The 105,904-nt window shown below is 69.3% G+C and carries 100 protein-coding genes and 4 pseudogenes; 43 read left to right on the forward strand and 61 right to left on the reverse strand.

The window, feature by feature from the left end:
- Positions 1 to 97 precede the first annotated feature (97 nt).
- Entirely contained in the window at positions 98 to 340 is a 243-nt protein-coding gene (locus ACFFQA_RS27825; protein WP_377858517.1) for a hypothetical protein, read from the reverse strand.
- A gap of 271 nt (positions 341 to 611) precedes the next feature.
- Positions 612 to 1,070: a winged helix-turn-helix transcriptional regulator gene (locus ACFFQA_RS27830; protein WP_377858520.1), complete on the reverse strand. Its 459-nt coding sequence runs from the start codon at positions 1,068 to 1,070 to the stop codon at positions 612 to 614.
- An 84-nt stretch (positions 1,071 to 1,154) separates the two neighbouring features.
- Between ACFFQA_RS27830 and ACFFQA_RS27835 the strand changes: the two genes are divergently transcribed.
- Both ACFFQA_RS27835 and ACFFQA_RS27840 read left to right on the forward strand, forming a co-directional pair.
- Complete coding sequence (locus ACFFQA_RS27835; protein ID WP_377858523.1) at positions 1,155 to 2,345, forward strand: MFS transporter; 1,191 nt, start codon at positions 1,155 to 1,157, stop codon at positions 2,343 to 2,345.
- 92 nt (positions 2,346 to 2,437) lie between these two features.
- Positions 2,438 to 3,223 (forward strand): trypsin-like peptidase domain-containing protein, encoded by a 786-nt coding sequence (locus ACFFQA_RS27840; protein ID WP_377858524.1) that lies wholly within the window; start codon positions 2,438 to 2,440, stop codon positions 3,221 to 3,223.
- A 346-nt stretch (positions 3,224 to 3,569) separates the two neighbouring features.
- Here the strand turns inward: ACFFQA_RS27840 and ACFFQA_RS27845 are convergent, their stop codons facing one another.
- Together ACFFQA_RS27845 and ACFFQA_RS27850 are read right to left on the reverse strand one after the other, a co-directional pair.
- Positions 3,570 to 4,205: a response regulator gene (locus ACFFQA_RS27845; RefSeq protein WP_377858527.1), complete on the reverse strand. Its 636-nt coding sequence runs from the start codon at positions 4,203 to 4,205 to the stop codon at positions 3,570 to 3,572.
- A complete protein-coding gene (locus ACFFQA_RS27850; protein WP_377858530.1) occupies positions 4,202 to 5,422 on the reverse strand; it encodes a sensor histidine kinase in 1,221 nt (406 codons plus the stop codon). Before ACFFQA_RS27850 ends, ACFFQA_RS27845 begins: the two co-directional genes overlap by 4 nt.
- Before the next feature lie 171 nt (positions 5,423 to 5,593).
- On the opposite strand from ACFFQA_RS27850, the gene ACFFQA_RS27855 reads away from it, so the two are divergent.
- Both ACFFQA_RS27855 and ACFFQA_RS27860 read left to right on the forward strand, forming a co-directional pair.
- Positions 5,594 to 6,682, forward strand: coding sequence for an ABC transporter permease (locus ACFFQA_RS27855; RefSeq protein WP_377858533.1), 1,089 nt, complete (start codon positions 5,594 to 5,596; stop codon positions 6,680 to 6,682).
- Positions 6,679 to 7,362 (forward strand): ABC transporter ATP-binding protein, encoded by a 684-nt coding sequence (locus ACFFQA_RS27860; RefSeq protein ID WP_377858536.1) that lies wholly within the window; start codon positions 6,679 to 6,681, stop codon positions 7,360 to 7,362. Before ACFFQA_RS27855 ends, ACFFQA_RS27860 begins: the two co-directional genes overlap by 4 nt.
- A gap of 80 nt (positions 7,363 to 7,442) precedes the next feature.
- Here the strand turns inward: ACFFQA_RS27860 and ACFFQA_RS27865 are convergent, their stop codons facing one another.
- Positions 7,443 to 8,555: an ABC transporter substrate-binding protein gene (locus ACFFQA_RS27865; RefSeq protein WP_377858539.1), complete on the reverse strand. Its 1,113-nt coding sequence runs from the start codon at positions 8,553 to 8,555 to the stop codon at positions 7,443 to 7,445.
- 301 nt (positions 8,556 to 8,856) lie between these two features.
- Entirely contained in the window at positions 8,857 to 9,297 is a 441-nt protein-coding gene (locus ACFFQA_RS27870) for a hypothetical protein (protein WP_377858542.1), read from the reverse strand.
- A 498-nt stretch (positions 9,298 to 9,795) separates the two neighbouring features.
- Between ACFFQA_RS27870 and ACFFQA_RS27875 the strand changes: the two genes are divergently transcribed.
- A complete protein-coding gene (locus ACFFQA_RS27875; protein WP_377858544.1) occupies positions 9,796 to 10,095 on the forward strand; it encodes a DUF6355 family natural product biosynthesis protein in 300 nt (99 codons plus the stop codon).
- Between the two features lie 125 nt (positions 10,096 to 10,220).
- Complete coding sequence (locus ACFFQA_RS27880; protein ID WP_377858547.1) at positions 10,221 to 10,505, forward strand: DUF6355 family natural product biosynthesis protein; 285 nt, start codon at positions 10,221 to 10,223, stop codon at positions 10,503 to 10,505.
- Between the two features lie 219 nt (positions 10,506 to 10,724).
- Here the strand turns inward: ACFFQA_RS27880 and ACFFQA_RS27885 are convergent, their stop codons facing one another.
- Together ACFFQA_RS27885 and ACFFQA_RS27890 are read right to left on the reverse strand one after the other, a co-directional pair.
- Entirely contained in the window at positions 10,725 to 10,949 is a 225-nt protein-coding gene (locus ACFFQA_RS27885) for a hypothetical protein (protein ID WP_377858549.1), read from the reverse strand.
- 126 nt (positions 10,950 to 11,075) lie between these two features.
- Complete coding sequence (locus ACFFQA_RS27890; protein ID WP_377858552.1) at positions 11,076 to 12,665, reverse strand: carboxylesterase/lipase family protein; 1,590 nt, start codon at positions 12,663 to 12,665, stop codon at positions 11,076 to 11,078.
- A 174-nt stretch (positions 12,666 to 12,839) separates the two neighbouring features.
- Between ACFFQA_RS27890 and ACFFQA_RS27895 the strand changes: the two genes are divergently transcribed.
- The 6 genes from ACFFQA_RS27895 (at position 12,840) to ACFFQA_RS27920 (ending at position 22,422) form a co-directional block, all read left to right on the forward strand.
- Positions 12,840 to 14,048 carry a sensor histidine kinase gene (locus ACFFQA_RS27895; RefSeq protein WP_377858555.1) on the forward strand — a complete coding sequence of 403 codons (1,209 nt, stop codon included), beginning with the start codon at positions 12,840 to 12,842 and terminating at the stop codon, positions 14,046 to 14,048.
- 9 nt (positions 14,049 to 14,057) lie between these two features.
- Positions 14,058 to 14,690 (forward strand): response regulator transcription factor, encoded by a 633-nt coding sequence (locus ACFFQA_RS27900; protein WP_377858558.1) that lies wholly within the window; start codon positions 14,058 to 14,060, stop codon positions 14,688 to 14,690.
- Positions 14,691 to 16,006: 1,316 nt separating this feature from the next.
- Positions 16,007 to 16,483 (forward strand): SRPBCC family protein, encoded by a 477-nt coding sequence (locus tag ACFFQA_RS27905; protein WP_377858561.1) that lies wholly within the window; start codon positions 16,007 to 16,009, stop codon positions 16,481 to 16,483.
- A 361-nt stretch (positions 16,484 to 16,844) separates the two neighbouring features.
- On the forward strand, positions 16,845 to 17,513 hold the full coding sequence (gene imuA' / locus ACFFQA_RS27910) for a DnaE2-dependent mutagenesis accessory factor ImuA' (RefSeq protein ID WP_377858564.1): 669 nt from the start codon (positions 16,845 to 16,847) through the stop codon (positions 17,511 to 17,513).
- The gene (locus ACFFQA_RS27915) at positions 17,504 to 19,075 is read left to right on the forward strand and encodes a DNA polymerase Y family protein (protein WP_377858567.1); all 1,572 of its coding nucleotides are present in this window, start codon (positions 17,504 to 17,506) and stop codon (positions 19,073 to 19,075) included. The genes imuA' and ACFFQA_RS27915 overlap by 10 nt, the downstream gene beginning before the upstream one ends.
- Positions 19,075 to 22,422, forward strand: a complete 3,348-nt coding sequence (locus ACFFQA_RS27920) for an error-prone DNA polymerase (protein WP_377858570.1) — start codon at positions 19,075 to 19,077, stop codon at positions 22,420 to 22,422. The genes ACFFQA_RS27915 and ACFFQA_RS27920 overlap by 1 nt, the downstream gene beginning before the upstream one ends.
- Positions 22,423 to 22,662: 240 nt before the next feature.
- Here the strand turns inward: ACFFQA_RS27920 and ACFFQA_RS27925 are convergent, their stop codons facing one another.
- The 16 genes from ACFFQA_RS27925 to ACFFQA_RS28000 form a co-directional block, all read right to left on the reverse strand.
- Positions 22,663 to 23,406, reverse strand: a complete 744-nt coding sequence (locus tag ACFFQA_RS27925; RefSeq protein ID WP_377858573.1) for an alpha/beta fold hydrolase — start codon at positions 23,404 to 23,406, stop codon at positions 22,663 to 22,665.
- Positions 23,407 to 24,109: 703 nt separating this feature from the next.
- Positions 24,110 to 24,469 carry a hypothetical protein gene (locus ACFFQA_RS27930; protein WP_377858576.1) on the reverse strand — a complete coding sequence of 120 codons (360 nt, stop codon included), beginning with the start codon at positions 24,467 to 24,469 and terminating at the stop codon, positions 24,110 to 24,112.
- A complete protein-coding gene (locus ACFFQA_RS27935; RefSeq protein ID WP_377858579.1) occupies positions 24,469 to 24,981 on the reverse strand; it encodes a DUF3147 family protein in 513 nt (170 codons plus the stop codon). Before ACFFQA_RS27935 ends, ACFFQA_RS27930 begins: the two co-directional genes overlap by 1 nt.
- Before the next feature lie 175 nt (positions 24,982 to 25,156).
- On the reverse strand, positions 25,157 to 25,501 hold the full coding sequence (locus ACFFQA_RS27940) for a DUF3147 family protein (protein ID WP_377858582.1): 345 nt from the start codon (positions 25,499 to 25,501) through the stop codon (positions 25,157 to 25,159).
- Positions 25,502 to 25,884: 383 nt separating this feature from the next.
- Complete coding sequence (locus ACFFQA_RS27945; protein ID WP_377858585.1) at positions 25,885 to 30,363, reverse strand: cation-translocating P-type ATPase; 4,479 nt, start codon at positions 30,361 to 30,363, stop codon at positions 25,885 to 25,887.
- A 194-nt stretch (positions 30,364 to 30,557) separates the two neighbouring features.
- The gene (locus ACFFQA_RS27950) at positions 30,558 to 30,977 is read right to left on the reverse strand and encodes a hypothetical protein (protein ID WP_377858587.1); all 420 of its coding nucleotides are present in this window, start codon (positions 30,975 to 30,977) and stop codon (positions 30,558 to 30,560) included.
- A gap of 51 nt (positions 30,978 to 31,028) precedes the next feature.
- The gene (locus ACFFQA_RS27955) at positions 31,029 to 31,721 is read right to left on the reverse strand and encodes a V-type ATP synthase subunit D (RefSeq protein ID WP_377858590.1); all 693 of its coding nucleotides are present in this window, start codon (positions 31,719 to 31,721) and stop codon (positions 31,029 to 31,031) included.
- Positions 31,718 to 33,079, reverse strand: coding sequence for a V-type ATP synthase subunit B (locus tag ACFFQA_RS27960; protein ID WP_377858593.1), 1,362 nt, complete (start codon positions 33,077 to 33,079; stop codon positions 31,718 to 31,720). The genes ACFFQA_RS27955 and ACFFQA_RS27960 overlap by 4 nt, the downstream gene beginning before the upstream one ends.
- The gene (locus ACFFQA_RS27965) at positions 33,076 to 34,782 is read right to left on the reverse strand and encodes a V-type ATP synthase subunit A (RefSeq protein WP_377858780.1); all 1,707 of its coding nucleotides are present in this window, start codon (positions 34,780 to 34,782) and stop codon (positions 33,076 to 33,078) included. The genes ACFFQA_RS27960 and ACFFQA_RS27965 overlap by 4 nt, the downstream gene beginning before the upstream one ends.
- Entirely contained in the window at positions 34,779 to 35,294 is a 516-nt protein-coding gene (locus tag ACFFQA_RS27970; protein ID WP_377858596.1) for a hypothetical protein, read from the reverse strand. Before ACFFQA_RS27970 ends, ACFFQA_RS27965 begins: the two co-directional genes overlap by 4 nt.
- Positions 35,291 to 35,512, reverse strand: a complete 222-nt coding sequence (locus ACFFQA_RS27975; protein ID WP_377858599.1) for a hypothetical protein — start codon at positions 35,510 to 35,512, stop codon at positions 35,291 to 35,293. Before ACFFQA_RS27975 ends, ACFFQA_RS27970 begins: the two co-directional genes overlap by 4 nt.
- A 5-nt stretch (positions 35,513 to 35,517) precedes the next feature.
- Positions 35,518 to 35,937, reverse strand: coding sequence for an ATP synthase subunit C (locus ACFFQA_RS27980; RefSeq protein ID WP_377858602.1), 420 nt, complete (start codon positions 35,935 to 35,937; stop codon positions 35,518 to 35,520).
- Positions 35,934 to 37,268, reverse strand: coding sequence for a V-type ATPase 116kDa subunit family protein (locus tag ACFFQA_RS27985; RefSeq protein ID WP_377858605.1), 1,335 nt, complete (start codon positions 37,266 to 37,268; stop codon positions 35,934 to 35,936). The genes ACFFQA_RS27980 and ACFFQA_RS27985 overlap by 4 nt, the downstream gene beginning before the upstream one ends.
- Positions 37,255 to 38,178, reverse strand: a complete 924-nt coding sequence (locus ACFFQA_RS27990; RefSeq protein WP_377858607.1) for a hypothetical protein — start codon at positions 38,176 to 38,178, stop codon at positions 37,255 to 37,257. Before ACFFQA_RS27990 ends, ACFFQA_RS27985 begins: the two co-directional genes overlap by 14 nt.
- Positions 38,175 to 38,609: a hypothetical protein gene (locus tag ACFFQA_RS27995; RefSeq protein ID WP_377858609.1), complete on the reverse strand. Its 435-nt coding sequence runs from the start codon at positions 38,607 to 38,609 to the stop codon at positions 38,175 to 38,177. The genes ACFFQA_RS27990 and ACFFQA_RS27995 overlap by 4 nt, the downstream gene beginning before the upstream one ends.
- A 130-nt stretch (positions 38,610 to 38,739) precedes the next feature.
- Positions 38,740 to 38,994, reverse strand: a complete 255-nt coding sequence (locus ACFFQA_RS28000) for a methyltransferase (protein ID WP_377858612.1) — start codon at positions 38,992 to 38,994, stop codon at positions 38,740 to 38,742.
- Between the two features lie 273 nt (positions 38,995 to 39,267).
- On the opposite strand from ACFFQA_RS28000, the gene cmtR reads away from it, so the two are divergent.
- Positions 39,268 to 39,633, forward strand: a complete 366-nt coding sequence (cmtR, locus tag ACFFQA_RS28005; protein ID WP_377858615.1) for a Cd(II)/Pb(II)-sensing metalloregulatory transcriptional regulator CmtR — start codon at positions 39,268 to 39,270, stop codon at positions 39,631 to 39,633.
- Between the two features lie 7 nt (positions 39,634 to 39,640).
- On the forward strand, positions 39,641 to 40,321 hold the full coding sequence (locus ACFFQA_RS28010) for a cation efflux transmembrane domain-containing protein (protein ID WP_377858618.1): 681 nt from the start codon (positions 39,641 to 39,643) through the stop codon (positions 40,319 to 40,321).
- Between the two features lie 195 nt (positions 40,322 to 40,516).
- On the opposite strand, the gene ACFFQA_RS28015 is transcribed toward ACFFQA_RS28010, so the two are convergent.
- Both ACFFQA_RS28015 and ACFFQA_RS28020 read right to left on the reverse strand, forming a co-directional pair.
- Positions 40,517 to 41,170: an SRPBCC family protein gene (locus ACFFQA_RS28015; protein WP_377858621.1), complete on the reverse strand. Its 654-nt coding sequence runs from the start codon at positions 41,168 to 41,170 to the stop codon at positions 40,517 to 40,519.
- Entirely contained in the window at positions 41,167 to 41,565 is a 399-nt protein-coding gene (locus ACFFQA_RS28020; protein ID WP_377858624.1) for an ArsR/SmtB family transcription factor, read from the reverse strand. The genes ACFFQA_RS28015 and ACFFQA_RS28020 overlap by 4 nt, the downstream gene beginning before the upstream one ends.
- Before the next feature lie 100 nt (positions 41,566 to 41,665).
- On the opposite strand from ACFFQA_RS28020, the gene ACFFQA_RS28025 reads away from it, so the two are divergent.
- Positions 41,666 to 42,337 (forward strand): DNA alkylation repair protein, encoded by a 672-nt coding sequence (locus ACFFQA_RS28025; protein ID WP_377858627.1) that lies wholly within the window; start codon positions 41,666 to 41,668, stop codon positions 42,335 to 42,337.
- Positions 42,338 to 42,895: 558 nt separating this feature from the next.
- Here ACFFQA_RS28025 and ACFFQA_RS28030 read toward each other — a convergent pair.
- Positions 42,896 to 43,540 (reverse strand): hypothetical protein, encoded by a 645-nt coding sequence (locus ACFFQA_RS28030; protein WP_377858629.1) that lies wholly within the window; start codon positions 43,538 to 43,540, stop codon positions 42,896 to 42,898.
- An 850-nt stretch (positions 43,541 to 44,390) separates the two neighbouring features.
- Between ACFFQA_RS28030 and rox the strand changes: the two genes are divergently transcribed.
- Positions 44,391 to 45,935 (forward strand): rifampin monooxygenase, encoded by a 1,545-nt coding sequence (gene rox, locus ACFFQA_RS28035; RefSeq protein ID WP_377858632.1) that lies wholly within the window; start codon positions 44,391 to 44,393, stop codon positions 45,933 to 45,935.
- Between the two features lie 28 nt (positions 45,936 to 45,963).
- Here rox and ACFFQA_RS28040 read toward each other — a convergent pair whose 3' ends face one another.
- A complete protein-coding gene (locus ACFFQA_RS28040; RefSeq protein WP_377858783.1) occupies positions 45,964 to 46,896 on the reverse strand; it encodes a LysR family transcriptional regulator in 933 nt (310 codons plus the stop codon).
- Between the two features lie 142 nt (positions 46,897 to 47,038).
- Between ACFFQA_RS28040 and ACFFQA_RS28045 the strand changes: the two genes are divergently transcribed.
- Together ACFFQA_RS28045 and ACFFQA_RS28050 are read left to right on the forward strand one after the other, a co-directional pair.
- Complete coding sequence (locus tag ACFFQA_RS28045) at positions 47,039 to 48,298, forward strand: MFS transporter (RefSeq protein WP_377858785.1); 1,260 nt, start codon at positions 47,039 to 47,041, stop codon at positions 48,296 to 48,298.
- Positions 48,295 to 48,885, forward strand: a complete 591-nt coding sequence (locus ACFFQA_RS28050; protein WP_377858635.1) for a cysteine hydrolase family protein — start codon at positions 48,295 to 48,297, stop codon at positions 48,883 to 48,885. Before ACFFQA_RS28045 ends, ACFFQA_RS28050 begins: the two co-directional genes overlap by 4 nt.
- 342 nt (positions 48,886 to 49,227) lie before the next feature.
- Here ACFFQA_RS28050 and ACFFQA_RS28055 read toward each other — a convergent pair whose 3' ends face one another.
- A complete protein-coding gene (locus tag ACFFQA_RS28055) occupies positions 49,228 to 49,938 on the reverse strand; it encodes a hemerythrin domain-containing protein (RefSeq protein WP_377858637.1) in 711 nt (236 codons plus the stop codon).
- A gap of 333 nt (positions 49,939 to 50,271) precedes the next feature.
- Between ACFFQA_RS28055 and ACFFQA_RS28060 the strand changes: the two genes are divergently transcribed.
- A complete protein-coding gene (locus tag ACFFQA_RS28060; protein ID WP_377858639.1) occupies positions 50,272 to 50,673 on the forward strand; it encodes a hypothetical protein in 402 nt (133 codons plus the stop codon).
- Here the strand turns inward: ACFFQA_RS28060 and ACFFQA_RS28065 are convergent, their stop codons facing one another.
- Together ACFFQA_RS28065 and ACFFQA_RS28070 are read right to left on the reverse strand one after the other, a co-directional pair.
- On the reverse strand, positions 50,674 to 51,339 hold the full coding sequence (locus ACFFQA_RS28065; protein ID WP_377858641.1) for a hypothetical protein: 666 nt from the start codon (positions 51,337 to 51,339) through the stop codon (positions 50,674 to 50,676). It abuts the gene before it with no gap.
- Between the two features lie 54 nt (positions 51,340 to 51,393).
- Entirely contained in the window at positions 51,394 to 51,519 is a 126-nt protein-coding gene (locus tag ACFFQA_RS28070; protein WP_377858644.1) for a hypothetical protein, read from the reverse strand.
- Between the two features lie 154 nt (positions 51,520 to 51,673).
- Here ACFFQA_RS28070 and ACFFQA_RS28075 point away from each other — a divergent pair, with 154 nt between their 5' ends.
- Positions 51,674 to 52,270: a hypothetical protein gene (locus tag ACFFQA_RS28075; protein WP_377858645.1), complete on the forward strand. Its 597-nt coding sequence runs from the start codon at positions 51,674 to 51,676 to the stop codon at positions 52,268 to 52,270.
- A 582-nt stretch (positions 52,271 to 52,852) separates the two neighbouring features.
- Here the strand turns inward: ACFFQA_RS28075 and ACFFQA_RS28080 are convergent.
- Both ACFFQA_RS28080 and ACFFQA_RS28085 read right to left on the reverse strand, forming a co-directional pair.
- Positions 52,853 to 54,820, reverse strand: coding sequence for an endonuclease/exonuclease/phosphatase family protein (locus ACFFQA_RS28080; RefSeq protein ID WP_377858648.1), 1,968 nt, complete (start codon positions 54,818 to 54,820; stop codon positions 52,853 to 52,855).
- A 345-nt stretch (positions 54,821 to 55,165) separates the two neighbouring features.
- On the reverse strand, positions 55,166 to 55,309 hold the full coding sequence (locus ACFFQA_RS28085) for a hypothetical protein (RefSeq protein ID WP_377858650.1): 144 nt from the start codon (positions 55,307 to 55,309) through the stop codon (positions 55,166 to 55,168).
- A 179-nt stretch (positions 55,310 to 55,488) separates the two neighbouring features.
- Between ACFFQA_RS28085 and atpE the strand changes: the two genes are divergently transcribed.
- Positions 55,489 to 55,734, forward strand: coding sequence for an ATP synthase F0 subunit C (atpE, locus tag ACFFQA_RS28090; protein ID WP_377858652.1), 246 nt, complete (start codon positions 55,489 to 55,491; stop codon positions 55,732 to 55,734).
- A gap of 448 nt (positions 55,735 to 56,182) precedes the next feature.
- On the forward strand, positions 56,183 to 57,013 hold the full coding sequence (locus tag ACFFQA_RS28095; protein WP_377858655.1) for an SGNH/GDSL hydrolase family protein: 831 nt from the start codon (positions 56,183 to 56,185) through the stop codon (positions 57,011 to 57,013).
- Here the strand turns inward: ACFFQA_RS28095 and ACFFQA_RS28100 are convergent.
- Entirely contained in the window at positions 56,988 to 57,878 is an 891-nt protein-coding gene (locus tag ACFFQA_RS28100; RefSeq protein WP_377858658.1) for a LysR family transcriptional regulator, read from the reverse strand. The two genes, ACFFQA_RS28095 and ACFFQA_RS28100, sit on opposite strands and share 26 nt — an antisense overlap.
- A 119-nt stretch (positions 57,879 to 57,997) precedes the next feature.
- On the opposite strand from ACFFQA_RS28100, the gene ACFFQA_RS28105 reads away from it, so the two are divergent.
- Positions 57,998 to 58,486, forward strand: coding sequence for a cupin domain-containing protein (locus ACFFQA_RS28105; protein ID WP_377858661.1), 489 nt, complete (start codon positions 57,998 to 58,000; stop codon positions 58,484 to 58,486).
- A 187-nt stretch (positions 58,487 to 58,673) separates the two neighbouring features.
- On the opposite strand, the pseudogene ACFFQA_RS28110 reads toward ACFFQA_RS28105, so the two are convergent.
- A pseudogene (locus ACFFQA_RS28110) lies at positions 58,674 to 58,751 on the reverse strand (cytochrome P450); the annotation flags it as partial.
- Positions 58,752 to 59,256: 505 nt separating this feature from the next.
- Between ACFFQA_RS28110 and ACFFQA_RS28115 the strand changes: the two are divergent.
- Positions 59,257 to 59,928 (forward strand): hypothetical protein, encoded by a 672-nt coding sequence (locus ACFFQA_RS28115; protein ID WP_377858664.1) that lies wholly within the window; start codon positions 59,257 to 59,259, stop codon positions 59,926 to 59,928.
- 1,036 nt (positions 59,929 to 60,964) lie between these two features.
- On the opposite strand, the gene ACFFQA_RS28120 is transcribed toward ACFFQA_RS28115, so the two are convergent.
- From ACFFQA_RS28120 to ACFFQA_RS28130, 3 genes are all read right to left on the reverse strand, one after another.
- Positions 60,965 to 61,492 carry a GreA/GreB family elongation factor gene (locus tag ACFFQA_RS28120; RefSeq protein WP_377858667.1) on the reverse strand — a complete coding sequence of 176 codons (528 nt, stop codon included), beginning with the start codon at positions 61,490 to 61,492 and terminating at the stop codon, positions 60,965 to 60,967.
- A gap of 162 nt (positions 61,493 to 61,654) precedes the next feature.
- Positions 61,655 to 61,909, reverse strand: a complete 255-nt coding sequence (locus ACFFQA_RS28125) for a hypothetical protein (protein ID WP_377858670.1) — start codon at positions 61,907 to 61,909, stop codon at positions 61,655 to 61,657.
- 63 nt (positions 61,910 to 61,972) lie between these two features.
- A complete protein-coding gene (locus tag ACFFQA_RS28130; RefSeq protein WP_377858673.1) occupies positions 61,973 to 63,211 on the reverse strand; it encodes an NAD(P)/FAD-dependent oxidoreductase in 1,239 nt (412 codons plus the stop codon).
- Between the two features lie 161 nt (positions 63,212 to 63,372).
- On the opposite strand from ACFFQA_RS28130, the gene ACFFQA_RS28135 reads away from it, so the two are divergent.
- Together ACFFQA_RS28135 and ACFFQA_RS28140 are read left to right on the forward strand one after the other, a co-directional pair.
- Positions 63,373 to 64,950, forward strand: a complete 1,578-nt coding sequence (locus ACFFQA_RS28135; protein WP_377858676.1) for a PucR family transcriptional regulator — start codon at positions 63,373 to 63,375, stop codon at positions 64,948 to 64,950.
- A gap of 1,050 nt (positions 64,951 to 66,000) precedes the next feature.
- Positions 66,001 to 66,981 carry an anti-sigma factor RsbA family regulatory protein gene (locus ACFFQA_RS28140; protein ID WP_377858679.1) on the forward strand — a complete coding sequence of 327 codons (981 nt, stop codon included), beginning with the start codon at positions 66,001 to 66,003 and terminating at the stop codon, positions 66,979 to 66,981.
- Positions 66,982 to 67,211: 230 nt separating this feature from the next.
- Here the strand turns inward: ACFFQA_RS28140 and hypB are convergent, their stop codons facing one another.
- From hypB to ACFFQA_RS28195, 11 genes are all read right to left on the reverse strand, one after another.
- Complete coding sequence (gene hypB, locus ACFFQA_RS28145; RefSeq protein WP_377858682.1) at positions 67,212 to 67,952, reverse strand: hydrogenase nickel incorporation protein HypB; 741 nt, start codon at positions 67,950 to 67,952, stop codon at positions 67,212 to 67,214.
- The gene (gene hypA, locus ACFFQA_RS28150; RefSeq protein ID WP_377858685.1) at positions 67,907 to 68,287 is read right to left on the reverse strand and encodes a hydrogenase maturation nickel metallochaperone HypA; all 381 of its coding nucleotides are present in this window, start codon (positions 68,285 to 68,287) and stop codon (positions 67,907 to 67,909) included. Before hypA ends, hypB begins: the two co-directional genes overlap by 46 nt.
- A gap of 11 nt (positions 68,288 to 68,298) precedes the next feature.
- Positions 68,299 to 69,378 carry a hydrogenase expression/formation protein HypE gene (gene hypE / locus ACFFQA_RS28155; protein ID WP_377858687.1) on the reverse strand — a complete coding sequence of 360 codons (1,080 nt, stop codon included), beginning with the start codon at positions 69,376 to 69,378 and terminating at the stop codon, positions 68,299 to 68,301.
- The gene (hypD, locus tag ACFFQA_RS28160; protein ID WP_377858690.1) at positions 69,375 to 70,502 is read right to left on the reverse strand and encodes a hydrogenase formation protein HypD; all 1,128 of its coding nucleotides are present in this window, start codon (positions 70,500 to 70,502) and stop codon (positions 69,375 to 69,377) included. Before hypD ends, hypE begins: the two co-directional genes overlap by 4 nt.
- A 60-nt stretch (positions 70,503 to 70,562) precedes the next feature.
- Positions 70,563 to 70,835: a HypC/HybG/HupF family hydrogenase formation chaperone gene (locus tag ACFFQA_RS28165; protein WP_377858693.1), complete on the reverse strand. Its 273-nt coding sequence runs from the start codon at positions 70,833 to 70,835 to the stop codon at positions 70,563 to 70,565.
- Positions 70,836 to 70,848: 13 nt separating this feature from the next.
- The gene (locus ACFFQA_RS28170; RefSeq protein ID WP_377858695.1) at positions 70,849 to 71,319 is read right to left on the reverse strand and encodes a hydrogenase maturation protease; all 471 of its coding nucleotides are present in this window, start codon (positions 71,317 to 71,319) and stop codon (positions 70,849 to 70,851) included.
- Positions 71,316 to 72,551 carry a hypothetical protein gene (locus ACFFQA_RS28175; protein WP_377858698.1) on the reverse strand — a complete coding sequence of 412 codons (1,236 nt, stop codon included), beginning with the start codon at positions 72,549 to 72,551 and terminating at the stop codon, positions 71,316 to 71,318. Before ACFFQA_RS28175 ends, ACFFQA_RS28170 begins: the two co-directional genes overlap by 4 nt.
- A gap of 8 nt (positions 72,552 to 72,559) precedes the next feature.
- On the reverse strand, positions 72,560 to 73,156 hold the full coding sequence (locus tag ACFFQA_RS28180; RefSeq protein ID WP_377858787.1) for a D-sedoheptulose-7-phosphate isomerase: 597 nt from the start codon (positions 73,154 to 73,156) through the stop codon (positions 72,560 to 72,562).
- Between the two features lie 89 nt (positions 73,157 to 73,245).
- Entirely contained in the window at positions 73,246 to 73,464 is a 219-nt protein-coding gene (locus ACFFQA_RS28185; RefSeq protein WP_377858789.1) for a HypC/HybG/HupF family hydrogenase formation chaperone, read from the reverse strand.
- Positions 73,465 to 73,472: 8 nt separating this feature from the next.
- Positions 73,473 to 74,036, reverse strand: a complete 564-nt coding sequence (locus ACFFQA_RS28190; protein ID WP_377858701.1) for a D-sedoheptulose-7-phosphate isomerase — start codon at positions 74,034 to 74,036, stop codon at positions 73,473 to 73,475.
- 272 nt (positions 74,037 to 74,308) lie between these two features.
- The gene (locus tag ACFFQA_RS28195; protein ID WP_377858704.1) at positions 74,309 to 74,809 is read right to left on the reverse strand and encodes a helix-turn-helix domain-containing protein; all 501 of its coding nucleotides are present in this window, start codon (positions 74,807 to 74,809) and stop codon (positions 74,309 to 74,311) included.
- 359 nt (positions 74,810 to 75,168) lie between these two features.
- Here ACFFQA_RS28195 and ACFFQA_RS28200 point away from each other — a divergent pair, with 359 nt between their 5' ends.
- The 6 genes from ACFFQA_RS28200 to hypF all read left to right on the forward strand — a co-directional run bounded on the left by ACFFQA_RS28200 (position 75,169) and on the right by hypF (position 82,093).
- Positions 75,169 to 76,239, forward strand: coding sequence for an NADH-quinone oxidoreductase subunit B family protein (locus ACFFQA_RS28200; protein ID WP_377858707.1), 1,071 nt, complete (start codon positions 75,169 to 75,171; stop codon positions 76,237 to 76,239).
- A 21-nt stretch (positions 76,240 to 76,260) separates the two neighbouring features.
- Complete coding sequence (locus ACFFQA_RS28205) at positions 76,261 to 78,027, forward strand: nickel-dependent hydrogenase large subunit (protein ID WP_377858710.1); 1,767 nt, start codon at positions 76,261 to 76,263, stop codon at positions 78,025 to 78,027.
- Between the two features lie 28 nt (positions 78,028 to 78,055).
- Positions 78,056 to 78,607, forward strand: coding sequence for a NifU-related iron-sulfur-binding protein (locus ACFFQA_RS28210; protein ID WP_377858713.1), 552 nt, complete (start codon positions 78,056 to 78,058; stop codon positions 78,605 to 78,607).
- Between the two features lie 83 nt (positions 78,608 to 78,690).
- Entirely contained in the window at positions 78,691 to 79,242 is a 552-nt protein-coding gene (locus ACFFQA_RS28215; RefSeq protein ID WP_377858792.1) for a DUF5947 family protein, read from the forward strand.
- Entirely contained in the window at positions 79,242 to 79,883 is a 642-nt protein-coding gene (locus tag ACFFQA_RS28220) for a DUF6084 family protein (protein WP_377858716.1), read from the forward strand. The genes ACFFQA_RS28215 and ACFFQA_RS28220 overlap by 1 nt, the downstream gene beginning before the upstream one ends.
- Entirely contained in the window at positions 79,880 to 82,093 is a 2,214-nt protein-coding gene (hypF, locus tag ACFFQA_RS28225; protein WP_377858719.1) for a carbamoyltransferase HypF, read from the forward strand. The genes ACFFQA_RS28220 and hypF overlap by 4 nt, the downstream gene beginning before the upstream one ends.
- Positions 82,094 to 82,183: 90 nt before the next feature.
- Here the strand turns inward: hypF and ACFFQA_RS28230 are convergent, their stop codons facing one another.
- Positions 82,184 to 82,759: a 2'-5' RNA ligase family protein gene (locus tag ACFFQA_RS28230; protein ID WP_377858722.1), complete on the reverse strand. Its 576-nt coding sequence runs from the start codon at positions 82,757 to 82,759 to the stop codon at positions 82,184 to 82,186.
- A 451-nt stretch (positions 82,760 to 83,210) separates the two neighbouring features.
- Positions 83,211 to 83,855 carry a TetR/AcrR family transcriptional regulator gene (locus ACFFQA_RS28235; protein WP_377858725.1) on the reverse strand — a complete coding sequence of 215 codons (645 nt, stop codon included), beginning with the start codon at positions 83,853 to 83,855 and terminating at the stop codon, positions 83,211 to 83,213.
- A gap of 68 nt (positions 83,856 to 83,923) precedes the next feature.
- On the opposite strand from ACFFQA_RS28235, the gene ACFFQA_RS28240 reads away from it, so the two are divergent.
- Complete coding sequence (locus ACFFQA_RS28240) at positions 83,924 to 84,757, forward strand: class I SAM-dependent methyltransferase (RefSeq protein ID WP_377858728.1); 834 nt, start codon at positions 83,924 to 83,926, stop codon at positions 84,755 to 84,757.
- 278 nt (positions 84,758 to 85,035) lie between these two features.
- Here ACFFQA_RS28240 and ACFFQA_RS28245 read toward each other — a convergent pair.
- A pseudogene (locus ACFFQA_RS28245) lies at positions 85,036 to 85,257 on the reverse strand (hypothetical protein); the annotation flags it as partial.
- A 677-nt stretch (positions 85,258 to 85,934) separates the two neighbouring features.
- Here ACFFQA_RS28245 and ACFFQA_RS28250 point away from each other — a divergent pair.
- Positions 85,935 to 86,879 carry a PI-PLC domain-containing protein gene (locus ACFFQA_RS28250; RefSeq protein WP_377858731.1) on the forward strand — a complete coding sequence of 315 codons (945 nt, stop codon included), beginning with the start codon at positions 85,935 to 85,937 and terminating at the stop codon, positions 86,877 to 86,879.
- Positions 86,880 to 86,927: 48 nt separating this feature from the next.
- Here ACFFQA_RS28250 and ACFFQA_RS28255 read toward each other — a convergent pair whose 3' ends face one another.
- Both ACFFQA_RS28255 and ACFFQA_RS28260 read right to left on the reverse strand, forming a co-directional pair.
- Positions 86,928 to 87,236 (reverse strand): LGFP repeat-containing protein, encoded by a 309-nt coding sequence (locus ACFFQA_RS28255; protein ID WP_377858734.1) that lies wholly within the window; start codon positions 87,234 to 87,236, stop codon positions 86,928 to 86,930.
- A gap of 1,004 nt (positions 87,237 to 88,240) precedes the next feature.
- Complete coding sequence (locus ACFFQA_RS28260; RefSeq protein ID WP_377858737.1) at positions 88,241 to 90,370, reverse strand: catalase; 2,130 nt, start codon at positions 90,368 to 90,370, stop codon at positions 88,241 to 88,243.
- Between the two features lie 270 nt (positions 90,371 to 90,640).
- On the opposite strand from ACFFQA_RS28260, the pseudogene ACFFQA_RS38060 reads away from it, so the two are divergent.
- Both ACFFQA_RS38060 and ACFFQA_RS28265 read left to right on the forward strand, forming a co-directional pair.
- Positions 90,641 to 90,790 (forward strand): annotated as a pseudogene (locus ACFFQA_RS38060) (IS982 family transposase); the annotation flags it as partial.
- Between the two features lie 254 nt (positions 90,791 to 91,044).
- A complete protein-coding gene (locus ACFFQA_RS28265) occupies positions 91,045 to 92,109 on the forward strand; it encodes a tyrosine-type recombinase/integrase (RefSeq protein WP_377858741.1) in 1,065 nt (354 codons plus the stop codon).
- Between the two features lie 248 nt (positions 92,110 to 92,357).
- On the opposite strand, the gene ACFFQA_RS28270 is transcribed toward ACFFQA_RS28265, so the two are convergent.
- The 3 genes from ACFFQA_RS28270 to ACFFQA_RS28280 form a co-directional block, all read right to left on the reverse strand.
- Complete coding sequence (locus ACFFQA_RS28270) at positions 92,358 to 93,296, reverse strand: hypothetical protein (RefSeq protein ID WP_377858744.1); 939 nt, start codon at positions 93,294 to 93,296, stop codon at positions 92,358 to 92,360.
- 445 nt (positions 93,297 to 93,741) lie between these two features.
- Positions 93,742 to 93,897 carry a hypothetical protein gene (locus ACFFQA_RS28275; protein ID WP_377858747.1) on the reverse strand — a complete coding sequence of 52 codons (156 nt, stop codon included), beginning with the start codon at positions 93,895 to 93,897 and terminating at the stop codon, positions 93,742 to 93,744.
- Between the two features lie 165 nt (positions 93,898 to 94,062).
- Positions 94,063 to 95,043 carry a hypothetical protein gene (locus ACFFQA_RS28280; protein ID WP_377858750.1) on the reverse strand — a complete coding sequence of 327 codons (981 nt, stop codon included), beginning with the start codon at positions 95,041 to 95,043 and terminating at the stop codon, positions 94,063 to 94,065.
- Positions 95,044 to 95,249: 206 nt separating this feature from the next.
- On the opposite strand from ACFFQA_RS28280, the gene ACFFQA_RS28285 reads away from it, so the two are divergent.
- Positions 95,250 to 95,612 (forward strand): hypothetical protein, encoded by a 363-nt coding sequence (locus tag ACFFQA_RS28285; protein WP_377858752.1) that lies wholly within the window; start codon positions 95,250 to 95,252, stop codon positions 95,610 to 95,612.
- A 41-nt stretch (positions 95,613 to 95,653) separates the two neighbouring features.
- On the opposite strand, the gene ACFFQA_RS28290 is transcribed toward ACFFQA_RS28285, so the two are convergent.
- Complete coding sequence (locus tag ACFFQA_RS28290; protein WP_377858755.1) at positions 95,654 to 96,076, reverse strand: MarR family winged helix-turn-helix transcriptional regulator; 423 nt, start codon at positions 96,074 to 96,076, stop codon at positions 95,654 to 95,656.
- A gap of 87 nt (positions 96,077 to 96,163) precedes the next feature.
- Here ACFFQA_RS28290 and ACFFQA_RS28295 point away from each other — a divergent pair, with 87 nt between their 5' ends.
- Positions 96,164 to 97,162 (forward strand): quinone oxidoreductase family protein, encoded by a 999-nt coding sequence (locus tag ACFFQA_RS28295; RefSeq protein ID WP_377858757.1) that lies wholly within the window; start codon positions 96,164 to 96,166, stop codon positions 97,160 to 97,162.
- A gap of 162 nt (positions 97,163 to 97,324) precedes the next feature.
- Here ACFFQA_RS28295 and ACFFQA_RS28300 read toward each other — a convergent pair.
- Together ACFFQA_RS28300 and ACFFQA_RS28305 are read right to left on the reverse strand one after the other, a co-directional pair.
- Positions 97,325 to 97,495: pseudogene (locus tag ACFFQA_RS28300) on the reverse strand (lantibiotic dehydratase); the annotation flags it as partial.
- Positions 97,496 to 97,739: 244 nt separating this feature from the next.
- Positions 97,740 to 101,612 (reverse strand): sialidase family protein, encoded by a 3,873-nt coding sequence (locus ACFFQA_RS28305; protein WP_377858760.1) that lies wholly within the window; start codon positions 101,610 to 101,612, stop codon positions 97,740 to 97,742.
- Between the two features lie 876 nt (positions 101,613 to 102,488).
- On the opposite strand from ACFFQA_RS28305, the gene ACFFQA_RS28310 reads away from it, so the two are divergent.
- From ACFFQA_RS28310 to ACFFQA_RS28330, 5 genes are all read left to right on the forward strand, one after another.
- Positions 102,489 to 102,875: an ArsR/SmtB family transcription factor gene (locus ACFFQA_RS28310; protein WP_377858763.1), complete on the forward strand. Its 387-nt coding sequence runs from the start codon at positions 102,489 to 102,491 to the stop codon at positions 102,873 to 102,875.
- Positions 102,876 to 103,682: 807 nt separating this feature from the next.
- The gene (locus tag ACFFQA_RS28315; protein ID WP_377858765.1) at positions 103,683 to 103,832 is read left to right on the forward strand and encodes a hypothetical protein; all 150 of its coding nucleotides are present in this window, start codon (positions 103,683 to 103,685) and stop codon (positions 103,830 to 103,832) included.
- A 114-nt stretch (positions 103,833 to 103,946) separates the two neighbouring features.
- Positions 103,947 to 104,153 (forward strand): hypothetical protein, encoded by a 207-nt coding sequence (locus tag ACFFQA_RS28320; protein WP_377858768.1) that lies wholly within the window; start codon positions 103,947 to 103,949, stop codon positions 104,151 to 104,153.
- 15 nt (positions 104,154 to 104,168) lie between these two features.
- On the forward strand, positions 104,169 to 104,312 hold the full coding sequence (locus tag ACFFQA_RS28325; RefSeq protein ID WP_377858771.1) for a hypothetical protein: 144 nt from the start codon (positions 104,169 to 104,171) through the stop codon (positions 104,310 to 104,312).
- 275 nt (positions 104,313 to 104,587) lie between these two features.
- Positions 104,588 to 104,959 (forward strand): hypothetical protein, encoded by a 372-nt coding sequence (locus ACFFQA_RS28330; protein ID WP_377858774.1) that lies wholly within the window; start codon positions 104,588 to 104,590, stop codon positions 104,957 to 104,959.
- Positions 104,960 to 105,365: 406 nt separating this feature from the next.
- Here ACFFQA_RS28330 and ACFFQA_RS28335 read toward each other — a convergent pair whose 3' ends face one another.
- Positions 105,366 to 105,689 (reverse strand): transposase, encoded by a 324-nt coding sequence (locus ACFFQA_RS28335; protein WP_377858777.1) that lies wholly within the window; start codon positions 105,687 to 105,689, stop codon positions 105,366 to 105,368.
- Positions 105,690 to 105,904: the final 215 nt, after the last annotated feature.

Here is a 105,904-nt window from a genome sequence, read left to right on the forward strand (position 1 = left end):
CCGCAGGTGCAGGAGGCACCGCAGGTGCAGGAGGCACCGCAGGTGCAGGAGGCACCGCGGGCGCGGCCACAACTCCGACCAGGGCTGGCGTTGGCCTTCACAGAGCCAGACGGACGTGCCCTGCGCGCTGTTGCGGAGCCCGAGACCGTTGTCCACGGTCGCGGTCGAAGTGCTGCGAGATCTGCGCCTGGGAACCACCGACGTACAGCGTCGTGCTCGCCCCGAAGTACCAGTAACCGCGGTGCGGGCTGTGGACGCCGGGATGTCCTCGTTCCGGGCCGTAGAAGGCCAGCGCGGCGCCAATAGGTGTGCGCGACGACCGTGGTGCCGTTGCGCACATCGGGTGGCAGCGTCCGGTAGACGGCGCTGACCGTGTTCGCGAGTTCCGGCCAGCCGACGCTCTCCGCGTTGACCGGGTTGGTCGCACTGTTCTCGCCAGCCAGGGTCTGGACTGGCCGAATCCAGGGGAAAACGGGCAAGAATCGTGGCAGAGATCCCAGCGTCGCCACCGGATGCCGATGGAAGAAACCCAGCTCCGCCGCGCCGCGCAGGAGGCTCCCGTCCGACCAGCTACGACAGGGCGTAGCGAGGGAACGGCTTTGGCACGGGATTCACGTGCGCCTCCGCACGGAGGTCGTGTCACTTGTCAGCGACAATCCGTCCGCGGCCACGGGGACGATCTGCGGAACGACCGCGCCGTGCTCGTCGACCAGGACCGAATGCGCCTCACCCGCCTCGAAGGCGTGGCGCTCACCCCATTGACGAAGTGTGACGATCACGGGGAACAGGTCCTTGCCGGCCGCGGTGAGCGTGTAGACCCGGCGTTTGCCCGACGGGGCCTCGACCTGGGCGATCAGGCCGTGCGCGGCGAGCTTGCGGAGCCGGTCGGCGAGGATGTTGCGGGCGATCCCCGTGCGCTGCTGGAAGTCGGTGAACGAGCGGGCCCCGTCCATCGCGTCCCGGACGATCAGCAGGCTCCATCGATCCCCGATCACATCCACCGCCCGCGCGACCGGGCAGTTCGGGTCCGTCCACGCGAGGCTCTGCCCCGCCATGTCGCCGTGTGCCATCACCCCTCCAATGAGTTGCTAGATGAAACCATTCTGACCTACCCTCCGAAGAGTTTCGATTTGCAACCAATTGAGGAGGTAGCGGTGGGCCGAGGGGTGAGGCTGCTGCTGGCGGTGGTGTGCGGGGTGGCGGTCGCCGGCGTCTACGCCGGGCAGCCGGTGCTGGGGCCGATGGGGCACGACCTCGGCGTTCCCCGCGACTCGGTCGGCTGGTTCGTGGCCGTTGGGCAGCTCGGCTACCTCGCCGGGCTGGTGCTGCTGGTGCCGCTGGGCGACATGCTCGACCGCAGAGGCTTGATCGCCGCGCACCTGGGGCTGGTGGCGGTCGGCCTGGCGGTCACCGCGGCCGCACCGGTCGCCTGGGTGGCGTTCAGCGGCCTCGCCGTCGCGGGCGTGTTCGCGGTGGTGGTGCAGACCACGGTCGCCTACGCGGCCTCGATCTCCCCGCCGGAGGAGCGCGGACGCAACCTCGGCGTCGTCACCTCAGGTGTGGTGGTCGGCATCCTCGGCACCCGGGTCGTCACGGGAAGCCTGGCGGACCTGTGGGGCTGGCGCAGCAGCTACCTCGCTCTGGCGATTCTCGCTGCCGTCCTCTGCGTGCTCGGCCTCGCTGCGCTTCCGGCGGACGCCCGCACCGGCACCGAACGGTACGGGCAGGTCATCCGTTCCCTGGGCGGGCTGTTCGCCCAGCCGACGTTCCTCAGCCGCGGGCTGATCGCCTTCTTCCTCTTCGCCTCCTTCGGCACCCTCTGGAGCGGCATGGCGCTGCCCCTGGCTGGTGAGCCGTGGAACCTGAGCGAAGCGCAGATCGGGCTGTTCGGCGTCGCCGGGCTCGCCAGCGCCCTGGGCGCCGCCCGATCCGGCCGCTGGGGCGATGCCGGGCACGCCGGCCGGGTCACCGGCATCGCGCTCGCCCTCCTGCTCGGCTCCTGGCTCGCGATCGGACAGCTCGGCTGGTCGCTGCTCCTGCTGGTCATCGGCGTGATCGTGCTCGACTTCGCCGTCCAGGCCGTGCACGTCAGCAACCAGCACATCCTCACCGCCGCGCACGCCGACCGCACCAGCAGCACGATCGGCGGATACATGGTCTTCTACTCCCTCGGCTCCGCGCTCGGAGCCAGCGCGACCACCGCGCTGTTCGACGCCGCGGGCTGGACAGGCCCCACCATCCTCGGCGCGGCACTCGCGCTCTGCGCACTCGCCACTTGGGCCCTCACCGCCCGCACGACCAACCGCCGCGGACACCACGCGCACCTCGGCATGGGACAAGGATGACCGCGGCGCCGTCATAGCCGACAAGCACCCGAGCATGACTTCGAAAAGGTGGTTTCATTCGCATTTCAGCGGCCGTCCCTACGGTCGCGCACATGAATCGACTGAGAGCGACCGCCGCCACCGGTGCCGCCGTGCTGGCGCTGGTGGCGGGCGGCTCCACTGCTCACGCCGTCGCCGCACCCGAGCAGCCGCGGGGCGAGGGCGCCGCGCGGACGGTGCGGATCGGTGGCGGCTCCGGCATCGTCTTCGGCAAGGGCAAGCCCGTCCCCGCCCAGGGCGCCACCTGGTGCACGATGACGACGATCGGCCACGACAAGGCCGGTGACCTCGTCGGCCTCACCAACGCGCACTGCTTCTACGGCGACGACAACAAGCCGGTGCTCGGCGACAAGATCTACTACAACAAGGCCCCTGCCGGCACGGCGGCGCAGCCGGCCAAGACCTCCGAGACCGACCTGGAGACGGGCGTGATCGGCGAGGTCGTGCACGTCAGCGGCAGCAACCCGGTCGGAAGCCCCACCAACCCGGGGCTGGACTACTCGGTGATCAGGTTCGACAAGTCCAAGGTCGTCCCGACCGCGACCGTCGGCGGCATCACCATCGCCGGGATCGGCACCCCGCCGACGCCCGGCACCCGCATGTGCAAGCAGGGCCAGACCACCGGGCTCACCTGCGGCTTCATGGTGAGCACCAGCGGCCCCTACTTCGCACACACCATCTGGGAGGGGCCCGGCGACTCCGGCTCCCCGGTGGTCCTGGACAACAAGCTCATCGGCAACCAGTGGGCTGCCGGGCTGAGCACCTCCATGACCGCCATCCTCGCGGACATGAACAAGCGCGGAGAGGCGGGCGCCGGGTTCACCCCGGTCGCTCCCTAGCGCCGGTGCGGCGCGTCCTCGCGGACGCGCCGCCCCGTGTCCCCGTGCACGCGTGGGCCGGCTGGCGTGATCGGGATTTTCACGTTTTGTCACCTTAACGCGCAAAAGAGCGCTCCCATTTCGCATTAAGGCTACAAAACGCGAAATGAGGGGCACGCGGGTGAGGGCGCCTGGGGGTGGTGAGGTGGTGTCACCACGTGCAGGACCAGCTCACTAGTGCCGGTGCGGCGCGTCCTCACGGGCGCGCCGCACCCTTGCGAGGAGCCTGGCCCGAGCACTGCGACGGATCCCGCAGCATGCGCTCGACCAGCTGGGTCCGCGCACTGGTGGGGAGTTGGTGGTCCGGTCAGCGGCGGATGAGGCCGAGGTCGGTCGCGGTGGCGACGGCGGCGGTGCGTGAGTCGACACCGAGTTTGGTGTAGCTGCGGGCCAGGTGGGATTTCACGGTGCCTTCGGTGAGGTGGAGGCGGTCGGCGATGGCCCGGTTGGACAGGCCGCCAGCGACAAGGGTGAGGACTTCGATCTCGCGCCGGGTCAGGGCGGTGTCGGGCATGCGCATCCGGTTCACGAGCCGGTCGGCGACGGTGGGGGCCAGGGTGGTGCGCCCGGCTGCTGCGGTGCGCACGGCGGCGGCCAGGTCCTCGGGAGGAGCGTCCTTGAGGAGGTAGCCGGTGGCGCCCGCCTCGATTGCGGGCAGCGTGTCGGCGTCGGTGTCGTAGGTGGTGACGATCAGGACACGGGGTGCACCGGGGTACGCGGTGATCGCGGCGGTGGCCTCGGCTCCGGTCATGCCGGTGCCGAACCGCAGGTCCATCAGGACCACGTCGATGTCGCCTTCGGCGGCGCGGGCCACGGCGTCCTCGGCGGTCGCCGCCTCGGCGATCACGACGAGGCCGGGTTCGGTCTCCAGCACGGCGCGGAGCCCGGCCCGCACCACGGGGTGGTCGTCGGCCAGAAGGAGGCGGATGGCGGTTTCGGTCATGGGCGGGCCTCGGGCTGGGTGTCGGTGGATCGTGGCAAGGGCAGCCGGGCGGACAGGGCGGTGCCGCGGTCGGGGGCCGACTCGACGGTGAAGGTGCCCCCCAGAGCTTGGGTGCGGCTGCGCATGGCCGCCAGTCCGAAGCCGCCCTCCTCGGGGTCGGGGTCCGGCAGCCGGTCGGGGTCGAACCCGGTGCCGTCGTCGACGATGTCGAGTGCGATGTGGTCGCCGAGGTATCTCAGGGTGATCTCCGCTGTGGTGGCGTCGGCGTGGCGGACCGTGTTCGCGAGTGCGGCCTGGGCGATGCGCAGCAAGGCGACCTCGTGCGCGGTCGGCAGCGGCACCGGCTCGCCCGCGAGGTGGGAGCGCACGGTGATCCGGTGCCGGGCGCTGGTGGTGGCGCACAAGCGTTCCAGCGCGCCCGCCAGGGTGGTGTCGTCCAGGGCGGGCGGGGTGAGAGCGGCTACGAAACGGCGGGCCTCGGCGAGGTTGTCCGCGGCGGCCTGGCGGGCCTGGCCCACGTAGCGGGCGAGATTGCCCGAGGTCTCGGGCAGGGACCGTTCGGCGGCGCGCAACAGCAGCTGGATGCTGGACAGCCCCTGGGCGAGGGTGTCGTGGATCTCCCGGGCCAGGCGTTCCCGCTCGGCCAGCACCCCGGCGGTGTGCTGGGCCTCGGCCAGGTCGGCTCGGGTGGCGGTGAGCTCCTCGATCAGGCGCCGCCGTTGTTCGCTCTCCCGGTACAGGGCCTGGTACCCCCGCACCACGGCGACCGCGACGGCCGCACCGAGCGCCGGGCCGATCGCGATGGCCGGGCTGAGGACGCCCTGGTGCGCGGCGAAGGCGGTGATCGCTGCCAGCGCGGTCGCGGTCACAGCGACCAGGCCAGCTCGGCGCGGCAGCAGGTGGAGCTGGAGGAAGTACAGCGGGAACGCGACCCACACCCCGTCGGCGGTCAGCACCATCAGGACCAGCCACACGGCGCTCACCGCGGCCAACCACCCCGCGGCGACCTTCCGGGACGTGCGGACGCGAGGCAGGAGCGGTCCGGCCGCGTACACCAGGCCGCACAGCGCCGCCGCCGCGACGACCGCTCCGGCCTGGGGCAGACCGTCGGCAACGGCCCGTGCCGCCGCCAGGACGAGCAGGGCGATGAGCAGCAGGTGCAGGCACCAGGTCAGCACCCGGCTGGTCGGGGTCAGGGCAGGAGCGGCGGTGTCCACAGTGCGTCCAGGCTACGGAGCCTGCCGCGCGATCACCTCTATCGAAAGGTGGAACCGGCGTGCCGCCTTCCGGCCCGCGAAGTGCCATCCCCGGTCAGATGCCCCACCAGGGGTCCGGCGGCGACCGTGGGGACGTACCCAGTCCCCCGCCGGAAAGGACAGGCCGAAGCCGTGTTCGTCGCCTGGAGAGACCTGAAGTTCGCCAAAGGGCGCTTCGCCCTGATGGGAACCGTCATCGTGTTGATCACCCTGCTGGTCGGCCTGCTGTCCGGGCTGACCGCCGGACTGGGCAGGCAGAACATCTCCGCCATCACCGGCCTGCCCGCCGACAAGATCGCCTTCGCCGCACCCAGCGGCGATCAGGACCTCTCGTACGCCAACTCCACCGTCACCGAGGACCAGTGGCGGCGGTGGGCCGCGGCCCCCGGCGTCACCAGCGCCGAGCCACTGGGCATCACCACCACCAGGGCCACCGCAGGCACCAGGAGCTCCGGGGTCTCCGCCTTCGGGGTCCAGCCCGGATCCGCCCTCGCCCCGGACAGCGGCAAGCTCACCGAGCAGTCCGCGGTGCTGTCCACCGCGGCCGCCGACGACCTGGGGGTCCATGCCGGTGACACCGTCACCCTGGCCGGGCAGCGGCTGACCGTGGCCGCTGTGGCGGGCGACGCCTTCTTCAGCCACACCCCGGTCGTCTGGACCAGCCTCGAATTCTGGCGCGGGACCGCACCCCCCACCAGCGACGGCGACGGCCCGATCGCGACCGTGATCGCACTGACCACCACCTCCGGCGCCGACATCGCGGCCACCGACCACACCATCGGCACCGCGACGGTCACCAAGGACGACTCGCTGTCCGCGATCGGCTCCTACACCTCAGAAAACGGCTCCCTGCAACTGATGCGCGGCTTCCTGTTCGCCATCTCCGCACTGGTCATCGGCGCCTTCTTCACGGTCTGGACCATCCAGCGCAGCGGCGACATCGCCGTGCTCAAGGCCCTGGGCGCCACCACGACCGGCCTGCTGAAGGACGCACTGGGCCAGGCCGTCGTCCTGCTCGCGGGAGGCACCCTCATCGGCACCGGCCTCGCCGCCGGTCTCGGCGCCGCCATCGCGGGCTCCGCCGTGCCCTTCGTCCTCACGCCCGCCACCGTTCTCGTCCCGGCCGCCGTGATGATCCTGCTCGGCGCGCTGGGAGCCGCGCTGTCCATCCGCCGCATCACCTCCGTCGACCCGCTGACCGCCCTGGGGAGCGCCCGATGAGCCTGACCCTGACCGACATCACCCTCACCTACCCCGACGGCGACTCCCGCCTGACCGCACTCGACCGGGTCACCCTGGACGTCCCCCGGGGAAGCCTGACCGCCGTGGTCGGCCCCTCCGGCTCCGGCAAATCCAGCCTGCTGGCCGTCGCGGCCACCCTGACCACCCCCGACACCGGGACCGTCACCATCGACGGCACCACGACCACCGGCATGCCCCGCGGCGAGCTCACCGACCTGCGCCGCCGCAAGATCGGCATCGTCTTCCAGCAGCCCAACCTGCTGCCCGCCCTCACCGCCGCCGAACAGCTCCAGGTCATGGCGCAGATCGACGGCCGCTCTCCGGTCAAGGCTCGCGACCGGGCGTTGGACCTGCTCGACGCCGTCGGCCTCGCACCTCAGGCGGGGCGCCGCCCGCACCAGCTCTCCGGCGGCCAGCGCCAGCGCGTCAACATCGCCCGCGCCTTGATGAACAACCCCACCGTCCTGTTGATCGACGAACCCACCAGCGCGCTCGACCACGAGCGCGGGGCGGCCGTCATCGACCTCATCACCCGCCTCACCCACCAGCAGGCCACCGCCACCGTCCTGGTCACCCACGATCGCACCCACCTCACCGCCGTCGACCAGGTCGCCGAAGTCCACGACGGACGCCTCCACCTCCCCCAGCCAGCCCGCTGAGCTCGCCTTGCGGGCAACATCAGCGAAGCGGAGAGCGAGCGACCCGCCGACCGGCGGGTCGCTCGGACCTCCGTGCCCGCTCAGCTGGTGTGCAGGACCCGGAAGCGACCGGGCTCCGCCGGATCTCGGTCAGCGACGTGGATCGGCGCCCAATCCCATTGCCACACGCTGATGCCTGGCGTGCGGGAGAACTGGATCCGCCCGCGGGTGCCCTCGACTGCAACGCGCGGCCAGGACTCGGCGATGCGCGCCGGGTCCGCGCCGGAAGAACGCAGCACTTCGGCGAGGACGGCGACCGTGTCGTAGCCCTCGAAGGCGACGAAGGAAGGCGATTCGGCCAGCCGCTCGCGGAGGGCCGTCTCGACTCGTGCACCGAGTGGGCTGAGGCGCTCGGGCAGGTAGCGCAAGAACGGGATCGCGGCGCTGTCCTCGCCCAGCGACCTCGCCCATTCGGCGAACTCCGGTTGCCCGGCCGGAGCACCGATCATGATCTCGGCGAGGCGCTGGTCGCGGCGGACGGACTTGACGATCGACACCGCCGGCTCCGGGTGGCCGACCAGAAGAAGGAGGGCTGTCGCGCGATTGCCGACGAGTTCGTCGCACACGGCGGCGGGGGTGAGCGCGCGCATGTCGAGCTCGATGACGGTGCCGCCGCGTGGGGCGAGGTGGTCCCGCAGAACGCGGGCACCAGATGCCCAGTAGACACTCGGCTCGGCCGCTACGGCGATTCGACTGTGGCCCGCGCCGAGGAGGAAGTCCGCGTAGATCGGCCAGCCGTGGGACTGCGCGGGGGCGAGGCGCGCGACCCATTCCGTTGGCTGTTCGGTGAGCGCGTCGAGAACCGCTGACGAGCAGAGGAACGGCAGGCCGATGGCGTCGGCCCTGGCGGCAGCGGCGCGAGCGACGACGCTGTGGTACTCCCCTGCCAAGGCGGCAACGCCCATGCGGGCCAGTTCGTCTACGGCGGCAGCGGCCTTCCGCGGATCAGCCGCGGTGTCTCGGACCACCAGCTCAAGTGGTCTTCCGGCGATCCCGCCGGCGTCGTTGACTTCGCGAACAGCCAGCTCCAGTCCAGCGAGCAGGTGTTGGCCTGCCCCGACCCAGCCAGGCCGGGTCAGCGGAACGAGAGCGCCGATCCGGACGGGTGCCCCGTCGGTCCACTCCGCTCCAGGTGGCGATGGTGGCGTACTCATGCGTTGGCGTCTCCCGTGTGACGATGCGGCTGCGGCTCGCCCGGATGGCGGAGTGCCAAGGCACGGTAGTACGCGTTCATCTCATCTCGCCGGGGCGGGCGCACCTGGTGACCACGCCGGGCCTTGGGTCGCGCCCCCCTCGTTTCGCGTTTTGTAGGCTTAATGCGAAATGAGAGCGCTCTTTCGCGCATCAAGGTGACAAAACGCGAAAACCCCGACCACGCCAGCCGACCCACGCGTGCACGGGGGCGGAGGCGGGGACGGCGCCACCTCGGGACATCGGGACGACTTGCAGGACAGGCTAGATGGTCACCTTCCCGTCGCAGCGGGGGTCCGAAGCCCACTTCTTGTCGAAAATGAAGCCGAAGCGGTAGGTGAGCTTCTTTTCGAAATCGCCCTTGCCCAGCTGCCTGCCGGTCAGCATGTGCCACTCACCATCTTGCTCCCCGAGCTCCACGGAGGAGTTCCAGTTCCCCTCCCGGACCTTCACATTCGCCTCGCCTCGACCGTTGCCGGGGGTGATGCGGTACGTGAAGTAGACCTGAACCAGATTCCCGCTGGCGGGCCGGACGATGAGGAACTTCTCCGCCATGAGTTCGCCCCGGAAACCGTCCTTCGAGCATGACGCCACAGCGACCTCCCGCCTGTTGGGGCCGGCGTGCGCGGTACCGGTGGTGGCGACCAGGGTGGTCGACAAGAGGGTGGCCAGCCCCAGCGCGGCCGCACGATGCGCGATAGTCACGACGGTTCTCCCGATGACAGCCCAGCGTGATGGGATTCGGTGCCGGGCGGGTGCTGCCAAGCTAGCGAGAGCGACTGGCGTTTCACTGACAACGCCACCGGAGATCGGGATACGGAAAGCCCAGTTCAGACGGATGACACCGGGCCGACTACTGATCAGCTACGGGCCGCAGGGCCGGGCATCCGACCGCCTGGTCTCCGGTGACGCGGTCCAGCTGATCGGGGAGCACGGCAAGCCGGGCCTCCGGGAGGCGGGCACCGGAGCGCGACGCACGTCATGTCCGGCGACACCACCCAGCCAGGCGTGCCCGGCGAACTCTCCTTCCGCATGGGGAAAACCGGGGAAAGCAGGTTGTGTTTCAGTGGGATTTCACTGCCGCCACTTACGGTGCGCGAACGGGTTCCACAAGGGGGACGGTGCGGTTCTGAAATTGGAACAGAATTCGCATCCTCCGGTCAAGGAATCCGAGCAAGAATCGCATCGACACGTGGAGTGAGTATGCAGGCAAGATCCCGGGTGGCGTTGCCGCTCGCCGTGGTCGCCGCGACCATGGGCCTGGTGGCCCCGGCGGCGAGCGCCGCTCCGGCCCCCGCCCGCGAAGCCGCGGCGCGTCAGTGCGGCGGCTACCACCACGACGAGACCTGGGCGTACTACACGCACTGCGGCCCGACCCCTGTCAACATCCATATCGACATAGCGTGGGGCCCCGACGAGACCAGGTGCGTCAAGAGGAACTCGACGACCAATATCGGCCTCTGGCCGCGCGCCCGGAATGCCTGGTACATCGGGCTCTGCTGAGCGGCGCCCGCGCGGGATGCGATGTGCTTCCGCCTGGTGGTCGCCGAGCAAGCGCAAAGTGTTGCTCTGCTGATTTCCTTTCAAGGGGAATCCGCGCAAAGGATGCATTGATGCGAGGAGTGAGTATGCGCGCAAGATCTCGGGTGGCCCTGTCGCTCGCGGTGGTCGCCGCGACGACGGGACTGGCGACCCCGGCTGCGAGCGCCGGTGGCGACGTGGCCGTGGCCGCCACGTGCGGCTTCTACAAAACCGTCGACGCGCAGTACTACAACCACTGCGGCCCGACCAACGTCCGGATCCACGTCGACATAGTGTTCGCTTCCGACGGAGTCTGGTGCGTCGCACCGGGGGTCACTCGTCTCGGCCCCAAGCCGACGGTCCGGGATGCCTGGTACGTCGGGCTGTGCTGAGAGCTCGGGTTGCAAGCGCGGTCGGCGACCATCTCGCCGACCGCGTTGTTCCTCGTTCCACAGCGGTTCCCGCGCGCTGCCCTCGCCGTACCTGCCGCCAAGACCGGAATGTTCGCCGGGATCGCGCACGCTTCGCCTCATCCGCGAGGAGGGCATCAAGCCAACGGACTTCGGCCCGCTGCTCGCTGACTGGATCAGCGCCGTGTCTCTGAACGCGGATTACCGTGGCCTGCCGAACAGTTCATAAGCCGGCTCAAGGGTGATCTGGCCGCAGAACAGGTCCACGTACCTGTCCGTGTAGTACGGCAAGTCTTTTTGGCATTCCTTCAGGCCTTGCGGCCCCGTGTACGGCCCGGCGACGTTCACGCACCCCTCACTGGGCCAGCACTGGCTCTCCGCGTTGGCATCAGCCGCCGTGCCAACCATCGCGCCGACCGCGATCATGGCAAGGATGGCCGGCAGAAGGACTCCTGGGGCAGTTCTATATGACCGAGTACGGAACATGCTGCCTGTGGCCTCTCGTCAGTAGTCCGATGTTTCCCTTGCACTGCAACCACACCTCGCACCAGCTCACCGCTGTGCCCAGAACCGGCAGTGGTGTTCGGTGGCGACGTCGGCCGGCTTCGACCTGCCCGGCTCCAGCCGCAGCGAATGGTTGCCGTCGAACCGAGGCCAGTCGGTCGTGCCGTCGGTGAACACGGGCTTTCCGGTTGCGGCGAACGTGATCCAGGCGTTGATCATCCGGGAGGACAGCTGGCGCTGCGCGACGGTGAGCTGTCCGAACGAATCCCCCATGTCGAACAGGTAGAGCAACTCCGAGCCGTGGTAGGCGCCGAGATCGGCTCCGGAAGGGCTGTCCTGCGAGCCCGGCGGATGCGGGTCGGCGAACTGGTACGTGTAGGTGGGGGTGTGGGCGCCCAGCATCTTCGCCTCTTCCAACGCCGGACACGTGGCCGCGAAGTCACCGCCGACCGCGGCGAAGGCCCGCTTCGCCGATCCCCCGAAACGGGTGATCGGGTACTCGGCGGCGACTCTGTCGGCCCTCGCGGCACCGAACGCTTTCGTCAGCTGCTGGCGATAGGCTCTTTCGTCCCCCAGCTCGAAGAGTTCGGTGAACATGGTGTGCTCGTCCCGCGTGGTGCCTTCGAGCACGGGAACCTTGGTGTTACGTCCTGCCCGGAAGGCGTCCCACGGCATGGTGGGGATGAGCGGGGTGTTGTAGGCGGGCGAGTGGAACGGGCCGTTGAGCGCAAGAAGGTCCTCGGCAGGGACGTCGCGCAGGCAGCCGAGCGACGAAGGGTCCGGGCAGTTCGGGCGTGTGGCCAGCGAACTCCCGGCTTCGCGGCCCCGCTGTTGCAGCACCGTGCGCTCGATCCACAGCTTGGACGAGGCGTCACCGGGCGCGAACAGCTCCCCCGGCCAGTCCGGTTTGCACGGTCCACTGTGGATGGCCGCCCGCTGGAACAGCCCTGCCGCGGCGGGTGATGCCAGGTGGCCGCACACGCTGATGCCGCCCGAGGACTGACCCGCGAGCAGGACACGGGAGCGGTCACCGCCGAAGGCCGCCGCGTTCGCCTGGACCCAGCGCATCGCGGCCTGCTGGTCGGCGAGACCGTAGGTTCCCGAGTCCGGGAGGTCGGGATGGCCGAAGAAACCGAACACCCCGAGCCGGGAGTTGACGGTGACGACCACGGCACCCGCGGCGGCCATCCTGGCCGGGTTGTAGTCGGCTCCGGAACCGCTGCTGTATCCGCCGCCGTGCAGCCAGACGACCACCGGCAGCGGTGCGTCGGCACTGACGGGCGCGGTCACGTTCAGGTACAGGCAGTCTTCCGAGGACCCCGGGGACTGCGCTCCGTTGTCGCCGGCTTGGGTGCAGGACGACCCGGGGCTCTTGGCCGGGCGGACGCCTTCCCAGTGCGGCACCGGCTGGGGCAGCTGCCAGCGCAACTGACCGATGGGCGGTTGCGCGTAGGGAATGCCGTCGAAGCGGCGGACGTCTCCGGTGATGACCCCGCCGACCGCGCCGTGGTCGGTCGCCACGACCGCTGGGTCGGGCGTGGACGCCACCGCAGGAGCACAGGCCGAGACCACGGCCACAGCGGTGACGACGACCGCCGCCCACGTCCCCGGTCGGGCACGCATTGATGTTGCACGCATGCGCACATGCTTCGCGGCCCCGTGGGATCGCCGCAGCGTCCAGAGGAAGGCAGTCGCCGTGACTTTGGTTGATCTTCTCCTGGCCGGAAGGAGTCCAGGGCCGCGGTCGGCACGGACGAGTGGTGGTGATCAGCCGCCTGCCCGCCTCGAAGCGCGCGGTGATCGAATGCGGGGGTGACGGTTCCCTGGCGGTGGTTGCCCGGTTCCCTGCGGGAGGATGTCGATCCCGATCCCGTTGGCAGGCCGGTCCGGTCGGCCCGCGATGTCGTCGTCGACGTCATCGGGATGCTGATCGCCGCCGTGGTCGGCCTGTTCAGCTCCTGGTCGCTGCTTCGCATGGGAGTCACGCCTGCGGAGACGGCCGATCTGGCGCTGGGAGCGCTGGGCTGCGCCGCTCTGCTGGTCCGGCGCAGGTGGCCGATAGCGCTGGCCCTCGCACTGGTGGGGTTGTCGGCGGTGTCCCCCGCGGTGGGCGGCGCGGCCGCGGTGGCGACCTTCTCGGCGGCGCTGCACTGCCGGTGGCGGGCCGTTGCGCTGGTGGCCGCGCTGGGAGTCGTGACCTCTGTGTCGGTGGCCATCACGCGACCGTCGCCGGACGTGCCGTTCTGGGCCAGCGTGACCATCAGCGTGCTGACCACCGCCGTCGTCGCGGGGGTGGGTAGGCTGGTGCGCGCCCGGCGGCAGCTGCTGGTCTCGCTCGCGGAACGAGCCCGGCTGGCGGAGGGAGAACACGCCGCCCGGCTCGCGGAAGCACGGCAACTGGAACGCACGAGATTGGCTCGCGAGATGCACGACGTCCTGGCCCACAGGATGTCGTTGCTGAGCGTGCACGCGGGAGCACTTGAGTTCAACCCCGGTGCGTCCGAAGCCGAGATCTCGCGCGCGGCGGGCGTCATCCGCAGCGGAGCGCACCAGATGCTGGTCGACCTGCGAGAGGTCATCGGCCTGCTCCGCGAGGGTCCGGCCGAGGACACCGAGCTCGCGCGAGCGACGCTGGAGCGCGTGGAGGACCTCGTGACCGAAGCGCGGCAGGCGGGTATGGCGGTCACCCTGGAGATGCCGGACGGCAAGGCCTTGACCTCCGTTTCCGAACTGGTCGGCCGCACCGCGTACCGCATCGTCCAAGAAGGACTCACCAACGCCCGCAAACACGCCCCCGGCCGGCCCGTCACCGTGACCATCACCGGGTCGGCCGGATCGGGTTTGCGGGTGGCCGTCCGGCAACCGCTTCCCCTCTCCCCCGGTGCCGAGCCGTCGATTCCCGGATCCGGCACGGGGCTGATGGGACTCGCCGAACGGGCCACCCTCGCGGGCGGCGAGCTGCGGCACGGCCCGGCAGGCGGCGACTACCTGCTGCGGGCTCGGCTGCCCTGGGGGGCATGAGTGGAACCCGTGCACGTCTTGCTGATCGACGACGAATGGCTGGTCCGCGCCGGTCTGACCACCATGTTGTCCGGCGCCGAGGGCATCACCGTCGTGGGTGAGGCGGGCGATGGCGCGGGGGTCGTCGAACTGGTCAGATCCACCCGGCCCGACGTCGTGCTGATGGACCTCCGCATGCCCGGCACCGACGGGATCACCGCGACCGCCCAACTGAGGGACCTGCCACCCGCGGTGCTGGTGCTCACCACGTTCGACACCGACGAGCTCGTCCGCCGGGCACTTCGGGCGGGAGCCGACGGGTTCCTCCTCAAGGACACTCCCCCCGCCGACCTGGTCGCGGCGATCCGGAGGGCGGCGCGCGGCGAACCCACGTTCTCCCCGGGCATCCTCCGCAAGCTCATGGCTCAGATCGCCGATGGCGACGAGGGCCGGCGGGCCAGGGCACGTTCAGCGCTCGCGACGTTGACCCAGAGCGAACGACGAGTCGCCGAGGCGGTCGGCGAAGGGCTGTCGAACGCCGAAATCGCCGCGTCCCAGTTCATGAGCGTCACGACGATCAAGTCCTACGTGTCGCGGGTCCTGGTCAAGCTCGAAGTCGCCAACCGGGTCCAGATCGCCCTGCTCGTGCACGACGCGAAATAGCCGCGCTGCCGGACGCGCCGAGCACACCCCCGGTGCCACCGGCGCGGTCAGCCCTACCTCGACCCGATCTCGATGAGACCACCTCGCTGAAATACGAGAGATTCTTCCTACTCGGCTAACGAACCGTTGCGAATAGCGCTCACTTTCAAGTAGGCGCCAAGAAAAGCCCGACCAAAGGCCTTGACACTCCTCTTTTTGTCATGCCAGGCTTTCGGCCCATGAAAAAGCGCGCACGAAGCGTGGCAATCACCACGCTCGCCTTGACCACGCTCCTCGCGAGCAATCCCCTCACCACCGCGAATGCGCACACCGATGACGCACTCGACACGAGCGGCCGGGCAGTCCAGAGCCAGATGGGGTGCACGGCGGGACCCTACGTGGGAGTTGTTCGCGCAACCCGAGGCGGGGGTAGGACTCATTTTTCTTTCGCGCTCAGAAGTGGCATAGCGTCACGCACCAAGGCGGTCGTCTGGCATGGAAGCTGGAGAGCTTCCCTGAGCTCCGGGAAGCCCGGTCCGGACGGTTATTCTTATATGGGTTCGAATAATTCCGGCAAACGACTGACTTACTGGTTCGCTTTTGAGTACGAAAAGGGGAGCGGCGGTGGATGGGAGCGCTGCAACGGCAGCAAGCTGATCAGCTGAGAAGATCGATCCCTTTTCGACCTGAGTTGAGCGGGCCGCTGGTCATGGTGCCACTGTTGGCGTCCGCATGGGGCGCGCGAGGAGATCCGCGCAGCGCCTGCACGTCAACGCCCTGCTACGGCGTCGGGTATCGCGCTCGTGGCGTTCAGCCCGCGGGACCCGATCGAGGTACTGGCCTGTCCCGCACGTGGTAACACCACCTCACCACCTCACCACCCCCTGGCGCCCTCATCCCCACGCCTCCCATTTCGCGTTTTGTAGGCTTAATGCGAAATGAGAGCGCTCTTTCGCGCATTAAGCCTACAAAACGCGAAAACCCCGACCACGCCAGCCAGCCCACGCGTGCACGAGGGCACGCGCGCACGGGGGCACGAGGGCACGAGGGCGGCGTGCCAGTTCGGGGCATCGGGGCACGAGGGCACGGGGGCACGAGGGCACGGGGGCACGCGCGCACGAGGGCACGGGGGCACGAGGGCACGAGGGCACGAGGGCACGGGGGCACGGGGGCACGGGGATACGAGGACATGGGGACACGGGGGCATGGGGGCGGCGTGCCAGTTCGGGGCATCGGGACGGCTTGCAGGACAGGCGCTGGACGTGGCGGCCAATCGTTGTGGACATCCGTGCTCGCGGAACCGGCGTGCGCCCGTGTCGGCCGCCTAGCATGACGCCATGCCACGGACCGACACAGGATCTCGGGTGATTGCCGCCTCGCCGGATCGCGTGTACGCCGCTCTCGTCGACGCGGACGCGCTCAAGGCCTGGCTGCCACCCGACGGGATGACCGGCCGGTTCGACCGGTTCGACGCACGCCCAGGAGGGTCGTACCGGCTGGTCCTGACCTACGCGGACGCGTCGAGCTCACCGGGCAAGGCCACGCCCGACTCCGACGTTGTCGAAGCACGATTCGTCGACATCGTCCCCGGCGTACGCGTGGTGCAGGCGGTCGAGTTCGTCTCCGACGACCCCTCCTACGCCGGCACGATGACCATGACCTGGGAGGTCACCGCCGTCGACACCGGTACGCGTGTGGAGATCCGCGCTGACGACGTCCCCGACGGCATCTCCGCCGAGGATCACGCCGCTGGGCTGGCCTCCTCGTTGTCGAACCTCGCCGCATACCTCACGAGAGGCGCCGAGGACTCCTAGGTCCCGATCGAACGCTCGCTCATGCCGCAGGCCACGCGTCCAGCCGACCGCCTGCCCCAAGCCCTCTACGCGTTTGCCGGGTGCGAGCACGCAGGGCGTCCGCGCCGTCGTACACCCACCTGTTCCGTGGCCCTTGACCGTGGCTGGGCCGCGCGTGTGTCCTCTGTGGACCAAGCGGGGTAACCGGTTGGTTACCGCTGGTCAGCGGTGTCCATATTGGCCTGTCGACTTGACGCCTCCAGTCGGGCGTGGGTTTACTGACACCAGTCAATTCGAACACCAGTTCGAGCCAGCTGCCGACCTTCCCCGCGGCGGGTGTGCTCGCGAACGCGCGCGCCCACGCCTGGAGGAGGAGAGCCCGGTGTCCCGTCCCGCGCCCCTGGCCGGGGTCAGCACCGCGTCCAGCGACGACGTCGCCGGACGGGTCCTGCCGGTGAACCCGCACCTGCGAGAAGTGCTGCCGTGGCCGGGATTGCGGCGCGGCACCACCATCGCGGTCGGCTCGATGTCGTTGCTGTTCGCACTCCTCGCACCGGTCACCGCCGCCGGTGGTTGGGCGGCGGTGGTCGGCGTCCCGGAGCTGAGCGTGCTCGCCGCGGCAGAGGCCGGGGTCGCGGTGGAACGGATGCCCCTGGTACCGCGCCCCGGAATCGAGTTGGCGACGGTGGTGGCCGCGCTCGTGGACGGCGTGGACCTGGTCGCCTTCACCGCTCCCCGCTCCCTGAGCAGAGCCGAGCAGCGGACACTGACCGCGCGGGCGCGACAGCGCGGCGCCGTGCTGCTCCCGCTGGGGCCATGGCCATCCGCTGACGTGGCGCTGCGCTGTACCAGCGGACGATGGCTCGGCCTGGACGCCGGACACGGCCACCTGGTGGAGCGCGAGGTCGAGATCCACGCCTCCGGCCGCGGCGCGGCGGCACGGCCACGCTCGACCCGGGTCCGCCTGCCGGGACCAGGCGGCCCACTCGCGCCCGTGACGGGCGCGGAAGGGGCGCGGCGGCTGGGTGTGGTGCGCAACGGATGCGCCTGATCGTGTTGTGGTGCCCCGACTTCCCCGCGGCCGCCGCCACCACAGCGGCGGGCCTCGCACCGACGGCACCGGTCGCCGTGGTCGAGGACAACCGGGTTGCGGTGTGCTCAGCCACCGCCCGCGCCGACGGTGTCCGCCGCGGCCACCGAACCCGGCAGGCGCAGAACCTCTGCCCCGAACTCGTGGTCATCGAGGCGGATCCGGACCGCGACGCCGCCGCGTTCGAACCCGTCGCGGCCGCCGTGGAGGACCTGGTCCCGGGAATCGAGATCCTGCGCCCCGGGCTGCTGGCCATGGGTGCGCGCGGTCCCGCGCGCTACTTCGGCGGGGAGGAGGTCGTCGCCGAGCGCCTGGTCGACGCCGTCGAGGCCCAGGCCGGGATCGAATGCCAGGTCGGTGCCGCCGACACCGTCTACGCCGCGACGCTGGCCGCGCATCGCGGAGTCCTGGTCCCGCCCGGACAGACCGCGCAGTTCCTGGCCCCGCTGGACATCCGGGAACTCGACCAACCCGCCGAGCCCCGCGCCGGGTGGGCGGAGTTCGTGGACCTGTTGCGGCGTCTGGGGATCCACCGTCTCGGCGACCTCGCCGCACTCCCGGCCACGGACGTCACCACCCGGTTCGGTCCCCGGGGAGTCTTGGCGCACCGGCGCGCCAGTGGCATCGACGAGCACGCCCCCGACCGGCGCCAGCCGCCCGCGGATCTCGCTGTGGCCCAGGAGTTCGACCCGCCACTGGAACGGGTCGACGTCGCCGCGTTCGCCGCGAAAACCCTCGGCGAAACCCTCTACAACGGACTCGCCGCGCGGGGGTTGGCGTGCACCCGGCTGGCGATCACCGCCACTACGGAGAAAGGCCGGGCACGAGAGCGGATCTGGCGGTGCGCCGAGCCGCTCACCGTGGCGGGCACGGTGGATCGGGTGCGATGGCAGCTGGACGGATGGCTGCGCGCCACCGGCCCCGCCGCCCTGGGCAGCGGCATCACCACCCTGCGCCTGGAACCGGTCGAAGTCCTCGCCGGAGAAGCGCTCCAGCTGGATCTGCTCACCAACGCCGCCGAGACCTCGCTGGCGGAGCGCGCGGGACGGGCGATGGTCCGCGTCCAAGGCGTCCTCGGCCCCGACGGGATCCTGCTCCCCCACCTCTCCGGCGGACGCACCCCCAACGACCAGGTACGGCTGACCCCATGGGGCGAGGCCACCGACACCGACGCCACGGTGGACCACCCGTGGCCCGGCAGGCTCCTGCCACCCACACCCACCACCACACCACCGGACAAACCCGCCGCCGGAGTGTTCGACGCCACCGGGGAGCCGGTCCGGGTCGTGCGCAGCGTGCTGTCCGCTCCCCCGCACACCGTCCAGCTCGCCGGGTTCCCGCGACGGGCGGTGGCGTCATGGGGCCCGCCCTGGCCGTTGTTCGAGCGCTGGTGGACCACCACCAACGCACACCGCACGGTGCGCCTGCAGGTCGTCCTCACCGCCCTCGACGACACCGGGGAACTGGCGCTACTGCTGGGCGGGGACGGCCACCGGTGGTGGGTCGAGGGGACCCACGACTAATGGCCTGGCACAACCCACCCGTGTCCTGGGCGGAGTTCGAAGCTGCCCTCTCCGGAAAACCCCTGCCACACAACGAGAAACCGCGACCATCGCGCGAGCGCCCACCACCCCCATCGGCACCCGGCGGGGCTCCAGTCCCTTACGCCGAACTGCATTGCCATTCGAACTTCAGCTTCCTGGACGGCGCGTCAGCCCCCGAGGACCTGGTCGATGAGGCCGTGCGGCTCGGCCTGACCGGACTCGCGATCACCGACCACGACGGCCTGTACGCCGCCCCCTACCTCGCCGCCGCGGCGCGGGACCGTGGTCTGGCAACGGTGTTCGGGGCGGAGCTGTCCCTCGGCTTGGACGCACCCCAAGGCGGTGTGCCGGATCCGGGCGGGCAGCACCTGCTCGTGCTCGCCCGCAACCCCGACGGCTACCGGTCGCTGGCCGCCGCCATCACGGCAGGCCAGTTGAGCGGGTTCCGCGAGCCGGACGACATCGCCGAGGCCGACGCCCCCGGCGCGGAGCGGGCGGTGAAAGGCCGGCCGGTCTACGACCTGGACGAGATCGCGCGCCGCGCGGGCGGTGACTGGCTGGTGCTCACCGGCTGCCGCAAAGGCTCCGTCCGGGCCGCACTCGCACGCGACGGACACGACGCCGCGGCGGCCGAGCTCGATCGGCTGGTCGCGTTGTTCGGACGGGACAACGTCGTGGTGGAGTTGACCGATCACAACCTCCCCGGCGACACGACCCGCAATGACAGCCTGGCCGCACTCGCCGCCCGCGCCGGACTGGCGACGGTGGCGACCAACGCTGTCCACTACGCGACACCGGACCGGTTTCGGTTGGCCTCCGTGGTGGCGGCGATCCGAGCCCGGAGGTCCCTGGACGACCTCGACGGGTGGCTGCCACCCGCCCCAGCGGCCTACCTGCGGTCGGGTGCGGAGATGGCACAGCGGTTCGCCCGCTACCCCGGCGCCGTCCAGCGCGCGGCCGAGTACGCCGCGGCGTGCGCCTTCGACTTGACCATCCTCGCCCCGCCCCTGCCCCGGTTCCCGGTCCCGGACGGGGACACCGAGGACACCCACCTCCGGGACCTCGCCTACGCCGGGGCGGCCCGTCGTTACGGCCCCCGCGCGGACCATCCGGCGGCGTACGCGCAGATCGACCACGAACTCGCCGTCATCGCGGAGCTGGGGTTCGCGGGGTATTTCCTGGTGGTGCACCGGATCGTGGCCTTCTGCCGCGAGGCGGACATCCTCTGCCAGGGTCGCGGCTCGGCGGCGAACTCGACCGTCTGCTACGCCCTGGGCGTCACCAACGCCGACCCCATCGCCGCCGGCCTGCTCTTCGAACGGTTCCTCTCCGCCGCGCGCGACGGCCCACCGGACATCGACATCGACATCGAGTCCGACCGCCGCGAAGAGGTCATCCAGTTCGTCTACCGCGCCTACGGCCGCTCCCACGTCGCGCAGGTCGCCAACATCATCACCTACCGCGCCCGCTCCGCGATCCGCGACGTCGCCAAGGCCCTGGGCTACGCCCCCGGTCAACAGGACGCGTGGGCCAAGCAGCTGGACCACCACCGCACCGTCCCCACCGAACAGTCCACACAGGACAGTGGACACGGCGAGGAGGCGGGGATTCCCCCGCTCGTGCTGGAACTCGCCGCCCAGCTCGAAGGCGCGCCACGGCATCTCGGTATCCACTCCGGCGGGATGGTCATCACCGGCACCCCCATCGGCGAGATCTGCCCGGTGGAGAACGCGACCATGCCCGGCCGCACCGTCCTGCAATGGGACAAAGAAGGCTGTGCCTGGGCCGACCTCGTCAAGTTCGACCTTCTCGGGTTGGGGATGCTCTCCGCGGTGCACTACACCGTCGACCTCATCGCCGACCGCCACGGCACCCACGTCGACCTCGCGCGCCTGGACCTCACCGACCCCGCCGTCTACGCCGCAGCACAACGCGCGGACACCATCGGGGTGTTCCAGATCGAGTCCCGCGCGCAGATGTCCACACTGCCCCGGTTGAAGCCGGAGAACTTCTACGACCTGGTCGTGGAAGTCGCGTTGATCCGGCCCGGCCCCATCCAGGGCGGCTCGGTCCACCCCTACCTGCGGCGGCGCTCCGGGCAGGAACCCGTCACCTACGCCCACCCCTCACTGGAACCCGCGTTGGCGAAAACCCTTGGCATCCCGCTGTTCCAGGAACAGCTCATGCAGATCGCCATCGACACCGGGGGCTTCTCCCCCGCCGAAGCCGATCTCCTGCGCGGCGCGATCGGCGCGAAACGCTCCCACACCAGAGTCGAAGCGCTGCGGCAGCGCTTCCGTGACGGCGCCGCGCGCCTGCACGACATCGACGTCGAGCTCGCTGACCAGATCTTCGACAAGCTCGCCGCGTTCGCCTCCTATGGTTTCCCGGAGTCGCACGCGATCTCGTTCGCCCACATCGTTTTCGCGAGCTTGTGGCTCAAATGTCATTACCCCGCGGCGTTTCTCGCCGGGTTGCTGCGTGCGCAGCCGATGGGGTTCTACTCACCCCAGTCCCTGGTCGCTGACGCCCGCCACCACGGCGTCACCGTCCGCCGAGCCGAGATCAACATCAGCGACGTCCACCCGACGCTCGAACCCTTGTCCCCCACGGACTCCACACCGCTCGTGCGGCTCGGGCTCGCCGCCATCCGCGGCATCGGCACCGACCTCGCCGAACGCATCGTCACCGAACGCACCACCAACGGCCCCTACACCGACATGTCCGACCTCACCGAACGCGCCCGCCTCACCGCACCCCACGTCGAAGCACTCGCCACCGCAGGGGCGTTCACCGGGTTCGACCTCACCCGCCGCGCCGCACTCTGGGCGGCCGGACCGGCCGCCGCACGCCGACCAGATCACTTGCCCGGCACCACCGTCGGCGACCAGGCACCGCTGACCCTGCCCGGCATGACCGACCTGGAAATCGTCGTCGCCGACGTCTGGGCCACCGGCATCTCCCCCGACACCCACCCCGTCGCGCTCGTCCGTGCCCAGCTCAACCGCCTCGGCGCACTACCAGCCACGGCACTCGGCACCGTCACCGACGGAACACGGATCCTCGTCGCCGGGCTCGTCACCCACCGGCAACGCCCGCCCACCGCGAACGGGATGACCTTCTACAGCGTGGAAGACGAAACCGGCGTGGTGAACGTCGCCGCTCCCGCCGGAGTCACCGCCCGTTACCGCCATGCCGCCCGCACCAGCTCGGCGTTGATCGTCCGAGGCATCCTCCACCGCGCCGGAGGCGCCGTCACCATCACAGCGGACCGGTTGCAGCACCTCGCGGTCCGCGCGGCCGGGGAGTCCCGCAGCTACCGGTAGCGGCGGGGCAGCCGTTCCCCTTTGCAGGGTCTCACTTTCCGTGACCACATCTCAATGATCTTGGCCATCGGTCGGCAGATATGCCATCCGGTTGAGATTGATCATCGCTCGCGCGCGACTGCGAGACCCCGCCCCAGCGCTCCAGGGCGATGATCCCCTGGGCTGTGACCACCGTGATGAGCCGCATCCTGACCGGCGAATCCGCCCTGCTACAAGAAACGCCCCGAACGACAGATCCTCTTAGCTTTCCGACGCGAGCCAGTTCCACAGGCGCTGAGCGAACCAGTCTGGTCGTTGCAATGGAATGCCGTGCCCACAACCACCGACGATCTCCAGTTCGCTCCCAGGAAGAGATTCGTTGAGCAAACGCGCTGACTTCTTCATAAAACCGCGCTCTCCTTCTCCGGCGAGGATGAGCGCCGAGCCGGGAAAACTCGCCCATGCCGGCGGTTCGGTGAACCGGATGTTCTCGCCGACGGTCGTGACGAGCGTCTCCCTGGAGATACGAGCAGAGGTGCGGAGGTAGTCGTCCATCAGCGGCGCCGGTATGAACAGCGCCTTCGCCTGCAGTTTCGCGAACCACTGGAGCTTCGCGAGCGGTGCCGTGGCGCCGAGAAGGCCGAGAGTCAACCCTGGCGCCTTTGTCGGTGTGGCTTGTGCGCTGACAACCGCGACTCGATCCACGAGGTCGGGTCGATTCGCAGCAAGGAGAACCGCGAGCTGAGCGCCGAGGGAGAACCCGACGACGGCCACGGGCCGCTCAGCTTCCCTCTCGATAACGGCTGCCAGCTCGGTCGCCACGTGGTCGTGCGACACGTACCTTTCCTCGGAGCTTCGGTCATGTCCGGGAAGGTCGGGGACGATCAACCGGAGCCCAGCGGGCAGATGCTCTGTCGTTGGCTCCCACATCCAGCCGGCCACGCCGCCGCCGTGCAGGAGCAGAACGGGGCGTTCACCTCTTTCGCCCGACGATCTCACGTACATGCTCTTGCCTCTGCTTCTTGTCGATCCGGTTCTGGCGCTACTGTTCGGAGTCCGAGGCCGTGCGGTTCGGGACGGGCTGATCCACCCGGCTTGAGCTTTGACCTTCGAGCGGTGTCCGCCCGCACCTGTTGATCATGGGCGCGGCCCTTGAGCGATCATTCCTCTTGCGACAGAAGGTAGATCAACACAAGGGCTGCGGCAATGAGTGTGCACCACGCCGGGGATGCCGGTGTGCCCGGGGAGCCGTCGGCGTTTCGGCAGGAGTTCTATCGATGCGCCCCCGGCGGCTCGATCCTGAAAGGCTCACGACAGGCCTCGAAGGTCTCCTGACAGCCAACCCGCCACGTCGTCATCCTCGTCACCCACGCTCCAGCAGAGGAAACCACACTGTCCACAGTGGATCGAGACGACGAGCATCGGTGAAGCACTACCCAAGAGCAACGCATCGTGCCGCTTCGGGGCACGATGCGTTGAGCGACACGCGAAAGCCAGAGCGCGTCTATCGGGGTCCAAGATCGCGTCATGCCGAGCCAGGGCCAAACCCGGTCCGCGTGAACACCACCGTGTTCACCTTCGCCGTCACAGAAGTGTCGAACATCCGATCCTCAGCGGTGCTGCGGTCACGGGTGCGCCGGCCCGTCCGCGACGACCACGACTGTCCTTTGAGGACACTCGCTGAGCAAGCCGAGGTCTTGACCGCCGCTCACCGCGTGCCGCCAGCTCGCGGCCCGACAGGGACGGTCTCCGTACGAGCCCGCCGCTGGCCCTCGAGCTGGATGACGCCCTCGGCGTCGCTCCCGACGGGCTTGGCCGCGCCTTCGAGCACTTCGCCCACGGCGCGCACCGCTCGGGGCAGCGCGGTGGTGGTCAACACCTTGAACACCGGCACCGCGGCGATGAACAACGCCAGCGGTGGGTCGATCAGCCCGATCCCCCAAGCGACCGCGATACCGCCGAAGTACCCCACCGACCTCGGCACGTCCACCAGCACCGTGCCCACCTTGAGCTCCAGGACGTTGTCCGGGGCACCGATCCGAACCTCCACCACACTGTCGGAAACCATCACGCCCTCCTGTGCTGTCCACGATCTGGTGTACCCGTGGAGCCCACGTCCACCCCGCGTGCCCGTGCGCGGTCGGCCGCAGGCTCGTCGCCGCCCGCACCCGCCAACCGGGCCAACAGATAGGTGCCGAGTGCGACGACCGCCCAGGCGGTCGTCGCCGCGACGAACGTCAGCCACAACGGCCAGAGACCGGCCGTGACAACGAGAACGAGCGCGAACACGATCAGCCCGAGGGTGCCGTAGGTGGCACCCCGGGCATCGTTGCGGGCCTGCCGGATCCCGGCCTCCTTCGCCACCAGGGTGAGCGAGGCCAGCAGGATCGCCGGGAACGCGAGGAAGACGCCACCCAGCCGCGGGCCCCAGAGGGCGGTCACCACCCCGGCGAGCACCGATACTCCCGCTCCGAAGCCGAACCGGATCACCCAGTCCCGAGGCCGGGTCTCGCACAGAGCTTTCGGCCGGAACCGTATCCGGTCGTCACCGGCGGGGCGGGCGGCGTGGCGACCAGTCATGACGCCCTCCCTCTTGCGGTGGGTGGGGTCAGCCGCTCGTAGGGGCGGTCTGCCCGGGTCAGCGCCACCACCGCGGCCGGCGACGGATCCGCGCCAACGTCTTGTGGGGACTCCTGCCCGACGGACACCGCTACCAGCCCGCGCCACGGGCCACCGCCGCCGCTCGGCAACAACATCAGGAAGCCACCAGGTAGCCGAGTGTCGCCGCGGCCAGCCAGGCGACCACCGCGACGCCGGACCCGCGCAGCGCACCCCACCGTTTGACCAGCGGCACGGCCACGAGGCAGTACACGGTGAACGCGGCCGCACCGACCACCATGCCGTGCGCGGCGGCCGTGACGTCCGCGGGCCCGTCGAACACCGTTGTGACCACGAGGCTGGCCAGCGCCACGGACGGGGCCGCGGAGAACACCCCGGCCAACCGCTTCGGGGTGAGGACCTCGGCGACCGCGGTGAACGCGAGCACGAGGAACCCGCCCGCCAGGGCCTTGATGAGCACCTTGATGACCGTGTCGGTCATGTCCGTCCTCCTCCCGCCCCGTCCCGCCGCATGCCGGTGACTACCCTGGGCTGAACTGCGTAAACCGGTCCGCGACCCGCGAACGAGGCGGTCCAGGAGCCGAGCCGGGAGGACCGCTCGCCGTTCCTGGGCGATGCCGCTTGGACATCACGGCGTCACCTCACGGCCACCGGACGGTTTCGTACCGGTGGCACCCTCTGCGAAGGGCCTCAGGTCCCAGCCAACCGCTCCCCGCTACCCGAGGTGGTCCGGATGACCGAGTTCTTCGCGACCGTGGTGGCCACAGTCGCCGTCCTGCTCATCGAGAAGCTCATCGAGAGAACCGCCCGCGCGTTGTTCGCGCCCGCCAGGTGACCCGCCCCGGTCGCACGCCGGAACCGAGGTCAGCGCAGGGCATCGACGGCCGGCCGTAGCCGGGCCGCCGCGGCGCCCACGAGCCCTTCGGCACGGGGCAGGAGCCAGGGGCCGAGCACGGCCACCCCGACAGCGGCCCCCACACCCGCCCAGGCCACCGGGCCCAGTGGGGTGCAGCCGAAGAACTGGCTGAGCACCGGGGTCTGGATGATGGCCGCGAGCACAGCGGCCGACCCCAGGGTGGTGGCGAGCACGAGCGGGCTGCGATGCCGGCCGATGAGGGTTTGCGTGAGCTGCGCACCGACGACCCCGCACAGCGCCATGGTGCTCGTGCGCCGCGCGCTGCCAGGGGTGAGCTTGCCGATCGTCCACGCGGTGCTGGCACCGATTCCGGTGATGATGCCGCGCCGCTGGATCTGCCGGTCGAGGGACTCGCCGAGCACGGCGGCGCCCACGGGTGCCCCGAGGGCCGCCGCATGATCCGCTGCCGGTTCGCCCCCGCTCGGCGTCACGGCCACCGCCATGGCGGGGAACATGTCCGTCAGCAGGTTGACCAGCAACACCTGGCGGGGTGACAGCGGTGCCGTCCCTCCAACCAGCGTGCCCAGTATGGAGAAGCCGACCTCGCCCGCGTTGCCGCCGATCAGGATGCTGACGGCGTCGGCGACGCTGCGCCACAGTGCGCGGCCCTCGGCAACGGCATCGACGAGCACAGTCAGGTCGCCGGTGGTGAGCACGAGATCGGCCGCGCCGCGCGCCGCGGCCGAGCCGCGTGTGGCGAGGCCGACACCGACGTCGGCCGCCCGGATGGCCGCCGCGTCGTTCGCGCCGTCGCCGACCATCGCGACCACCCGCCCCGAGTCCCGCAGCGCCTCGACCACTTGGACCTTCTGCTCGGGCGCGACGCGGGCGATCACCCCGACGTCCCGCACGGCCCGCGCGCGTCCTGCGCGGTCCAGCGTGGCGAGCTGGTCACCGGTGATCACCACCGTGTCCGTGGGCCAGCCGAGGTCGACAGCGATCGCGTGCGCGGTCAGCGGGTGGTCGCCGGTGAGCATCACCGGGCTCACCCCGGCCGCGCGCAGCCTGGTGACCAAAGCTTCGGAGCGGGTCCGTGGCACGTCGGCGAGTGCGAGAAAGCCGAGGAACTCCAAGTCCATCAGGGGTGCGTCGACGACGTCGGCGGTGTCGACCTCGCGCTGGGCGATGGCGAGTACCCGCAGCCCCTCACCGGCGAGGGCGTCCGCGGTGGCGGCGTCCTGTTCGCCTGTGTTGCGGCACGACGCCAGCACGACCTCGGGTGCGCCCTTGACCACCAGCAGCCTCGCTCCGGCCCCGTTGGTGCCGACGGCCGCGGCGTAACCACGGCTGGCCTCGAAGGGCTGCCCGGCGACGTGCGACCAGTCCGCGTCCGGCGGGGCTGCGGCGAGCACGGCTTCGTCGGTGGCGTGCGCGTGGTTCGCCGTGTCGTCCCCCTCGTGCGGGCAGGCCCTGGCCGCGGCGCGCAGGACCGCCTCGGCTTCGCCGTCTCCTGGTGTGTGGGAGACACCGTCAGGGGTGGTGAGCCGGACCACGTGCAGTCGGTTCTGCGTCAGCGTCCCGGTCTTGTCGAAGCAGACCGTGTTCGCCCGCCCCAACGCCTCCAGCGCTCGCGGGGTGCGCACCAGGACGCCACGACGGGTCAGCCGTCGTGCGCCTGCCGTCTGCGCCGCCGTGGCCACCAGCGGTAGTCCTTCGGGAACCGCTGCCACCGCGACCGCCACCCCGCCACGAAGGGCCTCGCGCAGCGGGCGACCGCGGAGCAGGGACAGCCCCGCGACAGCGACCCCGCCCACGAGGGTGAGTGGCAGTGCCTTCGCGGTCAGCTCCTTCAGCCGGGCCTGGGCTCCCCCGGCTGCCGGGGTACGCGATGCCAGCGCGCTCGCCCTGCCGGTCTCGGTCTGCTCACCGGTGGCGACCACCACGGCTCTGCCCTGGCCCGCCACCACGGTCGTGCCCTCGAACACCATGCACCGGCGGTTGCTGATGCTCGCGTTCGGTGTCGCGGCCAGCTGCTTGATGACCGGCAGCGACTCCCCGGTCAACGGCGACTCGTCGACCTCAAGGTCGTTGAGGTCCAGTAGTCGTGCGTCGGCGGGCACGACGTCGCCGACCTCCAGCTCGATCACGTCCCCTGGCACCAGCCCAGTGGCGTCAACGATGTCTGTCGCTCCGGTGGCCGGATCGGTGATCAAGCGCGCCTTCTGGTTCTGGCCTGCCGACAGTGCCGTCAAGGCGCGTTCGCCGCGCGCTCTCTGGATCCCGCCGACAGCCGCGTTCATGCCGATGGCACCCGCAACCAGTGCAGCGTCCACAGTGGACCCGAGAATGGCGGAGGCAGCTGCGCCGATGGCGAGGATCGGGGTGAGGGGGTCATTGAGCTCGGCGAGAACCGCGCGGGTGTACTGGACAGTCAGCCGCAGGGGGGCCAAGGCGGGCAGGGTTCTCACGGCCGCGCGGACGGCATGGACGGACCCCACCTGTGCGGTGGGCGCGTGGCGCGCCTGCCGGGACAGCCGGGACAGCGCGTCCTCAGGGCTCAAGGCGTGCCATCGCACGCGGTGGCTGGGGACCGGTGAGGCAGTGGTGGCGACCTCCCAGGCAGCCCGCCACCCCACGAGCAGCGCACCCGCCGTCGCGATGTCGACCGGACTGAGTCGCAGCCGGGTCTCCCACCACCGGGTGCCGCGCCTCGCCGAACCGCGGTCCACCAGCAGCAGGCCCGCCAGGGCCGCGCCCGCCTGGGCCAGGGTCGTGGACCTGCGGGAGACGGCTTGGGCGGCGGGCACTGCGGTGAGCAGCCGCCACACGCCCGCCAGCCCGTGCAGTACGAGCACGTCAGCGCTCCACACCATGGCGCTGCGCCGGTCGGCGACCGCGACGGCCAGGTCGCTGCGGAGCAGTCCGGCCAGGATGTCGCTGTCGTCACCGGCCGCGTCGTCCTCGGCCCGGAGCCGCGCCACGGTGAGTACGACGCGTTCGTCCTTCCGCAGCCGGTGGACGATCCCGCTCAGCGGCTCTTCCCGATCGGCGACTTCGTCGGCCATCGTCGCGAAGTCCCCGAGCGTGGGGTCATCCACCAGGACCACGTGCAGGCCGCCTCGGCGGGCCGCGTCCAGGACGCTCTCGGCCAACGGGTCCAGTTCCCGATCCACGATGACCGTGCCGACGTCGGTGCCCTGATCCGACACGGTCATCAGCCCGGTGTGCTGTGACTGGTGACCGGGCACCGGGCGCAGCTCCACGTGTGCGCGCTCGGCCTTCTCCAACGCTGCTGTGGCGACCTGCCAGAGCCGGTCGTCGTCCCAGCCCGGCGCGCTGGGATGGACCTCGCGCACCACCCGCTCGGTACCCCGCAGAGCACTGGGATGCAGCACCACGGTGTCCACGAGTTCCAGCAGCCGCAACCGTTCCGGGTCACGTGTCAGAACTCCTTCGCGGGCCAAGGCGCTGCCGAGACCCGCTCGGTACGCGGCGGGCCCGTACCTGGCGGGCTTGGGTGTACCAGCCTGCATGACGCTCGCGGTCTCGTCCGCGTTGCGCCTGAGCAGCATGGTCACCGCCGCGCCGAACGCGCTGCCTGTCACCGCCGAGGTGACGTAGCGGTCCGCGGGAGTGACCCGTGCGGGTCGATCAACAGGGCGGTCACCGGCTGGGCTCACCCTGTCCGGTGACCACAGGGCGTCCTGGGCGGAGTCCTCCATCGCCGCGCGTGCCACCGCTTCCACGAGATGACTGGTGCGCAGTGCGGCATCGAGCACGAGGGAGACCGGTGACTGGCCCGCTCCGTGCGCCGCGGCGTGCGCGGCGGCCATCACGAACTCGGTGCCGGTCCGACCCAGCGACCGATGCAGGACACGGTGCGCCCTGGGATCCTCCCGCAGCAGGGAGACCGTCGACGCGACGATCTTGGGCGATCGCTTCAGGCCCAGAGCACGACCGCCGACCGCGACGGCGATGCCGACCGCATCGGCGCCGAGCGCCACCGCAGCGGTGCGCACATCCGCGATCGCGGTCGGTCGGGTGACCTCGTCCACGTCGTCATCGGCAGCGACGAGGCCGTGCTCGGCGGTCAGTGCGCCGACCTTGTCCAGGATCTCGTCGGTGACCGCGTCCTCGGTCATCTGCACCACGAGCCGTGCCAGTCCGCCGTCCCAGTAGGCGAGCAGCACATCGGGGTGTTCCAGCAAGGCGAGGGCCGCTTTCCTTGCGGCGACGGCGATTCGGCTCGCGTCTGTCTCGCGGGGCGTCGGAGTGGCCGACAGGCGCAGGTACAAACGGCTGCCCGCCCGCAGGTGGGGGCTGCCCGCTTTCGCGGCGGCGCGGCTGATGCGCCCCACACGGGCGGCGGCATCCCTCGGGGTCGTGGAACCTGGCGCCGCACGCCGCGCACGTTCGCCGGTCACCTCGCTGACCGCGCGCTCGGCCAGCGAGCCGACTTCGCGGACAACTCGGCTGGGCACAGCCACGGCGAGTCCCAGTGCCATTGCGGGAAGGCGGGTCAACGATCGCAGGACCATGGTCGGCTTCCAAGTCGGAGGCGGGGCGAGACGCGGCTGGGTACCTGCCGCGACCTCGATCGGGACGGACCTGGGTTAGTTGCCCGCGATCCGGCGACGCATGCACACGGCACGCGCGACGCCGGACCGCGCGACGATCGCTCTTATTCGGTGGGATTGGCTTTGGTCGGCCTCACCTTGGCGGTGGACCTGCCCTCTGACGGCTTTGGGGTCGTTGCTGCTTCGGTGACCTTGGCCGTGTCCCTCCGGCGCTGGCCGCCCGTGCGCGTGGCCGACTGCTCGTCCACGGCCGCGGGCTTGTCGGGTCGTGCCTGGGTCAGCCACACGGCAGCGGCGACAGTGGCCGCGACCGGCCACTCGACCACACCGACCGCCCCCAGCAGCGCGGCCCCTGCGTACACCGCCAGCCGTCTCGTTTGCGGTGCGACGACCCCGACCACGCCCAGCACTCCGTCGGTGACCGTCCTGACGACCCCCGCTATCGGCAATGTGGGGATCGTCGTCGACGTGGTGTCGGTGCGATCGGGCTGCTTCGTCGGGGACAACTTGGCATCCTGGCTCACGGCGCCCTCCCGTTGTTCACAGGCTGCGAACTCGTCTGACTCGCGAGAACGTCACTCGTGATACCCCCCGCCGCCGCGCATATTCTCCGTGCTGGCTTTTCCCGTGTGGTGCCGCCAAGCCACCGATGGCGGCGACGTCTCGTCGCGGGCGGCCCAGCGGTGCCGGATGCCTTCGTCCCGCTCTCGTTCCTCCAGTTCGAACTCCACGAGCGCCTGCGCCGCGAGCAGGCGTGGGATCCAACGGTGTCGCAGGGATCGGATGCGTTGCCGGGTAACCATGATCTCGTGGTCGAGGATGCGCTCTGCCGCCGCCGCGGCAGCGTGCCGGGCACCTGCGTCCAGGGCACGGCGGAACGCTTGCGCGGTTCGGACCACGGCCACACTGCCGGGCAAGCTGATGGGGTCGAGGTCGGACGGTGTGGTCACAGCGGCATCCTCCGGCAGGCGTACGCCGATCACCGTCGTCCAGGTGACGTCGACCCGGGCCGTGGCAGCGGGTTCGGCGAGCCGCATCTCGCGCTGCCCGCCGGCCAGCGCTTCGCGCAGCAGCCAGGTCCGTGCTTCCCGCGCCCGTGCTTCCCAGGCCGCACCCGTCACCCCGGCTCGCTCGGCCAGGTCCGCCTGCCTCGCGGTGAGGGCCCGCAGTTTCCGTTCCAGGACGTCGGCCCCGCGCTGCGCCGCGTCCAGGCGGTCACGGAGCCATTGCCTGCCGCTGCGTCCTGGAGGGACGCGTAGACCCTTCATCGCGCATCCAGGAGATCGGCGGGCAACATGACGAGCTCGCGGCGTGGCAGCCGAAGCAGTGCGCGCCAGGCTCGTTCCAGGGTGTCGTCCAACTCCCGGCTCTCGTCGGTCCGCTGGTCGAGCAGGTCCTCCCGGACAGCGGTCTCGAAGTCGAGGTAGCCGCGGTCTGTTTCGGTGAGCGCGGCTACGCCGATCAGGTCGGACAGGTCACGGACCTGGCGGGCGCGGGCGAGCGCCGCCAGCAGCTGGGCGGCCACGTCCAGGTGGTCGGCGCGGGTGCGACCCGGTCCGGCGCCCTTGCGCATGAGTCGTGACAGCGACTGCAACGGGTCGATGGGCGGGTACACGCCGCGGGCGTGCAGTTCGGCGGAGAACACCAGCTGTCCTTCGGTGATGTAGCCGGTGAGGTCGGGCACGGGATGGGTGATGTCGCCGCCGGGCATGGTCAGCAGCGGCAGCACGGTCACCGAGCCCGCCCGGTCCTTGACCCGCCCGCAGCGTTCGTACAGCGTCGCGAGATCGCTGTAGAGGTAGCCGGGGTAAGAGCGGCGGGCCGGGACCTCCCCTCGGGCGGCGGAGATCTCGCGCAGTGCCTCGGCGTAGCTGGTCATGTCGGTGAGGACCACCAGCACGTGCCTCCCCTGCGCGAACGCCAGGTCCTCAGCGACGGTCAAGGCGAGCCGCGGGGTGAGAACGCGCTCGATCACCGGGTCGTCGGCGGTGTTGAGCAACAGCACCAGCTCTCCCGCCGCCGAGCGCTCGTCCAGCGCGCGGGTGACGAACGCGGCGTCGGCGTGGGTGAGCCCGATCCCGCCGAACACCACGGAGAACGGCTCACCCCCGGAGGTGGCCTGGGCGGCGACCTGCGCGGCCAGTTCGAGCTGGGGCAGCCCAGGAAGCGAGAACACCGGGAGCTTCTGCCCGCGTACCAGGGTGGTGAGCGCGTCGATCGCCGAGATCCCGGTGAGCACCGGCTCGGCGGGAGGCCGTCGCCACACCGGGTTCAGCGGGGCACCGGCGACCGGGGCGCGGATCGGCCCGGCGACCGGCGGGCCCCCGTCCAGCGGAGCGCCGCGGCCGTTGCACACCCGGCCCAGCCAGCCCGGCCCGACCGGGATGCTCAGTGGCTCGCCGGTGAACTCCAGTCGTGTGCCCGTGGCGTCCATCGCGGCCGTGCCCTCCAGCACCTCCACGACGGCGAGGTCACGATCGACCTCCAGCACCACACCGTGCCTGCGCTCACCGGTGTGCAACCGGATCACGGCGAACTCGTCCCAGCCGACCCCGTCGGTCCCCTCGACGACGACCAGCGGCCCGCGGAGCTCTCGGACACCGGTGAACTCGACCCGGGTGGTCATGGCCCCACGTCCGCCAGTCCGGCCAGGACGGTGTCCCGGCACCGCGCGATCAGGTCGCCCTGGTCCGGTCCGGCTTCCTCGCGCAGCCGCACGAGCGAGGTGAAGTCGAACCCTTCGAGCGCCTCGACCGGCGTGCCCGCGCTGACGCGCTCTCGGCAACGATCGACCACCGCGAGCACCGCGTCGGTCAGCGCGCCGGTCTTTCCTGGCGGGGACAAGGAGTCCGCCGGGGACAACGCGTTCTGCTGCAACACCGCGTCCCGCAGCAGGCGGCCGGCGAGCAGGGTCGTTCGTTCGGCATCGGACAGAGCGGCCGCTCCGAGGAGGTCCGCGAGTGCCGAGAGCCGGTCCGCGTCGGCCAGCAGAGTCGCCACTCTGGCCCTGCGGGCCGCCCAGGCGGGGTCCGGCGACCGGGCCGTGAGCGCTTCGGTGTCCCGGGAGAACGAGCCCGACCACGACACCGCGGGGTAGTGCCGGGCGTAGGCCAGGTCGCGGTCGAGCGTCCAACGGCAGCGCACGAACCGCTCGGTGCAGGCGGTGACCGGTTCGGTCATGTCCCCGCCGGGCGGGGAGACCGCGCCGACGATCGTCACCGACCCGGCCCGTCGGCCCAGCGTCTCCACCGCACCGGCCCGTTCGTAGAAGGCGGCGATCGCGGAGGCGAGATCGGCGGGGTACCCCTCCTCGGCGGGCAGCGCGCCGGACCGGGACGCGTACTCGCGCAGCGCCTCGGCCCAGCGCGAGGTGGAGTCGGCGATGACCACGGCGTGGTAACCCATGTCGCGGTAGTACTCGGCGACGGCGACGGCGGTGTAGACGCTGGCTTCCCTGGCCATCATCGGCATGTTCGAGGTGTTGGCGATGACCACGGTTCGGTCGGCGAGCCGTCCGCCGGTCCGGGGGTCGGACAGCTCCAACAGCTCGGCGACGATCTCCGCCAGTTCGTTGCCCCGCTCGCCGCACCCGGTGTAGACGATCACATCGGCGTCGCACCACTTGGCCAGCTGCTGCAGCAGCATCGTCTTGCCGGTGCCGAACCCGCCGGGCACCGTTGCCGTGCCACCGCGCACGAGGGGGTACAGCAGGTCCAGCACCCGTTGGCCGGTGTGGAGCGGCTCGACGTCGTCGACGCGGGCCCGGTGTGGCCGAGGACGGCGGACCGGCCAGTCGGTGAACAGCCCGACCGGCCTGCCGCTGACGGTGGCGACCACGTCCTGAGCGCCGCACCGCCCCTCGGCCACCGCGTCCACCGCGCCCCCGAGGTCCGGCGGCACCAGCACGCGGTGTTCGAGCGGGCCCGCGTCGCTCACCACACCGAGGAGCTGTCCGGCCTCGACGTCGGCTCCGGCCGCCACCCGCGGCTCGAACCGCCAGGAACCACCGGGCGGCTCGACGGTCACGCCGGGACCGAGGAAGGCCGGCGCGCTCGACAGCGGGCGCATCAGCCCGTCGTGGACCTGGCCGAGCAGGCCCGGCCCGAGCCGCACCGACAGCGGACGGCCCGCCGCGACCACGGGCGCACCCGGCGCGAGCCCACCGGTGTACTCGTATGCCTGCAGGCTGACGCGGTTGTCGCGGATCGCCATGACTTCCGCGGGGATGCCCGCGTCGCCGATCGCCACCAGGTCGTTCATCGCGACCGGGCCGACGTCCTCCGCCTCGACCAGCGGGCCGGCCACCCGGGTGATCCGTCCCGGCTTCATGCCGTCCACAGCTGTTGCACGCTCCCTCCGAGGTCGTCGACGGCGCGGTCGGTCAGCGCGTCGAGGCTGAGGTCGACGCGCCGGCTCCCGAGCACGCCGCTGACGCCGTCGGGCCCGTCCGTCACGGCGGCGTCCGAGCCCAGCAGGCCGCGCACGTGCGCGACGAGCCGAGCTTGAAGATCGCCCGCGCGGAGCAACCGGCCCAGCTCGGCGCGGATCCGGTCACGCAGCTCGTCGTAGATCACCCGCTGTGCGGCCAGTTCCGCCGTGCGCACGTGGCGGTGCGCTTGACCACGCCGCATGCGCAACTGGCGAAGCGCGTCCGCACGGCCGGTGGCCTCCGCTCCGTCACGGAGCTCCTTCGCCCGCGCCCGGGCCAGAGCGGTCATCGCGTCGACGTCGTGGCGTGCCTCGGCCAGTCGTGCCTCGGCATCGGCTTCTGCTTCGCCGAGCAACGCCGACCGGACGGTCCGCAACTCCGCAACGGCTTCGGCGACGTTCAGACGGCTCATCCCGGCAGCACCACGGCGAGCGGCCCGGTCCGCCCGGCGAGATCCGCACGGAGCACGCGGGCGGCTTCGGGGGTGAGGACGACGAGCGAGACGTCGTCGCCGAGCCCGGCCCAGGCCGCGTGCACGGCTGCGGCGTCCGCCGCCTCACGGACCACGGCGCCTGCCAGCGACCAGCCTCGCGCCTCCGGCGGTGCCCCGATGACCACGACCACCCCCACGGCTGCTACGCCCTTCCCATCAGGATGACGGCGACGATCAGGCCGTAGATCGCGATCCCCTCGGCGAGGCCGACGATCACCATCGCCCGGCCGAACAGCTCCGGTCGTTCGCTCAACGCCGCAAGAGCGGCGGCACCGGTGTAGGCGACGGCGATCGCGGCACCGATCGAGGAGCCCGCGACCGAGATCGAGGCCCCGAGCAGGGCGGCCCAGTTCGCGGGCGCGGTCTGGGCCGCGGCGGCGGTCTCGGCGGCGGCAGAGTGCCCGCTCACCGCCATCAGCATGACCGCGAACGCGCCGACGAGCAGCAGCGCGTCCGCGGCCAGGAACGCGCGCAGCGCGGCACGGCCGTTGCGCCGCAGCAACAGCACCGCACCAGCGGCCACCGCGGCGAGCACGCCCAGCCCAGCGATCCAGACCGTCATGGCACCTCCTTCGACGAGGAACGGCCGAGGACGTCAGCAGGCAGCCGCCACGGCCGGTACGGCCGGCCCTGCTGTTCGAAGATCCGGGAGAACAGCTCGTAGAACGCCAGTCGCAGCGCCTGCACCGCCGCGATGAGCGCTTCCAGCACGAACGTGAACACGTTGCCCAGTACGAAGAGCAGCACGCCCGCGGCGGCAGCGAGGAAACCGCCCAGTGCGAACAGATCGCGCGAGCCCTGCCACACCAGCTCGCCGAGCGCGGCGTGCACGAGACCGAACGCCGCGAGCCGGGCGAAGGACACCAGGTTGGTCCCGATCCTGATGAGCACGTCGAACAGCTGCACCCCGGCCTGGGCCACGCCCGCCGTGCCGTGCCCCGCGGCGGCCTTGTACCCGGCACCGGCGAGCAGCAGCCCGGCGACCGCGATCCCGGCGCCGACAGCGGTGAGGGCCGTGGAGCGCGCGTACAGACCCGCGCACACGCCACCGAGCCCGAGGAACACCGCCGCGCCCGCGATCCCGGAGGACGCGTACACCGCGAGCTGCGGTCCGCCCTCCCGCCACCGGTTGACGATCGCGACGACGTAGGCACCGGCCAGCAGCACCGCGCCCACTCCGACACTGGCCGCCAGGAGCTCGACCGGCTCGTGCATCGGCGCCAGCCACAGCACCGGAACGAGGCCGGTCGGCCCGAAGAACTCGCCGTACAGCAACCCAAACCCCGTGCTGGCGAGACCGGCGGCCCCGACGAACAACCACGCCGAACGCCAGCGGGCGAGCCGACGCGGCCAGCCGATCCGCAGCAGCACCGCGCCCAGCACAAGCAGCAGCCCGTGTCCCGCGTCGCCGAACATCATGCCGAACATCAGCACGTAGGCCGCGCCCGCGAGCAGGGTCGGGTCGACGTCGGGATACGCCACGGTGCCGTAGGTGGCGACCAGTGGGCTGAACGACCTCCGCACCGACCCACCGGCGGGCAGGAAAGTGGGCGGGTCGAGGCCACCGGGCGGTGGAATCCGGACCACGGAGGCACCGCGGCCCGCCAGCCGCCCGGTCAGATCGGGCACCAGCCGTTCGGGGCACCAGCCGGCCAGCGCGGCCACCGAGCCACGGCACACGGCGTTCCGGGCCAGCCGGTCCACCCCCGCTTCGGCGTCGTCGGCCGCCGAGGGCCGAGCAGCCCCGGGGGGCGAGGTTTCCGTTGGCCCGTCCTCGAAGTCGACCGTGCCGGCCACACCGACGTGCCGTAGCGCGTCCCGGAGCCCCGCGGTCGTGGCGACGATGGCGATCCGCTGCATGCGGACGGGTCGCAGCGATTCAGGCAAGGGCATCGAGCGCCTCCTGCGGGGAGCCGCCACGAGCGGCGAGTTCCAGTGCCGCTCGGCATCGCCTGGCGTCGACGGCGAGCAAGGCCGCGCAGGACACCGCGTGGGCGGGACCGAACCCGGGTCGCCGCCGGGTCGCGGAGGCATCCCGATCGAGCCTGGTCCACCACTGTTCTTCGGCCCGCCACAGCTCGTCCGGGTCCTCGACCCCGCACAGCGCCCAACGCGCTTCGGCCGGGAGCCGGCGTCCGAAGGCCGCGAGCGTGTGCGCTTGGGCTTGTCGAGCGCCCAACAGCAGCACCTGCCACCGTCGTGCGGGTTCGGGAACAGACCGACCCACAACGAACCGGGCTCGCGCGGTCAGCAGGGCGGCACCGCCCACCGCCCATGCCCGTGCGTACGGCGACGCGGAGGCAACCCTCGCTGCCCAGCTCAGGTGCACCGCCGTCGCGATGCCCCAGGGCTCCGTCGTGCCGGGGTCACCCCACGGCGAGGCCGCGAGCACGGCCCGCAGCTGCGCGGTGGAGCTCGTCTCGGCGAGCCTGGGCCATGCCGTGGCCAACGAGCCGAGCACGTATCGCGGCTGCGGGTCGGCCCCGCAGAGGGTCCGCAGGTGGTCGAGCAGGTTGGCGATCTCGAACCAGCCCGCGAGCAGCCGCATGAGGTGAGCGCCGTGTCGAGGCAACCAGCCCGCCAGCACCCGCAGATGCCACAGAACCGTGGCACTGAGCGCGTGTTCGGCAGCCACCAGTGTCTGCCCTCGGCGGACCGCGAACCCATAGGGCGTTGCGACCAGCAGAGACACGGCGTCGGCAAGGGAGGCGCAGCGGGCGATGTCGTTCGTGGCCGCCGTGCCGAGACGGCGGTTGAGCAGCCCGCCCGCCCGGACCCCTCCCGCGGTCCATGCCGCGTTCATCGGACGGGTTCGCTCAGCGAGGCGAGCACCAGCGCGACGGCTCGGTCGACAAGCGCGGGCATCCGCTCGGCCGCGTGGTGGCGCACCCGCTCGACCGCCAGCCGAGCGGTGGCGTCCAGACCCGCCAACTCGGCGTCGCCCGCCTTCTGCGCGGCTGCCGCCACCGCTGCCCGCAGGGGTTCGGTGGCCGCCTCGGCCTCGGCGACGATGGCCCGCGCGTTCTCCCGCCCGGCCCGCCGATGGGCGGCAGCTCGTTCCAGCCCGTCCTGGCGGATGCGTTCGGCTTCGCGCTCACTGTCGTCCAGCAGTGCCAGAACGGGTGCCAGCTCCTTCGCCTGGTACGTCGGCCGGTCGGCCGGAACCCCCGCAGGCGCCGCTGCCCCCGGTGCACCAGCTGGCCGGAAGCGACGCAGTATCTCGCGTACGCTCACCACACCCCGAATCCTGGCCGCGGGCCGTCCCTCCGAGTAGAGGCGTCTCTCCCCGCGCTCGAAGGACTTTCTTCCCTCTCCACCCGAGGACCACGTCGTGCGGCCAGGGCTTTCCCCCGGCGCGTGACGATCAGGTGTGGTTGTGCTCCCGAGCGTGGCTGACCAGGGCGACCAGAGCCAGGAGCGAGAGGACGTCTCCAGCGGTGAGCGCGAGTCCGGCCGCAGAGGTGGTCATGGCGGTGAAGACGGGGTTGCGGACGCGGGCGAACAGCCCGTGGCGTACGAGGGTGGTGGACTCGTCCGGGTCGACTCCGACACGCCAGGCGCTGCCCATGGCTCGCTGCGCGGCTAGCGTGCCCGTGATTCCAGCGAGCGTGAGGAGCATGCCGATCAGGTCCAGGACGGGGTTGTCGAGAGGGGGCAGAGGCGTGAGTGCGCCGAGGACCTGCGCCAGCGGCCCGGCGAGGCCCGCGATCAGGTGAGGCCGCGGAACCCGGTCGACCCGGTGTGGCGGTGGTGCAGCACAGTTCGCACGCCGAAGGCGAGCAGCAGGTAGAGCAGAGCATCAGCGCGGCGGCGGCCACGGCGGCGCTCCTTCCTTGAACATCCAACGATTCAGTCGTGAATGTAGTACAGCATCCGCTGTATGGTTATAGCCATGCTGAAGTGTGAGACGCGGGAGGACGCGCTGGCCCGCCTCGGCCGCGCGCTGGCCGATCCGACCCGCTGCCGCATCCTGGTGGCCCTGCTCGACGGCGTGGCCTACCCGGCGCAGCTGGCCGACCACCTCGGGCTGACCCGCTCCAACGTGTCCAACCACCTGTCCTGTCTGCGCGGTTGCGGACTGGTCGTGGCCACCTACGAGGGCCGCCAGGTCCGCTACGCCCTGGCCGACGCGCACCTGGAGCGGGCGCTGACGGAGCTCGTGAAGGTGGTCCTCGCGGTCGACACCGCAGAGCCCTGCGTCGACGACGACACCACCGACCGGCCCGCCGCGGCGACCTCGGTGCAGGCGAGCAGATGAGTTCCCGTTGACTCCCGCCTCGGAGCAGAGCGGGTGTGCGGATGGCTGCCGCGCCGCCCCCACCAGCGACGCGAACAGCGGCGCGGGGACCGATCCCCGGCGGCGCGCGGTGCTCACCCGCCGGGTGCGACTGCTGGTCGCCGCGACGATCACCTACAACGTCATCGAAGCAATCGTGGCGCTGGCCGCCGGGACCATCGCCTCCTCCACGGCGTTGATCGGCTTCGGGCTCGACTCGGTCATCGAAGTCGCCTCCGCGGCAGCGGTCGCCTGGCAGTTCTCCGGCCAAGACCCCCGAGCGCGGGAACGCGTGGCGCTGAAGGTCATCGCCGTGTCGTTCTTCGCCCTCGCCGCCTACGTCACCGTCGAGTCGGCGCGTTCCCTCCTCGGAGCGGCGACCGCCGACCACTCAGACATCGGGATAGTGCTGGCGGCGGTGTCGCTGGTGGTCATGCCGTTCCTCTCGGCCGCGCAACGCCGCACCGGGCGCGAGCTCGGTTCTGCCAGCGCGGTCGCGGACTCCAAACAGACCCTGCTGTGCACCTACCTGTCCGGCGTCCTGCTGATCGGACTGCTGCTGAACTCCGCCTTCGGCTGGTACTGGGCCGATCCGCTCGTCGCGCTCGTGATCGCCGCTGTCGCGGTCAAGGAAGGCCGCGAAGCCTGGCGCGGCGAGCACTGCTGCTGACGTGGCCGGGCGAAGTGGCTCAGCCATTCTGATCACCGCACGAAGCACGCGGCGATCACCGAGAGGAGGGCGACCCCGGCGACGAGGAGGTGCGGCATCCCGTGCGAGCTGACGCTCGTGGGCGGCCGAGCGGCGTCCCCTGCGGAATTCCGTCGGCGGGGTCGGTTCCGGCCCGCGACTGGACCCGGCATCCGGTCAGCCGTTGTCGCCCCCGCTGGGCACGAAGTGCTGCACTGCGAACGCGATGGCCGCGGCGAGGTCGTCGTCACTGGTCCCCCAGGCGGCCTGGACCGCGGGCCCCCAGGCGTGGCAGCTGCGGGTGGAGAACTCCCGTCCCTCGGGGGTGCCTCCCCAGGTCGCGGGGTCGAACCTCACGTCGTTGAGGAAGAAGTCGAGGCCGAGCAGCGAGAGGTCCCAGCCGCAACCGATCCCGATCGTGTGCCCGGGCCCGTAGGTGCGCACCAGGTTGTCGACGATCTCGGCGGGCGAGGCGTGCTCCAACTCCAGCACGGTGCCGCCGTCGCCGTCTGGCGCGAGGCGGACCTCGACCTCGGTCGCCATGCCCTCGCCGAGCACCCAGGTCACCTTGATCAGGCGAGGCTCCTCGCAGCGCAGGATCTCCCCGCCGGCATTGTCCTTGAGCTGGTACCTGCCGCCGAGCCGCAGGTCGCCCTCGACCGGGGCCAGCCATCGGCTGATCCGGTCGGGGTCGGTGCAGGCGTTCCACACGTCCTCGATCGGGGCGTCGTAGCCGCGGCGCAGCAGCAGCGACCGCCCTTCACCGGTGACGACCGGCAGCTTGCCGATCTCCCGGTGGGTGGCGTTGATCTGGGCGACGATGTCGATCACGTGTCTTCCTCGTTCTTCGTAGAAGGTTGTCCGCCGGCGGACGGCGTGTCGGCGGGCTCATCGCACTGCTGTCGGCGTTCGCGCCTGCCGCGCGCGAGTTCGGTGCCCAACGCGTCCAGGCGCTGAGTCCAGAACCGGCGGAAGCGCTCCAGCCAGATGTCGACCTCCCGCAGTGGCGCCGAGTCGACGGCGTACAGGCGGCGGGTGCCCTCCGCGCGGACGGTCGCGAACCCGGACTCCCGCAGCACCCGCAGGTGCTGCGACACCGCCGGCTGCGAGATCCCGAACTCGGCCCGGATGACCCCGCTGACCGCGCCCGCGCTCTGCTCGCCGTCGGCGAGCAACTCCAGGATCCGACGCCGCACCGGGTCGCCGAGGATGTCGAAGGCCTGCACGGCACAGATAATGTCAGCGCCCACTTATATAAGTCAAGCCTGAACTTTGACCGTGCTGTCCTCAGTAGACTGATGCCCACACGAAGGACAGGAGGCTGAGGTGGCCGAGACCACGCTGGCCCAGGTGATGGCCGAACTGGCCGCACTGGAGGACCAGAAGATCCGTGCGGTGAACGAGAGACACGGTGACGATCACGGTGTGAACCTCAGCAAGCTGCGCGCGCTCGCGAAGCGGCTGACAACGCAGCAGGACCTCGCGCGCCAGCTCTGGGACACAGCCGACACCGCGGCGAGGCTGCTGGCGCTCCTGATCTGCCGCCCGAAGGCGTTCGAGCGTGACGAGCTGGACGTCATGCTGCGCCAGGCGCGCACCCCGAAGGTGCACGACTGGCTCGTGAACTACGTGGTGAAGAAGAGCCCGCATGCCGAAGGGCTGCGCCTGGCCTGGTTCGCCGATCCGGATCCGGTGGTCGCGAGTGCGGGCTGGGCGTTGACCACCGAGCGCGTGTCGAAGAAGCCCGAGGGCCTGGACCTCGCGGGACTGCTCGATGTCATCGAGGCGGACATGAAGGACGCCCCGGATCGGCTCCAATGGGCGATGAACCACTGCCTGGCCCAGATCGGCATCGACCACTCCGAGCACCGCGCCCGCGCCATCGACATCGGTGAGCGCCTGGAGGTGCTCAAGGACTACCCGACTCCACCGAACTGCACGTCTCCGTTCGCGCCTGTCTGGATCACCGAGATGGTCCGCCGACAGCACGACAAGTAGCTAGGTGCGCCCCCACGCTCGTGCTCACCCTCCCGATCAACGGGTGGCTCCGGCGATGACCGTCGACAATGGACCGTTGAGCGCGGCGATGCGGCGTTGTGCGCCGACGGCCCGAGGCTCCCGGCGGCCGAGGTGACGGGCCAGGGGCCGCGAAGCTGGCGTGTGACTTGATCTCCGGAAGTCGCTCCAGCCGATATGGCTGACCCGAGCAACACCTCCAGCGAACTACGTCCAAGGCGAACTCTCGAGTGATCGCCATGCCACCGTCCAGGACCTCGGCCACGCCGGCCCACGTGCGCAATTCCTCGCGGCAGCCCTCCGCCTACATGCAGCCCCCACGCCTACGTCACGTCCTGCACGTGCCCCCTGGCGCCCCACCGCGCCCCCGGCACCCTCACCCCCGTGCCCCCCAAATCGCGTTTTGTAGCCTTAATGCGAAATGAGAGCGCTCTTTCGCACAACAAGGTGACAAAACGCGAAAACCCTGACCACGCCAGCCGACCCACAGGGGCACGGGGGAGCTAGCTCGGGCGATCGGGACGGCTTGCAGGACAGGCGCTAGGTGACCGGCAGGCCGCAGGCTCCCCTGCCGTCGGAGACGGGTTGTGGGATCAGGGCGGGGAGCATGGCCAGATCGAACGGGGATGAGTAGCCACCCGCGGCGAGCGCTTGGTCCGTCCAGTCGACGCAGGTGCTCAGCCCGGTGTCCGGGTTGGCGAGCTGGATGCGCTTGACCACCGAATGCGGGGTACCCGCGGCGCTACCGTCGCCGATGCTGGCCTCGAAGGAGGCACGCGTCTCCCGTTCGCCGTTCCAGTGCACGAAGACGTGCTGTTCCGGCTTCAGCTTGACCGGGTAAGGCTCCTCCAGGTCTCCGAGTTCGACCGTGATCAGGTAGCGACGTGGCGACCGTGCTGGGTCAGACGGGCCGGTGGTCGGGTAGTCGGTGAAGGCCGATCGCCTGATCAGGGTGATGCCGCCGTGGATGGTTCCTTGGTGGTTCCAGTCATTCGACCCGGTGCCGTACCAGGCATGCGGGCGGTTGACCCGGATGTCCTGGGAGAAGTCCACTCCCGGTTTACCGGGGGGCACCGGTTTGGCCTGCAACCTCTTCAGGGTGGCCTGACGGCTGGGGCCGCTGACGAGCTCGCGGATGTACCTGGCGCTCATCCGCCGGACGGTGTACTCGGCCGTCGGACTCATCGGCCAGGGCTGGCCATCGAGTTCCTCCGAAGAGATCCGCGGCGAGGCTGCCGGGTCAGCGCTTTGTGTCGTCGGCACAGCGGTGCCCGGCGTGGGCGGCGCGTCCGGCTGTGAGGTGCACCCCGCGAGCAGGGCTACCGCCATGGTGACGCTCAGGCATCGTGAAGACAGGTGGAGCAGCTGTTTCGGCATTGTGCTTCCTGTGCTGAGGATTGGGCGGGCCGAACGGTTATACCAACCCGCCGGGTTCGGGTTTACCGTCTTTGGCAAAGAGAACCAGCACGGCGCAGCATCCCCGCCGTCGCAATCACGCAGCCCATCAATGCGATGCGCGAACGCACAAGACGCAGAAGCCGAATCATGTTCAGCAATGCGCCGTCCGCGAGACGAGCAGCGCGAGAAGACCGGATATCCAGCCGGGACGCGGCGAGCGCCAACAGTCGACACAGGGCGAACACCAACAGGAAGCCGATGAGCGGTGCGCGGGGCGGCCGGAGCTGGCAGGTCGGCGAGTCGTTTGAGGTCGCGGAGGCGCCAGTCCCCCACCGAGGTGGAGCGGAGTCCGGCGCCGGTGCCGAAGCGGCGGCCGTCCATCCGCATCGCGGCGCTTTACTTGTGCCACAACGGAATCCCACAGACTGTTCGGAGCCGTGATCACGTGTCCGGGAAAGGATTGGACGGAGTGGTGCTCGCGCTTGTAGCTTGCAGCGGACCGCGACACCGCCCGAGGAGGTGAGACCCATGAACGCTGTATCGATGTGGGAGCTCCCCTTCCCGTCACGGTCGGGCGATTGACGTAGGTGTCGCCGGGAGCGCCTCGACAACAGGGCACTCCCGGAAGGCAACACCTATGAACTCTCCTCAGTTCACCGCCGAGCCGTCGAACGACACGGTCGAGCACGGCATCACCGTGGGCGACGTCCCCGGACTCCGCTCGCCGGCCTCCGACGCTGGTCGCGCGCCCCTCAACTTCGACGTGATCATTGCCGGGTGCGGGCCGACTGGCGCGGTACTGGGCGCCGAACTGCGGCTGCACGATGTGCGGGTACTCGTTCTGGAGAAGGAAACCGAGCCCGTATCGTTCGTCCGCGTAGTCGGTTTGCATATTCGCAGCCTTGAGCTGCTGGCAATGCGCGGACTACTGGATCGCGTTCTCGAACACGGAAGACAGCGTCCGGCCGGCGGATTCTTCGCCGCCATCAGCAAACCCGCGCCCAAGGACCTGGATTCCGCGCACGCCTACCTGCTGGGCATCCCGCAGCCGGTCATCGTTCACCTCCTCGAAGACCATGCGATCCAACTTGGTGCGCAGATCCGGCGCGGTTGTGCGGTGGCCGGTTTCGAGCAGGACGACGAGGGTGTGACTGTCGAGCTGGCCGACGGCGAACAACTGCGTTCGCGCTATCTCGTCGGCTGTGACGGCGGGCGCAGCACGGTGCGCGAACTGCTCGGCGTCGGCTTCCCCGGCGAGCCCTCGCGGACCGAGACGCTGATGGGCGAGATGGAAGTGGGTGTGCCGCAGGAGGAGATCGCCGCCAAGGTGACCGAAATCCGCGAGACCCACAAGCGACTCTGGCTCAGGCCCTTCGGCGAAGGGGTCTACAGCGTCGTCGTTCCCGCCGCGGGAGTCAGCGACCGCGCGGAACCGCCCACCCTCGAGGATTTCAGACAACAGCTGCGCACCATCGCCGGAACCGATTTCGGCGTGCACTCCCCGCGCTGGTTGTCCCGCTTCGGAGATGCCACCCGGCTAGCCGAACGCTATCGGGTCGGCCGGGTACTGCTGGCCGGCGACGCGGCACACATCCACCCGCCCACCGGCGGGCAGGGCCTCAACCTGGGCGTTCAAGACGCGTTCAACCTCGGCTGGAAACTGGCCGCGCAGATCCGCGGCTGGGCGCCGGAAACACTGCTGGACACCTACCAGACCGAACGTCATCCAGTCGCCGAGGACGTGCTGGACAACACCCGCGCCCAGATGGAACTGCACTCCACCGAACCGGGTCCGCAGGCCGTGCGCAGGCTGCTCACCGAACTGATGGACTTCGACGAGGTGAACCGCTACCTGATCGAGAAGATCACCGCGATCGGCATCCGCTACGACTTCGGCGAAGGCCCCGACCTGCTCGGCCGCCGCCTGCGCGACATCGACGTGGAACAGGGCCGCCTCTACGGTCTGCTGCACCGCGGCCGCGGCCTGCTGCTGGACCGCACCGAACGCCTGACCGCCGGCGGTTGGTCAGACCGGGTCGACCACCTCGCGGACCCCACCGCGGAACTGGATGTACCGTGCGTCCTGCTGCGCCCCGACGGCCACGTCGCCTGGGTCGGCGACGACCAGCAGGACCTGGACGACCACCTCTCCCGCTGGTTCGGCGAGCCCGCCACCGGATGAGGTGCCGGTTGTCCTGGGTGTTCCGCTCTCAGCGCGCCCAGTCTGGGATCCACACGTCGTCGCCGGACGTCTTCTCGTACCTGGTCTGGAGGTGCTCAAGGAAGTTCGCGAGGACGGGGTGGGGGTTGTCCGCTCGCCAGATCACCGACATCGGGTAGACCGGGGTCGGGCTGACGACAGGGATTCGGCGGAGGTCGTAGCTCTCCGGCCAGAGGTACCGCGAGCCCTCGCCGACGAAGGTGGCGAGCTGGGTTGAGTCGGCGATTTCGGCGAGGAGGGCGTCGACGCCGAAGCTCGGACCGATCGTGTCGATGGTGAGTCCGAACGCCTTCGCCAGATCCTCGTAGTAGCCAACCGGCTCGGCGTCGGACATGCCGGGCATCCAGACGGGGTGATCGGCGAGCTCGGCCAGCGTCACGGTCTTGGCCTTCGCCAACGGGTGCCGTGGGCCGACCAGCAGTTCATGCCGGTCATCGATGACACGCGCTGAGCGCAGTCCGCTCGGAACCTTGCCGGCGAAGTCCCGCAGGGACCTGAAGGTGGCGTCAAGGGTGCCGGCACCGACCTCGGCCAGCGCCGACGCGGCCTCGACGCCGGTCAAGGTGACGACATCCAGCTCGATGTCAGGGTGTTGCTGGTAGAAGGCGTGAAGGATGTTGGAGGGTGCGATCCGGCGGCCGACGACGTCGACCCGAAGGGCCCTGCGCCCCGGCGTCACGGCCGCCGTCGCGCGCTCGGCGGCGCGGAGAAGCTCACGCGCATGGGGCAGCAGTGCCTGCCCGTCGATGGAAAGCCTGGCACCCCTGGCGGTCCGCGCGAAAAGCCGCACGCCGAGTTCCCGCTCCAGGGTGGCTACTCGTTTCGACGCTGCCTGCTGGGTGATGCCCAGATCGTCGGCAGCGGCTTGGAACTGGCCGGTCTCGGCAACGGCGACGAAGGTGCGAACCGCATCGAGATCCATGAGGCAGAACCTACTCCCACAACGATGAGTTGTGCCGTGCCATGCGATCTGTTGTTGGTGCCAGCGCCCATTCACCCGCTTCAATCCCGCTGACAACAGAGGGTTGTCCATGACGGGTGACGGAGAGAAGCAAGTGCCGAATGTGCTGCGGAGGGCGAGCCTGGGCCGGTCGTTCGGGTGGTTGTGGGCCGCCTACGCGGTCAGCGCCTACGGGACCGGATTCGGGTTCGGCGCGTTGCCGCTGATCGCCGTGCTGGTGTTGCACGCCAGCCCGGCCGAGGTCTCCGCGCTGTCCGCTGTGGGGCCGGCAGTGGGCGCGCTGATCGCGTTGCCGCTCGGGCCGTGGGTGGAGTTCCACCGCAAACGCCCGGTCATGATCGCGATGGACCTCGCCCGGTTCGCGGCCATGATGACGATCCCGGTCGCCTACGCCTTCGCCTGGCTCAGTTTCGCCCAGTTGCTGGTCGTCTCGGCTGTGGCCGCCACGGCCAAGATCGCCTTCAACGCGGCCAGCGGCGCCTACCTCAAAACTCTTGTCCGGCCGGATGACCTGCTCGTGGCGAATGCCCGGTTCGAGTCCACGACGTGGAGCTCCACCGCACTCGGCCCGCCGCTGGGCGGGGCGGCGACCAGTCTGTTCGGACCGGTCACCACCGTGGTGGCCGACGCGCTCAGCTACCTGTTCTCCGCGTTGGGGATCACCGCGATCCGCGGCCGAGAAGAACGTCCGCGACGGATCGGTGGCGGCCGTGTCAGCACCAGCGACCTGCTCGAGGGCTGGCGGCACATCCTGGCCCACCCCGGCCTGCGAGCGCTGTTCGTGAACACCCTGCTGGTCAACGGACTGATCATGGCAGCCGAACCGCTGGTGGCCGTGCTCATGCTCGGCCAGCTCGGATTCCCACCCTGGCAGTACGGCCTCGCCTTCGCCGTCCCCTGCGTGGGCGGGCTCGTCGGTTCGCGCATGGCCCGCCGCGTCGTGGCCCGGTACGGCCGGCACCGGGTCCTCCGCACCGCCGGTGCGCTGCGCGCGGTCTGGCTGATCGGCCTCGCCCTCATCCAGCCCGGTGCCGCCGGCCTCGCGATCGTGATGGCCGTCGAGCTCGCGATCATCATCAGCGCGAGCCTGTTCAACCCCGTGGTCGCCACCTACCGGCTCGAACACACCCCCCGAGCCCGCACCGCCCGCACCCTGTCCGCCTGGTCCATCAGCAGCAGCGCCTCCATCGCCATCTTCACCGCCCTCGCCGGCCTGCTCGCCGAAGCCACCAGCCCACGCACCGCTCTCACTGTCGCAGGCCTCCTCATCCTGGCCACCCCGCTCCTGCTCCCCCGGCACGACCGCACACCCCAACACGACGGCGTCGATCAGGCGTCACCAGCAAGGAGAACACTCGCGTGAGCACTGCCCCTGCGCTCGACCCCGCGCACACCGCCCTGCTCGTCATGGACTGCCAGCCCGCGATCCTCGCCCTTCTGCCCGAAGGCGGAGCCCTGCTGGACCGCGTGGAAGCAGCCATCGCCGACGTCCGCGCCAGCGGCGGCACCGTCGCCTATGTCCGCGTCGGCTTCACCGAGACCGACTGGGACGCGATCCCGGCCACCAACAAGTCCTTCGCCCCGGTCGCCCAGCACCGCCTCATGCACCACGAGGACCCCGCCTTCGCCATCCACGAACGCCTGGCGCCCCAGGAGGGCGACATCACGGTCCGCAAGATCCGCTACGGCGGCATGTCCACCACCGACCTCGACCAGCGGCTGCGCGAACGCGGCATCACCACTCTGGTCGTCTCCGGCGTCAGCACCAGCGGCGTCGTCCTGTCGACCGTCCTCGACGCGGCCGACCGCGACTACCTGCTCCACGTCCTGTCCGACGGCGTCGCCGACCCGGACGCCGAAGCCCACAACGTCCTGCTCCAGCACGTCTTTCCCACACGGGCCACCGTCATCGACACCGCCCAGTTGCGCGCCCTGCTGCGGGCTGACTGACTCGAGACAAGAACCTACGCATGCTTGTAGCTCCCGCATGCGATTGATGTGTGCCGATCTCTGGGTCGCCCACCGCGGAAGAGAGCGCCCGGCAGGTTCGCTGTCTTGGACACCGAGTCCGCGCGGTCAGTTCACGGCCGAGGCGCGTTCGAGCGCAGCTCGGCCAGAAGGGGCAGCCACCTCTGCTCGGTGCGGGGCAGGGCTGGGGCACGCTCGATGCACCAGGTCCTGCTCGAACCTGAACTCGTCCACGGATGGGCCTCCAGTAGCTAGCGCCCGCCGACAAGCGAGCACCGACCGACCTTGGCGGGCGATGGTTGCGCAGGAGGCCCGTCGGGGGGATCAGCGGGGAGGAGGGGTGAACTGGGCCAGGTCGTAGATGCCCAGGGCCCTTTCGATGTCGGCGACCTCGTCGACGATGCGGGTGAAGCCCTTGGTGCCGAACCGGCGCTCCTCTTCGTCTTCGAAGACCTCGCCGAGCTCATTGAACTCCTTGGCCGGGACGACGTCGCGGAAGACAGGGAAGACAACGGTGTCCTCTCGGGCTTCGTGTGCTTCGTACATGCGGATGAACGCAGCCATGTCGCCGGTCAGCCGACGGCGGCTCGATGCCGTGGTCGAGGCGTAAGGGGCGGCGAGGATGCGGTCGGTCAGGGCTCGGCCGCGCTGGTGCTGCAGGAGCAGGATCGAAACGGTCCTGGAGAGTTTTCCGGCTTGTAGTAGCCGGGGAAACACATACCGTTCTTCCAGGCGTTCGTGGTAGTCCTCGATGAAGCTGCGGATGATTCCCGCGGCGGCGTGGATTTCTGGACCGGGCACGGTCCCGCCCCGTTCGATCCGGTGGATGACCTCGCGGTAGACCAGCAGCACCCGCTTGAGCACTCCGTGCTCGCGCATGAGGTCTTCTGGTGGGGTGACCGGCACCTTGACCACTGGTGGCGCGGCGGATGCCTGGGCCGAGTGGGCTGCGGTGAGGAGCGTGGCGCTTGCAGCAGCCCCGGACAACCGCAGCATGCGGCGCCGGGCCACTCGGGATTGGTCAGCGTTCGTCATAAGCCCTCACTTCATGCGTCCGCGCATCACTTTTATGCCAGTAACGCCGCGACTTTGACCAGCACTCATTGTCCTCTTTGAGACTGACGGAAAGCTGGAACAGAGACCTGCCAGAATACAGATAACAAACACTGGTTCACCGTCGGTTCACGATAGTGAAGTCAGGTCGCGAACACGCCGCCGTGCCTCGGACAGAGGCGCCAGCCGCATTAGCCGGAACAGATCCGAAGAACGCCACCCCACCCAGAGCCACCGAGGCAAGCGGTGGCGACCTGATTCAGTTGCGAAGCGAGACACCTGAGCACTACCGCCGCTGAGCCGTCCGTCGGCGGCGTGTTCGGCAGGCTCCACCTCGGCTGCTCGGAGCAGCCCGGCGGGCAACCGGCGGCGCAGTGCGACATCAGCGGAGGTCTCAGTCAGCAGGCCAGGGTCAGCAGCTTCCGCCTCGCCGGGGAGCCGCCGAGGGCTCGCGGGATGAAGCAGAGCAACCGCTTCCGGGAGCAGACCAAGGGCAAGGACGGCAAGGACCCGTGCAAGCTCCAGATCCAGGTGTACGACTTCTGTCGGCGCCAGCCGCGTCTCCGAGCGCGATCTGGAGCAGGCACAGAACACCTCCCTGTGCCGACGAGGCGACATCTGATCCAGCACTGGGGGCACGACGAGGGCTTCTTCACCGACTCGCGCTTCCCCGGGAGGCCGCCAAGGACGTGGTCGTCAGGGTCGCCGAAGTACTGACTACTTCAGCTTGAACGTCCCCACGAAGGCCTCGCAGCCGGTCTCGACCGCTTTGGCCAGCTCCTTGTTGGAATCGATCCAACGGCACCGGACGACGGCCGCCCGTCCTTGGACGTCCTTGTTCGGGATGTAGTAGACGCGCTGCTCGACGTTCACTTTCGGATCCCGGGGCGACTTCGCCGGCCCGACGGTCTGCACAACCGATTCCCGGCCGTCGATCGCCTGCCGCGCGTACTTCGTCGGCGGAAGGTCCTTCGCAATGACCTTGGGATTCCGCAGCTCGTGCTCGATGGCGTTGGCATCCCCCTTGTGCAGGGCGTCCGCGCCGATCGTGATGTAGTTCTGGTTGTCCTGCGGACTGGCCTCCGGCGTGAGCACCGCGTGGTAGCTCCCCGCCCAGGAAAGCGACTTCGTCGCGTTGAGCAGACCGGTCGGCACAGTGGCCGTGTAGAACTTGCCTTCCGGGTCGGCCACGGCGTTCGCGGGCAGCGACGTGGTGGGCGCGGTCGTCGGCGCCGCCGCGGAGGTCGGCACGGCTTCCGAAGTCGGCGCGGGGGTAGCGACACCGTTCACGCTCACCCCGCAACCGCTGGCCGCCACGGCGAAGGCTGCGGTGAAACCGGAAAGGAAGATGACCGAACGCCTCATTGCGCCATCGTCGCACACACGGCCGCCCCATTCTCACCGAACCATCCATGCGGGAGTTCCTCACAGTCGGTTTCAAGCAGGGATGAAACCGCCCGACACGATGCAGGACATCAGCACCGGCAGCAGCGCGTCGGCGACGCCGGTGGTCCAGTGCGCCGAAGGGCCTTCGAGCACTGGCCCGTCAGATATGACACACATGCCACGAAACTGAATCCAAGGGGCGAATTTCACGCTTTCCCTCCAAGGCACCCTCACCGACAACTCGGGAAGTTCCAATTACGCGACAGCCGGACACGTAGGATGTGCCCCTTGAAGCTTACTTGCACCTGGTGTTTCATAGCGAGGAGATGTTGTGAGGCACGATGATCGACCGGGCAACGTTGACGGCCGAGATGACCCCGAAGAGTGGGTCGTGCGCGAATGGGAAGGCGATGAGATCCCTGTTCGCGCGGGTGGATTCCTGGACAACATGATCAGCGGTCCGGATGATAACTCATACGAGAAGCAGCTCGAGCGCGGCACGATGAGCTGGAGCCTTGGGGACCTCGGTGACATATTGTGGATGATGGTTCCTGAACTTCGTCCGGTAATATCCGAACTGGCTCGCGAGGAATTTGAGAAGGCGATCACGTACAACCGGTATCTACACGAACTGAGTCGTGCTGAACTATGCGATGCCGTATCCGCGATCCTCCTGCGCTCATTGCGAGACCTGCCGGTGTGGCGCGATACAGCGGTCCGATGCCTGACAGCGATGCGCCGGGTCATCAAGGACACCGGGGACGATTACCGAGATACTTTCGCGAATGAGATCATGAATCCTGTCACCTTTGCTGGACTGTGGCCGGCCCTGGCTGAGCTGGATCCGGAGCTCATTGACGTGATGCGCGAGCGACCGGAATGGCGCGGTGCCCTTGAGTTCTGCGAGAACTTTGGCCACCGGCAGTGAAAGATCGTGTTGTTGCACTCGTCGGAAGCGGCGCGGCGCACACCGAAAGTCCTCGCGGATCTCCGCAGGTCCGGTCGCGAGGTTGCCCGGCGGAAACGCCAGCACAGCGTTCGGCTCGTACAACGTCACCAGCCCGTCGACGTCGCCCGCGTTGCCACGTTCGATGAAGTACCTGCCCAGGTCGTTCGGCTCAGCTCCTCGGTGCGGCGCCGACCAGGAAGTCCACATCGGACACGCGCTCGACGGGCCGCCCCCGGCGACACGCCTTCCGGCTGGGGGTAGCACATCGAGCCGAACTCGGTCGGCTCCAGCACGTCCAGGTCGGGATGCGCGTCGCTCCACAGCACCGTCAGCTCGTCGCCGCAACGGGCGCGCCGCAGCGAACGGGGCGAGGTTGACACCGCAGTCCCCGCCGACGACCACGAAGTCGTCCTTGCCCGCCAACGCATTTCTGACCAGCCGGCGCACGTCGGCATCGTGATCCCCCGCGTCTCGCGCACCGACAGCGTGAGGCGCGTGCCGCACGGGGACCAAGCTCCGCCACTCGACGCGCGCCGGCTATGAGACGCGGCGACGTTGGTGTCAGCTCGGACCGATGCGCGTCACCAGGCCCCAGTGGTCGGAGCGGTGGCTCTCGAACTTCGCGCTGCCGTGCGTCGCAACCCCGCGCACCAGGACGTAGTCGATCCGCTTGCGGCCCGCGAGGTACTCCGGGAACTGGATGTTGCTCGTCACGCCGAACTCCTTGCCGATGTCGGCGTAGCCGTAGCGGTCCATGAACGAGCGCACCGCCGCGACGGTGAGCGGGGAGCCGTCCTCGCCCTTGCCGTCGATCACCAGGTTGAAGTCGCCGGTGACGATGACGGGGTTGCGCCGGGACTCGGTCCTGGTCTGGAGCAACGCCACGTCCTCGGCTCGGGCCTCGTCGGTCGCGTCCTTGGCGCGCGCCAGGTGGGTGTTGTAGACGTCGACGATCCCGTGCCGCTCCGTGGTGATCTCGGTGCCGAGGAAGGAGCGCTTGCCGGACTTGAGCAGGATGCCCTGGTCCTGCTCGTTGTCCGAGGACGGGACGTCGTCGACGGTGAGCGGGCGCTGCGCCACGACGCCGTCACCGATCTGCACCAGCTGCGCGTTGCCCGAGGAAACCCCTTGGTAGACGGGCGGTTCGTGCTCGCGCTCGCCCCGGAAGTAGTCGTTCTTGCCCGATCCGGCCCAGTTCAGCAGCCACTCCCGGCCGGTGCGCCGCTTCAGGATGCTCGCCACCTCCTGCGCCGCGGGCTTGGCCATCTCCTGGAGGTTGGCGATGTCGCCGTCCTGCCGCAGGATGTCGTCGGCCAGCTTCTCCAGGTCCTCGGTCTTGGCGTTGGTCCCGCGTGACTCACCGTCGCCCATCTTGAAACCCATGGCGGCGTTGAGGTTCACCAGGGTGACGGTGCCGTCGGAGCTCGGCGGCGGGGGCGGTGACGGCGGCGTCCACAGCTTCCTGACGTTGGTGGCCACCGACGACCGGTGATCGCCGTTCACCAGGGTGATCCGCTGCTTGTCGGAGCCGGTGCCCGTGCCTCCGGAGAGCTCGACGCTGCCCCCGCCCAGGGCGCGCTGCGAGGACAGGCCGCGCTCGTCGACGGACTTCCACTGCTTGCCGTCGAAGCGCCACTGCGTGTTCGGGGTGTGGTTGGTGCAGGAACCGGTCATGTTGTCGCAGGACCACACGCGCGCGCTCACCCCGAGCGTGCCGTCCCAGGCCCACCACAGGTTCTCCTGGCTGATGCTCGCCTGCGCGTTGGTGGTCCGCGCGCGCAGGTGCCCGTTGTCGCCGACGACCTGCTGGGCGGGGTTCACCGGGTCGATCAGCACCACGGTCCCGACGCCGTTGCTCGCCCCGCTGCTGCTCAGCGCGACGTAGGCGAACATCGGCGCGCCGTTCCAGCTACGCGGCGTGTAGACGGTGTCCTGGGGCAGCCCGGCATCACGGCTGGTGCCGACCTTCGTCGCGGCCCCGGTCGCGGGATCGACGACCACCACGTCGGTGTCCGGCCGCGCGCCGTCCGCGGTGATCTGGAAGGTCACCAGCCGGTCCCCCGCCCCGGCCACCGTCAGCATGCCCTTCGCGTTGGGCTGCAACGGCTTGAGCTTGCCCTTGGGCACCAAGGTCGCCACGTCGTAGACGGACAGGTCGGTGCCGCTGTAGCTGCTGAGCACGTAGACCGATCCGGCGGCAATGGCGAGCTTGTCGCAGGTGCAGTTCACCTCGACGGCAGCTCCGCTGGCGGCGTCCACCGAGACCAGCTTCTTGCTCGTGGCGAAGACGAAGCGGGAGCCGTCCGGGGTCCACTCGGCGGAGACGACGGAGGAGGACCTCCCGCCGAGCGACAGGTCGGCCACTGTGGACTCACCCCGGGCCACGCGGACGCTGCCGGCTGTCTCGTAGGCGAAGGCCGCCGGTCCGGCCGCGCGGGACGGCTGGTCCGGCGGTGGCGGCTCCTCCTGGCAGCCGACCAGGGCCGATGCGATCACGACGACGACAGCTGCGAGTTTCCCTGCGCGCACCACGGCAATGTATCCGGCCCCGGTCGCGCCGTCCTGAGAAAGGGGGAGTCAAGGGCACTGAGGTGGTACTGCGGGAATGCGAACACTGATCATCGCAGCCGGGTCGATGGGCGATGTCGCGCCCTTCACCGGCCTCGGCACGCGACTGCGCCGAGGACGCCCAGCGCTGGCAACGCGGCGACGGGGGTGTGCGCGACTCGATCCGGCTGCTCAAGCTGACCACCGAGCTCACCAGGGGATCATCGACGCGGCCCGCGCGGGCGTCGGCATGGTGCTGTTCTCGCAGATGGCGGTGATCGGCGGCTACCACGTCGCCGAGGCGCTGAAGATCCCCAGCATCGGTACCTACCTGGTCCCGTCGCCCATCGGCATCCCCGACCTCGGCGGGCTCGGCAACCGGCTGGCCGGGAAGCTCCTGCTCGGCCTGCCGCCGATGTCGGTCGCGCAGATGTTCCGCCACCACGAGGCGAGGGCTGGCGGGTGCTGCACGGCTACAGCCCCTCGCCTCGGGGCCGCCGCCGGTCTTCGTCGGCTTCGGCAGCCTGGCCCAGGGCGATGCCGAGCGGCTGAGCGGCCTGGTGCGCACGTCCCTGCGCACGACTGGCTGTTCCCGCGGATGGCCGCGATCGTGCACCACTGCGGCCGCGCTGCGCTCAGGTGTGCCCGCCGTGCCGGTGCCGGTCGCGGGCGACCAGCCGTTCCGGGCCTCCCGGCTCGCCGGACGTGCTCGCCGCCATCGGGCCGGGGTCGGTGTCGGCATCGTCGCGGGCAAGACCGTCGAGGCCATGGCGAGGCCGCCGGAGATGGCGGGCCAGCTGCGCACCACCGTGATCCTGGGCATCGCCTTCAGCGAGGCGCTCGGCCTGCTGGGCTTGGTCGCGGGTCTGATGTTCGGCGGTATCCGAACGGGCTGAGCACACGGTGTGCGCACACCGGACGGGCGTTGCGGTTGCTCACTCTCGCAACCGTCGCGAGAACTGCACTGAGGACCACCCGTGCCAGCTGATCGAGCCGAGGACGCGCGCTTCACCGAGGCGTGGCGCGCGATGGACCCGGACGCGTTCACCCTGCTGTTCCGTGCGGACGTCCGCCTGGCCCACCCGCTCGAACCGCACACGCGGGGCGTTGACGAGGCGCAGGAGTTCATGCGGCGGACGATGACGCTCAGCCCGGACTGGGGCCGCCTGCACGACACCCGAGACGGCCTACTTCGACCCGCTGGTGGTCATCGGCGCGGTGCTGCGCCGTCCGCGAGCCTGGTTGCCTTGTCTGGCAACACGACTGCGTCGATTTCGGCCCCGGACCGGTGGTCTTGCGAGCTTGCGGGAGCGCCGGTGCTCCTCCGCCAGCGACGATGGCGCGGTGAAGATCAGGACGTGGGTCGGGTTGGTCGCGCTGCTGCTGGGAACGGCGGTTCCCGCGCGGGCGGCTGAGCAGCTGGAGTACGTGGCGCTGGGCGACTCGGCGGCGGCCGGGCCGTGGATCCCGGTCCAGGTCGACCTGCCCTGCAAGCGCTCCGACCACAACTACCCGGCGGTCGTGGCGAAGAGCCTCGGCGCGCGGTTGACCGACGTGAGCTGCTCCGGCGCGGTCACCGCCGACCTGACGAGCCGGGGGCAGAACGCCAAGGCGCCCCAGCTCGACGCGCTGTCGGGCACGACCGGGTTGGTGACGCTGACGATCGGGGCCAACGACTCCGGGCTGTTCGACCGGGCGCTGTCCTGCGTCAACGCGCTGCCCGAGCCGATCGGGGTGTCCTGCGCGGACCGGATCAGGGCGGGCGGTACCGACCCGATCGCCGCCTCGGTCGAGGCGTGGGCGCCCGCGCTCGGCGCCGCGCTTGAGGAGATCCGGCGCCGGGCTCCGAAGGCGAAGGTCCTGGTGACCGGTTACGGGACCTACATCCGGCGCGGCGGCTGCTATCCCGTGCAGCCGGTGTGGGCCCGCGACGCCGACTACCTCCAGGACACGATGGACAGGATCAGCTCGATCGCGCGGGAGCAGGCGAGCGCTCGCGGCATGGGCTTCGTCGACTTCGCCGCCGTGACGGTCGGGCACGACATCTGCGCGGCGCCGTGGGACCGCTACCTCGAAGGCTTGCTCCCGGTGAGCGTCGCGGCCCCGTTGCACCCCAACGCCAAGGGCATGGCCGCCTTCGCCTCGGCCGTCACCGCCGCCGGGTCTCCGAGCTGAACTCGGCCGCGAAAGCGCGGACCATGCTGGTCTCCCCCGCTGTGCGCCACGCGAGGCCCCACTGTGCATCCGGGGCATCGTGGAACGGGACGAAGGCGATGCCCGGCCGCGCGAAGTACTGCTCGGCGTGCGCGGCGAGCGGGCAGATCCCCTCGCCCGCTCCGATGACGAGCAGCAGCTCCTGGAAGGTGCCGAAAGCCCGGCCGCGGGTGATCGGCGTGCCAGCCGGTGTCGTCCACGGCTCGGGCGGCTCGCGCCAGAACGCGGGCGGAGGGTGCGCCGCACGCAGGACGGTGTCGCGGCCGAGGTCCTCCAGCGTCACGAAGTCCCGCCGCACGAAGGGATGGCCGGACGCCACGGCGAGCACCATCGGCTCGGTGTGCACGACGGGGCCGGTGGTGAGGCCGCCTTCGGTCACCGGCAGCAGGACGACCGCCATGTCGGCCTCGCCGGAGCGCAGCGGGCCGAGCGGATCGGGGAACGGCGCCTCGCGGATCTCCACGTCGCACCCGGGGTGCCGGGCTCGAAAAGCGTTGATGCGCAAGGAGCGCAGGTCCGCCACCGCTGGTGCCTCGAAGCTCAGGCGCAGCGTGCCCGTCATGCCGCGCCCCGCCGCGACGGCGCGCTCGAACCCGGCGAGCAGCCGTTCGAAGGCCGGGCGGATGTCGGCCTCCAGCCGCCTGCCGATCGGCGTGAGCGCGACCCGGCGGCTGGTGCGGTCGAACAGCGGCGCCCCGACGCGGCGCTCCATCGCCTTGACCGACTGGCTCACCCTGGCCTGCGACACCCGCAGCCGCTGAGCGGTCCTGCCGAAGTGCAGCTCCTCGGCGAGGGTCAGGAAGACCTCGATGTCCCTGCGTTCCACGCCACCTCCCATCGATAACCCACAGCTTATCGATCGATGCTGACTTCGGCGTTGTTCGCCCTGGTCAGAAGGGTGAGAGTGGGTCCTGTCCGGCCCAGCCCCTCCCTGAGGAGAAACCGATGTCCGAGCCCACTGTCGTCCGCGCCGCCGACGCCGAGGTCCTCTCCGACGCGCCGGGCAGCCTGATCACGCTGCTCGCCGACTCCGACAGCACCGAGAACCGGTTCACCACCAACCGCGCCACGCTCCGCCCCGGCGTCTTCGGCACTCCGGCGCATTTCCACACCCGGGCCACCGAGTTCTTCTTCGTGCTCGACGGCGCGCTCCAGGTGCTCGTCCGAGATGAGCTGCACACGCTGGAGAAGGGCGACTTCCTCGCCGTGCCACCGCACGTCCCGCACGCCTTCGGCCCGGAGAAAGACTCCCATGCCGACGTGCTCGTGGTGTTCACGCCCGGCATGTACCGCTTCGACTACTACCGGCTGCTCGACCGCGTCGCACGTGGCGAGGCCGATCCCAAGGAGATCGCGGAGTCCTCGCAGCACTACGACAACCACTACGTCGACAGTCCACTGTGGCGCCAGGCGCGTGCTGATTCCGCTGTCTGACAAGGCTTTCAGCGTCGCTCCAGTGACGCCCAGGATCCTCCCCTTCGTGCAGCTCGGGCCGATCGCCGCTGCGGCGTCGACCTCGGTTCCGGTCACTGGACCCGAGTCTGGATGTTCCACAGTGGACGGATGGACGGCAGGACACGTGGGACGGGATCGTCTGGCTCGACCGCTCCCGCGACAACGGCAGCCACCGGTCGGGGTCGAAGGGGTCCGGATCGTCGAAAACTCTTGGATCTCGGTGCAGCACAGAGGGACCGAGCACGACCGTGCTGGGTCACGGCCGCGACGAGCGCGCCGCCGTAGCAGCTGCGCAGAGTCGACACCGGGCCGTCCTCCACGAGGAGCACGTCATAGTTCGGGAAGTACCGTTGCGCGGCGTCCCGGTGGAGGTTGGAGATCGGGTCTGGGTGTTCGCTGGTGCTGACGATCTCCATCTGTCGCACGACGGGATCTCAGGCCGTGTCCTGCACCTGGTCACACCACCTCACCACCACCTCACCACCCCCTCGCACCCTCACCCCACGTGCCCCTCCTTTCGCGTTTTGTCACCTTGATGCGATTTGGGAGCGCTCTTTTGCGCAATAAGGTGACAAAACGCGAAAACCTCGGCCACGCCAGCCAGCGGCGCGCGCACGGGGGCACGGGAGTGGTGCCGCCTCGGGGCATCGGGACGACTTGCAGGGCAGGCGCTAGGAGCTGCTTCCCCGGGTTCCGCACCATTTTGGTCTCGGGTGGAGCCGTAAGGCCCCGCGCTGCGTTCAAGTCCCATGACCGTCGAGAAGGACCCGCAGGCACCGCGTTGGGCGGTGTGGGTCGCCCGCGCGATCTCCGTGGTGGTCGTGGTGCCGCTGACCTTGGTGTGGGAGTGGCTCAAAGCCGTCGGACGGGTCGTGGTCATCCGCCCGGCGCGGGCGGTGGGCAGGTTCTTGTCGCGCTGGCTGTTCTCCCCTGTCGGCCGGTTCCTGGCGTGGTTCGTGTTCCGACCGCTGGGCGTCTTCCTGCGGGCCTCGTGGGACCTCCTCGCCCGAGGTCTGCGCGTCGTGGCGTTGCCGCTCGGCCGCCTCCTGCGCAAGGTGCTCCTCGGGATGGGGACGGCGGTCCTCTTCCTCGCCACCGCGTTGCTCGCCCCGGTGGTGTGGGTCGGGAAGTACCTCGTCGTCGTCCCGCTGCGCTGGCTGTGGCGCTTCGTGCTCGCGCCGGGAGCGCGGCTGTTCGGCGCCGCGTGCGTCTGGGCGTACCAGCGCGTCGCACTCCCCTTGTGGCAGTTCCTCCACCGCGTCGTGCTCTCGCCCCTGTGGCGCGGCACCCGCCAAGTGCTGCGCGTGGTGGTCGTCGCACCCGCGCGGTGGGTCCGCGACACGGTGATCACGCCCGTGCGGTTGGCCGGGCGGCGCCTGCGCCTGCACGTGAGCAGCGCGTTCGGCCGCCGCCCCAGCTAAGCCCTGTCTGTTAGATCATGCAGTGAGGCACCGGAGCCAACTCCGGATTGTGGTGATCTCGATCGTGCCGTCGTAGCCGCAGGCTCGGAACTGTTTGAGCTCGTTGAAGCAGCGTTCGGTGTCGAAGGCGGACGGGCGACCACCACTGGAGCCTTTGGCCTTGCGGTTGCGGACCTGGTCAGCGGGATCAGGGATGATTGCCCTGATCCCGCGCTCGCGGGGATAAGACCCCGTTCGTCCGACAGGAATACCCCTTGTCCCCCAGCACTCGCCCGGCCAGGGCCACGGCGACGGACCCGCTCCAGCACCGGGGTGAAGCCGGCGCTGTCATGGCGTTGCCCGGGGGTGGTCAGATGCCGGAGGGGCGGGGCCGCCGGTCCGCCACGAGGTAGATCTTCGTCCAAGATCCGCCGATCGCCTCCCGCCCGATGCCTGTCGGTTCAGCGGTTGCCTTGCGAGCCGGTCTCCCGTGGCCGGTGCCGCCACACCCCGGCTGCGTGCCGATTCACCCGCACACTGGTGGAATCCACTCCGACCGTCCAGTCCTGGCCTGGCCGGTATCGGCGTCAATCCGCGCCGCATCAACGATTCGCGTCCACGTGCCATCGACCGATGCCGACCATAGACGCTCTTCCAGTCGCCATACCGCTCGGACAGTTCCCGCCACGGCGTCCCCGTCCTGGCCCGTCGCCCCCGTACCCCCGTGCACGCGCGAGCCAGCTGGCGTGGCCGGGGTTTTCGCGTTTTGTCACCTTGATGCGCAAAAGAGCGCTCCCATTTCGCATCAAGGTGACAAAACGCGGAAGGAGGGCACGGGGGTGAGGGCGCCAGGGAGTGGTGAGGTGGAGTTACCAGGTGCAGGACACGGGTTAGGGCGGCTCCCGGAACGGCGCTGCCAGGGTCCTGAGCGAAGCAGAACGGTCCAGGTGAGATACGCGCGCCAACCATCTGCCGTTGTTGCACTGGGCCTCCGAACACGGCCGTGATCGAGGAATGCCTCAACATGATCCTGCGTCCAGATGCTGATCCGCTCTACCTAGAGTCCCGGGGTCGTTGAGGTGCGTTGGTCTCGGTGCTGGCCGTAGGGAACGGCGTGGAGGAGGGTGACGTGCAAGGTGGTGCCATTGGGCACCTGGTAGGAGCGTTGGTCTCCAGGTCGGGCGCCGGTCAGGGCCATGCCTAGCGGTGAGGCCGGTGAGTAGACCTCAAGTTCGTCGCGGTCGCCGTCGATGTCGGGGTTCTCGGCGGCACGTAGGCCTAGCAGGAAGGTTTCCTCGTCGGCGGTGTCGTCGTAGCGGATGGTGAGCACCATGCCGGGTTCGGCGATCCCGTCGTTGGGCGGGTCCTGCCCGACGACGGCGTTGGCCAGAATTTCCTGGAGTTTGCGCACGCGGGTGATGCGCGTGCTTGTGGTGTCGATGGCGCTGTTCGTAGCGCTGTCGCCGCTGTTGGTGGGCGAGTCTCCGGGCGCCCCAGGCACGGTTGGTGCGAGTAGCGACGCGAGTTCGGCTTGGAGCCGCTGATGCGCTTCGGGCGTCAGCCAGACACGGTCGGTGCTGGTCATGCTGGTGGATCTCCGTCCTCAATGGTTCCACGTTCGATAGGTAGGTGCCGTCAGGGCGACCAGGCGTTGGCGTCGCCCTGACGGCACACGGTCCGTGGGAGTCGGGTCAGTGCTCACGACTCTCACGAACTTGGGGAATGGCTCAGGGGCCTGGATAACCACTCAGCGCGGAAAGGACCGGGGCGTCGGAGGCTTGAGCAGTGTGTCCATGTCCTTGGCGTAACCCGACGCGACGCGCAGCAGGATGTCGCGTTCGACGCGCAGCAATGTGTTCTCCGCGCGTAGCCACATCAACTCCGATCTTTCCTCCCCGGTGAGCGACACCGACTCCGACACCTTGTCGTCGCTGTTGTCGGGCGGTGGGTCGGTCCTGGAAGTGGGCGGTATGCCGTTGTGGCTGGATGGGTCGATCGTCATGGCTGGTTGCGGCTTTCCCTCTTTCGCGGTGCTCTGCCCCGAGGTGTGCTGCGGCGCGTGGGCTCACCGGAGGGGATCGAGTTCGCGCAGGGCGGTGGGTTGTTTGCCTGTGGTGATCTGCTCGGCGAGCAGTCGGCCGGTGATCGGGCCGTGGGCGAGGCCCCACATGCCGTGACCGCCGGCGACGTAGACGTTGGGGGCGCGCAGGGCGCCGACCAAAGGGCGGCCGTCGGGAGTCACGGGACGAGAGCCGACCCAGACGTCTCGGCGTTCCTCCCAGCGCACACCTTCGAGCAGGGGGCGTGCGGACGTGGTGATGGCGGCGAGCCGGGCCGGGATGCCGGGGGCGTCGGGGTCGCGGAACTCCACGATGCCCGTGACGCGCAGCCGGTCCTGGTACGGGGTGCAGGCGACGCGGATGCCCGGCAGGGAGAACGGCCCGGGCAACGGTTTGTCGACGGGCACGGTGAAGGAGTAGCCGCGGCAGGCACGCACCGGCACCCGGAGGCCCCATTTCCGGGCCAGGTCGGACAGCCACGCGCCGGTGGCCAGCACCGCGACGTCGGCCCGGAGTGCTTGCCCGGTGGCGAGGCGCACGGTGACCCCACCGGTGTCAGGCTGGATGTCGACGACGTCAGGGGTGTGGATCGTGGCGCCGCGGGCGGCGACCGCGCGGCCCAGCGCCTGCACGAAACCGCCCGAGTCGACGTAACGCTGCCCGTCGATCCGCACCCCGGCGGTGAGTGCGGGCGAAGCCAGCGGGACCAGCTCGCGCAGCTCGTCGCCGGTCAGCTCGGTGTGTTCGACAGCCTGCCCAGCGGCAGCGAGCCTGCGCAGCTCGCGAAGGAGGCCTTGCGCCCCTCGGGGGGTTTCGAAGCCGGCGGTGATGGGTGTTTCGATCGCCGGGGCTGTCGCGCAGCCCTTGGTGAGCACGTCGAACGCTTCGATGCACTCGTCGTTGAGCGGCAGGTTGGCCTGCACCGCCCGGGTCCAGCTCGACCATCGGCAGTTGGCGGCGAACCGGGTCAGGAACGACCACAGCCGCGGATTGATGGACGCGGGGACGTGCAGCGACCGCAGGCCATAACGCAGCACGGCCGGTTCGTTGAGCGGGAACGCCAATCCGGGCGCGATCCATCCGGCGTTGCCCCACGCTGCGCCAGCAGCCATCCCGGTGCGGTCCACCACCGTCACCAAGACGCCGCGTTCCTGCAGGAACCAGGAGGTCGACAATCCGACGACGCCAGCGCCGACCACGACCGCGGAGCGTGGTCCCCCGTCCAAGCGTCCGATGCCGACCATGCTCCACCTCCACCCGTTCGTCCTGGACTCGACGCTCAGGATGGCGTGAACACCGTCCCTGGCTGTTGTTGAAGCCCGACAAGCACGGTGGCTGATGATGTCGGATCTCGACAAAGCGCACGGCTAGGCTGGGAAGTCGGATCCTGGGTGTGGGAGTGGGCATGGTCAGGTTGGACCGGTTGGTCAACGTGCTCGGCGGGTACGGGCTGCGGTTGTTGCGGTGCCCGGTGCCGCGCTCGACCGAACTGCGCAGTGTGGTGCTGTACGAGCAGACAGCCGGACGCGTCCTGGTGGGCGACGTGCTGCTCGCGGTCGGCGCCTGCTCGGTCGAGGAAGCGGTGCGGTGGGCGAGCATTGTGCGCGCGGCCGTGGTGCTCGTGCGCGACGATGTCGCACCGGCGGCCTCCCCCCTTGGGATGGAACCGCCCGACGACGAGCACCACGTCGCGGTGATCGTCGTAGATCCGGGCGTGTCGTGGAGCGAGGTAGCCGCAGTCGTATACGGGCTGGTGCTCGAAGGCCGGGAAACCGAGTCCGGCCGGGGGCCTACGGACTTGTTCGCGTTGGCCGACAGCCTCGCCGAGGCGATCGGGGGCGCGGTGACGATCGAAGACCGGCTCGCGCGGGTGCTGGCCTACTCCAGACTTCAGCAGCACGCCGACCGGGCACGGGCCGAGACGATCCTCGAACGCCAGGTACCGGAACCCCTACGGGCGGTGTTCGCCGCGCGCGGGGTGAGCACGCACCTTGAGTCATCAGACGAGCCGCTGTTCGTGGCCGAGGACCCTGACCACGGCCTCGCCGGACGCATGGTGGTGGCCGTGCGCGCGGGCCGGGAGTTGCTCGGATCGGTGTGGGTGACGTGCCCCCAGCCCCTGGACGGGGCACGGCGCCGGGCCTTGACCGACGGCGCCCGCACGGTGTCACTGCACCTGCTGCGGTCCCGGGCCAGCGCGGATCTCGAACGCCAGGTTGAGACCGATCTGGTCATGCAGCTGCTTGAGGGCACAGCGGACGCAGCCATGGTGGTGAGCAGGCTCGGCCTGCCACAGGGACCGATGCACGTCATCGCCTCCCGCGCCCACATCGCCCAGCAGGAGCGGCACGCGGCGTTGCTGCTGTCCTTCGACCGGGCGACCACTGGCTTCGGGTGGTCACGTCCCGGACGCAGCGCGGTGGCCGACAACACCCTCTACACGGTGCTTCCTGGGGACGACGTAGCCGCGGCGCGGTCCTGGATCACATCGCTGCAGGCCGCACTGCCGACTCACCTGACGCTCCTGGCCGGCATCAGCGCACCGGCGACGCCAGAGGACCTTCCCGCGGCACGTCAGGAAGCCGACGAGTGTCTGGCTCTACACGAAACCCGCCCCTCAAGCAGCGTCCCACCCGCCTATGAGGAGTCGTGGGACGACATCCTGCTCCAACGCCTTCGCGCAGCCGCACGATCAGCACGCGCACCGGTTCGGGGGCCAGTGACTGAGCTGCGGCGGCACGACGCCGAGCACGGGACCCAGTACCTGGCGACACTGCGAGCCTGGTTGCAGGCCCAAGGAGATCCCTCAGAAGCAGGCCGACAACTCGGTGTCCACGAGAACACCATCCGCTACCGGCTGCGCAAGATGACCGAGCTCACCGCCCTGAACCTGCAAGACGGCAACAAGCGCTTCGCGATGATGATCGAGGTCGCCGCCTTCGACGATCCACGCCCCGCCACGGCCACAGACATCATCGGGTAGAAACTCTGGCCACCGCCGCCGCGCTCGAAAGTGCACGCCGCTACCGCTCTGAAACCGAACGACTCCGTCGTCCGCACCCCTTGTTGTCCCCTGTTTCATCCGCTCGCCTACCGGGGACCATTCCTGCTACCCGGGCTTGCGGAAGCACGGGACCTCGCAGCCAGTCCGAGAGCACGGATTTCCTGGAAAATCGACCTGATCAACACGAGGCTTGGCTTGATGACGCCTCCCAGTTTCCCACCCGAGAGGTTCAACCAGCCTGCCGCCAACGGGCAGATTCTGGCGCTGCTCCCACAAATGTTTCACACTCGATCCAACCAGAGCCCATTCCTCGCTTCTGGGGCGAAATCGTGAGGGCACCCAGCACGACGTCCTCGGGGCTGCCCATCGGCATCCCGAGCGCGAGCACCCTGCTCGCGCCCATCTGACGCATCGACTGACTCGCCCAGGCAGCCACCCGCCTGGGGTGTCTCGATGAGGTCAAAAACAGGCACCAATTAACCCCCGGATAATTCAACGTCAGTTCTGCTGACCGGAGGACAGAAGTGTCCACCGGCGGACAGAAATGTCGAGCAGCGGAAGGGAGTGGACAACGTCACAACAGGCAGAACTGGGAGTTTTCTCAAGGCGTGGCAACGAGGTAGGATCCGGCCGGAAAGTTCACGTCCCACTGCACGGACACGCTGCCGTGGCGCCTTCAATATTGGTTACCCAGCCGGTCGTTCGGCCTCTCGTGCCGCAAACGGACCGGCAGCGAAGGCACTTCAGTTACCCAGTAACATAGACCCGCCTGAACAGGTTGTATCGATTCAAGGAGGAATGCCGGAACCTGCGACGGAGGCAGCCTCCGGACAACCAGCGGAAATACCTGAAGAAATAGGACAAAGTGATTAATATCAACCAGAGCGGCATCCCGAGGAATGGCGTGCACGGTGACATCGACGCCTGTCCGCTCTCCGAGTTCGACAATGCCGCCGTAGCGCTTTCCCCTGAGCTGCCGGACCTGGTGCCGACCGGACGCAAGCGTCCGTACACCCCATGTGAGGAGCGATGAAGCCGGAGTTTCTGCACCAGAGCTGCATCTACGGCAGCGATGCGGAGTTCCTCGCGATGGCCGTCCCCTTCGTGCGCGAGGGGCTGCGTCGGGGAGAACCGGTGCTGGTCACCACGACCTCGGCGAACCTGGAGCTGCTCCACGACGTGATGGGCGCCGAGGCCAACAAGATCGACTACGCCGAGTCGGCCTACTTCGGGCGCCGGCCGCCGCAGCGGACCACCGCGATCCACCGCTACTGGTCACGGCACCAGCCGACCACGTCGACCGGTGCGGTGCGCATACTCGCCGAGCCGGTCTGGACCGGCAGGTCCCGCCGCGAAGTGGCCGCGTGGAAGCACATGGAGGCCGCGCTCAACGTGGTGCTGGCCGACACCAGGATCTGGATGATCTGTCCGTACGACACCAGGCTCGTCGGAGCCGACATCATCGAGAACGCCCGCCGCACCCATCCCGAGTGCGTGGTGGGGTGCAGGGCGGAGCCGTCCGCGCAGTTCATGGCACCCGAGGAGTTCACAAGGCCCCGCACGTCACCGCAGCCGATGGAGAACGCCGCCGGCCTCTTCCGCTTCAACGGCGACCTGACCGCGGTGCGGCGGTACGTGCTGAAGAAGGCCGCCGCGCTGCTGTCCGAAGACGCCGCGGCGATGTTCGGCGTCGCCATCGGCGAGGCGATCACGTACATGGTCGACCAGGGCGTCGATCGAGCGGTGGTGTGGGTGCGGCCGGCGGCCGGCCGCGTGGTGTGCACGCTGCGCAGCGACCAGCCACTCGACAACGTCCACCCGTTCGTCGGCTACCGGCCCCCGGACCTGCGTGAGCGGCCCGGCGACGGCCTGTGGCTGACCAACCAGATCTGCGAGTGGCTCGACATCAGCTCCGATGCCTCCGGCTGCACCATCGAGCTGGCCATGCCGGGACGGGGTGCCGAGGAGATTCGCCACACCGAGAGCAACCGCCTGGCGTTCGGCACCTGAGCGTGTCCTGCACGTGGTAACACCACCCCACCACCCCCTGACGCCCCACCCACATGCCCCTCGTTTCGCGTTTTGTCACCTAAATGCGAAATGGGAGCGCTCTTTCGCGCAAGAAGGTGACAAAACGCGAAAACACTGACCACGCCAGCCAGGCGGCGCGCGCACGGGGGCACGGGGGGCACGGGGGCGGCGTGCAAGCTCGGGCATCGGGACGGCTTGCAGGACGGGCGTTAGTCCGGCGGGTTCGCGGTCCACTCGCTCAGCAGCGTGCGCCACGTGCCGACACCGGTACCGCGCGTCGCGGACAGCTGGATCACCTGAGCTCGCGGGTTCACCTTGCCCAGGCACCGGACAAATGTGTCCACGTCGAAGTCCAGGTGGGGCAGCAGGTCGATCTTGTTGAGCAGCACCACGTCCGCGCTGCCGAACATGTGCGGGTACTTCAGCGGTTTGTCCGCGCCCTCGGTGACCGACATGATCACCACCCGGCGCTGCTCGCCGAGGTCGAACAGCGCCGGACACACCAGGTTGCCGACGTTCTCGACGAACACCACCGACCGTGCGGGCGGGTCGAGGGCGCGCAGCGCCCTGGCGAGCATGTCGGCATCCAGGTGGCAGCCCGCACCGGTGTTCACCTGGACCACCTGGCAGCCGGTCGCGCGGATCCGCTCGGCGTCGAACTCGGTTTCCTGATCACCTTCGACCACCGACACGGCGAGGTCTCCGCTCAGTTCGCGGATCGTGCGCTCCAGCACGGTGGTCTTGCCGGCTCCCGGTGAGCTCATCAGGTTCACCGCGAGGATGCCCTGCTCGGTGAACCACTCCCGGTTGCGTCGCGCGAGCAGGTCGTTGTGGGCCAGCACCCGCTGTTCCAACAGCACCGTCCGGTCCGGCTCGGCGTGCTCGTGTTCCTTCGACGGGCCGATCACCCGCACTCCGGCGTCGTCGGAGCACCCGCAGGTGGCGCACATGCCGTACTCACCTCCACTGACTTGATCCGCAGTTCCCTGCCGGACAGCACGTCGGCGTCGGCACTGCCGCACGCCGGGCACAGCACGATCAGGCCTTCGACGCCGAACTCCTCGGCGCAGTCCCGGCAGCGCGCGCCGCCGGCGGGCTCGTCGACCACCAGCCGGGCGCCCTGCACAGTGGTCCCCTCCGCGACCAGCTCGAAACAGAACCGGACCGAGTCCACCATCACGCCGGACAGCTTGCCGATCTCCAACCGCACGCCGCTGATCCTGGTGTCCCCCATCCGCTCCACGATCGCCTCGACGATCGACTGTGTGATGGACAGCTCGTGCATTCGCCGCTGCCTCAACAGATCCGCGGCAGCGGGTCACCGACCAGCAGGTCGCAGATCCTGGTGCCGCCGAACGCCGTGTTGAGCAGCACCAGCCCGGGCGGGTCGGCCTTGACCCTGCCGATCACCGCCGACTGCGCGCCGAGCGGATGGCGGCGCATGGCCGTCAGCGCCCGGTCCGCCTCCGCACCGTCCACAATGGCCACGAAACGTCCCTCGCACGCCACGTACAGGGGGTCGATGCCGAGCAGCTCCGCGGCTCCGCGCACCTCCGGTCGCACCGGGATCGCGTCCTCGTCGACCACCACGGCCACATCCGCCGTCCTGGCCACCTCGTTCAGGATCGTTGCCACACCGCCTCGGGTGGCGTCCCGCATCGCCCGCACCCCGGTGGTGCAGGCCAGCAGTTCGGCCACCAGACCGTGCACCGGGGCGGTGTCGGAGACCAGGTCGGCCTCGATGTCCAGGTCGCCGCGGGCCAGCATGACCGTGACGCCGTGTTCGCCGATCGGACCGGACACGATCACCGCGTCTCCCGGTCGCACGCCGGACAGGCCGAGCTGTCCCTGGTACTCGATCACGCCGACCCCGGCGGTGTTGATGTAGCAACCGTCACCCTTGCCGCGGTGCACCACCTTCGTGTCGCCGGTCACCACGCAGACACCTGCCGCGTCGGCGGCTGCCCTCATCGATCCGACGATCCTGGTCAGCTCAGCGACCGGCAGGCCTTCCTCCAGGATGAAACCCGCGGTCAGGTACAGCGGTCTGGCGCCGGCAACGGCGAGGTCGTTGACCGTGCCATTGACCGCGAGGTCGCCGATGTCGCCGCCGGGGAAGAACAGCGGGGTGACCACGAACGAGTCGGTGGTCAGCGCCAGCCGGGAACCGCCGACCGCCAGTTCGGCCGCGTCCCCGAGCGGTTCGAGCAGCGGGTTGCGGAACGCCTCCAGGAAGATCGCGTCGATCAGCGTCTGGGTGGCCTTGCCGCCCGCGCCGTGCGCGAGCGTGATCCGGTTCTCCTTGACCTCCGCCCGCCGCCTGCGGACCCGCTCGATGCGGTCCAGGACCCGTTGCTCTCGATCGGAGGGGTTCATCGGGCGCTCGCCCCCCGAACCCGCTCACGGCTGAACCGTCCGAAGTTGTAGTAGGCGGCGCAGGCACCCTCCGGGGAGACCATGCAGGTGCCGATCGGAGTCTCCGGCGTGCACGCGGTGCCGAACACCTTGCACTCCCACGGTTTGAGCACCCCTTTGAGCACCTCGCCGCACTGGCATGCCTTCGGGTCGGCCACGCGCACGCCCGGCAGCTCGTAGCGGTGTTCGGCGTCGAAGTCGGCGTACTTCGCCCTCATCCGCAGCGCGGAGTGGGAGATGAAGCCGAGGCCGCGCCATTCGAAGTACGGGCGCAGCTCCATCACCTCCCCGATGGCCCGCAACGCGGTCGGGTTCCCCTGCCACGGCACCACTCTGGAGTACTGGTTCTCGACCTCGGAGCGCCCTTCCTCGATCTGGCGCATCAGCAGGTAGACCGACTGCAGGATGTCCAGTGGTTCGAACCCGGCCACGACGATCGGTTTTCCGTACTCCCGCGCGATGAACTCGTACGGCTGGCATCCGATCACCGTGGACACGTGACCCGGCCCGATGAAGCCGTCCAGCCGCTGGTCCGGGGAGTCCAGGATCGCCTTGATCGCCGGGATGATCGTGACGTGGTTGCAGAAGACCGAGAAGTTCCCGATGCCCTCCTTCGCGGCCCGCAGCACGGTCACCGCGGTGGACGGGGCGGTGGTCTCGAACCCGATCGCCATGAACACGACCTGCTGGTCCGGCCGCTGCCGCGCGATCTTGAGCGCGTCCAGCGGCGAGTAGACCATCCGGATGGTGGTGCCCTCGGCGTTGGAGTCGAAGAAGTTCCCGCCGCTGCCGGGCACCCGCATCATGTCCCCGAAGGAGGTCATCACCACCCCGGGCCCGCGGGCGATGTGGATCGCGTCGTCGATGCGCCCCATCGGGATCACGCACACCGGGCAACCGGGACCGTGCACCAGGGTGATGTTCTCGGGCAGGTAGTCCTCGATGCCGTGCTTGTAGATGGTGTGCGTGTGACCGCCGCACACCTCCATGAACTTGTACTCGCGACCCGGCTCGCACAGGTCGGCGATCATGGCCGACAGCGCCTTGGCCTTGTCGGCGTCGCGGTACTCGTCGACGAAACGCATGTCGCGCACCTTCTGGTCGATGTGCCTTCTGGTCGATGTGCCCTTTAGTCGATGTGCCCCTTAGTCGATGTGGGAGTCCCGCAGGGCGGCCATCTCGTCCTGGTACGCCTTGCCGATGTCTTCGAGGAACTCCAGCGCCGCCCTCGCCTCCGACTCGTCGATCTTGGACAGCGCGAAGCCGACGTGGATGAGCACCCAGTCGCCGGGGCGCACGTCCTCCTCGACGAGCAGCCCGATGTTGATCGCGCGCCGCACCCCGCTCACGTCGACCTTCGCCAGGTCCGGCCGGTCGGCGAGGATCTCGACGACCTCCCCCGGTATGCCGAGGCACATGTCGGTGCTCCTCTCACCCGCCGTGGTCCGCGATGAGCCCGGCCACCGCGCCCACCGCGGTGTCGACGGCCCGCTCGACCTCCGGGCTCAGGCCCATCCGGTGGTCGAGCACCGAGGGCTCGCAGCCGACCAGCAGCACCCTTCGCGGCTTGTTCCCCAGCAGCCCCACCAGGTTCAGCACGACGTCGGGCTGCATGCCGTGCGCGTCGAGACACGGCTTGGCCGTGCTCGCCGAGGTGTCCAGCTCGACCACGTAGACGGTGCCGGCCTCGTCGCCCCGCATCGTCGCGTCAACCATGATCGTCAGCTCGTGGCCTGCGGCGGCCAGGTCGTAGGCCAGGTGCATGCCGCGGACGCCGTAGTCGACCACCCGCACCCACGGTGGCAGTTCCACATCGGAGAGTCGGCGGACGACCTCGACACCGAACCCGTCGTCACCGAGGAAGACGTTGCCGATCCCGGCGACCAGCACCCGCGCGGTCACAGCGGGTCGACCTCCTCCGGGCCGAAGTAGCGGTAGTGCCCGCACTCGGCGCGCAGGTCCGCGCCGGGGTCGTCCTCAAGGGTGACCGCGAGGTGCCGGCCCCCGTCGACGTCGAGCAGCACCTTCCGCACGACCGCGGTGCGCCCGGCCAGGAACGTGTCGTACGCGTCGGCTCGGCGGACGGGCCGCAGCCGCACCCTGGACCCGCTGGTCACCGGCACGCCGCCGACCAGAACGCTGTCGGGGTCCAGGTGGCGCACCGTGCCGTGCAGGCGCGCGAGCGACTCCGGCGGCAGGCTGTCCACCCGGTCGAGCAGCTCGGCGGCCCTGGGATCGGTGGCCCGCGCCTGTCTCTTCTCCTCGTCGGTCAAGGTCATCGTGCGCAAGACGAGGAGCTCGTCGATCTCCGTGCCGTCGAACATGTCGCCAGGGCTCTGCTCGGCGATCGACGGGTGGTCGTACAGGATGATCGGAGCGCAGAGCACGGTGTCGCGCCGGCTGGGTTCCCCCACCAGCACGGGCCAGGTCCGCTCGTTGCGGCATCCCGCTGCCGCGGCCGAGGCCCACTCGGGTGGGGCGAGCAGTGACAGGAAGCCACCCGCCGACACCCCGAGCAGCGTGTGAGTCGCGATCAACGCGTGCCTCAGTGCATCGTCTCTGCCGGCGCCCGGCTGCTCCCACCGCGAGGTGTTGCGCACCCGGAGTTGTAGTTGCACCGCGCCGAACGGCCCTGGCAGCGGGTCGGCGCGCAGCCGCAGTTCGCCGCGCAGAGGTCGAAGCGTGCGCACCAGCCGGGCACCGCGTCCGTCGGGAATGGTGTCGACCTGCCTGCCCCCGTCCACGTGGAACGGGACGCTGGTGTCGCCACCGATCAGGTCGGCAAGGCACAGCACCGCGTCGACCTCGCGCTCCACCGCCTCGTCCCACGTCACGTGTTCGCTGCCCGCGACGGTCACCGATGGCACCGGGCGATAGCCCGTGCCGTCGGGGATCTCGACCACTCGCGACTGAAGGTGCAGGAACCTCAGCCGCACGTGCAGCGTTGCGCCGCTGCCCGGCACCACGAGCAGTTCTGCCTGCGAGTCCGGGTGCTCTCCGGTGTCGGTGAACGACGGCGGCATCAGCACACCCCACTGCCAGCGCACCTTGTTCTTGGCGGCTGACGCGCGGTAGGGGTACAGCAGGTACCCCTCGTAGAGCACGGCGTCGGCGATCGCTCTGGCCTGGTCCATCGCACTCGTCACAGCGCCACCGGAGGCTCGCCCAGCGCGGTGAGCGTGAGCTCCCACAGCACGTGGTAGAGCGTGGTCTGTGTCTCCTGGATCCGGTGCACCGACGACGACGGCACCACGAACAGGTGGTCGATGCTCTCCAGCTCGGCCATCCTGCCCCCGTCGGAGCCGGCGAAGCCGACGGTGAGCAGGCCGCGCCGGCTCGCCTCGTCGAAGGCGGGCGCCAGGTTCGCCGAGCTCCCGCTGGTCGACAGCCCGACCGCGATGTCGCCTCGGCGCCCGAAGGCGGAGACCTGCCGCGAGAACACCGCGTCGAACCCGATGTCGTTGCTCAGCGCGGTGATCACGGCGATGTCGTTGGTCAGCCCGAAGGCGGGCAGCGGACGTGCCCCGCCTGCCGGGCTGAGGAAGAGGCTGGCCAGGTCCTGCGCGTCGGTCGAGCTGCCGCCGTTGCCGAAGGCCAGCAGCCTGCCCGAGCGGGAGAACCGCTCGGCCATCGCCTCGGCGCAGTCCACCAGGCGTTGCCGGTCCCGCTCGAAAACCTCTTCGCGCAACCGGATCGCCGCACGCACTTTGTCCACAGTGGATTCACGGACCTGCGCCATCAGGGTGTCCACATCGGACGTACCGCGGTACAGGAACGGGTACAGCGACTGAACGTCGCCAGCAGGCGAGGACGAACCGCCTCCGCCGGTCACATGGCACCGCCAGGGAGCACAGCGATGGCTTCCCCCGCGTGCACCAGCACCGTGTCGCCCGCCCGCACGGTCACGAGCGCGACACTCACCTCTTGTTCGTCGTCGGCACCGGTGCGCACGATCGCCAGGTCGTCATCGAGAAGACGCAGCACCGCGGCCGGTGTGGCGACATCAGAACAGGTCACGCAGACCTCGTCGTCGGGGCATCCCGGCATGTCCGCGGTCACTCCGTGCCCGGCCGATCGAGGAACACGTGCACCAGCTCCCACAGCACGTGGTACATCGTGACGTGGACCTCCTTGACCACACGCGGATCGAGGGACCGGGCCACCAGCAGGTGGTCGGCCACCCCGCTTGCGGAGATCACCCCGCCGGAACCGCCGACCAGCGCCACGGTGAGCATGCCGAGTTCCTTGGCCAGTTCGAGAGCGCGCAGGACGTTCTGGCACTGTCCGTCGGTGGACAGCCCCAGGGCGATGTCGGCCGGCTCGGCCAGGCAACGGATCTGGTGGGCGAAGGTCTCGGCGAACCCGGCGCTGTTGGCGATGCCGGTGAGCGTGGCGACGTCCGAGGTCAGCGAGATGGCGGGCAGGGCGCGCTTGCCGACGACGACCGGGTGGACGAACTCCACCGCGACGTGCTGCGCGTCCGTGCTCGGGCCACCGTTGCCGAAGACGACGAGCTTGCCACCGCGGTGGAACCGCCCGGCCATCGAGCGGCAGGTCCGCGCCACGTCCTCGGCCTGTGCGGCGAGGTCGGCCAATGGCCGGGTGCGACGATGTGACAATTCGTCGACAAGATCTGCACCGTTGGAAAGCAACGCTTTCGTCACGAACCCTCTTCATGCGTCGGGAGCGGATTCCGCTTGACTACGCCAGTTGTCTACGTCAAAACCGTCTCGCCGCGCAAGTGGACATTTCTGTCCGCCGGCGCCACTACCTCGGCGAACACTTTCGGCCCGCCCCCGAACGCTCACTGACCCCATCGGTTCAGGCAGTCGGCTGGTGCGTTATTCGGCTCAACTCCGTAGTTCGACCGCACCAAGCTGGTGTTCGCCGGTCAGTGGAGCCGCACGTCCCCGAATCGTTCCTGGACCCGGCGCAGCTCACGCAGTCGGGGCTCGGTCTCCCCACCGACCCACCGGCTCACCGTCTTCACCGACACGCCCAGTTGCCTGGCGGCGGCTTCTCTGGTGATCCCCTCCCGGCGCAACGCCTCCGCCATCCACTCGGCGAAGCTCGGCACTGCTGCCGCGGGCTCCGCTGCCTGGGGCGCCACCGATCGGGGCGGGAGCGATCCGTCCGGTTGCCCGCCAACCGGGTGGCGGTGCTCGACCACCGTGGGAAGTACGTCGAGCTCGACGCGGTCGGGATACCTCCGGCACGAGACCTGGATCTTCCCGGCCGGACCGGCCGCTTCCAGCAGAACGCGCAGGATCGTCCGGTGCACCTCGCGGTTGTCCGCCTCGGTGAGCGGCGCCTCCGCCAGGCAGTGACGGACGAAGTCCTGGACCCCCGGAACGGCGGAAGGCCGGGCCGAGAACACTTTCGTGAGCACCACGACCGGGAGTATCTCGATCGATTCCCCGTACTGCCGGACGATCGATTCAGCCACTCCAACCCGTCCCTTCCAGTGGTCTTACTCGTACCTCTCCAGTCAGCTTTTCGCCGACGGCGACACGGCGGACAGTTATGTTCGACGAGTCAATAATTCGCATTGTCCAGTCCGCGGACAGTTCAGTCTTGCCCCCACTGCCGGACAGGTCTAGCGTTGCGTCGCCCAGACTGCCCCGAGGTGGGAACTCACACGAAGTTCCTGTTCCTCCAGGGAATTTCCACCAGCGGGCCGCGCACATCGCTTCCGGCGGCGAACCGCCTATTTCGCATGTGGCCGGAACGGCCGCAGGGAGGTGTTCGGAGATGACCAGGGCCGACCAGCCCAGCACCGGCCCGCCGGTCGGACCCGACCCCGTTGTGCACATCTTGTGGATGAACGGCGGGCTCGGTTGCGACGGAGACTCGGTGGCCTTGACCGCGGCGACCCAGCCCAGCATCGAGGAGATCGTCCTCGGCGGCCTTCCCGGGCTGCCCAGGGTCGCCATGCACTGGCCGCTGCTCGATTTCGAGTCCGGCCCCGACGGGGGCCCTGACAGCTTCATCGAGTGGTGGCACCGGGCCGACCGCGGTGAGCTGGACCCCTTCATCCTGGTGGTCGAGGGCTCCGTGCCCGACGAGACGATCAAGTCCGAGGGCTACTGGTGCGGGTTCGGCAACGACCCGGCCACCAACCAGCCCATCACCACCAGCGAATGGCTCGACCGGCTGGCGCCCAAGGCCATGGCCCTCCTGGCCGTCGGCACCTGCGCCGCGTACGGGGGCGTCCACGCCATGGCGGGCAACCCCACCGGCGCCATGGGCGTGCCCGACTACCTCGGCTGGGACTGGAAGTCCAAGGCCGGCATCCCCATCGTGTGCGTGCCCGGCTGTCCCGTGCAGCCCGACAACCTCTCGGAGACCATCCTGCACCTGCTCTACCAGGCCGCCGGTCGGGCACCGGTGATCGACCTCGACGAGGCCCTGCGCCCCAAGTGGTTGTTCGAGACCACCGTCCACGAAGGGTGCGACCGGGCCGGGTACTACGAACAGGACGAGTACGCCGAGGAACACGGTTCCCCCAAGTGCCTGGTCAAACTGGGGTGCTGGGGCCAGGTGGTCAAGTGCAACGTGCCCAAGCGCGGCTGGATCAACGGCGTCGGCGGCTGCCCGAACGTCGGCGGCATCTGCATCGCGTGCACCATGCCGGGATTCCCCGACAAGTTCATGCCCTTCATGGAACCTCCTGCCGACGGCGACGCGCCCCCCGCGGCGAGCACCGTGTCCGGCTCCGCGATCCGCATCCTGCGAGACATCAGAACGAAGGCGCTCGACTCCGAACCCGAGGGGCGCCACCGAGGCGCGGAGTCGCGCGCCGGTTCCCCGACCACCTGGTGAGACACGGAAGAGCTGTCACCGATGAGCATTGCCAAGGACACCGGCCTTGTCGAGATGGCATGGGACCCGATCACCCGGATCGTGGGCAGCCTCGGCATCCACACCAAGATCGACTGGGCGCAGCGGCGCGTGGTGGAGTGCTACAGCACCTCGTCGATCTTCCGCGGCTACAGCGTCTTCCTGAAGGGCAAGGACCCGCGCGACGCGCACTTCATCACCAGCCGGATCTGCGGGATCTGCGGCGACAACCACGCCACCTGCTCGGTCTACACCCAGAACATGGCCTACGGCGTGCGGCCGCCGCGCCTCGGCGAGTGGATCATCAACCTCGGTGAGGCCGCCGAGTACATGTTCGACCACAACATCTTCCAGGAGAACCTGGTCGGCGTGGACTACTGCGAGAAGATGGTGCGGGACACCAACCCCGGCGTCCTGGAGCTGGCCAACCGCACCGAGGCGCCGCACGCGGGCGACCACGGGTACCGGACCATCGGCGACATCATGCGCTCGCTCAACCCGCTGGAGGGCGAGTTCTACCGCGAGGCGCTCCAGGTCTCCCGCTACGCCAGGGAGATGTTCTGTCTGATGGAGGGCCGCCACGTGCATCCCTCCACGCTCTACCCCGGCGGGGTCGGCACGGTCGCCACGAGGCAGCTCTTCACCGACTACCTCAGCCGGCTGATGCGGTACGTGGAGTTCATGAAACGGGTCGTGCCCATGCACGACGACCTGTTCGACTTCTTCTACCAGGCACTGCCCGGATACGAGCAGGTCGGTCAGCGGCGGGTGCTGCTGGGGTGCTGGGGAAGCCTGAACGACCCGGAACACTGCGACTTCACCTACCAGAACATGGAGTCCTGGGGACGCAGGATGTTCGTCACCCCCGGTGTAGTGGTCGACGGCAAGCTGGTCACCACCAGCCTGGTGGACATCAACCTCGGCATCAGGATCCTGCTCGGTTCCTCGTTCTACGAGGACTGGGAGGACCAGGAGGTGTTCGTCACCCGGGACCCGCTCGGCAACCCGGTTGACCGGCGGCACCCGTGGAACCAGCACACCATCCCCAGGCCGGCCAAACGCGACTTCGGCGACAAGTACTCGTGGACGATGTCGCCACGATGGTTCGACGGCAAGGACTTCCTGCCGCTGGACTCCGGCGGCGGCCCGCTCGCGCGGCTGTGGACGACCGCGTTGGCCGGACTGGTGGACACCGACTACGTCAAGGCCACCGGGCACAGCGTGCGCATCAACCTGCCGCGCACGATGACCAAGCCCGAGGTGTCGTTCGAGTGGAAGATTCCACAGTGGAGCAACGCCATCGAGCGCAACCGGGCCCGCACCTACTTCCAGGCGTACGCGGCCGGCCTCGCGCTGCACTTCTCGGAGCGGGCGCTGGCCGAGGTCCGCAGCGGGAACACCAAGACCTGGTCACGGTTCGAGGTGCCTGACGAGGCTTTCAGCTGCGGGTTCACCGAGGCGGTGCGCGGCGGGCTCTCGCACCACATGGTGATCAAGGGCGGCAAGATAGCCAACTACCAGCCTTATCCCCCGACGCCGTGGAACGCCAGCGTGCGGGACCCCTACGGCACTCCGGGCCCGTTCGAGGACGCGGTGCAGAACACGCCCATCTTCGAGGAGAACAGCAGGGAGAACTTCAAGGGCATCGACATCATGCGGGCGGTGCGCAGCTTCGACCCGTGCATGCCCTGCGGCGTTCACATGTCCATCGGCGCCGGCAAGACCTTGACCAGGATGCACACCCCCCACGCGTTCAGCGGTGAGCACTGAACCGGCTCCGTGATCCGAGGAATGAGCCATGACGCGCAACGTAGGCACCGTCGGCGACCGCATCGAGGAGCTCCTCAAGAGCTTGCTGTCCGGGGCAGACCGGCGGCAAGCCGAGGAGCTCGTCCGGCTGCTGATGGAGCTGTACGGCGAAGGACTCGCGCGCGTCCTCGCGATCCTGCGCGAGCACGATCCGGCGCTGATCGACCGGGTCGCTCATGACGAGGTGCTGGAGGACCTGCTGTTGCTCCACGACCTGCACCCGCTTGACGTGGACGCCAGGATTCGGCGGGGGTTGGACGGGGTCCGTCCTCGTCTTGGCGCGCACGCGGGCAGGATCGAGTACCTCGGCGTCGACGCCGACGGGGTGGTGCGGCTCCGGCTCGACGGCAACCGCGGCGGCTGCCCGTCCGCCGCGCTCACGGCCAGGAAGACGATCGAGCGGGCCGTCCGGGACGCGGCTCCGGAGACCTCGGGGGTCGAGATCACCGGAGGCAGCACCGACCTGCTCCAGATCCGCATGGGGCCGCCGCCCGGCTGGCGGCCCGGATCCGGTTCGGCCGGGTGGAGCGAGGCCTCATGAGTGCCCGCACCGGTTTGCGGCGCTTTGTCGGACGGCCAGGCTCCCTGCCGGAGCACCGCTCCGCGCGGACGGAGCAGTGCGAGATGTGCGGGACGCCGGTCGCGTCGGGGCACGGTCATGTGGTCGACACCGGGCACCGAAGCTTGATGTGTTCCTGCCGTGCCTGCTTCCTGCTGTTCACGCAGGACACCGCCCACCGCTCTCGGTATCGCTCGGTGCCCGAGCGCTACCTGTGGGACCCTGAGCGGCCGGTCACCGGCGCCGAGTGGGAAGGGCTGGGAATCCCCGTGGGTTCCGCGTTCCTTCTGCGTGGCGACACCGGCGTCACCGCGTTCTACCCGAGTCCGGCGGGCGCCACCGAACACCAGCTCGACCCCGGCGCCTGGGCCGAGCTCGCCGCCGGCCACCCCCTGTTGGCGGTGGCCGAGCTCGACGTCGAGGCGATCCTGTTCCGCAGCGCCGAGCGCCGTGTGGACTGCTTCTTGGTGCCCATCGACGTGTGCTACCGGCTGGTCGGGACGGTTCGGCTGCACTGGACGGGCCTCGACGGCGGCCACCAGGTGCGCGAACACATCGACGAGCTGTTCGCGGAGATCAGGGACAAGGCACGGCCGCTGATCACGAAGGCGCGATGATGAACCGACTCCGCTTCGACTGTGTCGACGCACGGGCCAACCGGTACGCGGCGGTGCCGGGGCTGACGTTGCGGCTGCGGATCACCGAGACCACCGGTCAGCCGGTCGAGGCCATCGCGCTGCGCTGCCAGCTCCGCATCGAGCCGCACCGCAGGCGCTACACGGCCGACGAAGCGCAACGGCTCATCGACCTGTTCGGGGACACCGGCCGCTGGGCGGAAACCTTGAAACCGGTGTCATGGGCGACACTGCCGATCATGGTGCCGGGCTTCACCGGGAGCACGACCGTCGACCTCGACGTGCCGTGCAGCTACGACCTGGAGATCGCTTCGACGAAGTACTTCAACGCCCTTGAGGATGGCGTGATCCCGCTGCTGCTGTTGTTCAGCGGCACGGTGTTCGGCAGTCACGAAGGCCGGCTTCGGGTACAGCAGGTGCCGTGGAGCAACGAGGCGTCCTTCGCGCTTCCGGTGAGCGTGTGGCGGGAGACCGTCGACCTGCACTTCCCCAACAGCGCGTGGCTACGGGTGCGGCGGGACACGATGGACGCCTTGCAGCGCTTCAGGTCCCACCACGCGTTCGCCACCTGGGACGAGACCCTGACCGCGATGCTCGCTTCAGACGGAACAAAGGACACGTGAGCAGAGCCGATCGACACGGGCGTGTTCGCAAGGACCTTCGGGTCGCCGGGGTCGTGCAGGGCGTTGGCTTCCGCCCCTACGTGCGCGAGCTGGCCACCCGGCTGCGACTGTCCGGTCGTGTCGGCAACGACGTCACCGGCGTGTTCATCGAGATCGAGGGCGCACCGGAGGACGTGGAGGAGTTCCTGACCGCCCTGGCACGCGACGCTCCACCGCTGGCACGCGTCGAGCATGTTCAGGTGGTGGAGCGCCCGGCGAGCGGGGTGACCGGATTCGAGATCGCCGCCAGTCATGCCAATGGCGCGCGCAACGCCCTGGTCTCGGCGGACTCCGCCACCTGCGCGGACTGCCTGCGCGAGCTGTTCGACCCGGCCGACCGCCGCTACCGGTACCCGTTCGTCAACTGCACCAACTGCGGTCCGCGGTTCACCATCGTGCGTGACGTGCCGTACGACCGGCCGCTGACCACCATGGCCGGGTTCCCGATGTGCGCGACGTGCCGAGCAGAGTACGAGGACCCCGGCGATCGGCGCTTCCACGCCCAACCCACCTGTTGCCCGGCCTGCGGTCCCCGGCTCGAACTGGACGGCAGCACCGATCCGCTCGCCGATGCCGTCGAACGCCTCGCAGCCGGACAGGTGCTGGCGGTCAAGGGCCTGGGTGGCTTCCACCTCGCCGTGCTGGCCGCCCACCCCAGTGCCGCGGCCACGCTGCGCGCCCGCAAACACCGTGCGGACAAGCCGTTCGCGTTGATGGTCGCCGATCTGGACCAGGCCGCCGCCTTGTGCGAGCTCGACGAGCCGGGTGCACGTGAGCTGACCAGTCATCGCCGACCGATCGTCCTGCTGCCTCGTCGCGCGGACGCACCCGTGGCGCACGCGGTCGCGCCCGGCACCCGGGAGTTGGGCCTGATGCTGCCCTACACCCCGCTCCACCACCTGCTGCTGCGCGACCTGGCGGAGCCGATCGTGCTGACCAGCGCGAACCTGTCTGATGAGCCGATCGCTTACCGGGACGCACGCCCGCTGGCCACCGTCGCCGACGCGGTGCTGACCCACAACCGCCCCATCCACATCCACGCCGACGACTCGGTCGTGCGCGCCGGCAGCGTGCTGCGCCGTTCCAGGGGCCATGCGCCCGAACCGGTTGCACTCGCGCTGCGCTGCCCGCGGCCGGTGCTGGCCTGCGGTGCGGAGCTGAAGAACACCTTCTGCCTGGCCAGGGACGAGTACGCGTTCATGTCACAGCACATCGGCGACCTGGCCAATCACGAGACCTTCACCTCGTTCACCGAGGGCATCGACCACTTCCGCCGGCTGTTCGGGATCACCCCTCAGGTCGTGGCGCACGACCTGCACCCCGACTACCTGTCCACCAAGTACGCCCTCGACCTCACCGGTGTCGATCTGGTCGGCGTGCAACACCACCACGCCCACATCGCGTCCTGCCTGGCCGACAACCGCGAGGCGGGCCCGGTCATCGGAGTCGCGTTCGACGGCACCGGCTACGGGCCGGACGGCACCGTCTGGGGCGGCGAGTTCCTGGTCGCCGACCTGGCGGGCTACCGACGTGTCGGACACCTCCGCCCAGTGCCCATGCCCGGTGGCGCCGCGGCGATCCGGCAACCGTGGCGGATGGCAGCCGCCTACCTGCCCGACCTCGACCTCCCGGTGGCGCGCAGGCACGACAAGCAGTGGGCGACGGTGGTCGCGATGGCCCGCAACGGGGTCAACGCGCCGCTGACCTCCAGCGCCGGCCGGCTGTTCGACGCGGCCGCCGCGCTGCTGGACGTCCGAGACGAGACCAACTACGAGGGGCAGGCCGCGATCGAGCTGGAGCAGCGCGCCGATCCGTCCATAGTGGACCGCTACTCGGCCAGGACCGATGGACTGGTCGTGCACGGCGAGGACCTGCTTCGCGCGCTGGTCGCCGACCGGCGCGCCGGAGTCGATCCCGCGGTGATCGCCGCGCGATTCCACAACGGTGTCGCCGATGCCATCGTGGCCTGCTGCGCGAGCGTGCGCGAAAGCACCGGACTGGCCACGGTCGCGCTGTCCGGCGGCGTGTTCCAGAATGCGCTGCTCCTGCGACGAACCGTCAACGGGTTGCGGCACATCGGGTTCCGCGTCCTCACTCACCGCAGGGTGCCCACCAACGACGGCGGCATCAGCCTCGGTCAGGTCGCCGTCGCCGCCACCTACGACATCTGAGCGGACGGCGCACGAACCCCTGTGTCCGCAAGACCAACGTCTGCGCTCGCAGCAGACTTCCGGGTGGGAACTGACCGCCGTAGCCACCCGTCAGCGTTTCAGCGGGATGACCGCGAGGTCTTCCCAGCGGAACTGGACAAGGTCTCTGTCGAAGTGGGTGTCCACGAGTCGAACGGCGTCCACCGTGAGGGTCGCGCGCAGGTCGGTCGCGGCGCGCAGTGTGGTCTGGATGATCCCTGAGTCCCCATCGCCTGTGGCGTAGCCGAGGCTGATGTGCGGCCGCCCACCGGAATACTGGACAGCGGCCTTCCCGAACACGGCTCCGGCTGCGGTTTTGGCCAGAGTGACCAGCTCCATGAAATCCTTGTCGGGCACCAGGTCGAGGGCGATGCTGCTGCGACCCGCCAGGGCGGGGCCGCAGGTCACGGTGAAGGCGTCGAGGCCTCCGAGCACCTGCCGCAGCTGCTGCTCGACGTCCGCGCGCTGCTGCTCGGTCACGTCCCGAGTCGGAATGCCATCGACCATCAGGACTGTTGCGTGCAACCACTCATCCGGTTGCCGCGCAACGCAATCGACCTCGTCGAGGACGTCCCGGTACGCGTCGACCACGGGCGCGATCTCGACTGGATCAGGCACGAAGTACACGTGCAACAGCGTCCACTCCACCGGCCACCGCCGCTTGACCTGCTCAACCAAGGAGGTGTCCACCGGCAGATTCTCCCGTCATCTCCGCAGGACTGCGCGGCGCCACCCCCGGGCGGCGGATGCGAGTGTGACCACGCTCGGGACGGCAGTTCCGCGCGCGTGGGCTGGCTGGCGCGGCCGGGGTTTTCGCGTTGTGGACCCTTAGCGCGAAATGGGAGCGCTCTTTTGCGCGCTAAGGCTCCACAACGCGCAATGAGGGGGCGCGCGGGTGAGGGCGACAGGGGTGGTGAGGTGGTCTCACAACGTGCAGGACACGATCTAGCCCGAGGCTGACGGTCGTCTTCACCGAACTCGTGCCAGATCCCCTGCGCGAGCCCGATTCTCCGTGTCAACCGACCCCACGCCTTTCGTCGGGCGAGGCTCGTGTTCGCGAGAACTGGCCGTGAGGAAGGGGCGGCGGCCCACGGGAGCCTCAAGCGGGTTCGGGTGCGTCCCGATCGAGGAGTTGGGTGGCGAGGACGTCGGTGGCCCAGCACTGCCACGTCTCGGGCGTCCAGGCGCGGTCGCGGGTGAGGATGAGGAACAGTTCCGGGCTGAGCAGGGCGTAGAGGATGTCCGCTGCCTGCTCCTCGGCCAGTCCTGCGCGGATGCCGGGCTTGTCAAGCAGTGCCTTGGCCGCCGCGGTGTGCACGGTGTAGCGCGGGTCTTCACGGTCTGGCCACAGGTCGCGTAGTTCGGGGTGGGCGGCGGCCGCGGTGCGGACCATGTCGGAGACGGCGGCAACACGCTCAAGAACGGCGCGGCTGCCTGCCACGAGCGCGGTGAGGCCGCTGCGGGCGTCCGGCGCGGCGACGACGTCCGCGAACCAGGGCCGGTCCAGGGTCGCCATCGGCCGGTCGTCGCCCGCGATGGCCACGTCGACCAGTTCCTTCAGCAGTGTGGGCTTGTTGCGGAAGGTGAAGTAGATGGTCTGGACGGCCACACCCGCCTGGTCGGCGACCTGCTGGAGCGTGGTCGCGCCGTAGCCGTTGGCGAGGAACAGCTCCGTGGCGGCTGCGGTGATCCGGCGCCGCGTTTCCGTGGCCCGGCTCGTTCGGGAGCTCTTGACACCGGTCATTCCTAGAGTCTACTTCTAGAGTCAGCCTCTAGAGTTGAACTCTAGAAAGAACGGTGAGGAGAACCGCCATGACCGCCATCGCCAACCAGCAGCAGGCGCAGGCATGGAACGACTGGGAAGGGCGGCACTGGGCCGACCACCCCGAGCGCTACAACGCGATGATGGAAGCGTTCAACGCGCCGCTGTTCGCCGCAGCGGGCATCGCCGCCGGCCACGCGGTCCTAGACGTGGGTTGCGGCACCGGGCTCACCACCCGCCTGGCTGCTCGCAGAGCTCACCTCGGCCACGTGCTCGGCGTCGACCTGTCCGGCCCCATGCTGGAGCGGGCCCGCCGCGACGCGGCCGCCGAGAACATCACCAACATCGCTTTCGAGCAGGGCGACGCGCAGGTCCACCCGTTCACCGAGGCCGGCTTCGACGTCATCATCAGCCGTGGCGGGGTGATGTTCTTCGCCGACCTGGCGGCCGCGTTCAGCCACCTGCGCCACGCACTGGTGCCCGGCGGACGGCTGGCGTTCCTCGGCCCCCGACCCGACGGGCCCGACAGCGCCTACGCGTGGGCGACCGCGGCGCTCACGCCCTACCTGCGTGAGCCGTCGCCCGCAGCGCGTGGCATGGGTTCCCTGCTGGATCCGGCACGCATCACCGAAGTGCTCACAGCGGCGGGCTTCCGCGATATCCAGATCACCCCGGAGCGTGCCGACATGGGCTTCGGCGCGGACGCCGAAGAGGCGGTCGACTTCATCTTCGCGATGGGGCCCACCCGCCACAACCTGCGGGATGTCGACGCGGCCTCGGTGGCCGAACTGCGCGACCAGGTGCGGACTGCGATCAGCGAGTTCGAGACACCGCAAGGCGTGCGGATTCCCGGCGGGGTGTGGATCGTCACGGCCGCACGGTGAGTCGCATCCTTGGACACCGTCCTGCAGCAGTGCTCGGCACCCGCGGCCGTCATCGCCCCCAGCCAACACGGGCAGGAAAGCGACGGCGGCGTGCGGTCCTGCCAAGGCTGTCGTTCCGCGGGCTGCCGATGTGCCGCATGACGGACGCGCACAGCGTTCCGACGAGGCCCGCGAGAGGTGCCTCCACTGTGGACGGTGTCATGCCGGTCACCGACGTGATGCTGTCCGGCTACATCGAGGACGCTGCTCAGCAACTGGCGATGCCCACTCCCGGTCGGCACGAAGATCGAGTCATAGCCGAAGCCACCGTCCCCGCGCGGCTGCGTAGTCAATGTCCCGTGCAGCGCGAGGCCGGTGTCATTCCCCAGCTCGCTGTCGGCCTCTCTCCGTTGCCGCGATGGGTGGTGGACCACATCGATCCTATGTGGAAAACGGGAATGCGTTGCGCGGCAACGGAAACTGTGTTGCCGAGACGTCACGACACAGGAGGTTTGCGGCATCGACCAGGTGTCACGCGTGACACCGGCGCTCCTCACGCCGTGCCCCGCAGCGCGGGAGCAGGAGGTGTGCCCGTGCGACAGCGGGCGTGACTCCTCACCCGGCACGGGCCATAGTGGAACGCCGGTGTCCGTCACGGTCAGGACGCACCACCGGACCTCCGGAATTGACCGTGGCAGCAGGGAATGCCCGACACTGGACACCGCGCTCTGGCACCAGCGGGGATGCCGAGCCAGCACCACACGGCACGGTAAGGCGACATGATCAACCGCGCTGCGCGGGTCCGAGGCGACAGCGGCCCCGCGCCTGATGACGAACACGACTGCCCGCCGCCAACCGGTTGGTGGCCGACAGCTTTCGGAGCCGTGCGGTGGTGCGCAGCCGAACCTCGCTGTCCGGGCTCGCCCTCGCACTGGCGGTCACCTCGGGCGGCTGGCCAGCTGATCTCCGGGAGGAGCAGGGACCGGAGAGCCCCCATCGCTTCCCCCGCAAATGGGGCCAGGGTGGGGCTTTCCCGTTGTTTGTTTGGCCAATGCCCAGTTCCTCCCCGCGGACCAATCACCGTTGTTCTTCCTCTGAGAAAATCGCGGTGGTCTGCCAGGTCCACCAGGACGGCGAAAAGACCAGGCAAACAGGGGGCTTCATGAGGGTGGTCCAACGGAGACTGCGCCATCGGGTGGTGGCGGCGATTCTCACGACGCTGTGCATGATGGCCGGAACCGAGCTGCTCGGTGTTTCCGCGGCGATGGCTGCCGGACAGCGGCCGGTGTACGCCATCGCGCACCGCGTCAACAACGCGGACGGGGTGCGTGCCGCGATCAAGCACGGCGCGAACGCCATCGAGATCGACGTGTGCGCCTGGTGGAACCCGAACGAGTGGCGCGCGTACCACGACTGCTCCACGGCCGGGGAGAACCGCCGTGGTCCCAGTGTGGACAGCATGTTCGACCTGATCGTGGCCGAGGCCCGAGCAGGACGACGGCTGGCACTGGTCTGGCTGGACATCAAGGACCCCAACTACTGCGGGGAACAGCCCAACCGCACGTGCAGTGTCGCTGGCCTGCGGGACAAGGCGCAGAAGCTGACGGCGGCGGGCATCCAGGTGCTCTACGGCTTCTACGAGTACCACGGCGGCAGCAACCCCGATGTCGGCGGACGCGGCTGGCAGAGCCTCCAGGGCCGACTCGGCAAACTGGAGGGCATCGTCACCACCGGATCACTGGCGAAGGTGCAGGACGCTTACGCCAAACACGGGACGGGGCTGCCGGTCGGCCACCGGGCGATGGATTACGGCGACTCCGACATCCGGAAGGGCTTCGGCAACTGCACTGAACCCACCTACTACACCTGTTCGGAGTTGAAGAAAGCCGCCAAGTACCGCGATTCCGGCTCCCTCGCGGCGACGTTCTCCTGGACGACCGACTACGACGACCCCTGGTACGTCGACAAACTGCTGGGCGAGGCGGGCGTCGACGGCATCATCGCCGGTTGGGCCAAGCACCGGGTGACCGAGTACAACGACGGCTGGGAATGCGCCCAGTCCATTGGCGCCGTCCTCAGTTGGGTGAGCAGGCACAGCACCACCCACCGCATGGCCACCGCCAGCGACCAACTCTTCCGGTAGCTGCAGTGCGCACCCAGGCCCGCCGGAACGGGCCTGGGTGCGCCAGGGCTAGTGACAAATGTACTGGGACTTGGTGGTGCCGGTGCCAACGAAGTAGGTGATCCGTCCACACCGGAACTCTTGCTGGATTTGCTTCCCGTCGGGGCTGAGGCGCTCGGCGGAGGTGGGGCACCCGTATATACCGGTGGGGCCGCCCTGCTCCAGGTAATGTTGTTCGATGGCACCCAGGACTCGGCGCCCGCAGTAGTCGCCGTCAGCAAAGGCGGTGGGCGCCGCGACCATGCCGGAGCTCGCGACCAGGGCGATGCCCAGCGCCACACCGATGAAGGCGCGTCGGAGGAAGTTGTTGGTGCTCATGGCATTCCTTATCTTGTGAGCAAGGTTTGTTCCGGTCAGCCGTAGGATCAAGAAGACCCAGGGGCTTCGGCCACTTCACGTCAACCGCCTGGACGCCGATGACTTCTCCATTGCCGATGTGCTACCCCACATCGATCTCCATGCCGTAGGCAACCAGACGCTGTTGCTGATCTACCGAACCGATACGGCCACACAGGGACGATAAAGCCAGTGGATGAAATTCCACTGAAACGCCACCTCGCCACTCCCTAGCGCCCTCGCCCCCGCACCCCCCGTTTTCGCGTTTTGTAGGCATAGCGCGAAATGAGAGCGCTCTTTCGCGCAATAAGCCTACAAAACGCGAAACACCGACCACGCCAGCCAGGGGCCCACGGGGGTGAGGAGGTGAGGGGGCGAGGGGGGCGAGGGGTATGGGGGTGGGGGTCGGCGCGCCGTCTCGGGGCATCGGGGCGACTTGCAGGACAGGCGCTAGTTCAGCCGGGTCTGCGGGGGTTCCTCCCGGCCAGGACGGGAGCCGGGAGGAACCCTCCGTTGTTTCCAGCGGCTGCTCTGGGCCGACCCAGCCCTCGATGTCCTCGGTGCTGAGAATCTCGACCTTTCGGGCTCTGCTGCCGACGCTGATCGCCATGCCGTTGCACAACGGGATCACCCATGGCCGGGGAACACGCGGCAACGGGCCTGCCACGCGCGCTGGAGGTCTACCGTGGGTTGTCCGCGTGAGAGGTTGAGACGCCTACGCGCGGTCCACGGCACGTTCTGGGGACAACCGGCGACGTCGCCAGCGCTGTGATACCTCGCTCGGCGCGCCTGCGGCGGTACTGCGCGTCGCCGCGGCCGGACTCCAGTTCGGTGGACGCGTTGCCGACTTCCCGGTGGCCGGCCAGGACAGCTTCGGTCCTGTTCGTCATGACGCACTCCGGTGCTCGTGGGCCTGGTTGCCAACCACCCCACGAGCCGAGGCGCACTGTCCGCCCACTGAGGACCACGATGCCCGGGTGGTCGTCTCAGGCCGGTACCTCCGAGGTTTCGCGCTGCCAGATCCGGTGCCTGGCGACCTCGCAAGCGAACGCCTCGGAGAACTCCGGAGGCAGGGCGTCCGCCGCCGCCGACGTGGTCACGACCCCGGCGTCCACGATCACCGTCTCGGTGTCCTCCGCCAGCCGGACGGAGCCGAGCTGAGCCTTGCGGAGCAGCTCGATTCCACTTCCGAAGGCACCGATGGCCTTGAAGTGCTTGAACGCCTCGGCGACGAAGTGGACGGTGTATCCGTCGGCGCTGAGCGTTCGCACGCTCTCCGGTCCAGAAGGAACGATGACCGCGTCGTAGAGGACCGAGGCCACCGTGCTGATCGCCCTGTCCACCTTCAGATCGCTGCCGTCCGCGCACCGCACTGTGCCGTCGGCCGGCGCGAGCAGCTCCGGGATCGCGCCGCGGTCCCGCAGCTCTGCGACCACCCGGCGCACACCCTCGCCATCGACACCCGCCGCCACCAGAATGGCGATCCTCCGGGTCGAGATGGTGTCCGCCGACGCGGCGAGCTGGCTCAGCGCGGGCGAGCTCAGCCCGTGGTTGGGCCGCACTTCCCGCTTGGGCGCTCGAACACCGATGCCGCGGGCGACCACGACCGCCAGCTCGTGATCGACGTGGTTGAGGTGGTCCACGATGGTCGCGCGGATCTCCCGGTGCTCGACCTTGCCCAGCTCGAACCGGAACGCGGCGACGATGTGCTCCTTCTCCGGCTGCGACATGCTGTTCCAGAACAGCGTGGCCTGGCTGTAGAAGTCCTTGAAGCTCTCGCTGCGCTGCCGGACCTTCACGCCCTCCACCTTCTGCTGGTAGTGCGAGAAGACCTCGGGGAACGCGCCGCTGGTCATCGGGCAGCCACCGCCGAGGCTGTTCTTGGTGTAGCTGGTCCGGCCGACGTCGATCTTGTGCTGGTGGAAGCCGTCGCGCTGGTCGGTGTGCACCGGGGCGATCGGCCGGTTCACCGGGATCTGCGCGAAGTTGGGCCCGCCCAGCCGGAGGAGCTGGGTGTCCAGGTAGGAGAAGTTCCTGGCCTGCAGCAGCGGATCGTTGGTGAAGTCGATGCCGGGCACGACGTTCGCGGTGTGGAAGGCGACCTGCTCGGTCTCGGCGAAGAAGTTGTCGGGGTTGCGGTTGAGAACCAGGCGGCCGACCGGGCGGACCGGCACCTGCTCCTCGGGAATGATCTTCGTGGCGTCCAGCAGGTCGAAGTCGAATGCGAACTCGTCGGACTCGGGTACCAGCTGCACGCCCAGTTCCCACTCGGGGAAGTTGCCCGCCTCGATGGTGTCCCAGAGGTCGCGCCGGTTGAAGTCGGGGTCCTTGCCCGCGATCTTCTGCGTCTCGTCCCAGACCAGCGAGTGGACGCCGAGTGCCGGGCGCCAGTGGAACTTCACGAACGTGCCCTGGCCCTGGGCGTTGACCAGGCGGAAGGTGTGCACCCCGAAGCCCTGCATCATCCGGAAGCTGCGCGGCAGCGCCCGGTCGGACATCAGCCACATCATCATGTGCATGGTCTCCGGCTGGAGCGCCACGAAGTCCCACAGCGTGTCGTGCGCCGACGAGGCCTGCGGGATCTCGTTGTGCGGCTCGGGTTTCACCGCGTGCACGAAGTCGGGGAACTTGATGCCGTCCTGGATGAAGAACACCGGGATGTTGTTGCCGACGAGGTCGTAGTTTCCCTGCCGGGTGAAGAACTTGGTGGCAAAGCCGCGCACGTCCCGGACCGTGTCGGCCGAGCCGCGCGAGCCGACCACCGTGGAGAAGCGCACGAAGACGGGCGTGCGCACCGAGGGGTCGGTGAGGAACTCCGCCACGGTGTACTCGGCTAACCAGTCGTCATAGGGCTGGAAGTGACCGTACGCGCCGGCACCGCGCGCGTGCACGACGCGCTCCGGGATGCGCTCGTGGTCGAAATGGGTCAGCTTCTCCCGGAAGTGGAAGTCCTCCAACAGGGTTGGTCCGCGTGCCCCGGCCTTGAGCGAGTCGTCGGTGTTGCCGACGCGCACTCCTTGGTCGGTGGTCAGGTGCGTTCCCCGGGGATCGACGCGCGCGGACTCGAGTTGTCGGTCCTTCGCGTCGTCCTCGGGCTGCCGAGGTGCGGTAGTCATGCAAACCTCCAATGAAGATCGTTCAGTTCCCGACGGATGGCTACCCACGACCGGTGCCGGTAATCTGATTGATCAACTTGGGGCAGGGGCACCTCACACGTTCGGCGTCTTGCGGCATTCCGGGCCGGTACCCGTGGACGGGATCGAGGGCGTCACGGTCGTACTCGACCGCGTACGTCGCACGATGGCCGGAGACGGACAAAGGTGGTCAAGGTCAGTTTGTGAGGACCGACCTGAACACCCTTCCCACATCACACCACGACCATCTCGGCTGTCGCCCAACCCGTGCCCGGCATCCGCTCCGAGGCCCGCTGGCGACGGTTCCCGTCCGGCGCATATCGCTGTCTGCCCCAGCAGTCCGGCTACAACAAGCGGCTGCGCACCGCCGTCCCACTGCTCAAGCACGTCAGACGGCTGCTCGGCGATCAAAGCGCTCCGCCAGACCTATCCCGGGCTCACGCTCTCCGATGCGAACGACCTGATGACCAGCTCCGCGTAGTCACAAGCACGCCAGCAGGGTCAATGCGGCCGGGCAGTGGCGACGCACGCTGCCCCACCTCTGCCGGTCTCCCGCACCGCACCTGCGGGAAACGACTGCGGCCGACGGCTCACCGAGTCCTTGCCCGTCTCGGGATGCGCGTCGAGTGTCAGAGGTGGCTGTCACCATCGATCGCATGGCAGCACCGTCACGCTCTCCGGTCACCACCGCAGACCTCGTGCGGCTGGTCACCACCTGGCTGGACACCCTCGCCTCTGAACACACCCGGCACCGCTACCGCCGCGACCTCGCCGCCCTGGCGACCTGGCTCTACCTCCACCGCCAACGCCACCTCCTCGACGCCCGCGCCACCGACGTCCTGGACTACTGCCACGTCCTCACCGGCCGCCGCCACGACCTCACCGCCCACGAACACCCCCTACGGCGGCACAACACCATCGCCACCACCGCCACCGCGTGGAGCTCCTTCTACACCCACTGCACCGCAATCGGACTGCTCACCGACAACCCGGTGCGGCAGGCACGCGCTCTCGACCCCGTCGCCGCCTACGCCCCGCACCCGCGCCGCACTCCCCCACCGCTGGACGCCGCGGCACTACGGGCACTGATCACCGAAGCCCACCGCGACCCCTGGCTCGGCGGCCCCCTCGGAGCCAGCCTGCTCGGCCTGCTCATCGCCGTCCATTGGCGCGCCGAACGCATCACCAGCTGCACGCTGCGCGACCTCGCCCGCCGCGGCGGCATCCGCGACCGCACCCGCTGGATCCCGCTACCGCCCGAGGTCCACGGCTACCTGACCGCCTGGCTCACCGAACGCCCCACCATCGACGGGCATCGCGTGTTCACCCAGCCCTCCGGGCTTCGCCCGATCACCGCGATCGACCTGCACCGCCTGGTGGCCCGATGCGCGCGCCGCGCCGGGCTCGGCCACAGCGTCACCACCACCCAGCTCGCCCACATCGCCGGAGCCCTCGCCGCGGGCGGTGAACCCGTGGCGCTGCCCACCCTGGAGCAGCTACGGCATCGTGCGCCCGCGCCACAGCAACTCGCGCTGCCCGACGATCCCCGCGACTACGCCCCCGACTGGCAGGACTACGGGCAACAAGCCCTCCTCCCCCTGCCCGGCAGCCTCACGGCGTCGGCCGCGCACACCCCCATGCTGCCGAGCGGACTCGCAACGGACCTGAGGCATCGCGTGCACGAGCACGGAGCGGCACGGATCGACGAGGGACAGCTCTGATGGTTTGCGATACAGGCGTCACAGGCACAGACGCCCTCACCGTCCATAGTGGATGATTCTGAGAGTTGTTGGGGCGCAAGCGAAGCCGCACTCCCGCATGCCACGGCAAGGTCTCGTCAGTGGCGCGTTGTGTTCCCGGCGCTGGGTGAGCAGGTCGGATTTCGGCGGCGAGCCCGGAAGAGCCGGGGCGGAGCCCCCGCCGAGGGCGAAACAACACCCATCCCGATCAGGGCAAGCCTGTAGCAGGGTCATCGCAGACGTGGGGCCAGCGCCTGAGCGATCGCATTCACCGGCCCCCACTCGCCGTCGTTGTACACGGACTCGTCCAACTCGACGGCCGCCAACGGTTCACCCGCAGGTTCGAGCGCGTCACCAGCCGGATAAGCATGCAGCCGCAGCTCGCCGGGGATGACCGGCACGTCCACTTCCCCAAGGTCTGCGAATGTGGCGCGCAGGGCCACGACCTGGGAACGGTATTCGGCACACGGGTCCACCCGGACCTGCCCGACCCGCACCGGCCGGTCGTGCCCATGCTGCAGCAACCTGACCACCTCACTGGTCAGGATCTTGCTCTCCTCCAGTCGCGACCGGATCGGATAGTGCGTGAAGTGCCCGGTCTCCGGGATCTGGAGGGTTCCCGCGCGGCCTGCGCAGATCCAGTCCAGTTCCAGGCGCCAGTCGACCTCGTGATCCCTGACCCGCAGCCGTATCCGGAACTGTTCGGGGTCGCTGGCGCTGACCGTGAAGGGGAAGTCCGGTCCTTGGGCGACCAGGCCCGGTGGATCTCGTTCAAGATCGACTATGAACCGGCGTGGCTCCAAGATGCCACATGCGCGGCCAAGGCCCGCGATAGGTCGTGGTGGCCGGCGCGCGAGCACAACCGGGCGCAGGGCCTTCAGAACCACGGCCCGCGCGCTGCGCCCCTCCACCAGGACTGCCAGGCCCTCAGTCCAACCGCGCCAGCGCCCGCTCAGCCCGTCGCCGTGGGCCGGCCTGTCCTCGGCGAACTGCACCAGATACTCGGTCTCCGACCACTCGACGGTGATGACGACCGGCACGTCGTGGACCTCCAGGGGGTCCCTGGCCACGTGCAGGGTGACGTCACCTTCGATCTTGCCGGCCTGGACGAGCGCGCCAGTGATGTTCTCCGCCGTGTTGCGCACCCGAGCCGCGTCGTCAGCAGGCAACCGATCACCCTCATCCATGAGACAACGCTATCGGCCGCCAGCAGGACGAGCACGCACTTCACGGCGAACTCCGCGGTCACCGGGAACCTGTAGGTGCCGTGGGGGTCGACGTGCTCCATCACCGCCGGGGAGACGTGGGCGAGCAGGTCGCAGTCGAGGTTGCGGGTGAAATGCCGGGTCGCCCAGCCTGAGAGGATGCCCTCGAAGACCTGCTCATCGGGACGCAAGCGGCGTGGCGCCCACAAGGAACAGCTCCGGGCACGTCCCCACCGTCAGCCACCGCCCCTTCCCAGTCGATCTAGCGCACGAACTGTGCACTGGGCGCGCGAAACGACGCGAGCGCGCATCGGGTGGCGCGCTTCACCGCGACAGGACAACTCGTGTCCTGGCCCAGTCATTGTGATCTTTCTAGGGGCACGACCGGTGAGGTCGCGAATCGCCCGTCTCAGGGCTGGCGCTGGGCTTCGGTCTCGACAGCCTGCACCTCGCCGCATGTCCTGGCGAGGCTGACACCACCGCGCTGTGCGACGTCCTCGGCATCAAGCCAGGCCATCTCGAAGCGGTCGGCCAGAGCGAGCGCTGAGCCCTCGATCACTCGCATACGCCGATCCGAACCCGCTTCCCGGGTTCTGATCAGAACGACTGAGCCACTTCGCCCAGTCACCATCCCGCCCGACTCCGGATTCCGTGGAAGAACCCACTAGGCAAAGGCGGAGGGCGCGCGTTCGATCCGCGCGCCCTCCGCCTTGCCGCTCGAAGATGCTGCTCAGACGTCGGTGTACCAGTGCACAGCGATCGTTCCGCGGTTGGCGATCCGGTGCTGGGCCTCAACGCCGACCCAGCCGCGGAACTTGCCCGCGTCGTCGATCACCTGCAGCTGAGGCTTGAGGTGCGAACCGCCCGTGTAGCAGGTGCTGGTGCCCTGCAGCAGGCAGGTGCAGAAGTGCTCGTAGAAGTTCTTCCGCCCGCCCTCGGAAGCCAGGTAGTACCGGATGGCCCTCTGCTCACCGGGCTTGCAGGCCGTGCAGGCCTTCGAGTTGGGGTCGGTGATCTCGACGGCGGCGCTCAGGCAGTTGTCGTTGCACTCCTTCCACTGCGGAAGCGACAGGTTGATCCCGGAGGTGCCGGTGCCAGAGACCAGCTTCCCCGTCTTCGCGTCGTAGGCGTTGTACGCGTAGCGGCCTGGGTAGTACTTCTTCGGGATGTCCTTCAGCTGCACGGCGACGGTGTTGCGGATGTTGCTGCCGTAGCCCTGGCCCACGTTCGCGCCGTAGTTCGAGCCGGTCAGCGAGATCACGCTGATCCCGGTCTCCGGCTTGGTCACAACCCAGTTCTCGGTGGCGCCGTTGTCCCAGGCGACGGCGAGCTTGTCACCGGTGACGGTGTACCGCCCCCTCAGCTCCTTGACCTCGGCCCCGGTCTGGAACCCGCCAGCGGTGTGGATCGCGCAGTTGTCACATCCCGCCGAAGTCGGGCGGATCGTGGCCGCCGGGTACCCCTGGCTCCAGCTCCAGAACCAAAACCCCTGCCGCACGGTGCCGTCCGCGTCGAAGTAGTACATCGCCAGCCGCGAGAACTCCTTGCCCGTGGGCGTGGTTCCCGTCGACGCCACCTGTCCGATGGTGACCGCGTAGCTCTGCTTGCCGCCTGGCTTCTCCACCGCCAGCGCCGTGCCGGGCAGCAGTGCCCCGGCCAGCGTGAGGGTCCCCAGTACAACGAGCCACAACCGCAAGAACGTGCGCTTCAACGCCATCCCTCCCCGTGACGCAGTAATCGATTGCGCCGAACGTAGCACCGTCCGTGGCGTGTGGTGGTCGGGTTGTCCCGAGTGGATGAGGTATCCGGACGAGGGTGGCCTGACCTCTGCGGAACGAGCCGCTCGGGAGCGGGTGCGGTTCCAGGCCGCGCGGATGTTCGGTCAACCGCTGGCACCGGGCTTTGGCCAAGGGCGGCATGGACGCCTTGGCCTCCAAGGGACCTGGCGGCGCGCGGTGCGAGCCGACCGCGGACCAGCTGCGGGTCCTGGAGCAGGAGTTGGCGGCCAGGCCCGCCGCGCACGGCTGGGATGAGGACCAGCGCTGGACGCTGGCCAGGATCGCCCACCAGCAACTGGGCGGACCGATCGTGCTCGTCTGGGACAACCTCAATACCCACCGCGGCGCGGCGATGAGGGAGCTGGTCGCCACCCGACCCTGGCCGAGCTCAACCCGGTCGAAGCGATGTGGTCCCACCTCGAACCAAGCCTGGCCAACAGGGCCGAGCAGACCGTCGACCAACTCGCCGGGCTCGGTCATGGGTCCAGGTGCGGATGGGTAAGCCGTTGGATCCGCCTTGACTGGGTGGGCCGCTGGCGCGTGTCAGCCCAGTGCTTTGCGCAGCAGCGTCGTCAACTGGTCCTGTTCGTCGGGTGAGAGTCGTCCGACCGCCGTGCGGGCGAAGGTGAAGGCTGTTGCGAACCGGTGGTTGACCTCGTCTCCTCGGGGGGTTCGCGCGACGAGTCGTACGCGGCGATCCCGGGGGTTCGGTTCGCGGGTCACGAGGCCGAGCGCTTCGAGACGCACGACGATCTGGGTGATGTTGGAGGCATCGCAGCCGAGCTCCTCGGCCAAGGCGCCCATGCTCCGCCGCTCATCGAGTCGCCCGAGCACACATGCCTGCGCCGGGCTGAGCGACAACTCGGCCGCGGCCGCCTCGTAGGCGCGGTCGTAGACGTCGACCAGGTCGAACAAGACGGCCTCGGCCTCGGAGGAGGTGGTCACGGGTCCGTTCGGCAGCGCCATGGCCCCCAGCCTAGAGGAGTTACTTGATTCGCTCAAATAGTTGTGGTTCGCTAATCCTTGATTGACTCAAGTAACCAAGGAGAGCCGATGGACAGCAGAGTCGAGCGCACAGCCGGCGGCGCGATCGTGGTGCCGCAGATGAACGCGGTCGTCCTTGACCGGTTCGGCGGAGTCGACGAACTCTCGTCGCGCCGCATTCCGCTCCCGGAGGTCGGCGACGACGACGTTCTCATCCGGGTGGAGTTCGCAGGGCTCGGGTCCTGGGACGCGGTCGAGCGGAAGGGCGACTACGACGGCGCTTTCGGCGTCGCGTCGACCTTCCCCTATGTCCTCGGCTGGGACGCGGCGGGCACGGTGGCCGCGGTCGGACGCAACGTCACCCGGTTCGACGTGGGCGAGCGTGTCTACGCTGCGACGATGCCGGTGCCGCGTGGCGGCTTCTACGCCGAGTACGGCGTCGTTGATGCGGAGTTCGTGGCCCGCGTGCCCGACCGGATGCCGACCGAACAGGCCGGCGCGATGGCTTGGGATGCCCTGACCGCACTGAGCGGCCTCGATCTGATCGGCTTGCGGCCGGACGAGACGCTCATGGTCTTCGGGGCCAGCGGGGGTATCGGGCACCTCGCCGTGCAGCTGGCGCGGCACAGGGGCATCCGGGTGTTGGCCGTCGCCTCTGGTGACGACGGTGTCGCCCTGGCCAAGCGGCTGGGTGCCGACGAGGCCATCGACGGTCGCAAAGACGATGTGCTGGCTGCGGCATTCGAGTTCGCACCAGGCGGGCTCGACGCGGCTCTGGTCACCGCGGGAGGCGAGACTGCCGACCGGTCTCTTCGCGCGGTCAAGAACTCGGGACGGATCGCCTGGCCGAACGGTGTCCTGCCTGCGCCTGCGACGTCGCCGGGCGCGACGGTGTCCTACTACGACGGGGATCGAAGCCGCACCGCCACCGATCGGCTGAACGCGATCATCGAGGCGAGCTCCTTCGAGGTCCACGTCGCCCGGACCTTCCCGTTGGAGCGAGTCGCGGACGCGCATCGCGCCCTCAACGATCACTATGTCGGGAAGATGGCCCTCAAGGTCGGATAGGACGCAACGAACGGCCCGAGGCTCGGCATCAACGCCGCTCAGCCTTCCTGACGCGCTGGTAGCGGCCGAGGGGCCGGCGTTGGGGCCCTGCTGCGCCGCGCCCGGCAACGCAGCCGAACCCCCCGCCGACCTCCTCGACCTCACCGAAAGGGTTGCCCGACCCTGCCAGCGCAGCAGGTACGACGCCAGCGAGACCACGGCCCGGGTACCGGATGTCCGCCCGGCCAGCATCTGGTTGATCTGCTCGGCCAAGCCCGGACTGGCGAGGCGCACGGCCTCGCGGACGATCTCTCGCTGCCACGCTCGTTCCAGCCAGGCACGCGCGGCCACCATGCTGTCGTCTGCCGGGAGGCTCAGCGCTGCAGGCCGACTTGATGGGCACACCGAGCGCGCCGGGCCGTGCCCTCTCCCCCTGGCACGCCACCCACTCGGCCGCTGACGCACGAGTTCGGCAAACTGGCCACCTCCGCCAGGGAGTGCGACCACCGGTCGCGGCGATCTTTCCCCTGGCGGAGGTGCGTGCTGCGCAACGCCAGTTCTTGGAACGGCGGCATGCGAGCAGCGCGGTCCTGTCCGGTCAGCCGGTCAGCACCGCGCTGCTCGCGACGGCCACGGTGTTGCCCTGGAACAGGTCGTTGGGCGGGCCCCAGGCCAGTCGCAGCCTTCCGCCGAGCACCGTCACGCTGGGCGCGTGGTTGGTCTTGACCGTGCGGGCAACGCTGTACTGCGGCGACCACTCAGCGCCGTCAGTGGTGAAGGCGCCGTACATTGTCGGATCGCCCCAGGCTCCGCGCCACACCGCGTACAGCTTGCCGCCGTGGGAGGCCAGCGCCGGACCGCCGTCGATTCCGGCATCCAGCCCGCCGACCCTGGCCGGCGCCGCGACCCAGTTCACACCGTCCACAGAGGACGCCATGTAGGCGCGAGGGTGCTGGTCGTGACCGCGCCAGGCGGCGTAGAGCTTTCCGTTGTGCACGGTCATGCCCGGTCGCTGGTTGGTCATGTTCCCGGACAGGATGAGCTCGGCCGGGCCCCAGGTGACCGCGTCGGTGGTGCTGGTCAGGTACAGCTGCTGGTCGGTGCCCCGGTACAGGCCCAGCAGCTTGCCGTTGAACACCGCCAGCGTGGGCGAGTCCAGGTTGTGCAGCTGTCGCCGGGGCGCGGGAACCGAGGTGACGGACCAGCTCTTGCCGTCCTCGCTGACCGCGGTGTTCTGGGTCGGCCAGGAGGCGCCGGGCCGGAAGTCCTTCCACACCACCACCAGCTTGCCGTTGAACTCCGCCGCGGTGGGCGCGAACGGGGCCTTGGAGACCACGTCGGCGATCTTCACCTTGGCCGGGAAACCCCGGCTGTTGGCCAGCGCCCCGTAGAGGTGGCCGTCCGTGCCCCGCCAGGAGACGAACTGGTTGCCCTTGAACGTGGTGGTAGCCACCCCGGACTCGAAGGCGGCCTCGTGGTCCACCGCCTCCGGCTCGGTCCAGATCCCGGCCGCGGGCGCTGGCGGCGCCGGGGCCTCGATCGCCGGGCCGAAGTCGTAGTTCGCGTGCACCGAGCGCAGGGTCAGCCACAGGGTGCGCAGCTGGGTCTGCAGGCCGGGCAGGGTCTGGTCCGCGCCCTCCCAGCGCTGTTTGAACTGCTCGGTGAGCCGGTCGGTGAGCCGCTCCTGCCGCGAGCGCATGTTGTCCCGCAGGCAGGCGCCGACCGCGTCCTTGCCCTCGGCCGTGGCGGTTCCGACGCAGTTGACCTGGCGGTCCGAGCGGGTCACGTCCCACGGGGGATTGTTGTTGTGCACGTTGGCCGCGGCCATCTCGTACTCCGCGACGAGGTAGCCGTTGTCGCTGGCGTTCACGCCGTAGAGCGGTTTGGGCCCGAACAGCGCCGAACGCAGGTACTCGTCGGTGTTGAGCGCCCGCGGGAAACCCGCCTCGGTGTAGGCGCGCAGCAGCCGCGCGGACAAGTTCAGCTCACGGCCTTCCGCGCTGTCCTTGACGAAGGTGGCGGCCCGCTTGTAGAAGTCGATCCGCTTCTCCTTGAGCACCTCCTCGGCCAGTTTGGTGAAGCGCGGGGTCAGGAAGTCGATGCCGTCTTCGAGCTTGGCGTCCCGGTCGAAGATCGGCTTGAGCTTGGAGTCCCACTGCGCCTTGATGAACATCGGCACGTCGGCGCTCGAACCGGGGGCCCAGCGGTGCACCACCGCCGAAGTGCGTTTGCTGGACCACCGGGTGCCGTCCGGGAAGACGAACTCGTCCCGCATCTCGATGATCAGGTCGTAGGTGTTCGGTTGCCCGGCGACCGGGCGGTGGGTGAAGGACCAGCACGGCTTGTACTGGAACTTGTCGCCGCGGAAGTAGCGGTAGAACTGCGTGGGCGCGGTCATGTGCTGGCCGTCGTGCGCTCTGGACCGGGAGAGGGTGAAGTTGCGGGCCGGGTCACTGCTGGGCGTGCAGGGCTCGAACACCGAGGGCGCGTACAGGCTCGGGGTGCCGGGCGGTGCGCCCTGTTCCGGTCCGCGGAACAGCGACAGGGTCTTGCCCTCGCTCACCTCGCCCTCCCGCTTGGCCACCTCGGCGATCAGCTGGTCGGCCTTGGCGCCGTGGTTGGCCAGCAGAGTCTGGAAGATCTTGTTCGTGGCGCCGTTGGGACCGGGCTGGCTGAAGGACAGCAGCTGGTCCCGGATGTCACGCCCTTCCTTGAGCACCGCCTTGCCGCGCTCCTTGGTCTCGGTTCCGTTGACCCACTGCGGGTTCTGCTTGAGCAGCAGCCCGTAGGAACTCGCGCCGATGCCCCACACCGCGGCGTTGCCGCCGTGGCCGGTGGTGGTCAGGTCGGCGCCGAGCGCCGCGTTGGCGTAGTAGGCCAGGAACGCGGCTGACCCGCCGTCGCCGTGCAGGTTGAGGTTGGTCAGCACGGTCGCGGTGTCGGTGCGGTGGTTGGCCTCCGGCACCACGAACAGCTCGTTGGTCGGCGCCTGCACCGCGGTGACCCAGAAGTCGCTCTCGGCGTTGATGAAGTCGCTTTCGGGCATGTCCCGCCCGGCGTGCTTGCGCTTGTAGTCCAGGAAGCGGTCGATCTTGCCCCACTTGTCCAGCTTGTACAGTCCGGCGACCGCCTTCAGCAGGGTGCTGCCCACGACCTGGAGTTCGGTGCTGAGCGAGGTGAGCGCGGCCAAGATCTGTTTCTGGTTCTCCCGGACCCAGACAACCCCGTTCTCCAGCTTCCGGAACTCCTCAAGCATCCGGTTGTACATGTTGTCCAGCTTGGCGTCGACCTTGTCGAAGCGGTCGTTCATGTTCTGCTGGACCTGTTCCAGCTGTTTGCGCAGCTCCTTGATCTGGTCCAGGATCAGCTGCTCAACGGTGGGGCCGCCCGCGGTGAACACCGAGACCAGCGTGCTGACCACACTGATCAGGTTGCCGGTGAAGGCCGCGGTGGCCAGTGAGAAGGCCGAGTTGACCAGTGTCAGCGCGGTGTACGCCTTGTTCACCGCGTAGGCCACCTTGACCGCGCCCTCGGCGAACTTGCTGATCCGCTTCGAGAAGTCCTTGTCGATCAGGCCGACCACGAAGGCCAGCCCGTCCAGGCCGCCCTTGACCGTGTCGATGTAGCCCTTGCGCTTCTCCTCCTCCGCCTTGGCCGCGGTCTTCTGCGCCTCGGTGGGCTCGGTGGGCTTGGCGTCCGGCGGGTTCCGCTTGGCGGCGTTCGACAGGTGGTCCAGCTTCTCCTTGCGCTCGTTGTACAGCCTGGTGGTGAGGTCCTTGAAAACGTCCGTCGACGCTTCCCGCAGCTGCACCTCGCCGAGCTTGGCCGCGTTCTGCAGCTTGCTCACATCCAGCACCGTGCGCAGCTGCTCGCCTTGACCCAGCTCGGTGGCGCCGGCACCGGAGTTGACCCTGGCCCGGTCACCGATCTCCGCATTCCACGCGCCGCGGAAGGAGGCATCGGCCCGCGCGGTCTGCGCCACCCCGGTCCACACCTCGGCCTGGTTGTCGGCGAAACCCGCCTCCCAGGCGAACTCCCGCTGCGCCCCGGACACCCGATCCTCGGGCTTGGTGGACACCGGCACCGTGTCCAGCCCCAGCAGCGTGTTGTTCAGCTTGCCCATCCGCGCGCCGTCGATGGTCGCGCCGGGCGCGCCGCGGACCGCGGCCAGCGCGGCGCTCACCGTCTCCACCGGCTCCCGGCTCCACGCCTGGCTGGGCACGGCGACATCGATGTGCTTGCGCACCGCAGCCAGGTGCGCGGTCACCGTGGCCGCGTCCGCCTGCGCGTTCTTCGCCCGCCAGTCCAGCAGCTCGGCGCTGGCTACCAGGTTCTTGGCCAGGTCGTCATCCCGGTTGACCATGCGCATGGTGGCGCCGAACAGCGCGTTGGCCAGTCCGGCCTCGTCGACGGGCACCGCGGCATGCGCGGTCGGGACGGAAATCGTGCCCGCGAGCAGCACACCACTCATCACCGTCACGGTGAGCCTTCGGCGTAATGGCGTTCTCATGGTTCCCCCTCAACGTCTACCCGCCTGGGCTTGGTCTACCAGCGAGCCCGCAGGCCGCCCAGACAACGGGGAGAGCGCTGCCTCAAGAGGCGACCACCAGGTCAGAGGCACCGGGCCACGTAACGGCGATCCTGGTCGTACACCTGTTGTTGGCTGCCGCTTCCCCGCCGTCACCGTTGTGGTCGAGGAGTTTTGCGCTCAGCAACTGGCCCACCTCGCACCAGGGTGTTTCCGTCAGCTAAGTCGAACGGGGCGCGCTGGCCACCGACCTGTTCGTCAAGTCAGCGGACACCCTGGGGCGGGACGGCTTCGCCAGTACCCCGGACGAGCAGGCCCGCGACGCCGAGGCGCTGGCCAACCTCATCGAGACGGCGCGGCAGAAACAGCCCCTCGGTCGACCGGGCTGCGGTCACGATCGCCACCGCCCTGACCGCGCGTCGGCTACGACCTCGTCGTGGACCAGGACCTCTTCAAGGACGACAGTCCAGACGACGACATGCCCTTCTCGCGGAAACCCGATCTCGACAGCAGCGACGGCAACGCGCTGATGATCAGTCACACATCGGGTGGGCCTTCGTGGGCTGGGCGGACGTGAGGGTGCGGTCACGGCCGGGACAGAACTGTCTCCAACAGCGAGCGGGAACGCGGTGGCCGGGCACATCTGGCACCATCGCGGCAAACCGTTTGCAGACTTGCTAAGTTCAGTAACTGCTACAGCATGTGACCGGGTGTCTCGTCTTCGCCGCTGCGTCCGGGCAGGGAAGGATTGGCGAGTGTGACGACGAGCGATAGGCCGGGCGCAGGCCACCCGATGCGGGCGCGTGGGGAGGGGTGCTGGTGAGCAAGCCCCTCTATCAGCACAAGGCCGAGTTCTTCAAGACCTTAGGCCATCCGGCGCGGATCCGGGCGCTGGAGCTGCTGAGCCAGCGGGACCACTCGGTCGCGGAAATGCTGCCAGAGGTGGGGATCGAGGCGACGAACCTGTCGCAGCAGCTGGCGGTGCTGCGCCGCGCGGGGTTGGTGGCCACGCGCAGGGAGGGCTCGACCGTGGTCTACTCGTTGACCAGCCCGTGCGTGGCGGAGTTGCTCGCGGTCGCCCGGCAGATCCTGACCGGTGTCCTGTCCGGGCAGATCGAACTGCTGGAGGACCTCCAGGCGCCGGTGTCCTCGACGGCGGCGAACTCGGGCCCAAGCGCGCCTGGCTCCACCTCGCCGAGTGAATAGGCCGCGCATCCCCCGCTGATCCCTGGCCTGTCGCCCGATGGGGGATGCACATCCCCGTCTCGCCGCGGCACGCGGACGCGCTGGTGGTGACCGGGTCGGTGACGCGGATGGGGTGGCCGGTGCCGTGCGGGACATCGTGCCGGTGGTTGTGGAGAACGCCGGGTGCCTGCCGCGGCCGGAGGCGATCGTCGAGAGTGTGCGGAAGCTGGCTGGTCGATGAGCCTCACGGCATGGGGTTTCGCCGCCGCCGTGGTGGCGGGAGCGTTGAGCGTCGTTGCCGCCTTGGGCACGCTCGCCCGGACGCGGCCGATGGTGGGCGCGGGGACGGCGCTGACCGGGCTGGCCGGTGCCGTCGCCGGGGTGGCCGCGATCGCGGGTGAGTCGTTTTCGATTGCGCCGCAGGGGTTTTGCCGCTGTCCGGGGTGTCGATCGCGTTGGACGCGCTGGGCGGGGTGTTCGTCGCGGTGACCGGGGCGTCGCTGTGTCCGCCGGCGCATATAGCAACGACGTCGGGTACGGCATCCTCAACGCTCCGCCCAGCGCGCCCGGAAAGACCTGCTGCGCCTCAACGACCACGTCGTCAGGCAACGGCTGCTCCGCAGCACCCTCCATCCCGGTGGTGTGGCCATCACAGCCCTGCCCACCCCGGACCGCCTCGCCGAGATCGTCGACGGGCGGCTGGGGGGCCGATGGCACGACCACTGGACGGCACGGGGCCTCCCGGCCGGTCAGGGGTGGGCATCGTCGAAGAGGACGGGGCACGACCACACACCGCGTCGAACTCGCCCCCGAGGGCACGCTGTCCCGGTGAAGATCGTGGACCCAAGCTTCTTCACCTGGCCCGCGCTCCCGGTCGCGCTGGCCGACACGATCGGCCTGGACTTCCCGTTGACCGACAAGAGCTTCGACCTCTCCCACGCGGGCAACGACCCGTTGCTAGCACGGCTGGCCCCCTAGCACCCTGTGCCTCTTCTCGCACCATCCGACACTTGCAAAATTCTTTAATTGCGAAGATGATGGATTCATCAAGGCTCTGGGTGGCGTTGTCCGCACCCCGGCGAAGTGGGGACGATGAGCGAGTTCGGAACGACTCTGCGCAGCCAGATCGAGCAGCGCTTGGCGGCGCTGGTCGTGGCCCTGGACGCTGGCCACGACCACGAGGTGCATCTGCACGGCGCCCGCATCCGCGATCTGCTTGAGACGGCGGCACGACACGGCGTCGACACCGACGGCTGGGTGGATCCGGCCGTACTGGACTCCGCGGCCCTCACGAACTGACCGGGGAGCCTGCTCGTGTCCGTGCCTGATCGACCCGCGAACATCGCGTGGCGGTCCCTCACCGCCAACCAGACCGTGGTGTTCAGCAGCGAGGGCTACATGGCCGCGTACACCGTTGGTCGAACGGCGCTGATGGTCGCACTGGAGACAAAGGACTGAACATCGGACGTCTCCTCCATGAGGCCCAGCCCGTGATCCAGCGGGTCGGCGCGATCCCGACCTCCTATCACGCTTTCCACTGGACGACTCCCAGGAGCTCTTGGTGAATATCGGGCGCGCGCGAGAACGTAACCCCGAAAAGCACGTGTCGAGCCTCGATCGTTGCTCGTCGTCGCTGACATGGTCAGCACGAAAATGCACTCGCACACGATTGAGGCACGGGACGATCAGCCGCTTTGTCTCGATCACCAGCTGATACTAGGGAGTGGTACTTGATGAACATCGATACGGCACTGAAAGAAGCCATGGCCATCGCCGGTGCGGTCGGTGTCGCATTGGTCGACTATGAAAGCGGAATGTCGCTCGGCGCAAGCGGCGGAGGCGACTGGCTTAATATGGAAATAGCGGCGGCAGGCAACACCGAAATTGTTCGATCGAAACTTCGAGTGATGTCCACGCTTGCACTCAATGACGGCATCGAAGATATTCTGATCACATTGCACCGCCAGTACCACCTGATCCGGTTAATGAACTCCGTGAAGCACAGCAGCTCACTGTTCCTGTACCTGGTCCTGGAAAGAGACCTGTCGAACCTCGCATTGGCCAGGCATCAACTCAAGCGCATCGAAGCCGACCTACTGGTATAAGTGACGCTGCGGAACCACCCGATTTCAGGTGTGCGTCGACGAAGCACGAAGTGCTGCGCATTGTCGATGAAGCTCGCGGCTTATATGGCGAACCAGCGCGACCGGGTCCCACCCAGCGGTTTTCACGGTCGGTGCGGTAGAACATCTCACCGTCGGCCAGCCGACAGCCGGTTCACAGCCGACTGAGCGCTGTGTGGCAGGGATGCGGCATACTCCGCATCCCTGCCACTTACCGGACACGGCCTGACCGCGAACACCGACACGTTCGTGCCGAAGGCGGTCCGCCCGGGGGCTGACCGCCCCGCGCGCTCATTGCTGATTGGCTTCCCCGCAAGGGCTTTACGTGCACCGGTTTGGCGCAGATAGATATCGACGCCGGGAGCAAGTCTGTGCGACAGACCTCCGATCAGCCGTAGATGTCACGCAGCGGCGGTTTCCGGCCGATCGACGGGGTTGGGAAACGCCATCGCCTCGTGGTAGAGCTGTCTGATTTGCTGGCAGCAATAGAGCAGCTGGTTGAACACGTGGCGCAGCGCGGCGGCGTGCCGGTCGCCGCGGTCTCGTTGGCGTTAGAAGTGCGCCGCACCGCCAAGCGGTCGTTCTTCACCCGCCGGAACGCTACCGACTCGCTGTTGCCGGATTCCTTGGTCACTGGCGAGGCCCCGGCAAACGTTTTGAGCGCGCGAGCATCGGCGAAACGCGCTCGGTCGTCACCGATCTCGGCGAACACCCGCGCGCCAACTCCCCCAGGCCGGAGAACTTGTGATCACCGCGTGGTCGGGGTGCTGCCGGAGCGCCGCGGCCGCAGCCTCGCCCAGCAGGTGCGCCGCAGCACCGGGGTTCTCCCAGGGATCTGTCACGTCGGTTCGACGGGCAGCCACAGCTCGCAGGTCGCGGTGCTGAAGTCGTCCGCGCGGTCGAGGACCGTGACGATCGAGGGCCCTG

Origin of the sequence: Allokutzneria oryzae (assembly GCF_042429765.1) — a bacterium.
In the GTDB taxonomy this organism is placed as follows: Bacteria; Actinomycetota; Actinomycetes; order Mycobacteriales; family Pseudonocardiaceae; genus Allokutzneria; species Allokutzneria oryzae.

Excerpts from the sequence above, each read along its gene's own strand:
- ACFFQA_RS27825 (WP_377858517.1), bottom strand. The coding sequence starts at position 340 with ATGTGCGCAACGGCACCACGGTCGTCGCGCACACCTATTGGCGCCGCG.
- ACFFQA_RS27830 (WP_377858520.1), bottom strand. The coding sequence starts at position 1,070 with ATGGCACACGGCGACATGGCGGGGCAGAGCCTCGCGTGGACGGACCCG.
- ACFFQA_RS27840 (WP_377858524.1), top strand. The coding sequence starts at position 2,438 with ATGAATCGACTGAGAGCGACCGCCGCCACCGGTGCCGCCGTGCTGGCG.
- ACFFQA_RS27845 (WP_377858527.1), bottom strand. The coding sequence starts at position 4,205 with ATGACCGAAACCGCCATCCGCCTCCTTCTGGCCGACGACCACCCCGTG.
- ACFFQA_RS27860 (WP_377858536.1), top strand. The coding sequence starts at position 6,679 with ATGAGCCTGACCCTGACCGACATCACCCTCACCTACCCCGACGGCGAC.
- ACFFQA_RS27865 (WP_377858539.1), bottom strand. The coding sequence starts at position 8,555 with ATGAGTACGCCACCATCGCCACCTGGAGCGGAGTGGACCGACGGGGCA.
- ACFFQA_RS27875 (WP_377858544.1), top strand. The coding sequence starts at position 9,796 with ATGCAGGCAAGATCCCGGGTGGCGTTGCCGCTCGCCGTGGTCGCCGCG.
- ACFFQA_RS27880 (WP_377858547.1), top strand. The coding sequence starts at position 10,221 with ATGCGCGCAAGATCTCGGGTGGCCCTGTCGCTCGCGGTGGTCGCCGCG.
- ACFFQA_RS27885 (WP_377858549.1), bottom strand. The coding sequence starts at position 10,949 with ATGATCGCGGTCGGCGCGATGGTTGGCACGGCGGCTGATGCCAACGCG.
- ACFFQA_RS27890 (WP_377858552.1), bottom strand. The coding sequence starts at position 12,665 with ATGCGTGCAACATCAATGCGTGCCCGACCGGGGACGTGGGCGGCGGTC.
- ACFFQA_RS27905 (WP_377858561.1), top strand. The coding sequence starts at position 16,007 with ATGCCACGGACCGACACAGGATCTCGGGTGATTGCCGCCTCGCCGGAT.
- ACFFQA_RS27915 (WP_377858567.1), top strand. The coding sequence starts at position 17,504 with ATGCGCCTGATCGTGTTGTGGTGCCCCGACTTCCCCGCGGCCGCCGCC.
- ACFFQA_RS27920 (WP_377858570.1), top strand. The coding sequence starts at position 19,075 with ATGGCCTGGCACAACCCACCCGTGTCCTGGGCGGAGTTCGAAGCTGCC.
- ACFFQA_RS27925 (WP_377858573.1), bottom strand. The coding sequence starts at position 23,406 with ATGTACGTGAGATCGTCGGGCGAAAGAGGTGAACGCCCCGTTCTGCTC.
- ACFFQA_RS27930 (WP_377858576.1), bottom strand. The coding sequence starts at position 24,469 with ATGGTTTCCGACAGTGTGGTGGAGGTTCGGATCGGTGCCCCGGACAAC.
- ACFFQA_RS27935 (WP_377858579.1), bottom strand. The coding sequence starts at position 24,981 with ATGACTGGTCGCCACGCCGCCCGCCCCGCCGGTGACGACCGGATACGG.
- ACFFQA_RS27940 (WP_377858582.1), bottom strand. The coding sequence starts at position 25,501 with ATGACCGACACGGTCATCAAGGTGCTCATCAAGGCCCTGGCGGGCGGG.
- ACFFQA_RS27955 (WP_377858590.1), bottom strand. The coding sequence starts at position 31,721 with ATGAAGGGTCTACGCGTCCCTCCAGGACGCAGCGGCAGGCAATGGCTC.
- ACFFQA_RS27960 (WP_377858593.1), bottom strand. The coding sequence starts at position 33,079 with ATGACCACCCGGGTCGAGTTCACCGGTGTCCGAGAGCTCCGCGGGCCG.
- ACFFQA_RS27965 (WP_377858780.1), bottom strand. The coding sequence starts at position 34,782 with ATGAAGCCGGGACGGATCACCCGGGTGGCCGGCCCGCTGGTCGAGGCG.
- ACFFQA_RS27970 (WP_377858596.1), bottom strand. The coding sequence starts at position 35,294 with ATGAGCCGTCTGAACGTCGCCGAAGCCGTTGCGGAGTTGCGGACCGTC.
- ACFFQA_RS27980 (WP_377858602.1), bottom strand. The coding sequence starts at position 35,937 with ATGACGGTCTGGATCGCTGGGCTGGGCGTGCTCGCCGCGGTGGCCGCT.
- ACFFQA_RS27985 (WP_377858605.1), bottom strand. The coding sequence starts at position 37,268 with ATGCCCTTGCCTGAATCGCTGCGACCCGTCCGCATGCAGCGGATCGCC.
- ACFFQA_RS27990 (WP_377858607.1), bottom strand. The coding sequence starts at position 38,178 with ATGAACGCGGCATGGACCGCGGGAGGGGTCCGGGCGGGCGGGCTGCTC.
- ACFFQA_RS28000 (WP_377858612.1), bottom strand. The coding sequence starts at position 38,994 with ATGCTCCTCACGCTCGCTGGAATCACGGGCACGCTAGCCGCGCAGCGA.
- cmtR (WP_377858615.1), top strand. The coding sequence starts at position 39,268 with ATGCTGAAGTGTGAGACGCGGGAGGACGCGCTGGCCCGCCTCGGCCGC.
- ACFFQA_RS28030 (WP_377858629.1), bottom strand. The coding sequence starts at position 43,540 with ATGAGTCCGACGGCCGAGTACACCGTCCGGCGGATGAGCGCCAGGTAC.
- rox (WP_377858632.1), top strand. The coding sequence starts at position 44,391 with ATGAACTCTCCTCAGTTCACCGCCGAGCCGTCGAACGACACGGTCGAG.
- ACFFQA_RS28040 (WP_377858783.1), bottom strand. The coding sequence starts at position 46,896 with ATGGATCTCGATGCGGTTCGCACCTTCGTCGCCGTTGCCGAGACCGGC.
- ACFFQA_RS28055 (WP_377858637.1), bottom strand. The coding sequence starts at position 49,938 with ATGACGAACGCTGACCAATCCCGAGTGGCCCGGCGCCGCATGCTGCGG.
- ACFFQA_RS28070 (WP_377858644.1), bottom strand. The coding sequence starts at position 51,519 with ATGTGTGTCATATCTGACGGGCCAGTGCTCGAAGGCCCTTCGGCGCAC.
- ACFFQA_RS28105 (WP_377858661.1), top strand. The coding sequence starts at position 57,998 with ATGTCCGAGCCCACTGTCGTCCGCGCCGCCGACGCCGAGGTCCTCTCC.
- ACFFQA_RS28115 (WP_377858664.1), top strand. The coding sequence starts at position 59,257 with ATGACCGTCGAGAAGGACCCGCAGGCACCGCGTTGGGCGGTGTGGGTC.
- ACFFQA_RS28120 (WP_377858667.1), bottom strand. The coding sequence starts at position 61,492 with ATGACCAGCACCGACCGTGTCTGGCTGACGCCCGAAGCGCATCAGCGG.
- ACFFQA_RS28125 (WP_377858670.1), bottom strand. The coding sequence starts at position 61,909 with ATGACGATCGACCCATCCAGCCACAACGGCATACCGCCCACTTCCAGG.
- ACFFQA_RS28130 (WP_377858673.1), bottom strand. The coding sequence starts at position 63,211 with ATGGTCGGCATCGGACGCTTGGACGGGGGACCACGCTCCGCGGTCGTG.
- ACFFQA_RS28135 (WP_377858676.1), top strand. The coding sequence starts at position 63,373 with ATGGTCAGGTTGGACCGGTTGGTCAACGTGCTCGGCGGGTACGGGCTG.
- ACFFQA_RS28140 (WP_377858679.1), top strand. The coding sequence starts at position 66,001 with ATGAAGCCGGAGTTTCTGCACCAGAGCTGCATCTACGGCAGCGATGCG.
- hypB (WP_377858682.1), bottom strand. The coding sequence starts at position 67,952 with ATGTGCGCCACCTGCGGGTGCTCCGACGACGCCGGAGTGCGGGTGATC.
- hypA (WP_377858685.1), bottom strand. The coding sequence starts at position 68,287 with ATGCACGAGCTGTCCATCACACAGTCGATCGTCGAGGCGATCGTGGAG.
- hypE (WP_377858687.1), bottom strand. The coding sequence starts at position 69,378 with ATGAACCCCTCCGATCGAGAGCAACGGGTCCTGGACCGCATCGAGCGG.
- hypD (WP_377858690.1), bottom strand. The coding sequence starts at position 70,502 with ATGCGTTTCGTCGACGAGTACCGCGACGCCGACAAGGCCAAGGCGCTG.
- ACFFQA_RS28165 (WP_377858693.1), bottom strand. The coding sequence starts at position 70,835 with ATGTGCCTCGGCATACCGGGGGAGGTCGTCGAGATCCTCGCCGACCGG.
- ACFFQA_RS28175 (WP_377858698.1), bottom strand. The coding sequence starts at position 72,551 with ATGGACCAGGCCAGAGCGATCGCCGACGCCGTGCTCTACGAGGGGTAC.
- ACFFQA_RS28180 (WP_377858787.1), bottom strand. The coding sequence starts at position 73,156 with ATGGCGCAGGTCCGTGAATCCACTGTGGACAAAGTGCGTGCGGCGATC.
- ACFFQA_RS28185 (WP_377858789.1), bottom strand. The coding sequence starts at position 73,464 with ATGCCGGGATGCCCCGACGACGAGGTCTGCGTGACCTGTTCTGATGTC.
- ACFFQA_RS28200 (WP_377858707.1), top strand. The coding sequence starts at position 75,169 with ATGACCAGGGCCGACCAGCCCAGCACCGGCCCGCCGGTCGGACCCGAC.
- ACFFQA_RS28205 (WP_377858710.1), top strand. The coding sequence starts at position 76,261 with ATGAGCATTGCCAAGGACACCGGCCTTGTCGAGATGGCATGGGACCCG.
- ACFFQA_RS28210 (WP_377858713.1), top strand. The coding sequence starts at position 78,056 with ATGACGCGCAACGTAGGCACCGTCGGCGACCGCATCGAGGAGCTCCTC.
- ACFFQA_RS28215 (WP_377858792.1), top strand. The coding sequence starts at position 78,691 with ATGTGCGGGACGCCGGTCGCGTCGGGGCACGGTCATGTGGTCGACACC.
- ACFFQA_RS28220 (WP_377858716.1), top strand. The coding sequence starts at position 79,242 with ATGAACCGACTCCGCTTCGACTGTGTCGACGCACGGGCCAACCGGTAC.
- ACFFQA_RS28235 (WP_377858725.1), bottom strand. The coding sequence starts at position 83,855 with ATGACCGGTGTCAAGAGCTCCCGAACGAGCCGGGCCACGGAAACGCGG.
- ACFFQA_RS28240 (WP_377858728.1), top strand. The coding sequence starts at position 83,924 with ATGACCGCCATCGCCAACCAGCAGCAGGCGCAGGCATGGAACGACTGG.
- ACFFQA_RS28255 (WP_377858734.1), bottom strand. The coding sequence starts at position 87,236 with ATGAGCACCAACAACTTCCTCCGACGCGCCTTCATCGGTGTGGCGCTG.
- ACFFQA_RS28260 (WP_377858737.1), bottom strand. The coding sequence starts at position 90,370 with ATGACTACCGCACCTCGGCAGCCCGAGGACGACGCGAAGGACCGACAA.
- ACFFQA_RS28265 (WP_377858741.1), top strand. The coding sequence starts at position 91,045 with ATGGCAGCACCGTCACGCTCTCCGGTCACCACCGCAGACCTCGTGCGG.
- ACFFQA_RS28275 (WP_377858747.1), bottom strand. The coding sequence starts at position 93,897 with ATGCGAGTGATCGAGGGCTCAGCGCTCGCTCTGGCCGACCGCTTCGAG.
- ACFFQA_RS28285 (WP_377858752.1), top strand. The coding sequence starts at position 95,250 with ATGGACGCCTTGGCCTCCAAGGGACCTGGCGGCGCGCGGTGCGAGCCG.
- ACFFQA_RS28290 (WP_377858755.1), bottom strand. The coding sequence starts at position 96,076 with ATGGCGCTGCCGAACGGACCCGTGACCACCTCCTCCGAGGCCGAGGCC.
- ACFFQA_RS28295 (WP_377858757.1), top strand. The coding sequence starts at position 96,164 with ATGGACAGCAGAGTCGAGCGCACAGCCGGCGGCGCGATCGTGGTGCCG.
- ACFFQA_RS28305 (WP_377858760.1), bottom strand. The coding sequence starts at position 101,612 with ATGAGTGGTGTGCTGCTCGCGGGCACGATTTCCGTCCCGACCGCGCAT.
- ACFFQA_RS28320 (WP_377858768.1), top strand. The coding sequence starts at position 103,947 with ATGAGCGAGTTCGGAACGACTCTGCGCAGCCAGATCGAGCAGCGCTTG.
- ACFFQA_RS28330 (WP_377858774.1), top strand. The coding sequence starts at position 104,588 with ATGAACATCGATACGGCACTGAAAGAAGCCATGGCCATCGCCGGTGCG.